Origin of the sequence: Novipirellula rosea (genome assembly GCF_039541335.1) — a bacterium.
Classification (GTDB): Bacteria; Planctomycetota; Planctomycetia; order Pirellulales; family Pirellulaceae; genus Novipirellula; species Novipirellula rosea.
In genome coordinates this window covers 1-115,343 of record NZ_BAABGA010000049.1, presented here as the reverse complement: position 1 = coordinate 115,343, position 115,343 = coordinate 1, and the positions used below count along the sequence as shown (strand labels likewise).

Annotated in this window: 78 protein-coding genes (1 of these 78 running past the window's edge); 50 read left to right on the top strand and 28 right to left on the bottom strand. The window is 54.7% G+C overall.

Annotated elements, in window-relative coordinates; translation table 11 throughout:
- Positions 1–1,158 carry the 5' portion of a galactokinase gene (gene galK / locus ABD971_RS20030; RefSeq protein WP_345324983.1) on the bottom strand. The gene continues 66 nt to the left of window position 1, outside the view, so the window shows 1,158 of its 1,224 coding nt (coding positions 1–1,158); the start codon lies at positions 1,156–1,158; the stop codon falls past the left edge of the window.
- A 563-nt stretch (positions 1,159–1,721) separates the two neighbouring features.
- Here galK and ABD971_RS20025 point away from each other — a divergent pair.
- Positions 1,722–2,117: a hypothetical protein gene (locus tag ABD971_RS20025; protein WP_339942071.1), complete on the top strand. Its 396-nt coding sequence runs from the start codon at positions 1,722–1,724 to the stop codon at positions 2,115–2,117.
- A gap of 139 nt (positions 2,118–2,256) precedes the next feature.
- On the opposite strand, the gene ABD971_RS20020 is transcribed toward ABD971_RS20025, so the two are convergent.
- The gene (locus tag ABD971_RS20020; protein ID WP_345324980.1) at positions 2,257–2,601 is read right to left on the bottom strand and encodes a hypothetical protein; all 345 of its coding nucleotides are present in this window, start codon (positions 2,599–2,601) and stop codon (positions 2,257–2,259) included.
- 397 nt (positions 2,602–2,998) lie between these two features.
- Between ABD971_RS20020 and ABD971_RS20015 the strand changes: the two genes are divergently transcribed.
- On the top strand, positions 2,999–3,838 hold the full coding sequence (locus ABD971_RS20015; RefSeq protein WP_345324978.1) for a sugar phosphate isomerase/epimerase family protein: 840 nt from the start codon (positions 2,999–3,001) through the stop codon (positions 3,836–3,838).
- 124 nt (positions 3,839–3,962) lie between these two features.
- On the opposite strand, the gene ABD971_RS20010 is transcribed toward ABD971_RS20015, so the two are convergent.
- Positions 3,963–4,670 carry an EF-hand domain-containing protein gene (locus ABD971_RS20010; RefSeq protein ID WP_345324976.1) on the bottom strand — a complete coding sequence of 236 codons (708 nt, stop codon included), beginning with the start codon at positions 4,668–4,670 and terminating at the stop codon, positions 3,963–3,965.
- Between the two features lie 300 nt (positions 4,671–4,970).
- Here ABD971_RS20010 and ABD971_RS20005 point away from each other — a divergent pair, with 300 nt between their 5' ends.
- Positions 4,971–6,059 (top strand): ThuA domain-containing protein, encoded by a 1,089-nt coding sequence (locus ABD971_RS20005; protein WP_345324974.1) that lies wholly within the window; start codon positions 4,971–4,973, stop codon positions 6,057–6,059.
- A gap of 229 nt (positions 6,060–6,288) precedes the next feature.
- On the opposite strand, the gene ABD971_RS20000 is transcribed toward ABD971_RS20005, so the two are convergent.
- Positions 6,289–7,638, bottom strand: a complete 1,350-nt coding sequence (locus ABD971_RS20000; protein WP_339942076.1) for a Gfo/Idh/MocA family protein — start codon at positions 7,636–7,638, stop codon at positions 6,289–6,291.
- Positions 7,639–7,994: 356 nt separating this feature from the next.
- Here ABD971_RS20000 and ABD971_RS19995 point away from each other — a divergent pair, with 356 nt between their 5' ends.
- From ABD971_RS19995 to ABD971_RS19975, 5 genes are all read left to right on the top strand, one after another.
- Positions 7,995–8,963, top strand: coding sequence for a phosphatidate cytidylyltransferase (locus tag ABD971_RS19995; RefSeq protein ID WP_345324971.1), 969 nt, complete (start codon positions 7,995–7,997; stop codon positions 8,961–8,963).
- 12 nt (positions 8,964–8,975) lie between these two features.
- Positions 8,976–9,623: a lysophospholipid acyltransferase family protein gene (locus ABD971_RS19990; protein WP_345324969.1), complete on the top strand. Its 648-nt coding sequence runs from the start codon at positions 8,976–8,978 to the stop codon at positions 9,621–9,623.
- A gap of 88 nt (positions 9,624–9,711) precedes the next feature.
- Positions 9,712–10,350 (top strand): hypothetical protein, encoded by a 639-nt coding sequence (locus tag ABD971_RS19985; RefSeq protein WP_345324967.1) that lies wholly within the window; start codon positions 9,712–9,714, stop codon positions 10,348–10,350.
- Positions 10,351–10,519: 169 nt separating this feature from the next.
- Positions 10,520–11,011: a DinB family protein gene (locus ABD971_RS19980; protein ID WP_339942080.1), complete on the top strand. Its 492-nt coding sequence runs from the start codon at positions 10,520–10,522 to the stop codon at positions 11,009–11,011.
- An 89-nt stretch (positions 11,012–11,100) separates the two neighbouring features.
- Positions 11,101–13,557: a hypothetical protein gene (locus ABD971_RS19975; RefSeq protein ID WP_345324965.1), complete on the top strand. Its 2,457-nt coding sequence runs from the start codon at positions 11,101–11,103 to the stop codon at positions 13,555–13,557.
- 1,103 nt (positions 13,558–14,660) lie between these two features.
- Here ABD971_RS19975 and ABD971_RS19970 read toward each other — a convergent pair.
- Both ABD971_RS19970 and hemE read right to left on the bottom strand, forming a co-directional pair.
- The gene (locus tag ABD971_RS19970; protein WP_345324963.1) at positions 14,661–15,707 is read right to left on the bottom strand and encodes a molybdopterin-binding domain-containing protein; all 1,047 of its coding nucleotides are present in this window, start codon (positions 15,705–15,707) and stop codon (positions 14,661–14,663) included.
- Positions 15,704–17,638 carry a uroporphyrinogen decarboxylase gene (hemE, locus tag ABD971_RS19965; RefSeq protein ID WP_345324961.1) on the bottom strand — a complete coding sequence of 645 codons (1,935 nt, stop codon included), beginning with the start codon at positions 17,636–17,638 and terminating at the stop codon, positions 15,704–15,706. The genes ABD971_RS19970 and hemE overlap by 4 nt, the downstream gene beginning before the upstream one ends.
- 219 nt (positions 17,639–17,857) lie before the next feature.
- Between hemE and trmB the strand changes: the two genes are divergently transcribed.
- From trmB to ABD971_RS19930, 7 genes are all read left to right on the top strand, one after another.
- Positions 17,858–18,505 carry a tRNA (guanosine(46)-N7)-methyltransferase TrmB gene (trmB, locus tag ABD971_RS19960; RefSeq protein ID WP_339942084.1) on the top strand — a complete coding sequence of 216 codons (648 nt, stop codon included), beginning with the start codon at positions 17,858–17,860 and terminating at the stop codon, positions 18,503–18,505.
- Positions 18,506–18,789: 284 nt separating this feature from the next.
- Positions 18,790–19,944, top strand: a complete 1,155-nt coding sequence (locus tag ABD971_RS19955; protein ID WP_345324959.1) for a hypothetical protein — start codon at positions 18,790–18,792, stop codon at positions 19,942–19,944.
- 368 nt (positions 19,945–20,312) lie between these two features.
- Complete coding sequence (locus tag ABD971_RS19950) at positions 20,313–20,465, top strand: hypothetical protein (RefSeq protein WP_345324957.1); 153 nt, start codon at positions 20,313–20,315, stop codon at positions 20,463–20,465.
- Between the two features lie 1,132 nt (positions 20,466–21,597).
- Positions 21,598–22,875 carry a valine--pyruvate transaminase gene (locus ABD971_RS19945; RefSeq protein WP_339942086.1) on the top strand — a complete coding sequence of 426 codons (1,278 nt, stop codon included), beginning with the start codon at positions 21,598–21,600 and terminating at the stop codon, positions 22,873–22,875.
- A gap of 106 nt (positions 22,876–22,981) precedes the next feature.
- A complete protein-coding gene (locus ABD971_RS19940; protein ID WP_345324954.1) occupies positions 22,982–23,464 on the top strand; it encodes a hypothetical protein in 483 nt (160 codons plus the stop codon).
- A 105-nt stretch (positions 23,465–23,569) separates the two neighbouring features.
- Complete coding sequence (locus ABD971_RS19935) at positions 23,570–26,596, top strand: PSD1 and planctomycete cytochrome C domain-containing protein (RefSeq protein WP_345324952.1); 3,027 nt, start codon at positions 23,570–23,572, stop codon at positions 26,594–26,596.
- 11 nt (positions 26,597–26,607) lie between these two features.
- Positions 26,608–28,086: a DUF1501 domain-containing protein gene (locus tag ABD971_RS19930; RefSeq protein ID WP_345324950.1), complete on the top strand. Its 1,479-nt coding sequence runs from the start codon at positions 26,608–26,610 to the stop codon at positions 28,084–28,086.
- Positions 28,087–28,242: 156 nt separating this feature from the next.
- Here the strand turns inward: ABD971_RS19930 and ABD971_RS19925 are convergent, their stop codons facing one another.
- The 5 genes from ABD971_RS19925 to ABD971_RS19905 all read right to left on the bottom strand — a co-directional run bounded on the left by ABD971_RS19925 (position 28,243) and on the right by ABD971_RS19905 (position 44,111).
- A complete protein-coding gene (locus ABD971_RS19925) occupies positions 28,243–28,869 on the bottom strand; it encodes a HupE/UreJ family protein (protein WP_345324948.1) in 627 nt (208 codons plus the stop codon).
- Between the two features lie 204 nt (positions 28,870–29,073).
- On the bottom strand, positions 29,074–29,706 hold the full coding sequence (locus tag ABD971_RS19920) for a phosphatase domain-containing putative toxin (RefSeq protein WP_345324946.1): 633 nt from the start codon (positions 29,704–29,706) through the stop codon (positions 29,074–29,076).
- 474 nt (positions 29,707–30,180) lie between these two features.
- Positions 30,181–38,547, bottom strand: coding sequence for a tetratricopeptide repeat protein (locus ABD971_RS19915; protein ID WP_345324944.1), 8,367 nt, complete (start codon positions 38,545–38,547; stop codon positions 30,181–30,183).
- Between the two features lie 234 nt (positions 38,548–38,781).
- On the bottom strand, positions 38,782–39,450 hold the full coding sequence (locus ABD971_RS19910) for a response regulator (RefSeq protein WP_339942093.1): 669 nt from the start codon (positions 39,448–39,450) through the stop codon (positions 38,782–38,784).
- On the bottom strand, positions 39,447–44,111 hold the full coding sequence (locus ABD971_RS19905) for a chemotaxis protein CheB (protein ID WP_345324941.1): 4,665 nt from the start codon (positions 44,109–44,111) through the stop codon (positions 39,447–39,449). Before ABD971_RS19905 ends, ABD971_RS19910 begins: the two co-directional genes overlap by 4 nt.
- Before the next feature lie 607 nt (positions 44,112–44,718).
- Here ABD971_RS19905 and ABD971_RS19900 point away from each other — a divergent pair.
- The gene (locus ABD971_RS19900; protein WP_345324939.1) at positions 44,719–44,937 is read left to right on the top strand and encodes a hypothetical protein; all 219 of its coding nucleotides are present in this window, start codon (positions 44,719–44,721) and stop codon (positions 44,935–44,937) included.
- 77 nt (positions 44,938–45,014) lie between these two features.
- On the top strand, positions 45,015–45,539 hold the full coding sequence (locus ABD971_RS19895; RefSeq protein ID WP_345324937.1) for a hypothetical protein: 525 nt from the start codon (positions 45,015–45,017) through the stop codon (positions 45,537–45,539).
- A gap of 212 nt (positions 45,540–45,751) precedes the next feature.
- Here ABD971_RS19895 and ABD971_RS19890 read toward each other — a convergent pair whose 3' ends face one another.
- Positions 45,752–46,828 (bottom strand): sugar phosphate isomerase/epimerase family protein, encoded by a 1,077-nt coding sequence (locus ABD971_RS19890; RefSeq protein ID WP_345324935.1) that lies wholly within the window; start codon positions 46,826–46,828, stop codon positions 45,752–45,754.
- Between the two features lie 173 nt (positions 46,829–47,001).
- Here ABD971_RS19890 and ABD971_RS19885 point away from each other — a divergent pair, with 173 nt between their 5' ends.
- Entirely contained in the window at positions 47,002–49,827 is a 2,826-nt protein-coding gene (locus ABD971_RS19885; RefSeq protein ID WP_345324933.1) for an Hsp70 family protein, read from the top strand.
- Between the two features lie 58 nt (positions 49,828–49,885).
- On the opposite strand, the gene ABD971_RS19880 is transcribed toward ABD971_RS19885, so the two are convergent.
- Entirely contained in the window at positions 49,886–50,077 is a 192-nt protein-coding gene (locus ABD971_RS19880; RefSeq protein ID WP_339942099.1) for a hypothetical protein, read from the bottom strand.
- Positions 50,078–50,395: 318 nt separating this feature from the next.
- Positions 50,396–53,050 (bottom strand): hypothetical protein, encoded by a 2,655-nt coding sequence (locus tag ABD971_RS19875; RefSeq protein ID WP_345324931.1) that lies wholly within the window; start codon positions 53,048–53,050, stop codon positions 50,396–50,398.
- A gap of 510 nt (positions 53,051–53,560) precedes the next feature.
- On the opposite strand from ABD971_RS19875, the gene ABD971_RS19870 reads away from it, so the two are divergent.
- From ABD971_RS19870 to ABD971_RS19860, 3 genes are all read left to right on the top strand, one after another.
- Positions 53,561–55,057: a sulfatase family protein gene (locus tag ABD971_RS19870; protein ID WP_345324929.1), complete on the top strand. Its 1,497-nt coding sequence runs from the start codon at positions 53,561–53,563 to the stop codon at positions 55,055–55,057.
- A 25-nt stretch (positions 55,058–55,082) separates the two neighbouring features.
- The gene (locus ABD971_RS19865) at positions 55,083–55,217 is read left to right on the top strand and encodes a hypothetical protein (protein ID WP_345324927.1); all 135 of its coding nucleotides are present in this window, start codon (positions 55,083–55,085) and stop codon (positions 55,215–55,217) included.
- A gap of 68 nt (positions 55,218–55,285) precedes the next feature.
- Complete coding sequence (locus ABD971_RS19860) at positions 55,286–56,560, top strand: sulfatase-like hydrolase/transferase (RefSeq protein WP_345324925.1); 1,275 nt, start codon at positions 55,286–55,288, stop codon at positions 56,558–56,560.
- A 35-nt stretch (positions 56,561–56,595) separates the two neighbouring features.
- Here ABD971_RS19860 and ABD971_RS19855 read toward each other — a convergent pair whose 3' ends face one another.
- Positions 56,596–56,886 (bottom strand): transcriptional regulator, encoded by a 291-nt coding sequence (locus tag ABD971_RS19855; RefSeq protein WP_339942104.1) that lies wholly within the window; start codon positions 56,884–56,886, stop codon positions 56,596–56,598.
- Between the two features lie 413 nt (positions 56,887–57,299).
- On the opposite strand from ABD971_RS19855, the gene ABD971_RS19850 reads away from it, so the two are divergent.
- The 4 genes from ABD971_RS19850 (at position 57,300) to ABD971_RS19835 (ending at position 63,426) form a co-directional block, all read left to right on the top strand.
- Complete coding sequence (locus ABD971_RS19850) at positions 57,300–60,089, top strand: hypothetical protein (protein WP_345324923.1); 2,790 nt, start codon at positions 57,300–57,302, stop codon at positions 60,087–60,089.
- A 168-nt stretch (positions 60,090–60,257) separates the two neighbouring features.
- Positions 60,258–60,476 (top strand): hypothetical protein, encoded by a 219-nt coding sequence (locus ABD971_RS19845; protein ID WP_339942106.1) that lies wholly within the window; start codon positions 60,258–60,260, stop codon positions 60,474–60,476.
- A 209-nt stretch (positions 60,477–60,685) separates the two neighbouring features.
- Entirely contained in the window at positions 60,686–61,120 is a 435-nt protein-coding gene (locus ABD971_RS19840) for an STAS domain-containing protein (protein WP_339942107.1), read from the top strand.
- 530 nt (positions 61,121–61,650) lie between these two features.
- On the top strand, positions 61,651–63,426 hold the full coding sequence (locus ABD971_RS19835; RefSeq protein WP_345324920.1) for a SulP family inorganic anion transporter: 1,776 nt from the start codon (positions 61,651–61,653) through the stop codon (positions 63,424–63,426).
- Positions 63,427–63,855: 429 nt separating this feature from the next.
- Here the strand turns inward: ABD971_RS19835 and ABD971_RS19830 are convergent, their stop codons facing one another.
- From ABD971_RS19830 to ABD971_RS19820, 3 genes are all read right to left on the bottom strand, one after another.
- Positions 63,856–64,851, bottom strand: a complete 996-nt coding sequence (locus ABD971_RS19830) for a Gfo/Idh/MocA family protein (protein WP_345324918.1) — start codon at positions 64,849–64,851, stop codon at positions 63,856–63,858.
- 357 nt (positions 64,852–65,208) lie between these two features.
- The gene (locus ABD971_RS19825) at positions 65,209–66,492 is read right to left on the bottom strand and encodes a Gfo/Idh/MocA family protein (RefSeq protein WP_339942110.1); all 1,284 of its coding nucleotides are present in this window, start codon (positions 66,490–66,492) and stop codon (positions 65,209–65,211) included.
- A gap of 137 nt (positions 66,493–66,629) precedes the next feature.
- Positions 66,630–67,220 (bottom strand): peroxiredoxin, encoded by a 591-nt coding sequence (locus tag ABD971_RS19820; protein ID WP_345324916.1) that lies wholly within the window; start codon positions 67,218–67,220, stop codon positions 66,630–66,632.
- A 74-nt stretch (positions 67,221–67,294) separates the two neighbouring features.
- Here ABD971_RS19820 and ABD971_RS19815 point away from each other — a divergent pair, with 74 nt between their 5' ends.
- From ABD971_RS19815 to ABD971_RS19805, 3 genes are all read left to right on the top strand, one after another.
- Entirely contained in the window at positions 67,295–68,146 is an 852-nt protein-coding gene (locus tag ABD971_RS19815) for a PDZ domain-containing protein (RefSeq protein WP_345324914.1), read from the top strand.
- A 274-nt stretch (positions 68,147–68,420) separates the two neighbouring features.
- Positions 68,421–68,672 carry a hypothetical protein gene (locus ABD971_RS19810; RefSeq protein WP_339942113.1) on the top strand — a complete coding sequence of 84 codons (252 nt, stop codon included), beginning with the start codon at positions 68,421–68,423 and terminating at the stop codon, positions 68,670–68,672.
- Between the two features lie 128 nt (positions 68,673–68,800).
- Complete coding sequence (locus ABD971_RS19805; RefSeq protein ID WP_345324911.1) at positions 68,801–69,343, top strand: hypothetical protein; 543 nt, start codon at positions 68,801–68,803, stop codon at positions 69,341–69,343.
- Positions 69,344–69,367: 24 nt separating this feature from the next.
- Here ABD971_RS19805 and ABD971_RS19800 read toward each other — a convergent pair whose 3' ends face one another.
- The 4 genes from ABD971_RS19800 to ABD971_RS19785 form a co-directional block, all read right to left on the bottom strand.
- Positions 69,368–70,732 (bottom strand): lipopolysaccharide biosynthesis protein, encoded by a 1,365-nt coding sequence (locus ABD971_RS19800; RefSeq protein WP_345324909.1) that lies wholly within the window; start codon positions 70,730–70,732, stop codon positions 69,368–69,370.
- Positions 70,733–70,909: 177 nt separating this feature from the next.
- Positions 70,910–72,229, bottom strand: coding sequence for an AI-2E family transporter (locus ABD971_RS19795; RefSeq protein ID WP_345324907.1), 1,320 nt, complete (start codon positions 72,227–72,229; stop codon positions 70,910–70,912).
- An 85-nt stretch (positions 72,230–72,314) separates the two neighbouring features.
- A complete protein-coding gene (locus ABD971_RS19790) occupies positions 72,315–72,554 on the bottom strand; it encodes a hypothetical protein (RefSeq protein WP_345324905.1) in 240 nt (79 codons plus the stop codon).
- Between the two features lie 43 nt (positions 72,555–72,597).
- Positions 72,598–74,034: a YeiH family protein gene (locus tag ABD971_RS19785; protein ID WP_345324903.1), complete on the bottom strand. Its 1,437-nt coding sequence runs from the start codon at positions 74,032–74,034 to the stop codon at positions 72,598–72,600.
- Positions 74,035–74,413: 379 nt separating this feature from the next.
- Between ABD971_RS19785 and ABD971_RS19780 the strand changes: the two genes are divergently transcribed.
- From ABD971_RS19780 to ABD971_RS19720, 13 genes are all read left to right on the top strand, one after another.
- Positions 74,414–76,264: a chloride channel protein gene (locus tag ABD971_RS19780; protein ID WP_339942119.1), complete on the top strand. Its 1,851-nt coding sequence runs from the start codon at positions 74,414–74,416 to the stop codon at positions 76,262–76,264.
- Positions 76,257–77,393: an SGNH/GDSL hydrolase family protein gene (locus ABD971_RS19775; protein ID WP_345324900.1), complete on the top strand. Its 1,137-nt coding sequence runs from the start codon at positions 76,257–76,259 to the stop codon at positions 77,391–77,393. The genes ABD971_RS19780 and ABD971_RS19775 overlap by 8 nt, the downstream gene beginning before the upstream one ends.
- 5 nt (positions 77,394–77,398) lie before the next feature.
- Positions 77,399–77,908 (top strand): molybdopterin adenylyltransferase, encoded by a 510-nt coding sequence (gene mog / locus ABD971_RS19770; RefSeq protein ID WP_345324898.1) that lies wholly within the window; start codon positions 77,399–77,401, stop codon positions 77,906–77,908.
- Positions 77,909–77,916: 8 nt separating this feature from the next.
- Positions 77,917–78,867: a tRNA pseudouridine(55) synthase TruB gene (gene truB / locus ABD971_RS19765; protein ID WP_345324896.1), complete on the top strand. Its 951-nt coding sequence runs from the start codon at positions 77,917–77,919 to the stop codon at positions 78,865–78,867.
- A 99-nt stretch (positions 78,868–78,966) separates the two neighbouring features.
- On the top strand, positions 78,967–79,794 hold the full coding sequence (locus ABD971_RS19760; RefSeq protein WP_345324894.1) for a hypothetical protein: 828 nt from the start codon (positions 78,967–78,969) through the stop codon (positions 79,792–79,794).
- 222 nt (positions 79,795–80,016) lie between these two features.
- The gene (locus ABD971_RS19755) at positions 80,017–81,117 is read left to right on the top strand and encodes an MraY family glycosyltransferase (RefSeq protein ID WP_345324892.1); all 1,101 of its coding nucleotides are present in this window, start codon (positions 80,017–80,019) and stop codon (positions 81,115–81,117) included.
- Positions 81,096–83,540 carry an O-antigen ligase family protein gene (locus ABD971_RS19750; protein WP_345324890.1) on the top strand — a complete coding sequence of 815 codons (2,445 nt, stop codon included), beginning with the start codon at positions 81,096–81,098 and terminating at the stop codon, positions 83,538–83,540. Before ABD971_RS19755 ends, ABD971_RS19750 begins: the two co-directional genes overlap by 22 nt.
- 60 nt (positions 83,541–83,600) lie before the next feature.
- Positions 83,601–84,845 (top strand): DUF1573 domain-containing protein, encoded by a 1,245-nt coding sequence (locus ABD971_RS19745; protein ID WP_339942126.1) that lies wholly within the window; start codon positions 83,601–83,603, stop codon positions 84,843–84,845.
- Positions 84,846–84,874: 29 nt separating this feature from the next.
- Positions 84,875–86,662 (top strand): multiheme c-type cytochrome, encoded by a 1,788-nt coding sequence (locus ABD971_RS19740; protein ID WP_345324887.1) that lies wholly within the window; start codon positions 84,875–84,877, stop codon positions 86,660–86,662.
- Positions 86,663–86,790: 128 nt separating this feature from the next.
- Positions 86,791–87,114: a co-chaperone GroES gene (locus ABD971_RS19735; RefSeq protein ID WP_339942128.1), complete on the top strand. Its 324-nt coding sequence runs from the start codon at positions 86,791–86,793 to the stop codon at positions 87,112–87,114.
- Positions 87,115–87,749: 635 nt separating this feature from the next.
- Positions 87,750–89,720, top strand: a complete 1,971-nt coding sequence (locus ABD971_RS19730) for a sulfatase (protein WP_345324883.1) — start codon at positions 87,750–87,752, stop codon at positions 89,718–89,720.
- Positions 89,721–90,192: 472 nt separating this feature from the next.
- Positions 90,193–91,986 carry a sulfatase family protein gene (locus ABD971_RS19725; protein ID WP_345324881.1) on the top strand — a complete coding sequence of 598 codons (1,794 nt, stop codon included), beginning with the start codon at positions 90,193–90,195 and terminating at the stop codon, positions 91,984–91,986.
- 222 nt (positions 91,987–92,208) lie between these two features.
- Positions 92,209–94,176 carry a fructose-bisphosphatase class III gene (locus ABD971_RS19720; RefSeq protein ID WP_345324879.1) on the top strand — a complete coding sequence of 656 codons (1,968 nt, stop codon included), beginning with the start codon at positions 92,209–92,211 and terminating at the stop codon, positions 94,174–94,176.
- Positions 94,177–94,409: 233 nt separating this feature from the next.
- On the opposite strand, the gene ABD971_RS19715 is transcribed toward ABD971_RS19720, so the two are convergent.
- The 4 genes from ABD971_RS19715 to ABD971_RS19700 form a co-directional block, all read right to left on the bottom strand.
- Entirely contained in the window at positions 94,410–95,303 is an 894-nt protein-coding gene (locus ABD971_RS19715; RefSeq protein WP_345324877.1) for a ParA family protein, read from the bottom strand.
- A gap of 742 nt (positions 95,304–96,045) precedes the next feature.
- Positions 96,046–96,921, bottom strand: coding sequence for a sugar phosphate isomerase/epimerase family protein (locus ABD971_RS19710; protein WP_345324875.1), 876 nt, complete (start codon positions 96,919–96,921; stop codon positions 96,046–96,048).
- Positions 96,891–98,060 carry a Gfo/Idh/MocA family protein gene (locus tag ABD971_RS19705; RefSeq protein ID WP_345324873.1) on the bottom strand — a complete coding sequence of 390 codons (1,170 nt, stop codon included), beginning with the start codon at positions 98,058–98,060 and terminating at the stop codon, positions 96,891–96,893. Before ABD971_RS19705 ends, ABD971_RS19710 begins: the two co-directional genes overlap by 31 nt.
- A 76-nt stretch (positions 98,061–98,136) precedes the next feature.
- Complete coding sequence (locus tag ABD971_RS19700) at positions 98,137–99,096, bottom strand: beta/alpha barrel domain-containing protein (protein WP_345324871.1); 960 nt, start codon at positions 99,094–99,096, stop codon at positions 98,137–98,139.
- Positions 99,097–99,299: 203 nt separating this feature from the next.
- On the opposite strand from ABD971_RS19700, the gene ABD971_RS19695 reads away from it, so the two are divergent.
- The 7 genes from ABD971_RS19695 (at position 99,300) to ABD971_RS19665 (ending at position 109,112) form a co-directional block, all read left to right on the top strand.
- Positions 99,300–100,193 (top strand): helix-turn-helix domain-containing protein, encoded by an 894-nt coding sequence (locus ABD971_RS19695; protein ID WP_345324869.1) that lies wholly within the window; start codon positions 99,300–99,302, stop codon positions 100,191–100,193.
- A gap of 611 nt (positions 100,194–100,804) precedes the next feature.
- Positions 100,805–102,154, top strand: a complete 1,350-nt coding sequence (locus tag ABD971_RS19690; RefSeq protein WP_345324867.1) for an ABC transporter substrate-binding protein — start codon at positions 100,805–100,807, stop codon at positions 102,152–102,154.
- The gene (locus ABD971_RS19685) at positions 102,151–104,352 is read left to right on the top strand and encodes a response regulator (protein ID WP_345324865.1); all 2,202 of its coding nucleotides are present in this window, start codon (positions 102,151–102,153) and stop codon (positions 104,350–104,352) included. The genes ABD971_RS19690 and ABD971_RS19685 overlap by 4 nt, the downstream gene beginning before the upstream one ends.
- Positions 104,353–104,519: 167 nt before the next feature.
- On the top strand, positions 104,520–105,956 hold the full coding sequence (locus ABD971_RS19680; RefSeq protein WP_345324863.1) for a sulfatase: 1,437 nt from the start codon (positions 104,520–104,522) through the stop codon (positions 105,954–105,956).
- Positions 105,957–106,695: 739 nt separating this feature from the next.
- On the top strand, positions 106,696–106,887 hold the full coding sequence (locus ABD971_RS19675) for a hypothetical protein (RefSeq protein ID WP_345324861.1): 192 nt from the start codon (positions 106,696–106,698) through the stop codon (positions 106,885–106,887).
- Positions 106,888–107,091: 204 nt separating this feature from the next.
- On the top strand, positions 107,092–107,463 hold the full coding sequence (locus ABD971_RS19670; RefSeq protein WP_345324859.1) for a hypothetical protein: 372 nt from the start codon (positions 107,092–107,094) through the stop codon (positions 107,461–107,463).
- A 95-nt stretch (positions 107,464–107,558) separates the two neighbouring features.
- Positions 107,559–109,112 carry a PDZ domain-containing protein gene (locus ABD971_RS19665; RefSeq protein WP_345324857.1) on the top strand — a complete coding sequence of 518 codons (1,554 nt, stop codon included), beginning with the start codon at positions 107,559–107,561 and terminating at the stop codon, positions 109,110–109,112.
- 98 nt (positions 109,113–109,210) lie between these two features.
- Here the strand turns inward: ABD971_RS19665 and ABD971_RS19660 are convergent, their stop codons facing one another.
- Positions 109,211–109,927 carry a hypothetical protein gene (locus tag ABD971_RS19660; RefSeq protein WP_345324855.1) on the bottom strand — a complete coding sequence of 239 codons (717 nt, stop codon included), beginning with the start codon at positions 109,925–109,927 and terminating at the stop codon, positions 109,211–109,213.
- A gap of 430 nt (positions 109,928–110,357) precedes the next feature.
- Here ABD971_RS19660 and ABD971_RS19655 point away from each other — a divergent pair, with 430 nt between their 5' ends.
- Positions 110,358–112,001, top strand: a complete 1,644-nt coding sequence (locus tag ABD971_RS19655; RefSeq protein WP_345324853.1) for an alkaline phosphatase — start codon at positions 110,358–110,360, stop codon at positions 111,999–112,001.
- 468 nt (positions 112,002–112,469) lie between these two features.
- Here the strand turns inward: ABD971_RS19655 and ABD971_RS19650 are convergent, their stop codons facing one another.
- Positions 112,470–113,846 (bottom strand): hypothetical protein, encoded by a 1,377-nt coding sequence (locus ABD971_RS19650; protein WP_345324851.1) that lies wholly within the window; start codon positions 113,844–113,846, stop codon positions 112,470–112,472.
- Positions 113,847–114,857: 1,011 nt separating this feature from the next.
- Between ABD971_RS19650 and ABD971_RS19645 the strand changes: the two genes are divergently transcribed.
- A complete protein-coding gene (locus ABD971_RS19645) occupies positions 114,858–115,046 on the top strand; it encodes a hypothetical protein (protein WP_345324849.1) in 189 nt (62 codons plus the stop codon).
- Positions 115,047–115,343: the final 297 nt, after the last annotated feature.

The window sequence follows — 115,343 nt, the reverse complement described above, 5'->3', positions numbered from 1 at the left end:
TTGCTTTTTGTATTGTTTTTGAATGTGCTCGCTCACCTCGACCACTTTGTCGGATTCGATCAACGTGACCGTGCAACCGCCAAAGCCGCCGCCCGTCATCCGTGAACCGTAAACACCTCCGGCACGGCCGACGCCACGTGCGATTTCGACCAACAAGTCCAACTCACAGCAACTGACTTCGTAGTCATGTTGCAGCGAATGATGGCTTGCGTACATCAATTCGCCGAGAGTCTCCCATTGCCCTGATTCAATTGCCACGGCCGCTTTCTGCGTCCGTTCGATTTCGGACACGACATGACGGGCACGCGAGTATTCGATCTCGCTCAGCGATGACTTGTTCGACTCGAGATCACCGGACGTGACGTCTCGCCATGACGCTGCACCGATTTTTTTAAGTGCGGAATCGCACTGAGCTCGTCGCTGTGCATACTCGCCACCGCTCAATTCATGCTTGACGTTGCTGTTGGTGATCAAGACCGAAACATGATCCGACGAGAATGGAACGTGACGGATTTGTTGCGAGCGACAATCAAGCAGCATGAATGCATTTTGTTGTCCAAAAACGCTGCTGAATTGATCCATGATTCCACAGGGAACGCCTGCAAAGTCATGCTCGGCTTGTTGGCACAATAACGCTTTTTCTTCGAGCCCCAGAGTGATGCCCGAGACGACTTCCAATAGCGTTGCGGTAGCCACTTCCAGAGCCGCACTGCTGCTAAGTCCACCCCCGATCGGAACGTTCGATTCGAACATCACGTCCATGGCAGGGAGTTGGCTAAATTTTTCTGCCCCCATGCGGCTTTGGAATCCGGCAAAAACGCCGCCCATGTAGCCCGTCCATTTCGGTGGCAGAGACGGTTTGGGAAGCTCGTCCAAATCAATCTGGTCACATTCATTCAGATTGACGCTGCGAATCGATGCAACGCGAGAACCCTTTTCTGCACGCGGCGCCGCGGCGATGGCGACATAGCGTTCGATCGCCATGGGCAACACATACCCATCGTTGTAATCGATGTGTTCGCCAATCAAGTTCACTCGCCCAGGGGCCGCAACGATCCATTGAGGTGGACGCGAATGTTCAGTGGTAAAGGATTGCGTCAAACGATGAACCAAGTCACCAAGGGGACCGTCATAGCTGCTGTTTTCGAGAGAATTCATTGCGAGTCGATTTGCAAGGGACGTCGTACCGCCCCAAATTATGAACTTTGCCGGTGTCGGATACAATCACTCACATGGCCACAGGCTTGAGAAATTTTGCCAAAAGGCCAATCTCGCTAGGATGATTCGCGCAAATGTCCCTACGGCGGATAATTGCCAAGGTCAACGAAATCGATAATTTTGAAGAGGCGTGCGATACAGCCGCATATCCTACCACAACGGGGAGTTGGCACGCCATCCCGCGAAAGTGGGCGTTGAAAAATTTTGCCACGTTTGCCGTCATGCGCCGCTCCGCTGGACCGCGAAACGCATGAATCTGACGTCGGATGTGTAGTCGTCGGATGTGTAGTCGTCGGATGTGTGAAGCGTCCTGAACGCCAATTCCGCTTGAGAAGGAAACGAGCGAACTTGCCGCTGACCAAATCACGAATTTCTTTTAGCCGCAGGACATCCGATTGTGGCGGCGGGGATCGCCGCGAGCTAATCTAATCGCGTTGCAAATGATTCATGTTTGGATCGTTTGTGTTTCATCTATTTGGTTTGCTAAACGAGACTGTCAGCTAATGTCACAAAAGAAGTTTTACCAGATCGCCTGTAGCGTGTTGCTCGGCGCCTCGGTCTGCTTGCCGATTGTCAGTAACAATGCTGCATTCGGTGAAGACGAAGCGGCGAAGAAGCCCTCGATCAAGGCGGTGATGAAAACGTGTTTCAAGGGACCTCTGCTCAAGAAGGTTGCCTCGGGAACCGCATCCGAGGAAGAGAAGAAAGAACTGCATGCGATGCTTGTTGCGATGAGCAAAGCAACGCCACCTCGCGGGAGCGAAGAAAGCTGGAAAAAGCTCAACAAGCCGTTGGTCGAAGCAAGCCAAAAGGCGATCGAGGGCGATGCACAAGCTGCCGCCATGCTGAAAAATGCTTCGAACTGCAAGGCTTGCCATAGCGAACATAAACCAAGCTAAGTCAATCGGGTCAGCGGATTGTCGACGAATCGATTGTTGACGACGAGGCTGCGAATTGACCGCGACAAAGAGGCCGCGAACAATAGACAGGGACAAGTGGTTTGCTTGACCCTGTCTTTATTTTTTTCGGACGATGAGGTTAGCGAAATGCTTGTTTGACCTCGGGACGCATCAGCACGATGATCGCCCATATTCCGAACGGGATGCCGATAAAATAGCAGGGACTGATGCAGGGAATGACAGCCATGATCGCGCCGGTCAACGCTAGCGGATAGGTCTTCAAGCTCTTCATTCGGATCGCGGCAAACAAGATCAAGCAATTGATCGCGATGATTACACAGGATCCGAACACTCGGATGAAGATCACTGTTTCTTTATCGATCCCCACATCATTTGCCGGTAACCGAGCTGCCGCGCCACTGAACAACAGGAATGCGTCAACGCCCATGGCAATCACCATGCATACGATGCAGATCAGTGACACAATGATCAATGATAATGCAGGTGCGCTAACGGCTGCGGCGGCGTTTGAAACATTTCCAGGACCGCCATTTTGCCTCGGATCATTAGCTGTAGGACTGTAGGGGTTGGGCGGGAAAGGGTTGTTCGACATTGATTACGATCCGGTTTTAGGGTAGCGGATTTTGAGGTAGCAGGGCTCTGGCGAGAGTTTTAAATCGTGCAGCAAATCTCACCGCAAGAATCGACGATATCCGCTCCGGCAATTCTGGTTTCTAAACTTCCAGTAAGCATTTGTGGATTGCATCGGAGAGTAATAATAAACGGTCATCGGAACCGATCGAAAGTGGCTTGTGCTATGATCTGAACTGAATTTCCCAACCTTTCCTCCCCACCACTTTGTTTTTGGAGCACGCTCACCGATGACTTCTCTTTCTCTCTCTCGACGCGGATTTCTTGCGGCAACGTCAACCGCGGTTGCTGCTGCGGCGCTGCCATCGACTGCAATGGCCGCCAAACCCAAACGAGCCCAATTAGGCATTCAGCTCTACTCGCTTCGCGGATACAAGGTGGACGAGGCACTGCGTCACGCGAAAGATCTTGGGTTTGATCAAGTGGAATTCTACGGTGGCATGCTGGCGACCAATGCTTCGGCCGAGGAAATCGCAAAGATGAAAGCAACGGTCGCCGAGTTGGGGCTTTCGATCTCGGCTCATGGCGTTAATCGATTTGGCGGCAACGAAGCGGCCAACCGAAAGATTTTTGAGTTTGCGAAGTCGCTTGGGATTCCCACGATTACCGCAGACCCAGGCCCAGAATCGTTTGACAATCTAGATGATTTGGTCAAAGAATTTGATATACGGATCGCGATTCATAATCATGGTCCTGGTCATCGATACAACAAAGTCGTCGATGTGCTCAACGCCATCGAAGGACGCGACGAACGAATCGGGGCATGTGCCGACCTTGGGCACTACATTCGTTCGGGTGAAAACGCGACCGATGTCATTCGTTCGCTCAAGGGACGGTTGTACGGAATCCACTTAAAAGATTTCGCCGAGATGAAACAGAAGACCGAGGGAGTCATCTTGGGCAAGGGACATCTTGACGTCGAAGGTGTCTTCTTTGCACTCGACGCGGTCGGTTTTCCCACCGACGGCGCCGTGTCACTTGAGTACGAAGAAAATCCCAGCGATCCGCTTGCGGAGATCCGAGAGTGCGTTGTTGTCGCCCGCGCGGCGATGGCCAAGGTCGCGGGTTAGAAATTGTCGCTTGGGTAGAGGTGGCGGCAGCCCGGAACGGCGCCGCGCGGGGGACGCTGCTGGCGGCAAAAAAAACGTCGACTTGGAGTACCAAGTCGACGTTTCGAGCATTGTGATCTTTGCGTTATTCGCTATCGGACGCTGCGGGCGGACGTTTAGGGGTTCTGCCCCCTGCTTCGGCATCAGGGCGTCCATTGCCTCGCATGTTTTCGCGACCGCCGCCTCGTCCCGCTTCACCGAAACGACGCATCGCCGTTGTCAGTTCTTCGCGTGAAATCGCGTCGTCGTTGTTGGTGTCGATCCCCTGCATTCGATCTCGCATTGGTTCTGGGATTTCATCTCCGGTCAATTTGTCGTCCGAATTTGCATCGCGGCGTTCAAACAACATGCGTGCAAATTGTTCCGGATTCTCCATCGCCTCGCGTGGCATGTCCCCGCCACCTTCACGACGCCCGGGGCCTCGATCGCGATTTTCCCCGTCGCGAGGTCGGCCTGCGAAATCACCTTGCGGGCGAAGTTCGTCAAACGTCAACGAACCATCGTTATTCTTGTCCAGTTTGCGGAGGGCTACCGCGGCATTATCAATCTCGTCTTTCGAAATTTTCCCGTCGTGATCGGCGTCCAACGCGGCGATGATCGGCATCCGTCGCATCATTTCTGCGGCCTCAGGCCCGCCCGGTCCACGGTCACGAGGGCCTCGGTCGTCAGGTCCGCGGTCACGGGGACCTCGTTGCTGGCCGTCGCGACGATCGCCATCACGTCGGCCTCGCTCTTGCTCAGCTTTTTCCTGATCCTGAACCGGTTCCGCAAAAGAGGTCTGGATTGTTGGCACTGTCAAAGCGCCAGCAAGAAGCACGAGTCCGGTTGCCCGTTTCCAGGAAAAAAGAGGATTCGGTCTGACTGGGATAGAGCTATCTGTAATTTGTTTTGATGGATTCATCGTTGTTACCTGCAAAAAGGGATGGGGGGCGGTCACACTTCAATCAAACCCCTGCAAGTTCGTCGAGTTCCGCCAGAATTAATTGTCAATGGCAAAACCATTTTTGGTCGCATGCTATGATGGGGCCGCCAATTGGCACTCAACGAATAACAACGACACTGAATAACAACGACACTTCAAGAGATAGATTGAATGCGACGATTCTTGGTGGCTTTAGTAGCTCTCACACTAGCAGCGACTCTGTTTTCAAACGGCAGCGGATTTGCCGCCGATTCCCCCTTGGTTTACCAAGGCAACGATGGCATCGGCAGCGGCAAGCACATCGTCTTTCTTGCCGGCGATCACGAGTATCGCAGCGAAGAGGCGTTGCCGGCCCTTGCACGTATCCTCGCCAAGCGGCATGGATTCAAATGCACGGTGCTGTTTAATATCGATCCAGAAACGGGTTACATCACACCGGGGAACAACAATATGCCCCACACGGATGCGGTCAATTCCGCCGACTTGTTGGTGTTCGGTTTACGCTTCCAAAACTTTCCTGCCGAACAGATGCAGCCGATCGCGGACTACATCAAACGAGGCGGCCCGGTCGTCGGCACTCGCACTAGCACGCACGCGTTTAAGATTCCCGCAAAATCGCCGTTCGCAAAGTTCGATTTTCAGTACAAAGGCGAAGAGATGAAGGGGGGCTTCGGCCGGCAAGTACTTGGCGAGACCTGGGCAGGCCACTACGGCCGGAACCACGTCATGAGCACACGGTTAGAGATTGTTCCCGAGAACGCGGAGCATCCTGTATTGCGAGGCGTCGAGAATCCGTGGGTTGAAGCCGGCGGCTATTGGACCGATCCTGAAGCGAACAGCGTCGTGCTTGCGAATGCCCAACCGCTGCAAGGAATGACACAAGATTCGCCGATTGCCGACGACAAGAAACCGTGCCCCGGTGCTTGGGTGCGAACGTACAAGGGCGAAAATGGAAGCGAGGGACGCGTTTTCACGACCACCTACTGTGCGTCCGAAGATATTCGCAACGATGGATTTCGGCGGATGATGATCAACGGATGTCTATGGGCATTGGGGATGGAAGACGCGATCACCGGCGAATTGAATACCGACTTCGTTGGCCCTTACGATCCATCGACCTTCAGCTTCGGCGGGTATCGCAAAGCGGTGAAGCCGCAGGAATTAGCGGGATGGGATTCGCCGATCATGCCCGCTCGCGACGAAGATGCTGCGAGCGAAGCAAAGCCAGTCGCAAAGAAAAAGAAGAACGCGGCTGAGTAGGGCGAGGCAAAGCAAACTCAGCTTAATAGAGATGTGCGGCCGACACGGCGACGCAATCATGCGTCGCCGTTTTTTCGTTCGCAGTTTCGGTCATCCCCGAAAACGAAAGTCTTGACGACTTCCGCTACAACCAAATGCGTCACTTAATGAATCGAAGTCGCCGGCGATCCATCGTTCAGATCCCAGCGTTGTGATCGCAGAGCGGTCAACGACAATCTGGCGGACGATGCTACGCGAAGCCGTCGCGTGATTTGCGGCTCATCAACGCGTTGGCTTGTTCATCGTCGATAAATTGCTCTGATTTCGGATCCCATTTCAGTTCACGTCCCAACATCAAGGCGATATTGCACAAGTGACACGACGTCATCGTGCGGTGATGTGACCAGACGTCCGAAATCGGTTTGCCCCGATCTTCGATGCATGCGAAGAAGTTGCCCATGTGACTGCCTGGCTTCTTGCCTTTGCACAGTTCGATAATTTTTTCGTCGAGCTGTTTCCGATCTTCGTCGCTCAGCTGATCCACAGGGCGTCCTTCTAGCTTGCCGCGGTTGACAAAGATGCGTCCCTTGTCGCCTTCGAACAGGATCCCGTTTTGGAAATCAACATTGTCGCCTTCGCGTTTGTAGTGGCTGTTGACGCTCATCAGTGAACCGTTCGCGAAGGTCAAATCGACATGGAATTCGGTTGCGGTGTTGTAACCGTTTGGTAGCGACGCTTCGCCGTCAAAGAAGGCATTCCAATTGAAATCCGAAGGCACATTCTTAGTGAATTTACCGGTCCCCGCGACCTTTACGGGGCCATCTTCGCCGGGCGCGAGCGCCCATTGTGCGATATCGATATGGTGGGCACCCCAGTCGGTCATTTTGCCGCCCGAGTATTCGAAAAACCAACGGAACATGCGGCGACGTTGTTCACAATAGCCTGCTTCGGGTGCGGGCCCGACCCACATGTTCCAATCAAGATCCTCCGGCGGATCCTCGGTTTCGAACGGCCCGTCGTTGGGCGCACCGCCGATGGCCAGATAGGCGTTGACGTTCTCGCCGAGCATTCCGGTGTGCACCATCGCTACTGCGGTCAGAAACAACGACTTGCTACTGCGTTGTTGCGTTCCAACTTGGAACACTCGTCCGGTCTCTTCGACTACTTTTCGGATCTGTTTGCCTTCGTCGATCGTCAAGGTCAAAGGTTTTTCGCAATAGACATCGGCGCCGCTGCGAAGCGCGGCGATCGCGATCGGGACGTGCCAATGATCGGGCGTACCGATGGTGACGACTTCGGGCTTTTCTTTTTCCAGCATCTCGCGATAGTCGCGATACGTGTTTAATTTGCCGCCAAACGCTTCGTTGAATTCCTTGGTGTGCAAATCGTCCACATCACAAACCGCTACCATTTCGGCATGCTTTGCCGCGTCTCGAGCGATGTTTCCGCCGCGGTTGTAGCGTCCACGACTGCCACCGACACCAATGGCGGCGAGACGAAGCTTTTTAGGTTGATCGGCGGCAATTGCGGGACTGGCCACGGCGGCGATGGATCCCGCCGCGGCGGTGGTTTTTAGAAAATGACGACGTGATGTTGACATAAAACATTCCGTGTTGGGGAAAGAGAGTGTGGGAGAGTTGCATTCGGTTGCGGCGTCCAAACTGGGGACGACCTGGCCGACGGCCGAAAATATGCAAAGCGTTTCTAAAATAACGGAAAACCACCTGTGTCGGGGCGAATCACGCACTGCAAATTCGAAATTTGTCAACGCATATCTAAACTGCGCGTCCGCTGAACCTTCGAGGGTTGGACTTGTTACGATCTAAGTTCGATTTCGCCTTTTTGAGAAAGATCGACCGTAATCTCATCCTCGTGACGGGATCTTAGTTACAGAGATATTGCGGCCGATGGATCTGCGTCAAAACCCTGCACTGGCCTCCTCTTTGACAAGACAACATGAATTTGGCTATTGAAGTTCGAGTGGCGATCGCATCGATTTTCGTCTCACTGGCGGTGGCCAGTGTGGTGTCATTGGCACTGAAATGGCGGCACCCGGAGCGTGATTTCACCGAACTTCGCGAGCGGATACGCACTTGGTGGGTGATCGTTGGCTTCTTCTCCGCCACGTTATTCTTCTCTCCGACCGCTGCGGTCTGTTTCTTTGCATTTGTGAGTTTCTTGGCACTCAAAGAGTTTTTGTCGATGACGCCAACACGGCGGTCCGATCGCCGTGTGCTGTTTTACGTGTACCTGTCGATCATTCCGCAATACTACTTTGCCGCGACATCGTGGTACGGCATGTTCATCGTATTCATTCCGGTGTTGATGTTTGTTGGGTTGCCGACGCGAATGCTGATGATGGGGCAAACCGATGGATTTCTGCGGGCCGCCGGATCGTTGCACTGGGCGTTGATGATTACGGTATTCTCATTGTCGCACGTCGCGTTCTTGCTGATGTTTCAAATTTCTGCCCACCCGCGAATCGCTCCCGTTTTTCCATCCGATGCGGCGATTGCTTTTCCCGGCGCAGGTCTGCTTTTGTTTTTGGTTTTGCTGAGTGAGTTCAATGACATCCTGCAATACATTTGGGGAAAATCGTGGGGCAAGCGAGAGGTCGCTCCGTCGGTCAGTCCTGGTAAAACCTATGCAGGATTGATCGGCGGAGTGGCAACGACGGTCGTGTTCGCGGTTGTCGTCGGTCCTCGCTTGACGATCATGGACGACGCTCGCTCTTTGATGGCCGGAGTCATTATTGGGATGGCCGGATTTGCAGGGGATCTCTGCATGTCCGCGATCAAGCGAGATCTGAGAATCAAAGATTTCGGTGCGACGCTTCCGGGGCACGGTGGTGTTCTCGACCGAGTCGACTCGCTGATCTTCACCGCGCCGCTGTTCTTCCACTTCGTTTACTACACGTACGGCTGAGCCCCCGAAATCGTGAATCATTTTTTGCGAACACTTTTCTTTGCCTTGGTTGTGCGGCCCATCATGATGGTGGTGTTGGGAACCAATGTTCGGCGTCGTGAATGGTTGCCGACCACGGGGCCCGCCTTGATTGTTGCGAACCACAACAGCCACTTGGATGTGTTTGCGTTGATGAACATCCTGGGGCTAAGCCGGTTACGGCACGTGCGACCGGTGGCGGCGGCTGATTATTTTTTGACTCGCCCGCTTCGCCGTTGGTTCTCAACGCGAATCGTGGGGATTTTGGCGATCGATCGAACAAACACCAAACGTGATAGCGACGGAAAACACCCGCTCGAACCGATCTCGGAAGTGCTTCGTGCGGGCGGAATCGTTTTGTTGTTTCCCGAAGGGACACGCGGCGAGCCTGAGAAACTAGAGGCGTTTCAATCCGGTGTGGCTCACCTAGCCAAGCGGCATCCCGAGGTGCCAATCACGCCGGTTTTTATGCACGGGTTAGGCAAAGCGCTCCCGAAAGGCGAGGCGCTGCTCGTTCCATTTTTTTGTGACGTGTTCGTCGGCGAAAAATTGAATTCCGAGTTGCCAAAGAAAGAATTTATGAACCAGTTGTGTGAGTCGTTTACGAAACTTTCGCAGGAACTGCCGGTGCAGACGTGGTAGCCCTTTTGTGAACGCTTATCTCGTCTACTGTACAATCAACGTCATTACAATCGAAATGATGGAATCACAGCATCACGAGGTACAAAGCATGGCAGACGAGATCGTTTCGGACTCTGGTCAACCGAGCTCACTGGCTGATTCGCCGCGTGACGAACTGCTGCAATTTCGTTTGTCGACAATCTTCGTGCTAACGTTGATCGCCAGCATCTTGGCTGTGTTCCTGCGTCCGCGTGGAAACGATTTGATGATCGCAGGGATGGTTTCGACGATCAGCAGTCTTGCCTTTGGCATGCTGGTTGGCAAGGTTCGCCCGCCGCTGATGCAGCGGGTGTTTTGGGGCGTCGTTGTCGCTGCGATGATGCAGGCGGTTGTGTCGAACACGATTTTGCTGGACCGCAAAGGGATCTATGGTTGGCCAATTGCTGCGGGATTTGCGGCCGTCGTCGCCGCGGGCAACTCGAATCTGTATCGCCGCATGATCCAAGGGGCCATCGCCGCCGCAACGGTGGTGGCGATCTACATGGTCTCACTACCTACGGACTCGATTACCGGCTTCGCGAACACGATTTGTGCCGCGATTGGCGGAGCGTTGTTGGCTGTGTTGGTGGACGTCGTGAATTTTCTGCAACGCAGAACCACGGTTCCTTTACCCATCACGGGGCTTGCGCTGGTGTTGGTGGCGATGGCGTTTGCCACGGTCGCCCCCACGCTGATTCCAGGCTGGTGAATCGTCGCTCGTGGCTCCGCAGACAGAGTGTTTGCTTGACATTCTTTTGCGAGTGAAAAGACGACGATATCGCTTCGTTTCTAACACAAGTCGCCGGGTGCACGAAATCAGTCTTATCAGGTTACAATCTTCGGTACCACTTTCCACTCCTATCTATTTAGAGAATCCAATGCAAGGAAAAGACGCGATTCGATCGGCCATGAAATTGAGCGACATGGTCTACCGAGGTTACATGGGCGACCTGGACGACTCGGAATTGTTGCGGCGTCCAAGTGAGGGCTGCAATCATATTGCTTGGCAAACGGGGCACCTGATTTCATCGGAAGTTTCGCTGGTCGAGAGTATTGCGCCAGGCAAAGCCTACGCATTGCCTGAGGGATTCGCGGAAGCACACGCCAAAGACAAGGCCGACAGCGATGATGCGTCTGCGTTTTTGGGCCGCGACGAATATTTCGCACTGTGGGACAAAGTGCGCGCGGCCACGCTCGAAGCAATCGACGGGATGAGCGACGAAGATCTTGATGCCGAATCGCCCGAGCATTTCCGAGGTTTCTGTCCGACGGTGGGTGACGTGGTCATGCTGATTAGCACGCATCCACTGATGCACGCTGGGCAACTTGTTCCTTTGCGTCGCAAGTTGGGCAAACCGGTATTATTCTAATTCGATTGCCTCGGATTCTTTAGCATTGCGATGCGTGACCATTGACACGCGTGCGAACCCGCATGGAGATAACGTGTCGTTTGTGGGTGATGAAACCTGCATACGAACCGATCCGAAAACCCGCTGCAGCGCAGCCTCGCGGCGTTTGCCTGATCCGCTTGCTGACCGGCCGCGTGGTGCAGTGGCGAGACGGCAGTCTTCATGCCGTCGTCAGCGCAATCGATCCCTATCAACTGCAGCACGCATTGTTGCGATGGAGTCAAGCGGGACGGCCGAGTAAGTTCACTCGTGAAACGCTGCCAATTCCAGCGGGGGCGTTGGCCCGGGTCAGCAGAGACGAACTGCATTTGGCATCGTCGGCACTCGCATCTCTTTCGAAACGTGAACTGCAAAAGCGGACGCGACTATCCCGCGAACAATGTCGTTGTCGACTGGATCAACTGCGTGCAGCGTTGGACCGGAACGATATGAGTCCTAGTGCGTCCTCTGCCGACGAGTGGCATCTATTTTCGTGGGGACAAAATTCGATTTCCGATTCGGCATGTTCCTGGCAATCGTTGGTCCATTGGCTCGGCGACGATCGCGGTTTAAAGTCATGGTGCGAAACGATGGCGTCACTTGAAGGTCACCGCCGACGCCCGGAATGGTGGAATCTAGCTCGCCGATGTGTTGCCATCCTGGCGCAGCTCGAATCCGAATTTTCAGAGCTTGATGTCCATGAACGAATGCGTCGCTCGCATCTCGCGTTTATGCTTGCGATTGAATTGGCAAAGAAGCCTTACGAGCTGGATATCCAAATCACCTACCCCGATCGAATGTTGTCTCGCAAACGGGGCCAAAAGTGGGTTGTGCAGCTCCGCAGATCTATCCAAACGCAAATGGAGACCGTCGAGGTTTGGAATGCTCATCGGGTCCCCGCAGTCTTAGCTAGCTGGGTTTCCATTTCTTCGAGTCGCTCGTTCGACCGAGCCCCGATCTTGCGTTGGTTGTCGAAACGTCGGGGGTACTCGATCAACACATTACTGCAGATGGCTGGGGAATTGAGCCATTCCGAGTTTCGTAAACTTCTTTCGTTTGAGAAATGGCTTGACGACGTTCCTGAAGATCGATGGTGTGGTCTCGCAAAAAGCAAACTGCCACACCACACCCTGCAGACGACCCTTGAAAAAGGATGTTTTTATCGGCTACATCGTCGGCACGATGATCGAGAGATGTGGAACGCGATTTACGAATTAACCGGACGGTATTTTTCAGCGGAAGGGCATCGCGTTGTCGGTGGGGTTTATCGAACTTGGTATCGCTGGGCAAAAACTTGGCCCTCGTCATGTTGGAAGTCGGATCGGGCCGACCGATGGATTGCACTGCTGTCGAATATGAATGATTTGGTCGTGCTTAACCCCGCACTATTGCGGCGGTTCAGTGGGTGGCTCGATTCGATGCAGCGTGAAAGCGAGAGATCGCAAATTGATATTGACCCGATCTCCAGAACCGACGCGTTGACCCAACTCGCTGCACGGCGGTTGCGAATTTATCGGGGAGCCGATGGTCACGAAACCAAATGGCCACGCTCGATCGCCAGCCGCCTCGAGTTACGAGCCAAATGGCAGCGAGAGTTTGAGTATCTCGAGCAGTCCGAACGGGCGGAAAGCTTGAACGCACGTTCTCAGCAGCGGCTCGATCACTTGCGAAACACTCCGTCCCCACGGTTGCCTAAGATCAAATCGCTACGACTACGGATTCGGCGGGCGGGGCTGAGTGCGTCCCATGATGCTGCTAAAACATGGCTGTTTCAGCGACAACGTGAATACTTTTTGTCTCTCGGGGTTTCGCCCGCAACGTTGGCGATTGATTTGGGGACGCCATCGGATCGCTTGGGCGATTTTTTGACATTATTGGCGACGCTGCCGTTGGCCAGTCGTAACTTGTTGCTGCAAGGACTGCGGCGAACGAGAGATCAGGAAGCGTGTTTCCGCCGAGTGGGTTACAAACATTCGGGGCGAGCTAATCAAGATTGGATGCAGAAAGCAGAAAAGGCTGGAATCAATCTCGCCGCATGGTTTACCGATCACGCAGTCGAAGTCTCGATGGCTGCGGCCCCCGAGGCAGCCTCGCAAGCAAAACCGCTGAAGATAAGGGTGACGGGAGCGGCCGAGTATCTACTGTGGATGGGCCGACCGTTCGGTAGTTGCCTCGATCTACGCGGTGGGGCGTATTGTGAATCGGTGGTGCCGAACTTCTTGGATGCGAACAAGCAATTGATCGTGTTGCTTGATCACGATGGACACATGGTGGGACGCAAATTGGTGGCGATCAGTCGTGACTCGAAATTGCTGGGATACTACCTGTATCTTGAAACTAGCGGTGAACATGAATGGGCTCGCAACCAGGTCACCGCTGCGGTAAACCAATTTTGTCGAACTTGGGCGACTGCGATCGGCATTGAGCTTGCGGTTATAGGAAATCCAACGACGCTGCATGGAAATTCTTGGTACGACGACGGACCCGAATCTTGGGAACAGCCCGAATCTGCAGCAGAGAACAGGTAACCATTGTATTCGTCCGGGTTGATCGTTCTCGTCCAGCATCGCACATGGTCAGTCGTACAGCCGTTGAGGTGTTCATTCGAGGTTAGGAAAAATGTTCGAGGCGGGTGATCCCCCCCAGATGTAGCCAAGGCGTTCTGCGATTTGCCTTGTGAGTTTTCGATTTGTTTTGTCGGAATGATTTAGCCTAAAACCCGTCTAAATACGCTTTTCTGAGTCATTCGCGAACCTTGGGTGGCTGCAACTGCGTCTGTTTGGGGACTTGCTTCAGCAACACTGGTCGCAAAAGATGTTGACGGAAGACGTGAGTTTTTGAACACTGCTTTACCAGTGCTTCGCCAATACTCGAAGTCAAATTTTATCGTCGCCAAATTGCCATTTGATCTTGTCGAAGGCTAAATGCCGTCTACCCTTTAGAGGGGCTTTTGGTGCCGATAAACGCAGAACAATCACTCAGTTTTGGTTTTTCCCAAAACCGTAAATATCTCCTTTGCGGTGTTTTTGCTTGCCTTAAGTGGTATTCAAGGATAAAATCTCGGCATCTAACACGGATTGGACAGGTTCAAAGGATCTTATCATGACCTCTAACAGCAGTCTTCGCTTCACACACCCGTGCCCCCGATGTGGCCGACGTGTCGAAGTTCGAGCATCGCTATTAGGATGCACTGTCGCATGCCAACATTGCCACGCTGAATTCGTCGCGAGTGCGCGGGACGAGAGCCCCCCGCAATCGTTCGATCGCAGCCTGGATCTACTACAACGCGTCGAGAGTGCACTTCGCCGTGCAGAGCAACAGCCATCGGGAAGCGTTCCCCAGCCGAACACCGTTTCTGAAACGGTCTAGTGCTCCGGGATCGGGCTCAAGATGCGGCCGACTTCGCCAGGTCATCCTGTTCGCTAGGCAATGAGGATCGTCCGCGGCGCAATCTAATGCGACCGCCCAAACGCGACCGACCCAATGCGACCGCCCTAGGCGATCGATGTCGGTACCGCAACCAAGTGTTTTTGTAGCGGAACGGTGCGAGCCGCTGGCTAATTTGATCGTTTTTCGTTTTCTACCGACTCGGTGCCATATTCGTTTGTCGAAACCGAGCGAGATGCTGCTCTTAGGCGAGGATCTGTTCTAAACGCTCGATCGGGGTGGCATCCGCGCTGGGGCGAGCGGCGGCTAACGGCAAAGTGACTGTGCCGTCGCCTCGGATAGTTACCCCCTCTCGGTCAATCCCGAGGGTCGCGGCAGGCAAATACAGTTCAGCGAATTGCGGCCCCCGATCGATCCCCCCAATTTGTAGAGTAGCGGCTTTCGCTCCCTCCGACGGACTGCCCAATCGAATGTGAATTTCTGCTTGGGAATCTTGCGTCACCGAATCGATTGGGGCGTTTGTTTGCCACGCCGTCACAGCACGATTGGTTGCGGCAGTATCCCATTGCAAAACAATTGCTCGGCTGGTTTTGTTGAGATACCACAGCATCTTGCTGAGCATTTCTGCGGTCGCCGTGGCTTCGCTTTCCACAAACGCATTGCGTCCCAGGATGATGGCCAAGTAGTTCGCCGATCCGATGGATGCGGCAATCGGTTCGTCGCTATCGTAGCCATTCGCATTGCTGCGGAGTGTTTGAAACAATTCTGCCAAGGGTTCCGCTGCAAGTGATTGGCTGTTGATCCATTGTTTGGTTTCGGCAGCGATTTGTTCTCGCCAGCGTGGTGTTTCGTTTTCGACATCGCCGATCGTCCAAACCACATCGGCATGCATTCGCACGTCCCCCAGAGTGGCGGACAGCGTTCCTTCGCGGCTAATTGCGGCTCGCCATGCTGCGGCAGAAACCGTATCGTCGATTGCGACTCGGATGCGATTTTTGTTTTGCAGTTGATTAAGTCGCCGAGCGGTATCCAGGTCCGTTCCCGCCGTCGCGACGTGGATGATGTCTTTGCCCGCGAACATTGCTTTCGCTTTTTCGCTTGCGAGGGACGTGGCAACCGCAGCGTCTGCAATGCGAGCGGACTGCGAGTCGCCAAGTGCATGAGCGTAAGCCGTGATCGCTTTGCCGCACTGGACCTTTGCCATCCAGTTGCCGCCGGATGGCTGCTCCAATGCAACGTCATCACAATGGAGTGGGCAGAACGGACAAACATACAAGGTGGGCGGCATCACCGTTGGCTCAATTCTTTGACCGTTTCGACGAGTGCAATCACGTTTTCAACGGGCGTTTCTTTTAACACGCCATGACCGAGGTTAAAGATGTGTCCGGGGCGACCGTCAACCGACTGCAGCAATTGGTCCACCGTTTCGCGAATGACATCAGGATCGGCAAGCAAAACCGAAGGGTCCATGTTGCCTTGGACTGCACAATCGTGCCCGATCCGTTGCCAAGCAACATCGAGTGAAATACGCCAATCGACACCGACGACGGTACGTCGATCACCGCGGAGCAAGGGTAGCAGCTCGGGATTTCCGGTCGCAAAATTGATCACGGGAACCGACGGATCGATCCCGGCAATGATTTGTTTCATCCAAGGCAACACAAACTTGCTGTAGTCCATGGGTGACAAGCAACCAGCCCAGCTGTCAAACAACTGCACGCACTGAGCTCCGGCGGCGATTTGATGATTCAAATAAACAGTGATCGATTCGGACAACTTGTTCATCAACTCGGCCCAAGCACCGGCGTCGCTGTGCATCAGTTTTTTGGTGTTCGTATATTGCCGGCTTCCGCCGCCTTCGATCGCGTAACTGGCCAAGGTAAACGGTGACCCGGCGAACCCGATCAAGGGAATCGACTCAGGCAAATCGGCTCGCGTTTGGCGAACTGTTTCGTAGACAAAGTCGAGTTTTTCGGGCTGATCCAGGGCTTTGACGCGGGACAGGTCCTCGCCGCTTCGCACGGGGTTGTGGATGACTGGGCCATCACCGGCGACAAATTCCAGGTCGAATCCCATGGGGACCAACAGCGGCAGCAAGTCCGAGAATATGATTGCGGCATCGACTCCGAGTCGGTCGACTGCGGTGCACATTACTTCGCTGCAGAGCTTTGGATTGGCGCAGAGTTCCAAGAAGGATTGTTTCGCTCGGACTTCGCGGTATTCAGCCATGTAACGTCCTGCTTGCCGCATCAACCAAACCGGGGTGCGCTCCGTTGCCTCCCCCCGACAAGCCTTCATAAACAAACTGTCATCGGACGGGTGAGGAGGCATATTGTCGCTCTGTGGCTTGGATTCTTCGGACCAACGGATAGGTTTCACGCGTCGTTTGGCTTTCGTCAGTTCACTCGATTGACGAGCGGCTTCGGTAACGAGGTGGCCCATTTTGGGATGGGAGGGTTCAAAGTCGACGTGCAAGTCGCACTCACGCAGCATTTCGCTCGTCGTCGGCCCAATCGATGCGATCACGGTAGAATGCAAACCGCGACGCAGATCGTCAACCACGTTTAATTCTTCGGCCATTCGCAGCATGTTGACGACTTGATGGGCACTGGTCACTAGCAGCATGTCACGCTCGCCACTGGCAAGCGCTCGCACGTTCTCTTCCAAGGGGCCGGTGGATTCGGGGAATTCCCAGCCATAGACACGCACGGTTTCAACCGTTGCCCCGCGAGCTTCCAGGCCGGCGACAAGCGAAGCGTTGCTGACACCGTACTCTTGAACCCCGACGACTTGGTTGGCGATGGAAACGTTTGCGTCGATGGTCTGCAATAATTCTCGCCATGTGTTGGGTTCAGGCACGCGGTAGGTCGTGGTCAAGCCGAGTTCTCGCATCGCGGCAGCCGGTTTGGGGCCACGGCAAATTGTCGTGATATCGGACAATGCATCGAGGAATCGTTGTTGATCGACGTGTCGCTCGATCGCTTTAAGCAGAAAACGAAACCCGACTCCGGTCATTAACACGACCACGTTGACTTCGCCGGTCATGACGCGGTAAGCAAAATCGATGGCCGCCCGATTGGGGTCGATCGGCACCTCACGCATCGACGGGCTGACGTGAGCGATGCCTCCATGGCGTGTGATCATTCGAGCCATATCGTCCGCTCGACGACTCTCCAAGGCAGCGATATTGAGTCCGTCAAAATGGGCAGGGGCCTTGTTCATGGAAGTCGATTTGTAACGTGTCGCGAGAAAGGGGGGGATAGAAGCAGTCGGGGCGGATCGAGCTGCTAAAACGAGCGGTCATTGTAGAGAATTTGTGCTCGGTTACGATGTGCGTAGATCCGTTCAAAACTAAGTTTCCTTAGTTTGGTCCAGTTTGGGCTGTTGGGACGTGGATCGGTCCTCCATTTCAACTCCTTTTTTATAGACAGAAGTCCCAGCGTGTCTCGAAGTCCCATTCGCCGTCCTCCAGCCAGTCTCGACCTATCGAAGGTGTTACGACTGGTGGATTCGCTACCCGAGGTCCTATCCAGCGATTCGATGTTTGGCAATACAAAGCCACTCGAGATCGAAGTTGGCTCGGGTAAAGGCCTGTTCATGTCCAACGCGTCGGCGGAGAATCCCCGGCACAACTTTCTAGGCGTCGAAATTAACGCCAAGTGTGCGGAGCATGCGGCGGGGCGTTTGGCGAGAGCCGAAGTCACCAACGCGATCATGATCAGCGGTGATGCCGAACCGCTGTTCAACGAACGGGTGCCTGCAGAGAGTTTGGAGGCGGTGCATGTCTATTTTCCCGATCCGTGGTGGAAAAAGAAGCAGCGGAAACGTCGAGTGCTGAACGAGCGGAGCATCTTAAATTTTTCCAAAGCGTTGCGGCCTGGCGGGCGACTGCATGTATGGACCGACGTGCTGGACTATTTCGAAGAAACGGTAGAGATCATTGCGGAAATCACGCCCGAATTGGGGGTGCCGATTCCAGAGGAAGAGATTGAAGCGCAGCATGACCTCGATTACCGCACTCACTTCGAGCGACGAAGCCGCCGTCATCGCATCCCCGTGTACCGCGTCCGCTACGAAAAACGCGGATAAGAAAGTCCCGCAAAACAAAGTGGCAGCCAATCCCCAATAGGTGTCAGCCACCTCTCCAAGTGCTGCCCGGCATCCAAATTCAACCTCAATAGGTGCCAGTCACCTTTTGGGATTTCTGACACCACTGTTTGCTAGCCTCGCAGTTGCGAAGCCCACTTCCGATCAACTGAAATTTGGTGCCAGCCACCTAACCAGCTGGTGCCAGGCACCCAAATTTGACTTGCAGTGGATTTCGGCTCTAATACCAGTAGTCGAAGCGTCCCTCGAACACGCGGAGGTGTCTGATGCCGCGACCACCACGAGCTGAGCAATTCAGCCCCGACGAAGTCTGTATCGTCAACGTGACACAGCGGTGCGTCCGCCGTGCCTTTCTGGCAGGAATCGATGGGGCCACGGGCAAGGACTATTCTTGCCGCCGCGAGTGGATTCGGCGACGCATGGAATTGCTAGCATCTGTCTTTGCGATTGATATGCTTGCATATGCGATCATGGGCAACCATATGCACTTGATCGTTCGCAATCGGCCGGATGTCTTAGCGGAATGGTCCGATCGCGACGTCGCAATCCGCTGGTTGAAAGTCTACCCAGGCCGTCGGCTCGAAGAGCATCTCGCCGAGCCGACTGAAAATGACATCCATACGCTCGTCCGTGACAAGCAGCGATTGAGCACGATTCGGCAGCGATTGTCGGACATTTCGTGGTTCATGCGGGCGCTTTCAGAGCCGATCGCCCGCCGAGCCAATAAGGTCGACGAGTGCACGGGGCATTTTTGGGAAGGCCGTTTCAAAGCACAGCGAATCGTCGATGAAACAGGGCTGTTGGCTTGCAGCATGTACGTCGACCTAAATCCGGTGCGAGCTGCGATGGCGGATTCCCCCGACCACTCGCCTCATACCTCCGCCTTTGACCGCATCGAAGCAGAGAAAGGCAAACAAATCGATTCAGCGGCATTCGACTTGAAGCCGATTCCGACCGACGAGGCGGCCGAGACGATACGCAACACGCCCGTCAAAAAGCTCCGTCAAGAGCGGCGTGCGAGGCGTAAGAATCCGACCGGACGCAAGGTGCGCCGCGACGGTTGGCTCGCTCCGCTGCCGCTCGACCCCTGTACTCTCTCCAGCGAACCTCAAACGCACAACGATGGTTTTCGCAGCAGCGACCGTGGTTTTCTGAGTTTGTCACTTAACGACTATCTTCGACTCCTCCGCTGGACCGCCAAACACGGTGATGACGCAGCGACAGTACCCGCGGGCATGGCCAAAACACTTGCGGCGCTCGGTATTGATGCATCGATGTGGCAGGACTTGGTGTGGCACTGGAAAGAGTATTTTGGTCATTCGACTTGTGTGGGACGCTCCGAATCGATGCAAGCCGATGCGGAGCGTACGGGGCATCATTGGCACCGCGGCCAATCCAGTGCATCCGCTTTCTTCGTGTAGGGCATCGCATTTCGTAGCGTCCGAGTGATGCGATGGTAGGGTGCATTGTCTGCAGAGAGCCAATGTCTCGGGGAGATGTCTGCTCCGAGCACGTCTGTTGTATCGATTGTTGGCAACTCTCGGCCGCAAATGAATTGGTGCAAGTTCGGATTCGTGCAAAATCTAGTACGCCAAGTTGAAATGGCAGTCGCCAACGGCCGTCCCAATATGGTGCCTGGCACCAAATGGACTGGTAGTCGGTGGCTGGCACCAAATATTGCTGGCACCAAATATTGGGCACCAAAGGTTGAAAGCGTGATGGAAAAAGCCCGCCAGCTCGGATGAGATGGCGGGCCGGTCGTTATCGAAACTTCTGCGACTCGTGTTAGATGACACAAAGTTCACATTCGCATTCGCTGCAATTGCAATCCTCGGCTTCACAGCAATCACATCCGCCTTGGCAAACACCGCAGTCACACGCTACGTCCATGGCAACGCTGTCGATGTTGGGCATCGTGGCGGATGCCGTATCGCTGGCTTGATCGAAGCCGCACGAGGCCTCCGAACAACATGACATCACGTCGGCTGAGCTAGCGGCCTTGCAGTCGCACGCCTCGCAGCTGCAAGCTTCGCATACACATTCGCCTCCGTCACAACACTCGCATCCAGCCTCGCATTGACCGCAGGGACAGCAAGCCGCCGGCTGTTGGTTCCCTGAGCTCTTCGCAGGGCTAAAGGCCGATGCGACGACTGCGGTAAGGGCTACCGATGCGACAATCACGCTTAACATTCGAAACATATTGATTCTCCAAAAACACAAAGCTTATCGTTGAATTAAAAAACACAGATCAGAAAAAACAGGGCTTCACTCGCCACTGTTATTTCCGCCAACGACAAAGCCGTGCGCACTGCTGTTGTGCAGAGAGAAACGCTATCGGGTCGGCAACGTGAGTTGATGACGTTGGGCTCGACCACGGTGTATCCAACGTCAACTCCGCCGCAAGCAATGCTTGGGCCGATTGATCGTCAGGTTGATTGCGAACAATAGAAGTGGGGATGACGTGCCGGGCTGATATGCTTCCGCAGCACGTTATGCACCGACACTGGCTCGGTACGTCACAGCATTGAGTCGTGCCCCCAGGCTGCGAAACTTTCGCCAGCGTCGCATCAAGATTCTCGCAACATCCCAAAGCATCTCCGCCCGCGGCGGTGTGACACCCCGAAACTTGCTTCGATTCTCCATGCACCGCCGCAGCGGATTCGGCCGAACAGCATGTCGCGTCAGCTGAAGAAATCCCCATGCCAGCACAGCAACAATTGGCTGCCGCGATCGCGGGCGACACCACCAACGCGCACACTCCTAGCACTGCAATCCAAGCAGTCGAGCGTCGGTAGTGGAGGCGTTTACGTTGCATCGGTTCAGAGAGAATTATTTTGAGGGGTTGTGGGCTGACGATCCTATTCTAAGTAGCCTCAGACAAATCGTCACCTTGGATTAATGAACGATGCAGGAAATCGTCCGCCAAGTGTTTTTATGATCGTGTACTGTGATGGCGACCGAAACTTTCCGCAAGTTTCGCTACATGAGTTCTTGTGTCAGCGTGGTTTCATGGTTGCCCAAGATTCACCATACTCGTAAACGTTCAACAGCAACGTCTCGCACTGAAAAATACAATGAAATTGCACTGGTCTGAGTTTGGTGAGCAGCTTTGTCGCGGCAGCGGTATCAGCGAATTGATGGATGATTTGGGGCATGCGATCGCCAAGGGCGGCGACAGCATCTGCATGCTCGGTGGCGGCCAACCGGCCCATATCCCCGAGATGGACGCGCTGTGGCGAAAACGATTCGAGGAGATGGGGCGAGAGCCCGGCAAACTTGAACACGCGGTAGGCAACTACGAACCACCCTCGGGGAATCCCGCCTTTCGAAAAGCTCTCGCGGATTTGTTCAAACGACAATTTGGCTGGGATGTCGGTCCGGAAAATATCGGCGTGACTGCGGGTGGACAAACGGCGTTCTTCATGTTGTTCAACTCGTTAGCGGGAAAATTTCGCGACGGTAGTCGCAAAAAGGTCCTGCTGCCGCTCGTCCCCGAATACATCGGCTACGCCAACCAATCGGTCGATGGTGAGATGTTTTGTGCCGTCAAGCCACGACTGGAAATGACCGGCGAACACGAATTCAAATATCGTGTTGATTTTGACGCGTTGGAAATCACTGACGATATTGCAGCAATCTGCGTGTCGCGGCCGACCAACCCTACCGGCAATGTGTTGACCGACGCCGAGATCGAGCGACTCGCCGAACTTGCGGCCACGCATGACATTCCGCTGATCATCGATAACGCCTACGGCGCACCGTTTCCAAACGCGATCTTTACCGAGGCGACTCCGGTCTGGAACAAGAACATCATCCTGACGCTCAGTCTTTCCAAGATCGGATTGCCAGGCACTCGCACCGGGATCGTGGTGGCCAGCCCCGATGTGATCCGTTCGTTGTCATCGATGATGTCCATCGTAGGACTCGCCAACACCAACATTGGCCAGGCGATCGCAACGCCGCTGGTTGAAAGTGGCGAAATCTTGCGATTGAGCAACGAAGTGGTCCAGCCGTTTTACCGTACAAAGTCCGAGCAAGCTCAGGCGTTTGTTCGCGAGTACTTTGATGACCGATTGCCTTATCGAATTCATCGCAGCGAAGGGGCGTTCTTTCTGTGGATGTGGTTCGAAGGGTTGCCGATCAGTTCGCAAGAACTGTACCAGCGTCTGAAGGCCCGTGACGTGTTAGTCGTCCCCGGCAACTACTTCTTTTTTGGATTGGACGATCACGATTGGCGACACCGTAACGAGTGCATTCGAGTGACGTTTACGATGCCGGAGCCAACGGTGAAAAAAGGGTTCCAAATTATCGCCGAAGAGGTGGCCAAGGCATACGCAGAGAAATTACCGTAGCTGAGGCAGCAGAGACTTTCGTTATGGCACGGTGACGGCCGAAACTCTCCGCAAATTTCGCTACCGGTAAATTCGAATCTGGTGCGTGAGGTTAAACAAATCCACGATGATACGATTCACCCTGCTGCTAATTGCATCCTGGGTCGTGATGACGACGACGCACGAAGTCGGGCATCTGATCGGAGGCTGGCTAGGGGGTGGGACGCTGCAACACGCCGAACTACGACCATGGCATTTGCCTCACAGTCACTTCGCCCCTGACCCGCATCCGCTACTCACCTTATGGTCAGGCCCCTTCGTCGGAGCTGTGGTACCGTTGCTGGTCGCGATTGCGATCGGCAAGCCATCCGTTTGGTTCATTGCGAACTTTTGCGTGCTTGCAAACGGAGTCTATTTGGCGGTCGCATGGTTTACAGGAGACCCATTTTTGGACACCCCCCGGTTGCTTGCCGCCGGAGCTTCACCGCTGTCGATTGCGATCTATTGTGCGTTGACTTTGGGGTGGGGATACCCCGCGTTTCGCGGTAATTGTCAGGCTCTATTTCGCAAAAAAACGGTTAAGTTGAGCCAGCGAGATATCTCTGATTGAGTCTGATTGCGTCTGGTGGGCTATGACGTATCCGGGCTAATTTTCGTAGCGTGATGAGCTACAATATCGTGCATGCAATTTCCATCACGAAAATCACGACATCGCATGACAACTGAGCACCAAGCCAACTTGGCGAAAAAGGGTCTGTTGGCCTTTGTATTGCTGCTGATGCAGTACAGTTTGGCGGTCGCCGTCGATTCGGAAACTCGATCGCCGATCCCCGCAACTCCAAGTTTTGCTCGCGACATTCAGCCGATCTTTGCCAAATCCTGTACTGGATGCCACGGCGGCGTCAAGCAAGCCGGCGACATCTCGTTCGTCTACGCCGACTCGATTTTACCGCCTGACGGCTGGGTGGTTGAACCGGGAGATCCAGACGAGTCGGTTTTGTTTCAACGCATCATCTCGGTTGATCCAGACGACCGAATGCCACCGCCGGACGAACACCCTGATGGTTTAAGTGATCGAGAAATCGAGCTGATTCGCCGTTGGATCGAACAGGGTGCCAAGTGGGAAGACCACTGGTCGCGGATGCCACTGGTGGCTCCCTCGATTCCCGAAAGTGATCAATCGATCGCATGGGCGAAAAGGCCACTGGATCATTTTATTTACCGTTCGTTACAACAGCACGACTTGTCGCCCACTCGTGAAGCCGAACCTGAGCAATGGTTGCGTCGCGTTTCGTTCGATTTGATCGGGTTGCCGCCAACGCTCGAAGAACTTCGTGCGTTCGCCAGTGAATTGTCGAAGACGCAAGGTGAAGCGGACCGTGAACTCGTTTACGAACAAGAAGTCGAGCGGTTGTTGGCGTCGCCTCATTTTGGCGAACGTTGGGCTTCGATGTGGATGGACTTGGCTCGCTATGCCGACTCGAAAGGATTTGAGAAAGACCCGCATCGTGAAATGTGGCCGTACCGCAATTGGTTGATTGAAGCGTTCAACCAAGACATGCCGTACGACGAATTCACGATCAAACAACTCGCCGGCGATCTGCTGCCCCAACCGTCCTTTGGCGATCTGGTTGCCACCGCGTTTCACCGCAATACACAAACCAATACCGAAGGGGGCACCGATGACGAAGAGTTCCGCATTGCCGCAGTGATCGATCGTCTCAGCACCACTTGGACCACATGGCAAGCAACCACCTTTGGATGCGTCCAGTGCCATGCTCACCCCTACGAACCTTACCAGCACGACGAGTTCTATGCCGGGTTGTCGCTATTCAACAATAGTGAAGATGCGGACTTGGATCACGAAAAGCCAGCGATCCCTTATCTCAGTGACAATCAATCGCGTATCGATTTCATTCGGTTTCAGCAGCAGCTGAACGATGCAGAGAAAACGCTCGATGCAATCGGGCACATGGCGGCCGGTCAATCCGAGTGGGAATTGCTGCCGATCAACGAACTCGAATCGACTACGGGCACGATCGGAAAGGTCGGCGATGAAGTTCGCGTGATCGGCGGGACAGTTGCGGTGGGCAGCACTTACAAATTATCGAGCGATGTTTCGGCGATCACGGCACTGCGTTTCACGATCCGCCCGGAATCCGATGATCCCGCCAAATGGCCCGAACAAGGCAGCGTGCTTTCCCATTTGGAAGTGACGGTCATAGGGAAAGACGGCAAATCCACGCCGGTGAAACTCGATGCGGTCATTCCTGACTATCGTGCGGGATCGAACCCAGTCGAGAAAATGTTGCAAAAAGGATCGGAAGGATTTGGAGGCTACCCGAAAATTTTCCAACCCCGCTGGGTTGTCGTGACTCTCGCCGATCCTTTGCAGCTTGGCGAATCGGAAACGCTCGAGTTAAAGTTGCATCAAAGTGCATCGGTCACGGGCGGACTCTCTAACCACTTGCGTCGATTCAAGGTCGAGTATTCGGCAGCCACATCGCTTAGCGAACTTGGCAAGGATGAGGCATACGCGAAGCAGCGTGAAACCGTGAATTCGCTTCGTCGTGAAATCGGTAAGTTCAAAGGGCCGTCGCTGCCGATCATGCAAGATCGCATTCCCGACGCGGCACGCGAAACTCGCTTGTTCTTGCGAGGCAACTGGCTTGACCGCGGCGACGTGGTCGAGCCCGGGATTCCCGAGGTTTTTCAAATCGCAGCCAATGAGAAACGGATTCATGTGACCAATCGACTCGAGTTCGCTCAGTGGTTGGTTTCTGGCGATAACCCGATGGCGTCGCGTGTTTGGGTGAATCGGATTTGGAACGAGTTGTTCGGGATCGGCATCGTGGAAACGCTCGAAGATTTTGGCGTCAGTGGCGAACCGCCGTCGAATCTCGATTTGTTAAATTTCCTCGCCTCACAAATGCAAAGCGAGCTGGGGTGGAGCTTGAAATCGTTACTGCGGGAATTGGTGCTTTCATCAACCTATCGGCAAGACAACCGAGTCGACGCAGAACGCAAACAGAAAGATCCACGCAACCGTTTACTTGCTCGAGGCCCACGTACTCGCTTGACCGCCGAAATGGTGCGGGACCAAGCACTCGTCGCATCCGGTAAATTGACCACGAAAGTCGGCGGCCCGAGCGTGATGCCACCGCAACCGGATGGGGTTTGGCAGCAAGTTTATTCAGGGGCTGCGTGGAAGGCTGCCGAGGGAGAAGATCGCTTCCGGCGTGGAGTCTACACGTATTGGAAACGGACAAGTCCCTATCCCGGGTTTGTCATGTTTGATACGCCGAACCGTGACATTTGTAGTCCACGGCGAATCGCGACCAATACACCGCTGCAGGCTTTGGTGACCCTAAATAGCGAAGTCTATACCGAGTTGGCCCAGTTTATCGCCGACCGTGCTAAAGCAGATACAAGTGCGAAACCGTCAGCGACACCACGCGATCTCATTCGCGAGATTTATGTGCGGGTGATTAGCCGCGAACCGAGCAAAGAAGATCTTGCGGATTTGATGATGTTGTACGATTCGTTGATGACGCAACGGGCAACAGTGGAAGAAGCATCCGTGGGTGAACCAGCAACCGTTAAAACGGTAACGAACGAAACATCAGCAAGTGAAACGAAGGCGGAAAATTCAACGGTGGCGAAAAGCATGCCAACCAAGTTGGACCCGCTAGGCGTCGTCGCATTGGCGATTTTGAATTCCGATTTGGCGATTACAAAATGAGTCATGGAACCATGAATTTACAGCAAGAACTTGAGTTGCAGCGATTGCACGCTAGCACGCGTCGTCACTTTTTGAGCGGCTGCGGACTTGGTTTGGCTTCGGCCTGGATGGGCGCCCAGTCCGCTGGAGCAGGTGACGCGTCGCATACAAATGGCAATGTGGGCAAGCCGAGTCAGCAGGGTGGATTGCATTTTCGTCCACGGGCAAAACGGGTTATCTATTTGCACATGGCCGGCTCGCCCAGCCAGCTGGATTTGTTTGACTACAAGCCGGAATTGGCAAAGTTTGACGGCATGGATACTCCGGCCACTTTCCTAGAAGGCAAGCGGTTTGCGTTTATCCAAGGCGTTCCCAAAATGCTCGGGCCTCAGTTCCCTTTTGAACAAGTCGGTGAGGCGGGCAACTGGGTGTCCGACCGATTCCCCGAATTCAAAACGGTCTCCGACCAAGTTTGCTTCATCAAGTCGATGCACACGACTCAGTTTAATCACGCGCCTGCACAGCTGTTGATGCTGACTGGCAATCAAACGCTCGGCGCGGGGTCCGTCGGTGCCTGGGCCACCTATGGTCTGGGCAGCGAAAATGAAAACTTGCCCGGTTTCATCGTGCTTGTTTCTGGCGGCCGGATGCCGTCGGCAGGCAAGAGTGTTTGGGGATCCGGCTATCTGCCCTCGGTTTACCAAGGGGTGCAGTGTCGTTCGCAAGGCGATCCGGTGCTGTTCTTGTCCAACAACGATGGGTCATCTCGTCAAGAGCGACGAACGACTCTCGACGCGATTGAGAAACTGAATCGACGTGCGTACGAAGAGTATGGCGATGCCGAAACGCTGACCCGCATCTCACAATACGAGATGGCTTTTCGGATGCAGACGTCTGCAACCGATGCATTTGACTTGAGCCAAGAAGACAAAAGCGTGCACGAAGCATATGGAGTCGAACCGGGCAAGGAAGCGTTTGCCAACAATTGTTTGCTGGCCCGCCGATTAGCCGAGCGCGGTGTTCGTTTCATCCAATTGTTTCACTGGGGTTGGGATTCGCACGGGGCGGCTGAGAGCGAAGCGATCAATAAAGGGTTTTCGGACCGTTGCCGCGAGACGGACAAACCGATCGCCGCGTTATTGAAAGATCTGCAGCAGCGTGGTTTGCTCGAAGATACGCTTGTCGTTTGGGGCGGCGAGTTTGGCCGCACGCCGATGCGGGAAAATCGCAACGGCAAAGAAATGAAACTTGTCGGTCGCGATCACAACCCCGGCGCGTTTACGATCTGGATGGCGGGCGGAGGGGTAAAGAGCGGTTTTACGCTCGGCGAGACTGACGAGATCGGATACGAAGCGGTCGTCGACAAAGTGTCGCCGCACGATCTGCACGCGACGCTGCTGCATTTGATGGGCGTCGACCATCTGCGTTTGACGTACCCGACGCAGGGGGCCAATCAGCGACTGTCGAATCTGACCAAGCCATCACGCGTGGTCGAAGAGATCATCGCGTAAACGAATGTGGGATTGGCTTCCAGCCTGTCATCGGTGGGTTTTAAGGTAGAGAAAGTCGTCAAGACTTTCGTCGTATATGCCGACCGATCCGAAACTCTTGGCGAGTTTCGCTACGCGAGAATTCGATAGGACTGGGCTGCTTTACAGGCTTGAAGCCTATCCTACGTGGACCAGCATCATTGCGATCGCTGCGACGGTTAGCGATCCGCCGACAATGCGGCAAGCCTTGGTGAACGTCTCGGTTGAACCGAGTCGTTGTGCTGATCGCGCTGCCACCATCGCGATCACGATCATGCCAAGCGACGTTGCCATCAACCCAATCGAGTAAGACGCGACAGTGTCCGTGCCCGCCATTTCGATGACGTGAGCGTAGCCGTGAAACAAGCCAAATCCACAGATCACGCTCAGTAAAAACGTCGGTGCGGTACGTCGTGACGCCAAAGTCAGTCCGCCGACCAATACCGATCCAATAATCATCGCTTCGGCCATCGGCACGTTCCAGCCGAGCGAGGCTGCGGACGCCCCGATTGCTCCCATCGCCAAAAATGCGGCCGGAACGGCCCACATCGCGCGTCCCCCGATGCGAACTGCGATCAGAGCGACAGCGATCAGCGTCAACAAATGGTCGACTCCGGTCAACGGATGCGTCAAGCCATGTGTAAATCCACCCATCGTGTGTTCAGAAATGCCATGATCGGCGGGACCGTGACCGGGATGAGCCAACGCGATGCTGGGGAAACTGATCACAAAAACAGCGGCGGCGAGCGTCATCCATCGATTCATATGTCTAATTCCTTGAGTGGGGTGAATATCTGTTGGGCGTTCCAGTGGACAGGTCTGCCAGCGAACAGGTCTGCCAGCGAACGGATTGCCTGCGCAAGGGCTCGGTCAACGCTCAGTGTACGCCAAACGATGGGGCCGCGTACATTGGGTTTCCAGCGTTCCCATTTGAAATATTTACGCTGCCCGTCTACGAAGATCGCACCCCTACTGAGACGCTTTTTTCAGCGAATCGCTCGACTGGGCGTTTTGTTTTGTCTGGATGTATTCAAGCACTTTGGCTTCTAAGACGGGGGCTCGCATTCCCACTTGTCGAGCTTCTTTGCGTGCTTCATCCACGCTTAGTTTGCCATCGATAATCCGGTGCGCCATCCATACCGCTCCCACTCGGCTGGCCGCTGCACAATGCACCAACACTTTCTCGTCGTCCTTCGCCGAGCGAATGATTTCCAAACTTTTGTCGAACATCTCTGGGCTGAGATCGTCGGGGCCTTGAACGGGCAGCTGGAAAAAACGCAGCCCCGCCGACTCGGCAACTTGTTTTTCGTCCCATTCCAATTCGACCGGTTCGCGGAGCGTCAGTACGGTGGTGATTCCTCGCTGCTTGAATTCCGAGAACAGTTCTTGATCGGGTTGCCCCGCAAGAATCACGTTACCGAACCGCAACACGTTGCGGGTATCGCCCAGTTCGTGCGTTTCGAGTTTATGAGTCGTCGTTGCCGAGTCACGGTCAGAAGTCAAAATAGCGTCTTCGGCAATCAATTGTGAATATTGAAATGAATCGGAAACGGGAATCGTTGCGGTAAAGATCGCAAACAAAATGAGCAAACGAGTTGGCATCGCAGAATTCATGTCAGAAAGGAGGTGAGGGGCAAAGCACGTAATCGTCATTCTAGCGTAACGATTCTAACGTAACGCAGAGAAATAGCACGAGCGACATTTGACGAGCCGTTGTCTCCAAGCGGTGCATCCGGCTTGGGGAAATTCTAACCCAAATCGTAAGTTTTGAAGTTGCGTTATTTTGAAGTGCCGGAGGGCGTGCGATTTATAGGTTGCGTGATTTGCAGTCTTAAGCCGGAGGCCGACACATCCCATGCCGGTGGCGTAAGCCTGGACCGCTAAAACTTTGGGCTTGTTGTGATTTTTGGTTGCGATGGTTTTCTGCTACCTCTCCCCTGACTTCGTCGGTGGAGAGGTAACTGCAGTATCGGCCGGAAGAAAAACTCACCCCCATTATCCGACGTAAATACCAACGTTTTAGTGGACCAGGCTCGCGCCGCTCCGCTACCAAAATGGCCATTAAACGTTCAGCTTTTACTTATAAGCTTCTTTAGTCGTAATGCCGCGCCGCTCGTTATTGAGCAGCCCCTCGAAATTCAACTGTTGTTCTTCCTGGTAAATCGAATTCTGCCGAAACAGGTTGTCTCGCAGCCCCGCTTTGCCTTTGCTCTGCGGCTTCTGTCCAGCCATGGCGTTTGGGGCGGCCTCGGCCGACGCATTACCCGAGCTTGGAGATGTGTTCGCTGCGGCGACCGATGATTGCAGATCGACCTTGCCTCGATAAAACGCGTATTGATTGTTTTGATGAGCCGCAATCACGGTGCTGGTTCCCTTGATGTCGTCGGCGATCATCAAGCCACGCAGGTCGGTATCATCCGATACAAATTGATCGTTTACCGATCCGATGACCTTTACATGAACCTTGTTAAGGAATTGGTCACTCGTTGTGTCTTTGACACTGACTCGGACGCGTCCCGATGTGGCGTCTTCTTGCACGACAAGTTCCAGCGGGCTCACCAACACCAATCCTGACGCATACAGGTTTTCGCCTCGACATACAATTAAATAGGCTCCTTCATCACTGAGCGGCAACTCGAGCGTCTTTTCACGATCACGAAAATCACGTCCATCCCCCAATTCGACCGTGGCCTCGTGATACGGTTTGATTCCGGCCAAGTTGATTGCAGTAATGCGGTCCAAGTTTCGTTGTAGCAATCCAAACTTCATCAGATCGATTCGGTAAACCTTCACGACCGCTTCGGAGATATTTCGAAAGCGCAGCTCGACGGTTTTAGGATCGTCGGGCTTGATCGTGGTGACTTCATCGAGCTCGACCGCCTTGCGATTAAAAAAGCGGATCGCTTCGGCAGCGTCAGTGAACCGCTCTTTGACTTTGGTGTATTCCGCAATCGCATCGGCAGCATCGCCCAAACTGTGATAGACCTGGCCCATGATATAGGTCGCTTCCCAGCGATTGTCGGCAACTCGAGTGCCGCCGGTATCGGGATTGGGGAACGTCGCCTCAGCTACTTTGCGACACATCTGAAGCGCTGCTTCGGGATGTTCGAGTTCAAAATGACAGTACCCGATCATGTACCAAAACGAATCGAGCAACCGACTCTGCGAATAACGCTGAGCGTATTTATCACAGCGATCGATCGCGAACTCGAACTGTTCTAGATCGATCAGGGCCGTTGCCAATGCGAAACTGGCTTGATCGTCTGCGGGATCCTTGGGCCAGGTCGTGACAAAGTTATCAAGCATCTTGATTGCCGCATGAATCAAGTGCACTCGCGTTATCTCAGCCGATTTCAGCTTGGCATCTTCGCTCGCTTTGGCGGCGCGTCGATACGTTTCCTGAGCCAACGCATACGTCGCCGTGGCAACATAGGCTTCGGCCGGATAGTCATGCAGTAACCGCTCCATCACTTGCACGCTACGCACGAATTCGCCTCGTTCGTTTAAGAACCCGGCGACTTGCGATTCACGTTCAAAGCTGGCTTGAACCGTCGCTCGATACACCAAGTAGCTGCGTTCATATTCGCCGAGCTCGCGATACGACTTGGCCACTTTCAAAATATCCTCGAACGAAATTTCAACGTCCGGGAATTTCTCTTTTAGCACTTCAAAGTATTTGACGGTGTCACTGTGACTTTTTCGTTTCAGTGACGAAGCAAACAACCACTGCGTCGCGTTCTTGAATTTTTCCGCATCGAGTTGCCAATTTTCGACCAGCTCGGTCAAATAGCGATGCGCCGCGTCGAAGTCGGCGTTCTCAAACGCGTGTTTGCCGAAATAATACTGCTCGTCGGGGGTCAATCGGTACTCATCTACGGACGCCTCGCCGACATCGAGCACTTCGAGAGCTTTGACTTCCGAGATGGAAAACAGCGAAGGTTCGTAAAAGCTACGCAGAATCGACTGGGCAGCACGAAAGTTCCCTGGGATACTGCCCACCAACGTGTATTTGATATCCGAAGGATAATTTCGATCTCCGATGTAGAACGTGATGTGGCCCGGTTCAATTTCAAACCGTTCAAATTGTCCTGACACAGAACCGTCCAGTACCGAACATCCCGCTGGAATCGGTTCGGTCAGCACGAGATAGTCGTACTTTTCGCCGGTACGGTTGGTAACGTGGTGTCGACGTGGATTGAGTGTGACGACACCTCGCTGGCCCACCGGCAATTGAGTCAACGCGTTAGTGAACGAGCGGTAGCTGCCGTTGACAACGCCAAACCCGCGTGGCACGTCGCGGCCGTCGAGTTGTTTCGGAGCGGGTTCGTAGATTCGACTGACGGTCCACTGTTTTGTCGAACTCTTGATTTTGTCTGCGGAAACGAAGCCCGTCAAAACGGCAGAGTAGCTGAAGGTGGCACGTCCTACCAAATTGAATTCGATCCGATTGGGCTTTTCGCGGCTCAGCAAACTTTCATCGATCACGATGCGACGCGTGGCGTCTTTACGAGGATCAATCGCCAGCATTTCGAGTTCGTGATCGTTGACAGTAAGCGTCAGTTCAAACGGCTCGGAAGCATTGTCCGCCGCAGCGTTCCATTTCGCCAAAGCGGTAATCGCAGGTCCGTTTACTTTTTCGATTGGCCAACGCGATCCAACGCGTGCTGACAATAACGACTCCGTCATTTTCGCCGCATCCGGATTTTGAGGATCCATTTCTTGCAGTGCCAACAAATAGATCGCCTGCAACTCCGTCACATTCCGCATCCATGGCAACACCGTGTCGCGATCCTCAGCGCTGAGCTGCGAATCGCCGCCGGGAATTTTGATGAGCGGCAAAATCTCGAGCCCCATCTCTTTGTGATTCATTTCGGCGAGCGTCAGTGCTAAATGGATCAACCCTGAGAGACTCAATCGATTGCGTTCGCGATACAGTCGATTGGCGAGCGAGAAATCGCCGCATTTCGAGACTGCCATCGCATGCAATAGAACGGTTTGTCGCTCGAGGTCACTCGAATCCGTCTCGGTAAACGCCGTCTGTAAATAGGCTTTTCCCTTTTCAATCGTCGCTTGTGGAACAGGGAAACCAATGCTGCGAGCGACATGAAGGGCCCACATCACACGTGATGACAAATAGGGATCCGCAGCTTTGGCCTCAGGATTCCCCGACCATGACCATCCGCCTTGGTCGCGTGCCGCCGAGACGAGTTGCGTCACCGCCGAGGCAACTCGCCCCGACAACGCTTGACCTTCGGGCGTGTTCGAATCTCTTGATTGGCCAATCATCTTCAGTAAGGCCGTGCCACCCATTGCATCGGATATGGCACGCTCGATTGGACTCGCCGAGGGCAAGCCGCAGTTGAACAGCGGATTCGGACTGCTTCCGAGGACACTTTCTAACAACGATCGATTGACACTCGGACCGATCAGGATTTCCAACGAGGAACTTTCGGTGGGCTGATCCTTGTCCAGTCCAATGAGCGCCACAGTGTTTTGCGACGAAGTACCGCTAGCGGTTTGGAAAACCGGGAATCCGAATGGCCGAACCGCGACGACTTCGCTTGTGACATCATCGGGTTCACCGTCCGAGGTGACTGTTAACTCAAACGTCACACTTGACGCGGATTCAATTTCGATCGGGATTGCCAATTTCTGAATCCCCTCGCCATCGATTTCGATCGTCTTCGTTTGGGAGACCGATTTGGAATCGGTAGTGGACGGGTCGCCGAAGGTCGTTTTCAGCGAAACGGATACCGATCGTTTGTCGCCGGGGCCATGATGGATTTCGATGGGCAGTTTCGTCTTGTCGCCCGCGGTAAAGGCAAGCGGCGTTTTAAGGATACCGAACAGGTCGCGTTTGGTGATTACATCCTCGCTAGCTTCGCCGGCGAGTGTTTCTGTGTTGATGCCTTTAGCGGTAAGACGCCATGCCGTGGATTTTGCAGGCATCGTGATGGTGATGGTCGCGTGCCCTTGGTCATCGGTGTCCACTGTTGGATCCCAGAACGCCGTTTCAGCGTGTGCCATCGTGGGCAACCACTGGAACCCGAGTTCACGAATTTTCCGTTCTATATCGGCTCGTCCTTTCAGCACGATCAATGCCCCATCAGCGGTCACTCCATTGACCATCGAGTTTGAGTTGAGGTTTTGGGTCACGGAGCTGTCAAAGTATTCTGTTTGCGGAACAACACGCCATACCGGCGATTGATCAAAGAACAATTGTGCATTTTGCTCCATCGGTACGTTGGCAGCCTGGGGAATGTTCGCTTGAACGGCATACCCCGCTGTTGATTCACTGGAACCTCTGACGGACAAACGACGACGAGAAAGAGAATCCCAGACTTGCGAAGACGGCATTTGTCCGAGCTCGGATTGTTGCACATCCTCACCGAACGGATCATCCGTCCCTCCGAACGGTTCAATAAATTGACTCAGTCCATCCATCTCATTGTCAACATCGAAGTCGACGCCCACGTCACTATTTAGCTCGCCCCCATTCATCATCCAATCCGTGGCAACGGCGAAGTCGCCAACAATGGGAACCGCTGCATTAAGCCTCCGATCGTGCATTGCAGTCGGCGGCAGCATCCGTCCGCTTAAATCGGCGAGTGCGCGAGTCTCACGCTCTAATATTTCCACACGTTCCGCTTCCGCCAACGATGATTCGCTGACATTTTGTGTGGCCGGGCGATAAGTGAACGTACAACTTGTGCTCTTCCGGATCGCGGTGCGGCGGATTCCCTCGGAAAAGAATGCTTCGATCGCATCCTGGACGTTGCTAAATGTGTTGAGTAGGTTCGTTTGCACCAAGCCCAGAGACAACTCGGACTTGACCGGATTGCCTTGCGGATCGGTCACCGTGATTTCGACGGTCAAGTCGTCACCCGGTTTTAATTGTTGTGAATGCGGTTTCAGCGAGATCTGCAGCGTTTGCGATACACGAAACTCACTTTGCGCCGAGTGAAACTGATTCTTGGTCATCACCGCTACCGACAAAAAGACGTTGGGCGCGAACGATGATTTCATCGGCAGCTCGATTTTGTTATCGCCCGAGGCAAGCGTGACAAGTTGATAATCGAGAATCGACGCACCTTCGAATGTCAGCAGAGCCAGCGCCGGTGCCTCACGCCAATGCAGATTCACGGCCGCTTTATCACCTACCTGGTAGCGATGACGATCCGCTAGGATTCTAAGTCGCGTGGTGTCCTTGTCGCCGGAGATGCGGATTCGATTCTCGCCACTGATCCTATTTTGAAATTGGTCAGTCCCCGTGGCACGAATCACGTAGATGCCTGGTTCATCAAGGTTCAGCGTTAACCGGGCCTCGCCATCGTCATCGTCGCTGGAAAGATCATGGCGCTCGACGAGCTTCTCGCCCGGGCGGCCATCGGTGACGGTTTGCATGAAAACTTCGACACTTAGAGGTGTCTCAATCGGTTTCCCGGCAGGGTCAGAGACTTTGAAAAGCGTTTCAAATGATTCGCCATTCAGGAACACATCTCTTGTTGTTGAGGCTGCGATTTCAAATCCACGCGTCGACAGAAACACCGTGTGTGTCGTGGTCAGATTCCGCTGGGGATTTTCAACCGTCAAACGAAGGGGTTGCGATTCGTCAAACGAGGCCGTGTCGAATTCGATCGATAGTTTGCCCTCTTTATCGGTTTCGCCTTCGGAAACTGCTGCGTCGTTGCCGAGTCGATAGCGAATCGATTCGTTTGCCAGCGGTGTGCCGTAGTAATACTTCAACTGCACCGTGGCTCGAATGGTTTCGCCACGATGATAGACTTGTTTTTCCGGTTCGACCGAAAGCTGGACTGGCTCGAGTTTGTACTCGCTGACTTTAAACGTTGCCTCGAACGACAAGGTTCCGACGCGATCCGATTCACCCGAAGTGATGCGGTGCAAATGAACGCGATAGTCGCCGGGTGTCGCGGTGCTCGGGAGCAGAATATTGCCGCTAACCGTGCCAAAGTCGCCAAGTGAAACATCACTTGATTGCAATTGACGTCCTCGCGAGTCGTAGACGTCGAGCTTAAACTTCTCGCCCGCTTTAAAGGTGTGGCGATCTTGATCGACCCAGCGGACGACACCCTTGATATTGACAAGCTGTCCGCTGCGATACGCAGGGCGGTCGGTATACAAGTATCCTCGCGGCGTCAGCCCCACGGCGAAATCGAGCCCGTTCAAATTGGTGACCGTCGAAGCCATGTGGCCTTCCTGGACCGCGAACACGCGCAAGTCCTTAATCGACCGAAGTTCGCTCAACTGCGTTTGCAAAATGCCGTCGTCGCCGGTGATTTCTTCGGCGAACACCTTGTCCCCGTCGCTCATCAGCACACTGACCCCGGCGGCCGGTTTGCCTAATCGCATGTTTTCGGCGAACAGGAACAATTCATTGCGAGATGATTTTACGAGGATGTCGATGTCGCTAACGACCACCATCGTGGTTGCTTCGAGTTTGTCGCTCGATACCGTAACGGCGGTAACCGAAGGGCCATCTACGGGGATTTCGATATCCCCTTCGACCTGTTTGTACTGTTCGTTGTTCTCGATCTTGTGAACAAATTGCGAGTCGGGATCGATCAACGCGATATCGAGTGTTTCGATCCCGCTGGCCAAATGCATCTTGCGGAAATAGTCGATCATGTCGACGCGATAGGTTTTAACCGTCACGTTTTCCAAGTTGCGTGTGGTTAGCTTGATTCGAGGTTGTTCATCGCTGCGGAATTTTCGTTCTGTGACAATTTGCAGCGTGGGCGAAGTCAAGCGGCGGATGCGTTGTGCCGCGCGAACGTTATTGCTGACTTGTTTGTAGGCTTCGAGTGCTTCCTTCGGTTTCCCGAGGCGTTCCTCCAAAGTGATGCCGATTAACAACGAAGCAATAGACGCTTCGCGGGCATCGGGGTATTTGTTGACCACGCGTCGCCAATCGGAGATCGCGTCTTGGAAAAGCTGCTTGGTCTGTTTGTCTAAATCAACGGACTGAGCCGACTTGCCATCTTCGATCACCTTGGCAACACGTTGGTTGTGCAATTCCGATGCCTCGGATGACTTCATTTTACCAAGCGTCAACAAGATCTTCGCAGCGCGTGCATCGAGCGGATGATTGTTCAGAAAAGTGGTCCACAAATCACGAGCCTCTCCGAACTTCTTTTGCCTCTTCGCGTATGCAGCCTTGGCGAATTCGGTATCGACGATCCGTTTTTGAACTTCAGGCCAATGAGGGTCTGCTGGGTGGTTCTCCAGGAAAGCTCGCCAGGCGGCAATTGCTTCATTAAACTTCTCTTGCGCCAAGAACTGTTGCCCGAGCATTTGACGCGCAACAGCGACTTCGGGGGTTTCGGCGTAGGCAGTCGTGTCAATCAAGGATTCCAGACGCTCCGCCGCTTGAGTGTGGCGACGATGGTGCGCAAAGCCTTGTGCGATCTGAAGCTCGGCTTTCGAGGCAAGCTCGTGTTCGGGATGGTGACTTAGAAACCGCTCCGCCGCAGTGGTCGCCAGTTCTAAATCGCGAATCGATGCGGGGGTGGGAAGACCGTAAGTGTGTGCGATCTCGTACTCCGCGCGAGCCAAGTATTCATCAATCGCCACGGTATCTTCACCCGCGTCGACTGCTTTCCAAGAACTCAAGAAATCTTGCCACGTTTTGCGCGCCTCTGCGTTTTTGCCGAGTTTCAGCTCGACATCTCCTAGCCGAAACGTCGCTTCGGCAAGGGTGGCGGGCGGCGCCGCCGCGTCCGATTCGGGATCGGCACGCTTGTACTTTTTCAAAAAATCTTGGTAGGCTAAACGCGCCGCTCCATAAGACTGCAATTCTTCTTGGCAACGGGCGATACGGAATTCAATCGTTTGTCGCAGCGAGGCCGACGGGCCAAGTTTCACCGCTTCGATGTAATAGGTGAGTGCTTGTTTGTAATCTGGCTTTTTCAGCTGCGATGGATCCTCCGAAGCAATACCCTCGAAGTAACGATCGGCATATTCAAGGTACAGTTTTGCGAGTTCGTCTTTGCGATCACGCGAGAGCAAACGCTCCGCTTCGGCGGCGTAGATCGCACCGGCGTCTTTGTACTGGTGACGCAGCACCATCACATGAGCGCGGCCAAAGCGAGCCCGTGGTACCCAAGCGCTGTCGGGATATTGCTTTTCGAGCGTTTCGTACGCAGCGAGGGCGTCATCGTGGACGCCCGATTCCGCCAAAGCGTTTGCCTTTAAATAGAGCAGATAATCACGTGAAGCGACTGCTTTATCATCGAGCGATTTTTCAATCAATTTGACTGCGGTGTCGAATTTACGAGACTGCATCGCATCGTGAATTGCACGATCCAGATCCGGCAACGTTGTGATTTGCGAGGCGTCAGCCGGCGGTTCCGCCGCCAACGTGGCAACGTGTCCCAGCAGGGCAACGGACGTCGCGATTAGAAAGCAGCAACGAAGAGAACCCATCAGATGATCTCGCCAGCGAGAGTATTTTCGAACCAAAAACGAAGCTGAACGCCTAAGTCTTAGTGGGCGTTCCCGTACCGATTTTACACCGCGGCGTCTGTCGAGATGAGGAAGCGAATGTCAGAAATATGTAAAACAAAATTCAGGTGTTCTATGACATTGGCGTAAACCCAAAGGCTGCTCATGTTGCCCGCAGTTCACGGTTATTTCGATTAGGCTCGTGCGTGCCCGCTATCAGTAGCCCCGCTTCATCACCCACTGAGTGGCATGGCGGACCAATTGGGTCGCATGATCGATGTGAAGTTTGCTTTTGATGTTTTCCTTATGCCGTTCGATGGTTTTCACGCTCAAAAAGAGGGTGTCGGCAATTTCACGTGTGCTATGTCCATTGCCAATCTGTTCGAACACTTGAAGTTCGCGGTTCGTCAATGACTCGAGGCCTTGCACGACGGCCGGTTTCACACTCCCCAAGCGTCCACGAATGAGGGTTTTAGTGACCGATTCGCTAAAGAAAAAGTCGCCTTGAAGCAAGGCATGGATTCCTTCGATCAATTTCTCGGGCGCCTCTTCCTTATTGATGTACCCGCGTGCTCCGGCCGCCAATACACGATGCGCATACAAGCTTTCGTCATGCGCCGAGATCACCAGGATTTTCAATTGAGGAAGCGTTTTGGTGATCGATTGAATCAAATCCAGTCCATTGCCTTCTTTCAGCGACAAGTCAATGATAGCAAGCTCAGGGGATTCCTTCGTCAGCAGTGTGTGTCCTTCTTGTTCACTGCTTGCCATCCCGCAAACCTTCATATCGGGTTCTTGGTTGATGAGCTGAGAATAGCCGAAACGGACAATACCGTGGTCGTCCACCACCGCAATCCGTGCGACGGTGGACAGTGTCTTAGTCATGATTGACAACTCCGATGAGGAATGGTGAGCGTAATGGATGTACCTTGGTTAGCGACCGAATCGATATGGAGCTCGCCTCCGGCTGATTCGGCGCGATATCGCATGATGTGCAGCCCATTGGTATTCGTTTTGGGGTGTGATTCTGAAATGCCGACTCCATCATCATACACCGTCATCGAAAATTGATTTGTGGTCGATAATTCGATGCGGATTCGCTTCGATTGAGCGTGCTTCACTGCGTTGTGCACCGCTTCGCAAGCGATTTGATAGATCACAAAGGCGGCTGCATCGTTAGTGATGTACGACTCGTCGAACTGTGTTGCCTGCACTTCACACGGAATGTGAAAACGTCGTGTCGTTTCAGCGGCAAGGCCTTGTAATCCCGCTAACAGTTCAACCGAATCGATGGAATTCGGCAACAGCCCGTCGGACAGTCGGCGGACATCTTGATGAGTTTGCTTGAGGATATCGCTGAGGTGTTTCACGTTCTCGAGTTGCGATTCCATCTCGGCGGGCAAGTTGCGACGAAGTGATTCAGCGATCAACGCGCCCCCGGTTAATTGTTGCGCGATGCCATCATGCAATTCGCGGCCAATCCGTTGTTGTTCGATCACTGAAATTTGAGAGACGATTTCTTCGAGACGCTTTCGGGCAATCACGTGCCCCAGTTGAATCCCGACATCGGGAAGGATTTCGAGAAAGCGGTCGTGACGCGGAAGGACCTGATCCGAAAGAAACTCCATGATCGCAACGACTTCGTCATCCACCGTGATGGGAAAGGCGATGGCGGCGTGAAAGCCGAGGTCCGAAATGCGATGCAGGGCCGGATCGAGTAACGCATCTTCGACCCATTGTGGCTCGCCCGTCTGCAGCACGGTGCCGATCAACCCTTCGCCACACGTGAATCGCTTCTGGCCACGTCGTTCACGAAAGTCATGCAAGTGAGACAGTCGCTCTTGGGCATCGTCTCGGACATGCCAAAGTCCAGAGCTTTCCATTTGTCCACTTCCGTCACTGCACAGTCGCCATAAATGACCGATCAGCCAGCCGTTGTGTGTTGCAATCCGCTGCAGAGCGGCGCGCATCGCAGTTTCGACGGTCCTGGCCTCATTGGCGACACGCGTGGTGCTCTGCAGAATGTCGAGAAATTCGGTTCGCTGTAGAACTTGCTCTTCGAGTGTTCGGTTTAACTCGCGAATGCTTTCTTCGGCGTTCTTTCGCTCGGTAATATCCATCCACATGCCGACGGCGAAACGAGGCGACCGTTTGCCCTGGTTTTCCGCGTAAATGACTTTGCCACGATCTTCGATCCAGCGAATTTCCGCTGAATCGTTGACCACCCGGAACTCGGATCGATACCCGTTGTCATCGCACTCTGCGAGGGTGTCCGATAGATGCGCGAGGTATCGCTCACGATCTTTTTCGTAGATTAACTGAGTGACTCGATCGCACGTGACCGGCTCATCGGGTCGAATTTGAGCAACGTTGCGCAATTCGTTGGACCAGGCCAAGGTATGGTTGATGGCATCGTAGGAATACCAGCCCAAATTAGCGGCGTTGGAAGCAAGTCGAAGTTTTTGCTCGGTCGCGTGCAACTCCGCTTCGACTCGCTTTCGTTCGCCGATATCGATGCAATGAGCGACGATGGTGCCGTCGTCTCGCGAATATCCAGATAACATCATCCACAACAGCGAGCCGCTCTTGCATTGGAATTGTTTTTCGTAAGGGCCCAAGTGTCCCGTTTTATCAAGTTCATCAAACTGCTCCGATGCCACTTGGGACCATTCCGGCGGCGGATTAATGTTCAGCTGCGTCAACGCGTGCGTCTGAACCTCTTTTCGCGTGTATCCCGTCCGGTTCAAGAACCAATCATTGCAATCAATCAAAGTTCCCTCGGCATCGAAAAATAAGATACCGATACCGTCCACACGCAGCGCGTGCCGCAGTTGCGCTTCACTTGCTCGCAGTTCTTCTTCGCGTTTTTTCCGTTCCGAGATATCGAGCATCGTCACCACGACACCCTCAACGTGGTCACCACCCGATCGATACGGCAGTACACGTCGTATGAACACCCGGCCATCACGACAACTGACTTCGCTTTCGAGTGGCTTTAATTGCTTCAGCACCTCCGCACATTCATCGGCCAAATTGCCATCTTGGAAATCGTTTGCTAGATCACACAGCGGACGCCCATGATCCGACCGCCGCATGCGGATCAAAGATTGAGCCGAGGGGGTGAACCAGCGAATGGTTAGCTCGTTGTCCAAACAAATGGTGGGGATTTCCGTCGCCGAAATCAAATTCTCTAAGTCGGCGTGTTTGGTTTCGAGTTCATCAATCTTCGCTGCCAATTGTTGATTGACGGTGGCCAGTTCTTCGTTGAGTGATTGCAGTTCCTCTTTGCTGGTTTCCAGCTCTTCATTCGTACTCTGCAATTCTTCATTAACACTCATCACCTCTTCGTTGGACGCTTTATACTCTTCATGAGCAATTTCAAACTGCTCGAGCGAAGACTGTAGTTCGTCTTTGAGCGAATTTAATTCACTTTCGAGGTGGCGGATCGTCGATTCCGTCTCGTCGTGTGTCGAGGCGTTTGGCGGGTCGCCATTGAGATGAACGACGTCGTGATCGGTTTGCGAAGCAACAGTTTTGTCGGACGAGGGTGCATTGGCCGTCCGCCCAAAAATAATTAGCGCAAACGCATCGTCGTGCTCCGAATCGTCCAGCAAACGAACCTCGATTGGCACTTGGGTGCTGTGCCCATCATGATCCAATCGACTGCTGAATTGGACGGTCCGTTTTTCGGAAAATGACTTGCGGACCGCGTCGCGGAGCCTCGATTTTAGTTCGCTACGAAGTTTGCTCAGCAAATCGTCCGTGGGGACTCCCGAGGCGTGTTGCAGAAATGGGTTGACGTCGCCGTTGATATACAGGATTTGCCATTGACGATCGATCAGAATAGCGCGAGGCGCAACGATATCGAGTAAACGTTTTTGGATCAGTTGGGTAATTCGTTTGTCACGACGTTGCAGAGGAGGCGGGGTGGTAAAGTCGCGTCGTGTATGCCCCAACATGATTGGGAAATCAACACGATCATGCCGCGTGGGACCAATTCGTTGGAAGATACGCCAACGTTTGCTGATCGTCGAAAACAAATCGTCTTGACGACCAACGGTTTCGGCCGTCCCCAGCATCAGATGTCCGCCCGGTTGCAAGGCAAAGTGAAACAGTGCCATTACCTTTTTTTGCGTTTCCGGCTTGAGGTAGATCAAGACGTTGCGGCAACAAATCAAATCAAGCTGAGAAAAAGGGGGATCCGCAATCAAATTTTGTTCGGCAAATACGACCGCATCGCGAAGCGTTTTGTTGACTCGAAAGTGATCGTCATCCTCGTCGGCAACAAAGTATCGTTTAATTTTTGTGAGCGACACATCCGCTTGGATACTGGAGGGGTAACGTCCCTCGCGTGCATAGCTAAGTGCCTGTTTGTCCACGTCGGACGCAAAAACCTGAAGCGTGCATCCTTTCTGTTGTTTACTGAGCTCATCGAGAAACAGCATCGACACCGTATAGGCTTCTTCGCCCGTGGCGCAACCCGGAATCCAAACGCGAATAAGATGGTCGTTCGCGTTGCAGTCACTTGTTTCACTATCACTTGATTTGGCGGCCACGATTTTGGGAATGATTTGCGTCGCTAGTTCCTGCCACGCATCCGCATCTCGAAAAAAGTCGGTCACGCTGATCAGCAAGTCTTTTGACAACGCCGCAATTTCATCAGGATGCCCTTCGAGGTATTGCAGATAGTGCGAAACGTCCTCGATCTGCTTTAAACACATCCGTCGACGGGTTCGTCGTAGCAACGTGCTCTCTTTGTAGTTGCGAAAATCTCGATGGGCATGTTTCAGCAACAGCGACACGATCGCGTCGAACGATTCAAACGACAGATCGACATTGGCGGTGTTGTCGTCGGTTTCCGCTGAGTCAGCTGCATCAGCCAATCGGCTTTGTAGCAGGTAGGGGTGTCTTGCAAAGCGGGTGATCGCAGCGACGATTTCGGCAGGTGACAACACCTGATCGACCATTCCCGTTTCAATGGCGCTTACCGGCATGCCATCGTATTCGGCAGTATTCGGATCTTGGGCAATCACGAACCCACCGGCTTCTTTGATTGCTTTGATCCCCAACGTGCCATCGCTGCCGGTGCCTGACAGGATGACCCCGACGGCGCAGCGGTTTTGATCCTTGGCTAATGTACGGAAGAATTGATCGACGACCACCGGCGCGGTGCGTGGCTCGTGCATCGCTAGCAATTTCAGCCGGCCTTCTTCGATTTCTAAAAATTGGCCCGGTGGGATGATATAGACACAATTGGGCTCGACGATCATTTGATCGCGAACTTGCCGGACCTGCATCGACGTGAACTTGGCGAGCAGCTCGGGTGCGAGGCTCGGTTTATCGCGGGCTAGATGCTGGATAATCACAACCGCAACGTTGGGCCGATCCGGCATCGCTTCGAGCAAACGTCGCAACGCGTCCAGACCGCCCGCGGACGCACCCACGCCCACGATCGGAAAATGAGCCACCGTCTGGCTGGAATCTCCGTCTTCGGAGTCGCCCTGTTCTTTGGCCGCCGATGACGGGTTCTCTTGATTTATCCCCACAATTATTCCACGTTTTCGCTAATTTTATATGAATTCAATGCCATCACTCGCTGCTGGCTTGGTCGAATGTCAACCTGACGTAGCCGAAAAACGTTCTGGCTTCGATATGCCAAATCATGAAACGGGCTAGCAAGGTGCCATTCGTCGATCGCCTTGGCTAACGTGATTGGTCGTCGGTTGGGGCGAAACACAGCTTCACCAAAGCTATCTTCTCCTCATTGTAGCGTTTTAGACACGCTTCGTAGAATCCACCGCACTTATGTTCAGTAGGGGAATCCCCCAGAGAGAAGAGCGGGAATCTCTCCTGTTTTAACGCTGCTCGGATGATCAAAATCAGCCACACGACGAACGCAACGCTCGGCAGAATCGAGCTTTTTGCAAATGCTTGAGCGAAGTCGAAACGATGGGGCAGCAGAGTTAGCGAGTTCGTACCAGATGATTCCCTGGCGGTTTCCGCCTTGATCTATTCATTATCTCATTCCGATGGTGCGAGCGGTGGTAACGTGACGTTCTGGGCGTTGGTGTTGTCGATAGGAATAAAAACTCATGTAAATTCATTTTGGGGCAAACCGAGTGAGTGCGTCCCGCATTTTTGTTGGAGCCAGTCATGTATTCTCACAGCAGCAACGTGTCACTTTCGAGCGACGCGATCAAGGATTTAAATCGCGTTACCGAGGCAATTGAGTCATTGGAAATTCGCCTGAGCGTGTTAAGCGTGCAAATGCATTACGAAAAGTCGCCTTTCTCGCCGCGGACGATGGAACTGACTCGTGAACTGGGCGAAATCCACCGCCTGCTTGAAAACACGTTAACGTTTGGAAGTTGATGCCATAACGGAAGCAACTTCTAATTTAATTTGAAACGGTTTGTAGCCATAAGATAAGAAGAAGCGAGGCGGCGGTAATGAGATTGCACAATCAACAATTTGTCGAACGAATGAGAGCGATTGCTCACGACGGTGACACGAACCCAAGCGTGGACGGAGAAGGCGATTTGGACGATGGACTCTCGGTCGCATTAAATTTCATGGCAGACCGGCTTGCGGGGCGAAATGTTTCTGGTTCGCTGGATCATGAATTGGCGGCGTTGGTGCAATTGGTCGTTCCTGATTTTTCCGACGCGTGCAAGATTGATCTGTTTGAACAAGGTGGCAGCATTCGCCGCTTCGCCAAATATGCCTGTGACGACTTGCTGTTGGAACCCGCTCCCCATGCGGCACACGGACGGGCAAGTCGGCCATTCTGTATCAAGATCGCTTTATCCGATGGTATCGCGTTCCTGGGGGCAATTGAATTCCAGCGGTTACCCAACCAACGCCCATTCACGATGGACGAACACCTCGACGCAAAAGTGCTGGCAACTCGGATCTCCAAACGTATTGTCGGAATGACTCCGACACGTTATTCCGGGACGATCTATCGCAATTAGAATTTGTGATGTTATGTCACGGCACAGCGGCCAGCACCATCTAAATTGGTAGCAGTGCGGCGCGGCGTCTGTCCCCACCCGGTTTGTTAGCGCTCGCGGCGCAAGCGGTCCGGTAGCAGCGATTTAGACGTTCAAAATTTAGCGGGCGGCTCGCGCCGCGCCGCTAACCACCTCGATCGCAGTGAATGAACGCTGCGGAATTCCGCTGGCCGCTACGCGTTGGCAAAGGCGTTGCGGAGCATCTGCAGGCTCTTGGGGATCGCGGTTTCGTGAGCCTCTTTGCCCTCGAATTCGAGCGAGATATAGCCGCGATAGTTTGCGGCTTTCAAGATCGCGGCGACCTCGTTGTAGTCGATCTCCAGCGTGTACCATGTGCCGCCTCCGTAGTAGGTCTTGGCTTGCACAAAGACTGCCTCGGGGGCAAGTTGTCGATATTGGGCGTATTGGTCTTCGAGGAAGTTTCCGGTATCGAGTGTCACTCGCAGCCAGGGGGAATCGACTTCACCAACGACTCGCAAAACGCCATCCGCTGTCCGTCCAAGTCCCCAGTGGTTTTCGAGTCCCAACACCACTCCGCACTTTTCCGCCGTCGGCAAACATTGCTCCAGCGAATCACGGACCCATTTGAAACCGTCGTCATCGGTGTATCCTTCCAACCGCGGTTCGATGCCTTTGTTCTTCATCAGCTCGTCAAAGCTGCCTGAGGTTCCCCAGCGTCCTGTGTTCACGCGGATCGTGGGAATCCCCATCGCATAAGCAAGCTCGATGCAATGATTGGTGTGGTCAATCGCCTCTTGACGTTTTGCAGCGTCCGGGGAAACGAACGACTGGTGAGTGGAAAAACCACACAAGGACATGCCGCGGCGAAACGCGAGTTGCTTGATCCGTTGCAGTGTCGCATTGGATTCGTCTTGCATTTGCACATGCAGAATCTCAACCGCGTCGAACCCAGTGTCCGCCGCCAAATCAATGCATTCTTCGATCGATAACTTACTGTCGTCGCGGTACCGCCAATACGAATAGGTTGACACCGCAATCGGGTTGGTCTTGTTTGCGGTCGCTCGGTCAGCTTGATCGGTGCCTGGATCAGCGTCGCGGTTTTGCCCCTCATCCTGAGGGGCTGCGGCGCTCGACACGGCACCCACCAATGCGGCTGCGGTCGCAATGGACCCCGCCACTGCCTGACGCCGATTCCAGTGTCGCGGATTCGTGTGTCTCGCAGCCGGAGGAACGTGAGTCGAGCTTGTCGCAGGGGGATCGTTTGGAGTTTGAGAGGAGAAATCCGTCATAATCAACGTCACTAGGGAAGGAGGGATTGATAGGTCAGCGGATGGCAGAAATTGCTTTCGCAGTATAACCTGAAATGCCTTGGCGGGCGGAGATCCCTCAAGTGTTTGATTGGCCAATTGTCCGCCACTGCAAGAATCATCCCTCATTAACTTCCCTCATTAATACGCTCGTTGTGTCAAACTCTGATCCCATTGCTGATGACCTTGAAACTCGACCTTCACGCTACGTGGTTGGGATCGATCTAGGAACGACGAACTGCGCTCTCTGTTTTATTGATACGGAAAAGGATCGCTGGACCACCGAGACGTTTCCGATCACTCAGTGGATTGACTTTGGGCAATGCGAAAATCGAGAAACGTTGCCTTCGTTTCACTATGAATTGACCGCGGACGAAAGTGCGGGTGGTCATCGGTTGCCTTGGCAAGACGCGGTCACGCCCTTTTGCGTCGGAGTGCTGGCCCGCGATGCGGGGCACCGTCATCCGGGCCGACGAGCCGCATCGGCGAAAAGTTGGCTGTCGCACGAGGGCGTCGATCGCACCGCCGATCTTTTGCCCTGGCACGGCGATGCCGACGTGACACGGTTGTCGCCGGTCGATGCGTCAGCTCGCTACTTGGAACATCTGCGGTCCGCGTGGGATCACTCGCACCCCGATGATCCGCTGGCTCAGCAGGACGTCGTGATCACGCTGCCCGCCTCGTTTGACGAGGTGGCGAGAGAATTAACGGTGGCGGCCGCGAAAAAAGCGGGGCTATCACGAGTCTATTTAATCGAAGAACCGCAAGCCGCATTCTATGCCTGGATCGACCGTCAACAAGACCAGTGGCAGAGCCGTGTTCAGCCGGGACAATTGATATTGGTTTGCGATATCGGAGGTGGCACCACCGACTTGACGCTGATCCGCGTTCGCGCCGCGGGTGAATCGGGAGACCAAATTCAGTTCCACCGCGTCGCCGTCGGCGATCACTTGATTCTCGGGGGCGACAATTTGGATTTAGCGGTGGCGAAACTCGCCGAATCAAAAATTATCGCCTCGGGGACGAGCAACGCATTGTCGCCGAGCCAATGGGATCGCTTGGTCCAGGTTTCGCGGACGGTCAAGGAAACGATGCTGCAACATGATCGCCCCGAGTCCTACACGATTCATTTGCCCTCGGAGGGTTCACGATTGGTCGGTGGTAGCATGCAGGTCGAAGTCACTGCCGCGGAGATCGATGCGGCACTGATGGATGGCTTTTTCCCGATGGTTGAATTGGACGCAACCGCCGTTGCGGGCGACAGTGGATTTCAAGAGTTTGGGTTGCCCTACGCGGCGGATGCGGCGATCACGCGACATCTGGCCGAATTTCTGCACACCCACCGCCGCACGGGACTGGATGAACAAGACGATGACTCGGCGGAACGACCAGCGTTGGTCTTGTTCAATGGCGGCGTGATGTCAGCGCCCGCGGTTCGCCAGCGAATTGTAGATTCGTTGTCGCGATGGTTCGCCGGGGACGATGCCGATTGGAAGCCGGGGGTATTGGATTCGCCTCGGCTCGATTTGGCGGTCGCGCAAGGAGCGGCCTATTACGCGGGTGTGCGTCGCGGGCACGGAGTTCGAATCGCCGCAAATCTTGGACGCTCCTATTACATGCAAGTCGCGGACAACCCGCCGCGAGGGTTATGCTTGATTCCCGGCACCGCCGAAGCTGGCCAACGATTCCGTGCCGATGGACATCCACTGGAACTGCAGATCGGGGCGCCGGTGCAGTTTCCGTTGTGGGTCAGCAGTACGCGGTTGGCCGACCCGGTAGGAGCTTTGATTGAAATCGATCGCAAAGAATTTTCGCCTTTGCCGCCGATCTGTACCGCATTGGTGCAGGGAAAACGACGCAAGGACGAAACGATCAATGTCGTTATCGAAGCGGAGTTGAGTGAGATTGGGACGGTCGGTTTGTACTGCGTTGATAGTGAATCGAGCAAACGTTGGCGTCTGGAGTTCGATATTCGCAGCACGCTGGAAACGGACCGGGATGCCCACACCGGAACCGGCGAAGCGCGTGGGATCGTGGATTCGGACACCGTGGCCGAATGTGCTGAGGCGATTCGAAGCGTGTTTGGTGACTCGGTGACAAAGCTGAAACCCAACCAGCTGGTAAAGCGGTTGCAAGAGATTACCGAAACGCATCGCAACGATTGGCCCCCGTCGCTGCTTCGTGACCAATGGCAATTTCTGCTGGACAACCAACAAGGCCGTCGTCAATCGCCGCAGCACGAATCACGCTGGCTCAATCTCGTCGGATTCTGCTTGCGGCCGGGATACGGCGTCGCCGTCGATGATTGGCGAGTCTCGCAAGTGTGGCGGTGTGTGCACAACAAATTGGTGTTCCCCGCCGCCGCATCGCGTACCGAATCGATGATCTTGTGGCGACGGATTTCGGGAGGATTAACCGCGGGGCAACAGGCTCAGCTCGCCGCCCCATGGATCAGTGCTCTAAAAAATCGAACGCGAAAAGTCGAGCCCCACGAGGCTGCCGAAGCGTGGCGATTGATCGGATCTTTGGAACGTTTGGCGGTCAGCGACAAAGTCACATTAGGACGAGTTGCGATCGAAGCGGTCTTGCACAAGAAAAACGAAAAGATCCGTCATGCTCTATTGTGGGCGATCGGTCGTTTGGGCAGTCGCCAACCGCTGTATGGTCCGCTGAATGGATGTGTCGGGGCACACGAAGTTGCAAATTGGATCGAGTCATTGATTCGCTTGGACCGCAGCACGGATGCGGCCGCGCACGAATCGGTTTGGATGCTGGCGTTGGTACAGATCGCACGAAAAACTGGTGACCGCTATCGCGACTTGGCACCGCAAGTGCGAGAGGAAGTGATCGAATATCTTGCCAGCCGATCGGCGCCTCCTCATTACCTTGAACTATTAAGGAACGGTGGGCGACTCGAAAGCGAAGAGGAAGCGGCGATTTTCGGAGACTCGTTGCCACTGGGGATCCGGCTGGTGCGATAGCTTCGCTGATCAACGAAGCGCCGCGTCCAAAACGCCCCGACAAATTAACGGTGCACGATCAACGGTCACGGATTTCCATCGGTTCGGCTGCTCTTCGGCGTTCGCCGCCACTGTTGATCATCGCCACCGCGATTGCACCGAGCACGATCAGCAGCACCGCGGAAATAATGTGCGGCCGATACGTTTGCCACAGCGTGGGGGATGTGGACGAGGATTGCGGAGATTGAGGCGGGGCGTTCGGGTCGATCATATTTCGATTCAAATGGGCTTCCAGAAAGGGGACGTGAGCAAAATCGTACCCGATCCCGCCCCCATTTTCGACCAATAGGGTTAGGCATTTCGAATAAATCGAGAGGGTGTGGCTGACGACCCACCATTCACAAGCACGGTGTGTTCCGCGTTTGTGCTTGTCGTTGGACTCGAAGCCCTGATCCAAACGCCCGCCGAGTCTTGCCGCAGTCGATCATGCTAAAGATCTCCTTTCCGTAAAGGATCTTTAGGCAGATCCACTACGCTCGTTTTTGCTTGAGCGTTTCATAGCTGATTCTCGATCGATGCGAGTCTGTGCTTAGTCCGCCGCCAGCAGCTTTGCCGTTGCCAGGCGAAGACTCTCCAGTCCGGCTGCCGACAGTTTGCCGTAAGCGGACGTTCCGGCGTCCGCTTCATTGGTTTTGTGAACCTGAACGTTCAGATCGACGTATTGGCTGACAAATCGTCGCATCTGCTGACGAGTCCAACCCCGTTGATGCTGCAGCAGGTTCAGGTATTCGATCAATTGCTGTGCATCTCGATAGGCTTTTAATCGCAGCGAGTGCCGAACGACCGTTTGGCCATCAGGAGCTTTGTCGAAGATAAACAGTCCCAGTTGATCTGCTTTTGTCAATGCACTGCCGGTTTTGTTGACCGTTTGCCAGGGAACGATACCGGTCGCTCCGTATTGCCATGCGTCCAGTGCCCAGGCTTGGACGTTGCGATTGGTCTCGTGGACGTGATTCGTTGTTCCATAAACCCACGCCTTCAATCCATCACGTTGCATGCGGTCGGTGACCAGACGCCGGTAGTTTTGGAACGCGGCGGAGGAGACAACCCATAGATCGTCGCGGCCGTGCAACTGGCCTCGGCAATATTCGGGACGCGAAATGTCGATGCGATAATCGATCTGCACATCGGCTGTGACTTCGCGGCCGCGATCGGTCAATTCTCCATAAAACTGTAACGCCCGGTAATCCCAATAGCTGGTCGGTTCATCCAAAATCCACGGCGCTTTCGTCGTTTGCTCGAGCGATCCTTTGTTATTGAAGTAGACCTGGAATCCGGTTTGATTCCATCCTTTGGAATCGGCAAGTCTCGCAAAGTCTTGCAAGATATTGACGTACGTTCGAGCATACTCAGGGTGTGCATTAAACGCCTGGTAGGCGTCCGGATCGCCATTGAAATAGGCTCGGCAATTCAGTGGCCAGCTTTCGTGAAACGTCAAGTAGAAGCCGGGTGCCGGGATCGGACCACGATGCCCATTTTGGAACAGCGAACCATCGATGTACGGCCCGAAGGCTTCTGCAAAATCGTTCCAGTAGCCCGTTATGGAATTTGGTTGAATGTCATCGTATCGCTGATTGTTCATCCGTCGCCCGGAACGAAGACGCATATCAAGGTTGCTTTTCCTTGCGCCGGGGGCTGCAGTGTCGTGCGAGTAGTGCAAGATGTTGGCGTGCACGCGGTGGTCATACGCAATCTGCTGCAAAGCATAGTAGTCGTTAACGTGATCGGGAAGTCCATAGCCATTCATCTCGCACAAGAATGTCGCCTGGCGAGGCAACGTGAAGGGATGGACTTTGATTGACAGCGGAACCACACGTCCGTCAGAGATCGTGATTTTCCCAGTGCGAACACCCGGCGATGCATCAAACGGAATGTAGATGTCGGCAACAATGCATTGATCTGTATCAGGTTTGAGCGAAACGGATTCAGACAGCGGTAACAGTGGATCGGGGATCATGCGGCCGTTTGCCGGCACATAAACCGCCTGGTGTAGATCAACACGTGCCTGAGGTACATTTACATGGACATTTACGGATGCTTGTTCGCTGTCGTCGCGTCGCAGTAACAGCTGAAATCCGACGACTTCGCCCGCCGCGGCAGCGAGCTGCACTCGTTTACCGTCAAAAATTGGATTGTGAGTCCGATAGTTTTCGGGAAGTTCGCCCACAGCCTTTCCCGACGCATCAAACTTGTCCGTGACCGGAATCACGCTCAGCCCAGGGATTGGCGAAGGGTGTGGTGGTGCAAACGCTAGCGACGGTCGATCGACTGGTCCCGACTTCAGGATCACGCCTCGCAGTACGGCGGGCGGTGAACGTTGGCCTGTGCGATTCAGGGTGACAACGCGGATTTCATACGGTTGGTCAGGGGTGATCGACGAAGGCAGGTCGCGAAGCGGAATCGTTTGCGGGTGCCCGGGGGCTACCAGCGGAATATTGTGTCGGCCGAGCGGACTGCCATCCACGGTAACCTCATAGGCAAATCCGTGCATTGGCGACGTCAGCGTCAGCTCAGCGGAATGGATATCAGGGGATTCCAATTGCAGGTCCGTGGCCGCCTCGGGATCCGCTTCATCCGAATCGTCGAGTTCGACGAGTAGATACGGTTTCTTGCTCGACTGCTGATGCGAGAAAATGGTCGGGTTTCGCCGATAGTCCGCGTCGTGTTCGTGAATGGCCAAACCATCCGCGACACCCAACGCCATCGCATGGACCATGTCCGATAGCACGTCCCAATGATAATTGCCATCACGGACCAATGAACCGGACTGATGAACCAGTGTAAAGGCATTACCGCCAGAGACGGCTGGAAACCGAGCACCCGAGTATCCCCAGTCGTCGACGCCTTCGATCCCTGCGGTCAGACCGGCGGAACGAGCTTCATCCCAGGGGCACGCGATCGTGGACAGCGTGACACCGGAAATGTGTTGTTCTCCTTGAACGCACACCAGCGTGGCTCGCTTGACGCGTTTGCCCGCGACGGCGGACATATCAAACGCCATGGTGACGATATGTTGGTTGCCTTTGACACGGATCTGGCCTTGTTGCCCTGCGTTCTGGTCCCACTCGCCATCGACCATCACAATCGAGTTGTCCTTTATCACCGGCAATCGAATGGAATCGCCCGCGTTTGCCTCGGTGGCAAACGCCACGGTTAGCGATAGCAGAGTGAGCAGAATCCGCATGATAGAACACGCCTTCGAAACAATAGAAAAAGGGACCTTGGCAAATACCGCCGTCCACGACGAACTGCGGACGAACATTGTTCGCTCCGCCGGACCGCAACCCCGATCGCGGCTCACCCGATCGCGGCTCAACCGATCGCGGTCGATTCGGGCCGCCCAGGACATGCTAACAGGACGTGCTAAATCGTCCTGCAATAGCGTGATGGATGTACTCTTCCGGCATCGCAATCCCTTATGATACTCGGTCGGTGATCTGCGCGGTTTGTTTGACCCAGCGGAGCGATCCGACACGCATCGGAAGTCACCACGAACAAAATGCACGGCGTTTTCAAAGGCACCCATCCTTGGCGCCGTTTTCACATCATTGACCTGGACATGTAGCACTTCGTCCTCGGCTTGGGGCAATCCGCCGGCGGATTGACGATTCCATTTGCTCTTTCCTGCCTGCACGTCGATGCGGTTCATGTTACGCTGTGGCGATACGATTAACGTCCCGCCTGAGAACTCAGCATGCCATCTCAAAACCACATCCCCGTTCGTTCCCAAATTCGTTTTTTCGTTGTCCTTTGCGTTTCTGTATCGTTGGCGGCTTTCCGGTGGGGCGGTCACTGTCACGCCGACGACCGAACGCAGGCCGCTGCGAAATCGCCGCCGCATCCTAACATTGTGTTGGTGATGACGGACGACCAGGGATGGGGGCAAACCGGCTATTACGATCACCCCGTTTTGAAAACGCCACACCTCGATGCAATGGCAGAGAGTGGTTTGCGGCTGGATCGTTTTTACGCAGGTGCCCCCGTTTGTTCGCCAACGCGGGCGAGTGTTATGACGGGGCGATCGAATGACCGCACCGGGGTTCAGTCGCATGGCTACGCGCTTCGACGCCAAGAAACCACAATCGCCAGTGTGCTGAAGGATGCCGGATATGTGACCGGGCATTTTGGCAAATGGCATCTCAATGGTCTGCGTGGAGCTGGGGTTCCTGTCCTGCACACCGACGCACATCATCCGGGACATTTTGGTTTTGACCAATGGGTTTCGGTCACCAATTTTTTTGACCGTGACCCGCTGATGAGTCGGCGTGGCAAGTTCGAGCAATTCACGGGCGATTCGTCCGACGTGGCGATGACCGAAGCGATCGATTTCATTTCACGACAATCCAAAGCGAACCAGCCGTTCTTTACCGTGGTTTGGTTCGGGTCACCCCATTCGCCGTGGCTAGCGGGGGACGATGATTTGAAACCGTTTGAATCGCTCGACAAAGACTCGCGGCACCACTATGGGGAATTGGTGGCGATGGACCGCAGCATCGGGACGCTGCGAGATTCGCTGCGCCGGCTCGGGGTCGCCGAGAACACTTTGGTTTGGTACTGCAGCGACAATGGTGGGCTGCCGAAGATCACACCCGATACCGTCGGTGGGCTTCGCGGCCACAAGGGAAGTTTGTATGAAGGTGGGCTGCGTGTCCCCGCAATCGTCGAGTGGCCCGCGATGATCAAACCACGCGTCACGAACTATCCCGCCTGTACGATGGATATCTTTCCGACGCTCGTCGATCTGTTGTCGCTCGACCCATCGGTCGCGCCGAATCCGCTTGATGGCGTCAGTTTGAAGCCGCTGTTTCAGCAAGAAATCGGATCACGGGAACAACCAATTCCTTTTCGTTTTTCGAATAAGGCGGCGTTGATCGACAATCACTTCAAATTGCTCGCAGAAAACCTGGATCGATCCAAGTTCGTGCTTTACGACTTGAACAACGATCCTACCGAAACCACCGACGTCACTCGCAAGCATCCGCAGGTGGCAAAGCGAATGCAGAAGTCACTCGTCGATTGGAACGAATCGGTCAAAGCCAGCGTGGCCGGGAAAGACTACCCCGAAGGCCGGGTGGACCCCGATCATCCCGAGCCTCGATGGTGGACCGAAGTCGAGGACTACAAACCTTTCTTTGACCAATGGCAGGATCGCTGGGAGTACGCGCGATACTTCAAGACGAAACGCAAATGATTTGCCACGGACTTGATTGCAACGAATGACTCCTTTCCGCGATGTTCGACTTGATTTCATCCTCTCGCTACGAGGACAAAATCTTCGCAAGAACGCTGCGAACGATACTTACGCCATGATTGAAAAGGTTGCTGAATGTACCGGATTGCACTTTGGATAATTGCTTTGTTTTGCGGCCACGGAGCGTTTGCGCTCCAACTGGCAGCTGGTGAGAAGCCAAATGTTTTGATGATCTATGCCGACGATATCGGCTATGAAGCATTGAACTGTTATGGCGGACTGGATTTCAAGACGCCTCGTCTCGATCAGATGGCGGCGGCTGGGATGCGATTCAGTCGCGCCTACGCCAGCCCAGTGTGTACGCCGTCGCGAGTCAGCTTGCACACCGGACTCTATACGACCCGGCACGGACATCTTGGCGTATTACCGGTCCATCATGGAACGCGGCAAAAAGTGGATTTTCAAAAGATGCCAACGTTTGCCCAGCTGCTGCGATCCCGCGGCTATACGACAAGCGTTACCGGAAAGTGGCAATTGGCGACGCTGCAGGTATGGCCCGACCATATCCGGGATGCCGGCTTTGATTCATGGTGCATTTGGCAGATTTGGCGTGACGGAAACAAGACCCTGCGTCATTGGAACCCCACGCTGAACGAAGACGGCCGTGTTCGCGAAGATATCGCCGATCGTTTTGGTCCTGATGTGTTAGCCGACTATGTGATCGAGCAGATGACCGAGGCCAAAGCCGCGGGCAAACCGTTCTTCATTCTGCACAACGAACTGCTGCCGCATGATCCGATCATCGAAACGCCGGACGATCGAGCACTTGGACGGCAGGCCCAGCTTGGCAACATGATCCATTACATGGACAAATTGGTGGGGCGGTTGCTCGATGCCGTGGAAACGCTTGGGATTCGAGACAACACCTATGTGGTTTTCATGGGTGACAATGGCACGCACGACGTGGATTTCAAAAATCCAAAATCAGGACAACCCCATGAACTCAAGCACACTCGGCATACGATCGCGGGGAATGTCAACGGCGGCAAGTTTCAGCTGAACGATGCTGGCACGCATGTACCGCTGATCGTATGGGGGCCCAAATCGGTGCCTCGCGGAGCCGTCAGTGACGACTTGGTGGATGTCGTCGACCTGTTTCCGACCTTTTGCGAATTAACCGAGACCGCGATCCCCGCTTCACTGTCGATTGATGGACGCAGTATCGTGCCGCAGATCCATGGTCGCGTTGGTACCCCGAGGGCATGGGTGCATCATGGGATCGCGGGTAAGGGCGAGAATCTGTTCGACGGTTCGTGGCGTCTGTTCCGCAAAGACAGCAAACTGTTGGACGCTCGTAACTTGCCCGCAGAGCCGCCCGCTGGCAAAGCGAGTGAGCAGATTGACGCCGTGAAAAACAGATTGGGTTCGATCTTCGAGAAAATCACCCCAACTGGGCCGCGGCCGCCTGAGCCCTTCCCGGCCAGGGTGCTAGTAAGGGAATGAACAAGCGGTTGGCGGACACGTCTGCTGTTGTCGAATTAGCCCTGGCCGCGTTCTTCGAGTTGCTCGCGGTACGAGTCGCGTTCCCGGCGGGTGGCTTCGAGGTCAAAGATCAAGTACTTCATGTCCAAGCGAAGCTGTGACAACGCTTCTTGAACCAAGTTCAGGATGCGTCGACGACGGGTGCTGCACTCCACCACGCGGTCCAATGCCGGAGCCACTGCGTCGCGGTAGCGGGCGGGAAGCGAATTGATCGCGTTGATCATCTCTTGCAGCTCTACAGGAGTGTCTTCGTTCAGCTTGTTGGTCGATCCAATGGTCTTAGGCATTCGGTTGTGCTCCGTAGAGTGAAATCAGCAAGTTGTGTCTTGTAATGCTTTGCTATCCATCGCATTCGAAGTGCCGATTCCCTGGCCGAGAGTTCTGATTCGATTGTAAGGCGTTTCTAGTCAATGACTTAGGATGATTCGGTCGGCGCTGATGTCAAAATGCAACGTTGCATTTTTTCAACCGACTTCCTCTTGGCTTAGTGCCCTAAATCTTGGTATGGAAACGTTTTACGTTTTTAGAGACGGCTTTCGACGGGATGTGTTTTTTTTTCAACACGTTGTCGCATTTGCCGTACATCTCGGCTGTGAGTTGCTGGTAGCGGGTTGTCGCACGGGTGAAGTTCACCGTGGCAAGAGTCGAACGAGCAACTGCGGCTGATTGTTCCGAGTCCGAGCCCTGTGGTCAACGATCAATGTCCTTGCCAAGGCAATCCGAATCCAAATCGTCGTCGGTCAAACCGTCTTGGCAAACCCTGCGCATTGTGCTTCGCGGGTTGGTTTTTGCGGTTGCGGGATTGGCGTTAAGCGTACCGCGCGGCCATGCCCAATTGTATGATTCGCTCGATGCGTACCCGCCGCGTTGGCAGCTGGACACCTCGGATTGCGATGCACGGATTCTGACGCACAAACATTTGGCGGACGGGGGAATCGACGGCCGCGCATGTGAAGTGGTGACGATCAACGCGACGCATGGCACCGAAGCGGTGTTGGCCTACCCCATCGAACCGATTGTTCCGATCGATGGATTGACGGCAAACGTTGCCGTGATGAGCGCCCGACCGGGCGCTCGAATTGGTTTTCGCGTTCGCTTTCCCTACTTGCGTCCCGAACCTTCACGGCGACCTGCGTCAGTGATCGTTTATGGGGCAAGCTATAACGATTCGGGCCAGTTTGCCAGGATTGGGATTGGCATGATCGAGCGTCCGTTACGGCTGAAAACCATGGCGCTGCGTGGCGAGCACGGCGCGGATGCGAATTTAAAAGATCCTTACGTCGATGCCGTGGTCGTGAACGCTTATAGCGGAGTAGGCGTCACTGCACTGCGACTCGATGAATTGCGAGTCGACGGGATTGTTAGCGTTACCGATGTTTCCCGCGCGACGGTGCCGCATCCCGCGTCGTCGGGGCATGATGACGATCGCACCGCAGCGAGCCGCGTCGATCCGCAGGCCGCGTCGATTCCGGCCGACGCGAGTCGCATGAATGTATTTCCCAATGGCAAGGTCACACGTATCCTGCAGCACAACGGTGAACCGCTGGCGTGGGTGCGCTCGCTCGGGTTCGATGCCGTCCAGCTCTCGTCGCCTCCCGATGCATTGCTGTTGAATGAAGCGATCCAAACGCGAGTGGCAATCTATGCGCCCGCTCCGTCGGCGCCCGATCCCGCACTGCAATCTTTGCTTCAACCGGTTGCCGCTTGGTACATCGGGCATAACGAAGCGCTCGACTCGACACGCGTCGACGCGGCGGATTTGACAGCACGTCGGCTTCGTGCATTCCCCGGACCGTGGCAGCGTCCGATCCTCGGTGCTCCTTCGGAAAGTTATCGGCGTTACATGACGATCATGGACGCGATGGTCCAAGACATGCCGATCCGGGCACGGGGGTTAACCGCCGAAGAGGAAGTCGCTGAAATCACCCGTTTTGCCCGCCGTGTCGGCGACCGGGCACAAATGGCAGCGGGAGTGATGAGCATGCCGCCTGAGCGGACGCTTCAGCAAACGCAAGCGATTGCCGATTCCATCGGTGCTCCGCAACCGACCGGGTTTCGATGGCACTCGATGTGGCTGCAAGCGATGCGAAGTCTCGAGATTGCACCTCATGCGATCCTATTTCGTTCGACACATTCATTGGCCTCCGGCACCGAGCTGGACACTCAGCGTTCGATGGCGCTGAGCTATGTGAATCGCATGATCGCAATGTTGGAGCCGTGGATTGCCGGTGCGACGCCGGTGACGCCGCTCCGTGTCACGGGAGCTCCCTATTACTGCACCCGGCTGGCGAAAGACGATGTCGACGTCGTGCTGCTAACGTCAAAGGCATCACGTGGATCGGAAGTTTTGGCGGGTGATGGCCAGACACTCGAATTAATCCTTTCGCCAACCGATTCGAAAAAGACGATATGGCGATTGACGAATTTCACCGCGCAGCGATTGGCCGCCGACGTGACAGCGACCGGAGCACGGTTGTCGATTGTGTCACCGGATGCCGCGGAGATTATTGTGATCAGCAGCGACCCCAGCGTGGGAGGTGCGCTGAGCCAATCCGCAGCACGGTTTGCCCGCCAAGCCGCACTGGATCGTTGGCAGCTTGCCGGTGACTTGGTTCGCCAAACACGCAATCAGTGGCAAACCGTCTCGGCATCGCGAGTCGGCAATCGTACTGCGCCGATGGATTTGATTGGCGTCGCCGGGCGAACGCTTGCCGAAGCCGAACCGCTGTATCGCGCCGGCGATTCTGATGCAACCTTGCGTATGGCGCGTCGCGCCGATGCATGGGCACTGCGTAGCGAATGGCAGCTCGCGGAAACATTGATGCCCGATTGGCCACGGCCCACCAGTTGTCCGCCAATCGATTGCGGCGCGGCCGAAGTCCAGACGATGTGGTATCCGTTAACTCAAGATCGCGGTTGGAGCCGCAACTTTATGACCGCGGGCGCACTCGATACCGCCGAATCGTTAAACGAAGAACGCTGGAAATTTGGCAAACGACTTGAGGGCCGAGCGAAGAGCGAAGTGGTGTTTGCCAGTCGCGGATCCTATGCGGGCCCCGGCGCGCTGCTGGCGCGTGCGACTGCGATTGCGGACGATCCGCTGCCGGGCGGTTACGAGGGAACCGTGATCCAAATTCGCAGCCCCGCCGTCCGAGTCCCCGCTCATACCGCGGTTCGAATTGATGCGCTTGTGCGAACGATCGGTTTCGGGCGACCTCATCAAGGAGTGCTGGTGTACGATTCGATCGGCGGCCAAGAAATGGGCGTGTTGGTGCGAGGCCGATCGGCGTGGACGCCCGTCCGCTTGTATCGTCAAACGCTCGAAGAAACCGAAGTCAGCGTGATGTTCGAATTGATGGGCGACGGCGAAGTGATGATCGATGAAGTGACGCTACGAATCTGGGAGCCTGAAAAAGAACCGCCTCCTAAAGCGTTCCGGCCGCTGAGCACCGCGGTAGTCGACGACGACGAGTCGCTTGAATCAAGGTAACATGATGCGGTCTTTGCAGATGCTTGTGCTGCGACCTCTCGCGACACATTAGCGACATCAGCGGAAATTTGTCCGCATCGATTGTCCCCACTTCTTTCACCGTCATTCGTTTCGAACGACAATATTCCGACACAACCCGATCCAACTCAATAACAACGAGGACGTCCTATGCATCAAGTCAAAATGTTCAAAAGCGTGGATACCGAAATGGCGGACATGGAGTATCAAATCAATCGCTGGATGCGAAAGAGTGGGGCACGTGTGATTTCGATCACGGGAAACATGTCCGGTTCGCCCAACTCGTCCGGAGGACCTTTAAGCAGTTTTGCGGCGAATGATGTGCTCGTGATCGTGCTGTATGAGGTCGATGCGCCACAGAAAGCGTAACCCGCAAAATGCATAAAGCCGGAAAGCCTCTCGCAGTAGACGCTGGATGCATCTGAGCCCGGACTGCCATCGATTCGCAGTGTTCGATGAGGCGTCATTGTTTTAGGGGCGCCGCAGTTTTGGTTGATGGTGGCCTCGTTTTCGGGTATGCTTACTCAAACTTACCGGGAATCGGTAATCCACTCTGCGAACAAAAAACACAGAGAAGTATGAGCAATCTAGGAAGCGTCCCCATCAATCACACTGCGAATCCTGCAGCTAAACCCCATCGAGATCTCTTTAAAAACAAAGGACCGGAACAGACCGTCTCTTGCTCGACCCAACAACTTAACTCCCTGAAAACCGCGCGAAAACTCTCGCAAGACTTGGTTCGCTGGATGCGCTGGCAAACCGAATCCGATCAACCCGAAAGCGACTCGGTCCAGACATTGAAGCTGGACCTGGGGGGTGTCGACCGGCTAAGTAGCGTAGGTGTCAACGAGTTGATTGAGATCAACCGCAAAGCACGTAAGTTGGGGGTCAAGTTGATCCTTACCGAGGTTGGCGAAGCGGTGCAAGAAGTCTTTGCGGTGACGCGGTTGGAACGTATGTTTCATGTCGTTGAGTCTGATTCTGGCGAAAACAGATCGCTCGATCCCGCCTGATTGGGATTCCCGCCTGAATCTGCCGCCTCCGTTGATGCGGTTGCAGACGCATTCATGTGGTTGCAATCGTGTTCATGCGGTTGCAATCATGGGGCCAAATCCACCACGGGATCTTGATCGCTGTTGGGGGGGATAGACCGACCACTGCAATCCACGCGATCGTTACTTTGCGTGAACTCTTGGCTTGGTCTGAACTTTTCTTAGCGCGGTCTGCCAGGTTGCGGCAACCCGGCAAGGGCAACCTGTTTGGACCCGATGTCGCCCCCGCGGATAACGTAACGGGGACGATCTTCACACTGGCGCATCATTGCGACCCTATGTTCATTGCCATGCATGATGAATGGTCGACAAAGCGATGTTGACGGAAAATGGGTGAGGATTATAGTCCGCGGCTATAAAGCCACTGGCTTCACGCCGCTGGTTTCTCCGTCGATGGATCGGGTTTTGCCTAAATCAAGGATCTTAGCTGCGACGGTTCTCTACGTCCTTTCCCATTCTCCGAATCGTTTTCGATCGATTTCTGACCTGCCATGCTAAATTTTTTCCGCTCACGAACCGCAACGGCCAAGGATGACTTGCTGTCGGGTTTGACCGTTGCTCTTGCCCTTGTTCCCGAAGCCATTGCGTTTGCGTTTGTCGCGGGGGTTTCCCCGATTATCGGCCTCTATTCGGCATTCTTCATCGGCTTGATCACCGCTGCGTTTGGCGGACGTCCTGGAATGATCTCAGGGGCGACTGGTGCGATGGCCGTGGTCGTTGTCGCGTTGGTGGCAACCCAGGGAATTGAGTATTTGTTTCCAACCGTGGTGTTATGCGGGATTATCCAGATCGTGATCGGAGCGGCGCGGCTCGGTAAATTGATCCGATTAGTGCCCCACTCGGTGATGTTAGGGTTTGTTAACGGATTGGCGATCGTGATTTTCATGGCGCAATTCGGCAGTTTTCAAACGTTGGATCGAGCCAGCGGGAATTTGACCTTTCTGAGTGGTACGCCATTGATGGTGATGCTGGTGTTGGTGGCGATCACGATGGGAATCATCTGGTTGTTGCCTAAGATGACCAAAGCGATCCCCTCGTCGCTGGCCGCGATTTTGACCGTCACCTTGATGTCGGTGGGAATCAACCACTTGATGAAGAGCGAATCCGGTTCGGGCGAAAATGTCGTGGCAACCGTCGGCGACATGCTGAACACGCAAGCTCGGGCCAAAGCGATCGCGGCCAGTCGGGCCGACGTGGATGAAGTCGCTGCAGACGAGACCAGCTCGCTTGACGTTTCGACCGTGGCTATGACGCCCGAGGCGAAGAACCGTGTGGATGCGGTGAACGCCGTCGCAGCGGCTGCCAATGCCGAAGCGGCGGATGGAACCGAGAGCGAATCCACAGCATCGATCAGTGGTGGACTGCCTCGCTTGTTCTTTCTTGACTACAAAATGCCGCCGATGAATTTCGATACGCTTTGGATCATCTTTCCATTCGCAATCACGCTCGCCGGTGTGGGCTTGATCGAATCGTTGATGACATTGACGCTGATCGACGAAATTACTGAGACGCGTGGACGTGGCAACCGAGAATGTATCGGCCAAGGGGCTGCGAACATTGTTTGTGGATTGTTCGGCGGGATGGGCGGATGTGCGATGATTGGCCAATCGCTAATCAACGTCAACTCGGGTGGTCGAGGCCGGTTGTCGGGAATCACTGCGGCGGTTTGTTTGTTGATGTTTATCCTGTTTCTGTCACCTTGGATTGAACAGATTCCGATGGCTGCTTTGGTTGGCGTGATGTTCATGGTGGTGATTGGAACCTTTGAATGGGCATCGCTGAAGATGTTTCACCGGATGCCACTGAGCGACGTCGCCGTGATGGTGCTCGTTGCCGGTTACACCGTCGTGATGCATGACTTGGCAACCGCGGTCATCTTAGGTGTGATCGTTTCCGCAGTCGTATTCGCTTGGAAGCATGCGGCGAACTTAGGTGCTGACATTACGATCAACGAAGTCGGTGGCAAGATCTACCAGCTGCATGGCCCGTTATTCTTTGCTTCGGTTTCATCGTTCAAAGACTTGTTCGATCCGGCGAACGATCCCGACGATGTGGTTATCGATTTTTACTACACTCGCGTTTATGACCAATCGGGACTTGAGGCGATCAACACGCTAGCAGAAAAGTACCAGTCATTAGGTAAGCGATTGCACCTGACGCATCTGAGCGCCGAGTGCCGTGATTTGCTCGATCGAGCAGGCGACTTTGTCGAAGTCAACGTTTCCGAAGACCCACAATATCACGTGGCCACGGACCGCTTAGGTTAGACCGGATCAAGGCATGGCGTAGTCCTGATCAATTCACGCTACGGAACCGTTCGGAAATAACTTCGTCACTTCAAAATGTTTCCCGAACGACACGAACCCTCCGGTGGCGTTTGGGCCGTTCCGCTAGAGCTTTACCGGAATGGGCGTAGGTCGGCCAGCTTTGGACGTAGTGGACGAGGCTACGAGTCCCAGCGACTTAGTGGCACGGCGGGACTCGTAGCCTCGTCCACTACAGAGAAAACACTCAACCCGCGTGATTTGTAACAAAATTCGAATGACGAAGTTATTTCCGAACAGCACCTAACGCGAGGCCGATCCGGCGTGCCGACGGTGAGTTCACCGGTGCAACCGCGGTTATGCCGGATCATCGCTCCGCTGTGATCCGGCTTACATGTGCAACGCCATGTTGGCTTCCAATCGTTTCGAGCGTCATTCCGCCAGTAGCGCGTCGGCTTCCTTTTCGGCCTTGGCCATCACGTCGGCGATTTTCACGTATTGGCCGCCTTGGTTCTTGCTCTCCATCGCCGCTTGCATGAACGCATAGAGTTCGATGGTTTCGGCGGCATCAATCGGAGTTTCGTGAGTTCGAAAGAACTTTGCGATTTGTACAAGCAGCGGCTTGTAGCCAGCGTAGTCTCCTAAGGGCAGGACCTGTTTTTCGCCAAACGCGATCCCGCCATAGCCGCTTTTGCCGGACTTGATCCCGCGAAATGTTGCGAGTCGCTGGTCATCCCATTGCCCCGTGGCAAGTTCCGCCGCGGGGGTGGATTCGTGTCGCACTTTTTCGCAGCCCGGCCCCATGCAGGCGTACAAGGCCTCGACACCGTGAATGCCATACCAATACAGATCGGTGTGCGACGGTTCGAGGGAACAGGGGCTGTAGGTTTGGCAGCCGAGGACTTTTCCAAATCCAGGCGATTTGATCGCGTCAATACCGCTGATGTATCGCAGCGACGAACTGGAAAACATCGGCACGTCGTACTGTTTCGCAGCGCGGTAGATCGCAACGACTTCGCTCAGGTTCGAACCGACCGGTTTGTCGATAAACACAGGTTTGCCCGCCTTGAACACTGCGAGGGCTTGTTCCAGGTGCGGCTTGCCATCGTTGGTTTCCAACAGCACGCAATCTACTTTCTCGAGCAAGGCGTCGATCGAATCGACGATCTCGACTCCCATTTCTTTCACGCTTTCGGTGTATTTGGGAATACGACTCGAGCTCGATTCGATGTCGCGGCTGCCATAGGGATACGCAGCGACAACACGGCAATTCGCAAGTTCAGGCTGAGCCGGTTCTCGGTTGAATTCTTTGGTAAACGCAATGGCATGCGAGGTGTCCAAGCCGATGATGCCGATCGATAACGGTTCTTCGGCGGTAGCAGAGAGGGTGGAAAAGAGCATCGCGATAATACAAAAAGAGGTTCTCATTCGATTGGCTCGGGGGTGAAGCAAGGTGGGGTGTAGTGGTGAGCAGGACTTGTTTTCCGGCAACGCGATTCTTCGCGACGCGGAGGGTTGGTGTTTTGGAGGTCGTTAAAGAGCGTTGCTGATAAAGATCAGCCGCGTGGGAGAGAGATTAGCGGCACGGCGAATGTCTGATACCACCGAACTCAGTAGCGCTCGCGGCACGAGTCGCCCGGTTACTATGCATAAAAAAATATGCTTGTTGAATCCGGGGGAGCCGTGTGCCGCATGGCAATAAAAAATTCCCGCGTCGTGCCACTGCCGATGGATTTCGCCATCGGCAGTGTGCTTACAAAATGGACCGCGAGGTGCTAAATCGACTTAAGCTTTTCGAGGTTCCCAGCCCTTGGCATATTCACGACTCCAAAGCTTGTTAGCTTCGTCGTTGTGTTCAATATGCCCGTTGGCGGGATTGGTTTGCAGGACGGTTCCGGTGCGGAAGGCAATGTTGCCCAAGTGGCACAACAGCGTGCTGCGGTGAGCTTCCTCGATATCCGCATTGGTTCGCCGTGGCGAACGGACGGCGGTTAGAAAATCGGTAAAGTGGTCGGGGTCACCGGCAGGTCCCGAATTCGTCGAGACCTCTTTGCCCTTCATGTCATAGATCGTGTAACCGGCACCACGCATCACCAGTGACCCGTTGGTGCCATGGATGCTGATGCCAAACCCGGTGTCGTGCGGGCCAAGCGGAGACCAGCTGAGCCCTTCCCACGTGATCGTTTTGCCTTCGGGGAAATCGAAGGTAGCCATCATCGTGTCGGGCGTTTCCTGGTCATCATCGTGCCGATACTTGCCGCCGCCTGCGGTGACTCGCGTCGGGAAGGTGACATCAAGCGCCCAGCGGGCGACATCAAGTCCATGCACGCCGTTATTGCCCATTTCGCCATTGCCCCAGTGCCAATGCCAGTGCCAGTTGTAATGGACAAGATTGTCTTTGAATTCGCGGCGAGGTGCGGGACCTTGCCAAAGATCCCAGTCCAACCAATCGGGCGTGGGGGCTGGTTTTCCTTTGCCAATCGAAGCACGCCGATTGTTGTACCACGAGCGAGCGTAAAGGGTCTCGCCGATTTCTCCCTCATGGATCTTTTTGACCGCTTCGACCAACGCGGGCCAGCTACGACGCTGGGTGCCCATTTGCACGACGCGATTGTTTCGTCGGGCGGCGGCAAGTGCCCATTCGCCTTCGGCAGCCGTGCCGCTACAGGGTTTTTCTACATAAACGTGTTTCCCCGCGTCGCACCCGATGATGGTCGCCGGAGCGTGCCAGTGGTTCGGAGCCGCGACCACAAGCGCGTCGACGTTTTTGTCGTCCAAGATATGACGAAAATCGGTAACAATTTTAGGACGCTGTTGCTGTTTGGACGCTACCAATTCAGCGGTTCGATCTGCGGCTCGCGAATCGACATCACAAATGTAGTCGATACGGGTGTTGGGAAGCGCAAGCATGCCCGACGTGATCGCCCGGCCGCGTCCGTTGACCCCCATGATGCCAAGCGAGACCGTCTCACTGGGCGTGGCATCCTGCGCCGTCAGTGTCTTGGTCGCGGTCGCCGTAAACGCTGCTGCGGCCGCAGTGGACTTTAGGAATAAACGTCGATCATTCATACAGACTTCTCAGGTGGGAGTAAAAACAGGTGGGAGGTTGTTTACACGACCGCGCAAACTCGGCTCATATTGCTCCGTCGCCCGCGGTGCGAAGGCGAACCGCGGGCGCCGGAACTTAGATCACGCGTTCGGGTGCGTTACTGCAGGTCTTTGACGACATCAAGGATTTTGGCGGGGTCTTGTTTTGCTTGGACCTTGTCGTCCTTGTAGGCGATCTTTCCATCGCGATCGATGACGAATGTCCATCGCTTGGCGGTCACATCACGTTTCAAAATCTGTTCGCTGCCATCGATCATCGCCTTGACTGACTTTGATCCGCGAGTGATCGGTACTCCGAACTTTTCAGCAACCTTGCCGTCAACGTCAGCCAGTAGTGGAAAGTTCAGCTGATGAGCTTTCTTGAACCATTGGTGGTTTTGGACCGAATCGCCGCTGACGCCAACGACCTCGACCTCTTGGGAAGCCAGGTCGGCCAGCGTGTCGCGATAACCACAGGCCTGTGCGGTGCAGCCGCCGGTCATGTCGGCCGGGTAGAAATATAGCACCACGATCTTTTTGCCGAAATGATCGGCGGATTTCCATTGATCGCCCTTGTCATCTTGAACCGAAAACTGAGGTGCCTCATCGCCAACGCTAAGCGAATCGCCCTGCTCTTTGGCGACCACCATCGGCAACGCAAACAAACTCAGAAGTACCAGACTGCCACACGCGGAAAACGTTCGGGACATAGAAAGTTCTCTATAGAGTTTTGGGGTTCGGTGTACGAATTGTAGTCGAAATTATAGACGATGTGGGTGGTGGGGTGGTAACACAAGAAAATGGTTTGACGGCATGCCGCGATCCGTCGCGGATCGGCGGGGCACAGGAAGCCTTGCTTTGCTATTTCTCGCAGTTTTCACTGATATTTTTGTTCGATCGTGGGCGGGGCGGACGCTTGGATCCGGTAGACTGTCAGAGGGGATCACTGGATATCGCACGCCCGACATCGTTTTGCGGTTACCGCTGCGAAGTTGGCTCTAGGGGAGTTTTTGCTGGGATGATGGGAAATAAGTATGTTTTGAAAATGATGGTCACCGCCAGTGTGGCTGTTGGTGTCTTCGCTAGTTCTGGGGCACCGTCGCTGAGGGGGGACGATCCCGTGGCTCCCGTGGCCCCCGTTGCCATTGTGCCAAATGAGGCAGTGAAGGGCGGTACGGTGATGGAGGGGACTTTGCCGCCGCCCCGAAAGACTTCCCTAAATCCGGCCACGCCCACAACAAAAACGGCCCTGCCTACAGCAAAGCCAGCTGGTCAAGCAGGAAATGAGGATGGCGCCGCGAGCGCGGACCGGCCACGACTGGGGCTGAATGTGAATGCGGAACGCGCTGTGATCAACAAGGTTTATCCGGACAGTGGTGCGGCGGCGGCCGGCGTTCAGCCGGGCGGTCAGATCATTGCGATCGATGGTCAGCCGGTGAAAAACACGGAGGAGTTAAAGCGGGTGATTCGCGAGCGGACATCGCGTGACACGGTCACGCTGCAGGTGGTGTACGGAATGTCGGCGAACTCTCGTGGCAGTGTTACCCGCACGCCGTGGACAAAAACGTTTCGTGTGCCCCTAGCCAAACCAAAGATGATTTTTCTTGAGCTGCCCGCACCCGTGAAAGAAAAGTAATTGCGGAGCGTCATGCCCATCATCCGCTCGGCGTGGACGCCTGTGCGGACGGGGCCCATCGCAAACGCGATTATTTTTGTTTTTTGGCAGCCAGCGGTGAAACTGCAAGCTAGAGTTTGAATACGGGTTAAGGAATCACGGCCTTTGGACCTCGGTTCAATCGAAGCGTGAACGGCATGGGGGGAAGCAATGCTGACGTTGTTTGTAGCAACTTTTTGTACATCCTCGGTCCACGAGTGACCGGTGGTGATTCTCACTCATTTCGTACGCTGCTATGGTCGATTCATTCGGGCTATCTCACCGTCCTCACGCCATTCTGGAAGCGGCTCCGCCGCATGTTTCGGAGGTGCAAGATCCCTCCAAGAGCCGCTTGACGCAGCGGAGCGACGATCGCGTCGCTGATACGCTCCCCTCGGGACGTCCGCCCGCGCCGAACACTCCAGGAAACACCGCCGTGGAGCTTGTCAACAAGGCGGTCGAATTGCAGCAGCAGCTGGCCGCCGGCTATATCGACATCATGATGTAATTCACGAAACTGTTTGCTAGCAAGTTGGCGGTTTGCTTGGTGTTTCTGGAAAACTGATCTCGCTCTGGGGCCAAGAAGTTGAGACAACGGCAGAACTGACTGAATCTCTCATTCGAACGGAATCGAACATGCGAAACCTGATCATCCTCGCCATGTTAATCGCAGGTGCATCCGCCGCAGGTTGGTTTCAAATCCAACGCGACGGCGAATATACGCGGATCGATATCAATCGCGCTGAAATCCGTGAGGACGCGAGGCGGGCAATCGACAAGGGACGTGAAATCCTTGATCGTCGTGATGCACAGAATTCGAGCTATCCGGCCGACGAAGCTACACCGGGGCAAGCCTATCCGCCCGATTACGATCCAGGACCATATCCGAACCAAGCCGATTCATACCAATCGCAATACAACGATTACGGCACCGGCACCCGTTACAACCAAGCGGACTCGCAACGCGATTTTCCACCGTACGATAGCCGGCAACAGAACACGAGCGGCTATCCTAGCACCGGCCCCTATCCCAATACTGGCCCCTATTCCAACACCGGCCCGTATCCTAACGCGGGGGCTGCCCCTCCATACGGAACATCGTCAACCGCCAGCCCCTACCAAGGGCAGCCAGCAGACTATCCAACCTACAATCAAACGCCCTACTCGCCACGTCGATAGCGGCCAGAGCGTGTCCGGTTTTCCTCACGAGACATTCGGGTCGCTTAGACTTTGCAATGGTTTCCGCGTTTGCTGCTTTCTATTGGCACTCTGAGCACGCAATTTGCGAAAATGGCGGTTCGCGAACAGCAAGTTGGAAATTGCAAACGAGGAAATAGAAATCGCATACGCCGCCGCGGCTCCGGCAGCTCCAAACGCCTCGAAAAATAGCACCAGCAACACCACTAAGCCAACAGCGTGGATGCACAGCAGTGACAGCAGAGTTCGCCGCTCGCCCGCAAAAAGTAAAAAGGTTGGCGACAGCGAGAACAGGGTCCACACACTCGAGCCAAACGCGACAATGCAAAGTGGAACGTAACTCTCGGCGAACCGTTCTCCGTAGAGCATCAAAATCTCGTCACCCGCAAAAAACACCGTCGCCAGGAACAACGCGATGCCGGTGCTGATGACCCAGAACCGCGTCCGCCGCATTTCGGTCAGCCGGTGCCACTGTGATGTTTCGATGCCCAGCGCGATCGTGGGCTGAAAATACTTGTCCGTCGCCTTGGCAAGAATCAAGATCAAGCAACCGGTTTCAAATGCAGGCGCCAAAATCGCGACCTGGTTGCCTTGGTGGGGCACGTGATAGGCCACCACCAACGTGGCGCGGAACAGCCACGCGATCAGCGAGTAGAACACGAGGTACGAAAAACTGTCGCTTGCCCAAGTCGAAAGCACGGACGTGTCGGTGGCCGTGTCGGCATAGTGGCGTGAGCGGCCAAACAGTAGCGACATCGCGACGATCAACCCGACCATGCTGCCGGCGCAGAAACAAAGCACGGCGCGAAACGGGGTAATCCCAAAATCGATCGAGGTGAGTCCAACCAACCACAATGTGGTTAAGGGAACCAAGACTCGCGAGATCAACGTCGCTCGCGTGGCCATTTGAAGTGCCATCAACAAATCGATCGACACCCCGGCTGCGGCGACTACGGGCAACGACACGATTGCCAAAAACATCACGTTGCGGTGGCCTTCCTCGAGCATGGGGGTCTCGATCATCGCGACCACAACCCCGACCAGCAAGCTCATTAACAGCGTGCCCCCAAACGCAAACCGTAGGTAGCCTCGCAACGGACTCGGCTGCGATCCAGCGACATAGACCGGCACGATTCGCAAGCCGTATTTGCCGAAACCGGCCTCGCCAAGCGATGCCAGCAGTCCCAGGGTTGCAATCGCGCCGACGTACTGCTCGAACTCGTCATGTGCCAATTGCCGCGCCAGTACGACCGTGATCATGTACCCCACCAAAACGCCAACGACGTTCAGTGTGGTCAACAGTACCGTGGTCACCCCCTCTCGCCGTGGCACTGAATCGCGGACGGTTGGTTCAACATGTAGCGGGGCCATCTGCGATCACATTCTCTGGGGTTACAGTCCACGAGCTTGATGGCTGCGAGCTTAATGACGACGAGCATAATAAGCACGCGTTTACTGACCACGCGTTTAATGAGCACGAACTTAATAACCATGGGGGAAGGTCGTGATTAAAAACGCTCGCCTCCCATGCAACCGACGGTCGCGGAATCATCTCGCATTCCTCGCGGGTTCGAATCGTCCGGCCATCAGTTCGGCGATCGGTTTGCCTGAATGACTCTGCTGCAGCACAATCTTTAAGATGGAAACAATCGGTGTCGCCAAAAACATTCCGACGATTCCCCAGATTAATCCGAAAAAGATCAGCCCCAACAACAAAACGATCGGGCTGACGTCAAACGACTTGCCCATCATCCGCTGCTCGATCACATTGCCGCTGATGAACTGAATCAAGGCAATTAGAATAAAGCAAACAATCGCCGCGGTGGGCGACAGCTCGGCACTGAGTGCCAAAAAGGGAACGGGCAGCATGCAACTGAGCAGTGGCCCGATATTGGGAATGTAATTGAGCAAAAAGGCCATAAAGCCAAAAACGATCGCAAGCGGCACGCTGAATAACCACAGTACAAACCCAAAGGCAAACCCGGTCAACAAGGACAGGACCGTTTTCATCACCAAATACTTGCGGACTTGTTCTTCAATCTCCGCTAACAGTCCCATCGACAGCGTCTCATTCGCTTTGCTTGGGATAGGACGTGCCGAACGGTTCTCTAGCAGCAAAAAGAACACAAAGATGAGCACCAAGGCGGCGTACGACAACAGGTTCGGTAGCGTGCTGGCGACATCAATGATGCTGCGTTTCACGAACCGCGACGACTCCGAGAACAACCGCTGTAGCGCTGCTGACGGATCGCGGGCCACCACCACGGTGTTCGAAAATGCTTCGGCGGAATCTTCGCGGGAATCATCGTTCGCGGTACCCGAGGGCTCGCCTGGCAGTTCGCTCGCATTCGCTACAAGCGGCGGATCGACGTCACTGGATGGCGATGGATCGATCAAATCGCGGGGGTCTGCGGCAGGGATCACGACGTCAGGATTTGAGACGTCAGGATTCGAGAGGTCAACGCCACCCCGCAACCAATCTTGGTCTCGGTTCACCGCTGCGGGGGCAACGTCACGCGGGTTCGCATCCACATTGAAGGCGTCCGGTACATGGTCGACGATCCAGATCGCGATCTTGTTCAAACGCTGTTCATAGGCCGCCGAATTGGCCGCCAAGTCAGCGATCGAAACCCAGCTCAGCAGGGCAAACGCCGCAAACAAGCATCCACCGATCGAAAAGGTAACCAGGAAGGCAAGGAAGCGATGGAGACGCAATTTGCGTTCGACAAATTCCAGCACGGGCCGACAGCCAATCACGATAAATGCCGCGATGATGAAGGGCAGTAGAACTGTTTTTAAATACGCCAAACTGAATCCGGTGGCGATCGTCGCCAGGATGATCAAGCAAGTCGTTTGTGTTCGTTGCATCGTTGTTATCGCAAACGCCTGTGCATGAGATTTGATCCGCTTCGGCCCCGCGACGTACCCGCTAACCGTTGTGCTGTTTCGCTCGTTACTGTTCCGCTCGTCGCAACATATGGTCTCGATACGTCATCGGCTCGACATCCGAATAGAACATCGCGGTGGGATTGATTCCCCATCGTTCGTTGTGTTCGATCATCGGTTTAACGTAGCGAGTCGTCCCTACCCAGGGCAAGACAATGCACCACAGCACGACCAGCACGGTGGCGGCAGCCAACAAACGAAGTCGGCCGGGCGTTGGATTTGGTGGTGGTGTGGAGGGAGGGGCCATGTTGTTTTCGTCTCGGAGGCATCGATGCCTTTTTCACAGGACACTACTTTGCCAAAATCGCTTCAATCGTATCACGGAACAGCACTCCGAACATCAAATAGGCCATCGCCAGCGTCAAAACGAGGTTGAGTGATTGTCCGCACAAGTAAAGGATCATCGGTTTGCCACCTTTAATCTGAGGCAACAGGTCGGCGAATCGAGTATCCAGCCCGATGCTGACAAACGCGAGACAGAAGAACCAGTTGCGAAGGCCCTTGGTCGCTTGTTTGGTGGTCGCCTTGATGATTTCCTCGCCATTTGCGAGGTAGGCGTTCAGCAGGGTAAACGCGATCGATGCAACTAAAAAACCGATCACGAATCGTGGGAATCGTCGCCATACCTCGGCAATTCCCGCCGGTTTGCCTTCGCTCTGCGGTTCCACGCGGGCGACCCAGTAGATCGAGATCCCAAGCGATGCGACGCCGATCAAAATGTTTTGAATCATTTTGACGGTCACGGCAATTTTTTCAGCGTCTTCGCCCAAAGCCTTGCCGGCCGCGGTCACCGCCCCAGTCGAATCGACCGTTCCTCCGATCCACGCTCCGCCGACGATCGGGTCGAGTCCAATCCACTGGATTGCAAACGGCATCACAATCATCATCACCACGGTGAATAGCAATGACATGCTGATGGCGAGTGACAGTTCTTCTTTTTTGGCTTTGCAGCTTGCCGATGCTGCGATCGCTGCGGAAACACCACAGACCGACATGTCGGCGCTGATCACCATGTTCAGCGTCTTGGATTCCATTTTTAAAACACGTTGGCCGAACCAAAACGTCGTACACAATACAATCGGCGTGACGATCCATGCGACGAAAATGCCGGGGACTCCGAGCGCCAACAATCGATCAAACAAGATTTCGCCGCCGAGCACGACCAAGCCGGTTTTAATAAACAGCTCCGTTGCAACCGCAGGACGTAGCCAACCGGGAACGCCGACCGTGTTGCTAACGACCAAGCCGATGACGATCGCCCACAACGCCGATGACAGGTTCAAATGTTTAACGGTCGTTTGCCCCTCCATGACATAGGCAATCAACGCAAGCGCGAATACAAAGGGGAACGCGATCGCAAAGCGAGCGATTTGCCGCCCCGTCATCGCCGCAGCGATGGTGAACGCGATCCAGCAAACGACCAGCGATCCGACCAGCGGCAACACCATTCCGGTCAACGCGTCGAGCGGATTGGATTGCCACGAACCGGGAGTCCCAATCCAATTGGCCCAGGGATGAGTGAGCCCCTCGCCGGTTTGCTCTGAGTCTGGCAGTCCGAAGGTGATACAGATGACCGCCATCCCGAGCAGGCTCAAGCCGATAATCACCGCCACCCAGTCCTCGCGGCGGTACCAGGGGGGATCGACGTAAACGATACTGGAGGCGGGGCAGTTCAGAGCGTCCGATTTTGGAGCGGACGAATTCTCGGCGCGAGAGGGATCATTCATCGGCGGGCAGGTTGCAAATGGGAGAGGAAGGATAATGTGCGGTGGGGGCTGGGCAGAGGGAACTCGCCAGCTATTTCCCGGGAATCGCTTTTTATCTGTTTTGGCTTTAAGCTCGGATTACCAACCGATGTTGGCCACGGAAAGGGCGACTAGACGATAGCCGATTTTGGCTTTTCCGTGCAGCCAATATCGCGAGAATGCGGGGTTGAGGAAAAGAGGGCTGGCAGGCGAAGCAGAAAAAGCCAACTTGTGTGACAAAGGCTCCTTCCGTCAGATCGCCTTCTCGATTTATAGTGACGGATCTTCTAGGTGTCGCGGTGCTGTCGAAAACGGACGCGTCGCGAAGCATTTATCTCCTCTCATTGTCTGCTCCGTTTCGGTGAAATTTCCTGTTCGGCCTTTACGTGCCTTGAAACTCAATGCATCAGGCCGCTGGTCACTGCTCGCACTGTTGGTGGGGCTCGCCGTCGGGGTGGCGTCGATCGCATTTGAATGGACGACGCAAGCGGTCCGTCGATACACGCTCGGTGAGTTCGCGGGCTATCCGTCCGAAGGCTCGATTGGCGAACACCAGTTCTTTGACAGTGCGGTGATCCCTTTTTCGCCCTGGATGGTCGTCGCTGTCATCACCCTAGGTGGCCTGGTGTCCGGGCTGCTTGTCCACTGGCTGGCCCCCGAAGCGAGTGGGGCGGGGACTGACGCAGCCGTGGACGCGTTTCACAATCGCAAAGGGGTGGTCAACGCTCGCGTCCCTTGGGTCAAAACGATCGCATCGGCGGTCACGCTGGGGACCGGAGGATCGGGAGGCCGCGAAGGCCCGATTGCCCAAATTGGGGCGGGCATCGGCGCCACGATCGCCGATCGATTTCATCTTTCTTCGACCGATCGACGCATTATGTTGGCAGCCGGTGTCGGTGCCGGAGTCGGAGCGATGTTCCGCGCCCCGCTTGCCGGAGCCATCTTTGCTGCCGAAATTTTGTACAGTGACGCTGATATGGAAGCAGATGTGATCGTGCCCAGCGCAATTGCCTCGATTGTCGCCTACAGTGTTTATACGCAATCGATCTCTGCCGAAGTGCGTTTCCAACCAATCTTTGGAAACGATCTCGCCCACACCCTCACCTCGCCCATCGAGTTGTTGCCGTACACGCTGCTGGCCATCATCCTGATGTTTTTGGCGGCGTTTTATGTCCGCTTCTTTCATGCCACCCAAAAACTATTTGATGCCGCGCCCATTTGGCCGCATCTTCGTCCGGCACTGGGGGCGCTATTGGCTGGGTTGGTGGGAATTGGTCTGTTCATCTACAGCGGACACAACGCGGAAGTGTTGGGCATTTTGGGTACCGGCTATGGCACGCTGCAACACGCACTCAGCGGCGACAGCGGGTTGACGATTGGCATCTTGGCAACGGTGGCGGTGGCAAAGATGCTGACCACGTCGTTGTCGATTGGATCTGGCGGTTCTGGCGGTGTGTTTGGTCCGTTGATGGTGATCGGCGGATGTGCCGGCGCGGCGTTTGGTCAAGCGGCGCATGCAATGTTTCCTGAGTGGGTTCCCTATCCCGAGGCCTATGCGGTGGTGGGGATGGCCGGCTTTTTCTCGGGCGTAGCGCGAGCCCCGATTTCAACCATCATTTTGATCCGCGAATTGACTGGCGACTTTGGGTTGTTGGTGCCCACGATGTTGGTTTGCGCGTTGACGTTTGTATTCTCGTCGAAATGGATTTTGTACACTCACCAAGTCGCTTCGCGATTGGAATCACCGGCACACCGAGGCGATTTCCTTGTCGATGTCTTGGAGGGACTTGCGGTCAAAGACGTCTATCTCAAGGGCCGCCGTTTGTTGATGATCCACGAGGGCGAGACGCTCGACGAGATCGTGCACCGTTTAGCGGAAACCAACCAGCACTACTTTCCGGTCGTCGACGCAAATGACGCGATGGTCGGATTGTTTTCCGCCGATGACGTCCGCGCTTACCTGTACGATGAAACCTTGTGGCGATTGGCGAATGCACGCGACGTGATGATCAGCGAATTTTATCGCGTCTCACCCGAGGACGACTTGAACACCGCGATGCAGCAATTTACCACGCTGAACGTCGATGAATTGCCGGTCGTCGACCCTGAAAATCCCACCAAGTTGCTCGGGTTTTTAGGACGTAAAGAAACGATCGCAGCCTACAATCGAAGGATCCTCGAACATCGCCGCGAGACAGAGCAAGATGTCTAAGCCAAAAAAACAAAAACGAATTCGGTTGTTCGTGTTATTAACGGTCGCCGTTTTAACCATCGGTGGCGTCTTGGGTTATATCGAATTTTATTTAGCTAGGCCGATTGGCGAAGGCCCCGCGGGCCCTCAAGTTGACGCCCGGGCGTTTCGCAATATCTGGTCCGATGACCCCATCCATGTCATCGGGATCGGCGACAGTATCACTGCGGGGTTAGGCGCGAAATCGCCCAGTCACAGCTTTTTTAACCGCGTGATTCAAAATCCCGACGACGAATTTGCGGAGCTCCGCGGCGTTTGTCTGTCTGCGGTGCTGCCGAATCTGGAAGCCGAAAACTTTGCGATCTCGGGCTCCGAATCTCAAACGCATCTTGACGTGATTCAAAACACGATCCCGGTTTACAGCGAAGCACGCGGGATCGTTTTAATGACCTCTGGTGGTAATGACCTGATCCACAGCTATGGTCGAAGCGCACCGCGGGAATGTGCCATGTACTCAGCGACGCTCGAGCAGGCTCAGCCCTGGATCGCAAATTTTCGCACCCGTTTGGCAACCATGTTTGACGAGATCGAAAAACGATTCCCGCTGGGATGCGAGATTTTTATCGCTGACATTTACGATCCCACCGACGGAGTGGGAGACGCGCCGAGCATCTTCTTGCCCGATTGGCCGGATGGTTTGGCCATCCACGCGCAATACAACCAAGTGATCCGCGAATTGGCGCAGCAGCGAGACCATGTTCATGTCGTTGATCTGTACCAGACGTTCCTCGGGCACGGTTCGCATTGTCGCCAATTTTGGAGGTCAAATTACGATGCAAACGATCCGCATTATTGGTTCTTTACCAATATCGAAGATCCCAACGACCGTGGATACGACGCAATCCGGCGAGCGTTTTTGAATGCGATCGTGGAACACAGCAGTCTGGTTCCCAAATTCGCCCGCAGTTCGAACCGCCCGGGTTCGATTCCCGATCGTTTGAATCGAGTGGATGCTGCACTGCGAACCCCGGTGCTGGCGAGTTTTTCCCCCGTTTTAATTGCTGATTCGAACTGGCTGGCCAGTCGAACAAGCATGTCGGCTCCCTTCATCGACAGCAAGGATTCTGTGTTTTGCAACCGATACGAATAGGAATATTGACCGTTTCAGATCGCGCCAGTCGCGGCGAATACGAAGATCGTGGCGGTCCTGCTATCGAGGATTATCTCAATGAGGTCCTCGATTGCGATTGGACACCGGTGGCGCGGATTGTCTCGGACGATGTGCAAGGAATCGAGTCCGCGCTGATCGAACTTTGCGATCAAGAGCACTGTTCGCTCGTTGTGACTACCGGCGGAACCGGCCCGGCAAAACGAGACGTTACCCCCGAAGCGACCGAAGCGATCTGTGAAAAGATGATGCCTGGTTTTGGCGAGCTGATGCGCAAAGTCTCGCTCGATCATGTCCCGACGGCGATCTTGTCGCGACAAACTGCGGGGATTCGCGGACGAAGTTTGATTGTCAACTTGCCCGGCAAACCGTCGGCGATCGCTGAGTGTTTGGACGCCGTGTTCCCGGCTATTCCCTATTGCGTTGACTTGATCGAAGGTCCTCGTATCGAAACCAAATCGGATCGCTTGGTCGCGTTTCGCCCCAAAGGAAAGTAAACGCAGACGTGTTCGGATTTATTAACTGCATGAAGCCGTCGGGAATGACGTCGCGCGACTTAGTCAATATTGCCGCGCGGCGTGTCCGCCCTCACAAAGCGGGGCACTCCGGAACGCTCGACCCGCTGGCCGAAGGGGTCCTGGTACTCGGTGTCGGCCGGGCGTCGCGGTTGACCTCGTTTGTACAAAATTACCCCAAGCAGTACTTGGCGTCGTTTCGGCTGGGGGCCGAGAGCGAATCGGGAGACCTCGAGCAACCGCTGAGCGAATATCCAGATGACCCCGTTCCGGCACTCGAGTCACTTGTCGCGGCGGCAAAATCATTGACCGGCGAAGTCGTGCAAGTCCCGTCGGCGTATTCGGCGATTTGGATCGATGGCAAACGAGCGTGCGACCGAATTCGCAATGGCGAGCAAGTCGATGTGCCTTCGCGCAAAGTCCAAGTGTATGACTTTAAAATTGTCAAATACGACTACCCCAATGTCGAATTGGATATCACCTGTGGATCGGGGACCTATGTCCGCTCGCTCGGCGTTGACTTGGCAGCGAGTGTCGGGGCGCACGCCGTGATGACGCACTTGGTTCGCACGCGGGTCGGGCCGTTTCACGCGTCCGACGCGATTTCGATTGACCAAGTCCGCCACGACGATTTGGAACCGTTCGTGCAACCCGCACGTTTGGGCGTCGAACATCTGCCTCATCTTGCTGTCAACGACGAAGACGCTTTGCGATTGATCAATGGCTTGAACGTGTTTGGTACCGCTCACTACACACCGATTGATCCGTTGACGGGTGATGCTGGACCGATCAAATCCTCGGTGCCAACCGACGAAGGGATCGCCGCAGCGATTCGTACCGACGGGCGGTTGATTGCAATCGTTCGAGGCAAAACCAAAGAATACGATCCCTCATGGTACCCCGAGCGGGTCTTTCCGTTGGAGCCGCGATCGCTGTCGTAAACTTGTATCTGGGCGCTGTTGAACAAGACAAGATGGCGTCGACTGCTAAAATCGGGTTAAATTGAGAGTGCAGCGATCTCATTTCCACAGGAAACTCTGATGCCACCGAAACTGACCACCTGGTTTGCGACTTGGGGGCTGACGTTCTTTAGCGTGATGGCGGCATCCGCAGCCGACCGCGATCGCATCAACCCCCGCGGCGAGGATCTGGTTGAATCGTTGATTCAGCGACTTGATTCGGACAAGTTTGGGCAGCGGCAACTCGCCATGCGACAGCTTCATTCGCTCGGCAAACAAGCGATCGATAAGCTTGCCACGGCAACGCATAGCGAAAGTCGCGAGGTGTCGGATCGTGCGTTTGACATTCTGCAGCAGCATCTATTCGGCAATGACACACACCTCGAACTTGCTACTCGCGAAACGCTACAGACGCTTTCGCAAAGTGATTCTGCGTCCGTCGCGCAAAGAGCGAAACAGATGTTGGAACCGTCGATCGATGATTTTGAAGGGCTGAACCCGTTTGGCATCGCTCCGGCCATCCTGCGTCGGCAGGCGGCGGTAGGAATTCCGCTGCAAGGCGGCATCCGTATTCAGGTTGGCGGGATCCAGCCCCAACCGCAAATGCGGCGAACCGTCCGAATCCAGTTCAACAACGGGATCAAGTCGGTCGAGGTTACCGAGAATAACAAGACCATCAAGGTGGCGGGCAAGCCCGATGGCAGTATCGACGTGACGGAAACGAACGCAGGCAAACCCGGGCCGACGAAGAACTATAAAAATTCGGATGAACTGAAAAAGCAAAATCCGCATGCCCATCAAATTTTTCAACAGGGCGGAAATCCGAAGCTGAATTTGGTTCCGCCGATCCCGATCAATCCCGCGGTTCCCAACGCGCCGAAGCCAAGCAATCGTGAAGAGAACCAATAGTCTCGACATGGTTTGCCGTCGGCGGAAATGAACTTTCGCCCGCCGTCGGGCGTAGGGTCTTGGGCGAACGAAACGCCGCCAGTGGCATTCTCGGGCAGCGCGACATTGGCGCCACGTACCTGGATGCTCAATTTGTTGATAGATTGAGCCGTTTTGAATCGGCCATTTTCTCATAGGGTTTTCGCGTTGGATCTTTCACAGTGGCTTGGATGGTTGATCGCTGTGACGGTCCTCCCCCCCTTGGTTGTTTCTCTGCTAACGATTTACCCAGTTCGCCGCTTTGCCGTACAACTTGGTTTGGTGGCGCGGCCTGGTGGTCACAGCACGCATACCAACGTGACTCCGTTGGGTGGCGGTCTTGGGATTTGGGCTGGCATCATGGTGACATTCGCCTTGGGCACGCTCGCTGTCGCGATCCTTCGCAGCAATGTCCATCTGCAAACTTATTTGCCCGATCAAGTCGTGCTGCATCTCGAAGGCGTTTGGTCTCGAGTCGCCCAGTTGTGGTGGCTCCTCGGCGCTGGCACCGTGTTGACGATTTTAGGGGTGATCGATGATCGCGGGGGAGTGAATCCGTGGTTGCGGTTGGCGGTCGAGTTTGCCGTGGCCGCGTTTGTGGTCTATGGATTGGATTTTGGTTTGACGGCGTTTATCAGTATCGCTTGGTTGACCAAGGTGTTGTCCGTGATCTGGATCGTGGGTTTGATCAATTCATTCAACATGCTTGACAACATGGACGGGCTCAGCGGCGGCGTTGCCGCCATCATCGCCGCGTCGATGGCGATCGTCATGTTGACGACGGCGGACCCTGGGACCTCGCAGCCTCAGTTGTTCGTTGCCGCAATGTTGTTGGTCGTGTGCGGTTCGCTGCTTGGTTTTTTATGGCACAATCGACCGCCCGCAAAGATTTTTATGGGCGATGGCGGCAGCTATCTGGTTGGATTCCTGATCGCGGTTTCGATGTTAATGGCGACGTTTGCAACCAGTGATGGATCGCGACCCCATGCGATGTTGGCACCGCTGTGCGTGATGGCCGTTCCACTGTATGACATGACCACGGTGCTGTGGATTCGTATTCGTCAGGGACGAAGTCCGTTTGTGGGTGACCGCAGCCACTTTTCACACCGTTTGGTCGAACTCGGTTTGAGCCGGACTCAAGCGGTGTTGACGATTTACCTCGTTACCGGCACCTGTGGTTTGGCTTCGATTTTGTTGACGCATGTGGAACTAGCGCAAGCGATCATGGTGATCGGGATTGTGGGGTGCATGTTGTTGCTTGTGATTATCTTGGAATCGGCTCAGTGGCAAAGCGACGAAAAATAGAAAGCTGCAGCGGACGCAGCGAAGCAAAACTCGCGAACGAATCGGACGTTGCGAAGCAGCGGCCTGCTGGTCGTCCCGCTGTTCTCGACGCGGTGATCGATCCGCCTGGGCACCGATTTGCTCATTTGCCAAGCGGAATTGCGGTATTCGTGTTGGCTGCGGCCTTGGTTTATTCGCAATATCACCCCAGCGACAGTGTGGCGGTGGAAAGCGGCGACGGACTTTGGTTTGTCGCGTTGTCGATCGTGGTGTTGATCGCGAATTCGTTTGGTAAACGATTCAAAAAAGAAGCCGTCTCGCATCGCGTCTCACTGGCCTTGGATTGGGGGCCCTGGCTGCTTGCCGGCTGGATCATGATTGCGGCCTTTGGCAGCAGCCCGCCGGGGAATCTGCGTTTTGCCACCAACGAGGCGTGGGTTTGGGTCAGCGCGGCTTCGATCTTCTTTGCCTCGCGCCGCTTATTCGCACAGCCGATGGTGGTGCGTGGGATCGTCACGCTGTTATTGGGATGTGCGGTAGCGCAAGCGGTTCACGGGCTGCACCAACAATTCATCAGTTTGCCACAGATGCGCGCCGCTTACGAATTGAATCCTGATCAGATGTTGATGCAGGCGGGAATCGTGGCGCCACCGGGATCGTCCGAGCGAATCGTGTTTGAGAATCGATTACGTGACGGCGGCCCTACCGGCACGTTTGCCTTGGCAAACTCACTGGCCGGTGTGTTGGTTGTCGGAATCATGATCACAATATCGGGCTTGTGGTTTCACTGGTCGCGAATGTCGGCGGCACAACGTGGGTGTTGGATCGGATTGGCTGTGCTGTTGGCGGTATCGCTGCTTGGCACGCGAAGCCGATCTGCCGTGCTGGCCGTTTTTATCGGCGCCGCGTTTTTGCTGTTCGCGTCAATGAATTTTGGGCGACATCGACGAGCCGTCGTGCTCGCATTTGCAGCAATCGGTTCGCTCGGCATCGTGGTTTTTGGCGGAATCTTGACTTGGGGCAACCGCGAATGGATTGAACAAGCCCCTGCGTCGCTGGCGTTTCGAATCCAATATTGGCGATCAACGATCGCGATGGTCACGCAGATGCCGCTATTTGGCGCGGGGCCTGGTAATTATCAAATGATCTACGAGCGATTTCGCGAACCCAGTGCGAACGAGCAGATTGCCGAACCCCATAATTTCTTTTTCGAAACATTGGCCAGTGGAGGATGGATCGCAGCGGGATTGTTGGTTTGTTTAGCCGTGGCGGTTCTTGCCTGCTGGAAAACCCGTCGCGATCAACTCCGTGAATCAAAAGACGCTCCCGATCCGGCAGCCGAGCGATGGTGGAACGCGGCACTGTTCGTGTGGCTCGGAGCCGCCGTTAGCTTTGTAATGGTGTGGATCGTTGGTTTTATGATGTTAAGCATTCCCGACATCGAAGCCGATCTGTTCGGGGTGCCGCTCTGTATCGCCACGATCGCTTTGGCGTGGAAACATCTTCGCCGGTTGAGTGATCGGCATTTGCACTCGCTCGCTGCGGCTGCAGTGCTAGCCATGCTGGTCCACTTGTCGATCGCAGGCGGATGGACGGTCCCTGGAGTGGCGATTTGTGTGTGGCTGATGACCGCCGTGGTCTGCCGGACGATGGCCAGGCCCTCCGCGGTCAAAGGCGGCACGATGGGAAGTGAAAAGAGCGACGTTGGAAACGTCATTGTCGAATCCAATCAAGCATTGAGTAATTGGAGCCAACGAAAATGGAGCAAACTCGGTTCCGCCGCCAGCGTGCTGTTGCTCGGCGGTTTGGTATGGATGTCGATTCTGCCGGTCTCGCAGCAACAGCGACTTTTGAACGAGCTGTCGCGACCAAGTACGAGAGCCAGTTTCGAGAAAATGGATCGGTTGTTGAGCGAGGCGATGGTGGCGGATCCTTGGTCCGCCGAAGCGGTCCGTTGGCGTGCGGACGCCTATCGCCGCCAAATCGTCCGCGCCGCTGTGGATGATGATGCCGACGGAATTTCACACCGCAGCACTTGGCAATCGTTGGTCCATCAAGCCAAACAGCGAGCCGGCGAGGATCCGAGCGTCTACCGCGAGCTCGGAACTGCACAATTGCACGTCTTTCAACGATTCGGCCGCGACGAAGATTTGCAGGACGCGCTGGAAACATTTCGCCAAGCGGCAGACTGGAGCCCCTCGAATCAGTGGATGGCTGCCCAATTGGCCGAGGTTTTGCGGGCATCGGGAGACGCTTCCCAGGCCGCCGAGACGGCGAAGCGGGCCGAGTGGCTCTCGGGGCTTGGTTTTACCATGGACCGGATGTTAGAAAATCAAATGATTCTGGAAGCCCGGCGAATCGGCATCTCCGTCGCTGACGAAGCTAAAAGACGCCCTGCCAGCGAGTTATTGATGAACCAATTGGGGCAAACCGACGTACCGTAACCCATTCATTTTCAATCCTCGAACCCTCCTTCCCCTTTCTTTTCAGACAACGGTTGAATCATGAACAGATTTTTGGTGCTGTTAGCCATCGTGGCGGTTGCCGGTTCCGCAGCCGGTTGGGGGATTAACTATGCAGCATACGGCCATCGATCCGCTCAAATGGGCGAAATGGTCTACGGCGGGGAAATCACCGGCGAAAACATCGATGACTTCTACATGAAAGTCACCCAAGCCAAGAATCCGCAAGTCGAGCTGCCCGACGGCAGCACCTACGACTTCGGCACAATGGCCCCCGGAACCAAGGGCGAGCACACCTTTGTGATCAAAAACTCTGGCGAGGGTGATCTGAAACTCCGCTTGGGGGCGACGACTTGTAAATGCACCTTGGGAACACTCGATAACGACGTGCTGAAACCGGGCGAACAAACCGAAGTTCGCCTGGAGTGGGATGTGAAAACCGACGCTAAGTCGTTCGGTCAATCCGCTCAACTGCTAACCAATGATCCAAACCACTACGCCATCGATTTGAAAATCCAGGGTCGCGTCGTTGGCGATCTGGAAATGATTCCCGATGCATTGACTTTCGGTGATGCGTCCGCCGATGAAACGGTGACGCTGACCGCTAAAGTCTACAGCTATATGGATCCCCCGATCAAAGATCCGACCTTCAAATTCAGCAGCGATGCACTGAATGAGTTGTCCGAGATCAAAATTGAACCGTTCGAACCATCCGAAGCCGACGGGGCCAGTTCATCGGCGGTCCAGGGATTTGATATCTCGATCACCATCAAGCCGGGAATGAAACAGGGACCAGTCTCGCAAAACGCGATGTTCGGGTTCATTCAAGAAAAATCGGACGCCGGTGCAAGCGACGAGGAAGAAAGAAAATTTTTGGTCACGCCGATCACAGGAAAGATCGTCGGTTCGCTCAGCATGATCCCAAATCCGAAGCTGACCGGCTCGGAAGGTGGCAACTATATCTATGATTTCGGAGAAGTTCCTGCAGAAGGTCCCTTTACAGCGAAAACCTTTGTTGTGCTAAAGGGCCAAGATCGCGACAATACAACACTAAGTATTGAAAGTGTTGAACCGGAGGGAATCGTCGAGGCGTCGTTTGGCGAAAAACTCGTTCGTTCATCGATGACGCTGTATCCGCTGGAAATCAAATTGATTCCAGGTCCGAATGCGATTCAGCGACTCGGACGCAACCAGGACGACTACGGCAAAATTCGCATTGTCTCGGATAATGGCAAAACAGCCGGCAAGTTGGTGGTGGGTGTCAAATTTTCAATGGAACCAAAATAGTTACCCCGTTGCTTTAGAATTTGGGTCGTATGAAGAAACAAGTTACCAAACCTGCTTTACGCGATCCGTCCGGTTTTTTAACCGATGATGCCGCGGCGATTCACTGTCGCCAAAACGATGCCGACGTCGCGGGCCGCAATCCGCACGCACACGCGTCGGCGAACACACGTTCGCTGGGGATAGGGACCCGTCTGCTTGCCGGTGGATTAGGAATCGCGGCGTTGATGGCGATCATGGCTGGCTCGATCGATGCTCAGGCTCCCGCCGGTGCGCCGCCGATCAAAATCGAAGTGATTCCAACGCCAGCCGGAGTGCCAGATAAAAAGCCAATGTCGGGCGGGGATCAAAGCGGCAATCAGAGCGAGGTTCCGGCGTCGCCAGCAAAAACGAATAACGCTGCCGAAGTGCCCGAAAACTCGCTTGGTCCCGAAGACTATCGCAAATGGCCGACTCCGGATTTGACATTGGTTTTGTCAGGAAACCAGCATGGTTATATCGAACCGTGTGGTTGCACCGGATTGGCGAACCAGAAAGGTGGCGTGGCGCGACGCTATTCGTTCCTTGAGCAATTGAAACAAAACGGCTGGACATTGGCACCAGTCGATGCGGGGAACCAAGTACGGCGTTTTGGGATTCAAGCGGAAATCAAATTGCAGCGGACCGCCGAGGCTCTTCGATCGATGAACTACCAATCGGTCGGCTTTGGTCCCGAAGATGTTCGTCTCGGTGTAGGCGAGCTGCTTTCGGTCGCCAACCCTCCAAGTGATGCGGTGGACGACATCTTGTATGTCTCGGCGAATGTCGTGTTGCTGGATGAACCTTCGTTTATGGCTCAGCACAAGGTGTTCGAACGAGGCGGTATGAAGGTCGGCGTCACCACGATCTTGGATCCTGCGTCGCTCGAGAGTGAGCTCTCCTCGGACATTACCGTCAACCCGCCGGTCCCGGCATTAAAAGCGGCTTTGGCTTCGATCAATGAAAAATCACCCGACTTTCGCGTGCTGACTTTTTTTGGCGAAGAGGCTGCTGCCGAACAATTGGTGCGTGACGTGCAAGGATTTGATATCGTTGTCGTCTCCGGCGGCTATGGTGAACCCACCTACCAAGCGCAAACGATCGAAGGGACCCAAACACGAATGTTGGTCACCGGAAACAAAGGCATGTACGTCGGGCTGGTCGGTTTGTACCGCAACGCGCCGATGAAGTATTGCCGAGTCCCGCTGACGGACGAGTTCGACGATGCCAAGGAAATGCGGAAATTGATGGCTGAATATCAGAACCAACTTCGCGACCTCGGTCTCGAAGGATTGGGGCTGAAACCGATTCCCCACTCGACCCGTCGTACGTTCGTAGGCAGCAAGAAATGTGGCGAGTGCCATACCACCGCCTACGAGATTTGGGAAAACACTCCGCATGCCGAAGCGACCGAGTCGCTTGTCCATCCTGGCGAACGCAGTGATGTGCCACGTCATTTCGACCCCGAATGCCTCAGCTGTCACGTCACCGGCTGGAACCCACAGAACTACTATCCCTATGTATCGGGCTACCTATCGCTCGAAGGAACGTCGCATTTGACCGGCAATGGTTGTGAAAATTGCCATGGCCCAGGCGCCGAGCATGCGGCTGCCGAAGCCGAAGGAGCCTCGGTTAATGCACAAGAGCGTGATTTACTTCGCGACGCGATGAAATTGCCGCTCGCCAAGGCCAAAGAAAAGTGCATGGAATGCCACGATTTGGACAACAGTCCTGATTTCCACATCGACGACGCGTTCGAAGATGAGTACTGGCCGCAAATCGAGCACGAAGGCAAAGATTAGGGCCGTCAGAGGGCCGCGTCGCGGTTCGGATCGAGCTTTTCTCTGCCGTCTCGACGAATCGGGCTTGAGAGGTGAAAATAGCCTTTTGATTGCATATTTTTCCTCTCAAGTCTTAGTTTAGGATCGTAATGGCGAAGAAGGCCGCGAGTACCACTTTCGAGTACGTAGAACCCATCGGCGATCGTGTTTTAGTCCGCAAGGACGAGCCTAAGCGAGAAACGCGTGGCGGGATTGCATTGCCCGATGCAGCCGAAATCCCCACGATCACGGGCCGCATCGTGACGATCAGCGCCGTGGTTGAGAACGACGAAGAGTTGCCGCTCCGCCAATACGACAAAATCTTGTTCCATCCCAAGAACATGATCCCAGTCGACCTCGAGCATGACAATCAATTGTTCGTGATTCCGGTCGAAGACGTCGTTGCCGTGTTCCGTAAAAACAAGCCGGAATAGTTTGTAACGGTAGGAGCGATTGTCGCACGGCCTTCCTAGCCGTTGGCGGTCACTGGCCCGAACACAAGATCGTTTGCTCGGCAATCGCCCATTGCGCCCCCTCGTGAATCGGTGACCAACAGCCCGGCGCTCGCAATGCCGCCGCGTCGGGTGTCACCGTTGGTGCGCCCCGCCGAAAACGAAAACCTGCTCTACCATCGACGTTCTGTTTCTTCCAGGCTTGGCCTGCCACTGATTCATAATTCGCCGCCGGTCCCATTGCGTGAGCCGAACGCGCGAGCGTCGGGCCGACGCTCGGTAAATCGCGGATAAAAAGAGGCCCGTGGCTAGCGCCCAATGCCATCTACTTTGGCACTAAACGGGTGGCGTTTGTAGCGGTGCGGCGCAAGCCGCCCGGTCTAAACCGAACGTTTTACTCGCCTTGACCGGACGGCTCGCGCCGCGGGCGCTACCAATGTAGATGGCATTGAGCTAGCGCCGTCGGCTCACAAATGCAAGGAAAACGAAAAAATCAGACAGTCGAATTAAGAGCCGGATTAAGATTTAGAATTGCTTGTCCATGGACCAGAATGCGGTCGTCGCCGCAAGCATCTAGGCTGCAGTTGCGTTTCCCCTCGCTTCATCGAAAGGTTATCGTGAAGAAATTTATATTGGATTTATCGTGCGTGTCCGAGCTTCTGCAGCGGAGCTTGTTGCTGGGATTGTTGTGGTGCTTGTGTGGAACCGCTGCGATTGCAAGTGAAACAAAGCCCAATGTGGTGTTCATCTTGGCGGACGATCTTGGTTGGAGCGACACGTCGCTGTTTCAAACCACCAAGTTTTACAAGACCCCCAATATCCAGCGACTTGCCGAGCGTGGAATGACGTTTACGCATGCGTATGCATCGAGCCCACTTTGCTCGCCAACCCGTTCCGCGATCCTGACAGGACTTAGCCCGGCACGGACCGGGATCACCACGCCCAATTGTCATTTGCCACAAGTGATACTGAAAGCAACGGCAACGCGGACGGGCCCCGCAAACCAGAGGGCGACTTTTCCAAGTTCGGTCTCGCGGTTGTCGACCGAGTACTACACGCTCGCCGAAATGTTCAGAGACAATGGGTATGCGACCGGTCATTTTGGAAAATGGCATCTCGGAGCCACGCCCTACTCGCCGCTTGAGCATGGATTTGATGTCGACGTTCCGCATTGGTCCGGACCCGGTCCCGCAGGCAGTTATGTTGCCCCTTGGAAGTATCCTGACTTTGATCCGAACACTCCCAACGAACACATCGAAGATCGGATGGCCGAGGAAGCCGTGGCGTTCATGGAATTGAATAAGGGCAAACCGTTCTTTTTAAACTACTGGATGTTCAGCGTTCACGCTCCCTTTGATGCCAAGCAATCGTTGATCGATGAATACCGCAAGAGAATTGACCCGAACGATCCACAGCGCAGTCCGACTTATGCTGCAATGATCGAGAGTATGGATGATGCCGTTGGAACGTTGCTCGACACATTGGACCGACTGCAGCTCGCAGAGAATACCATCATTGTGTTCGCATCGGACAACGGCGGTAACATGTACAACCAAGTCGATGGGACCACAGCGACGAGCAATGCACCGCTTCGAGGCGGTAAGGCGACGATGTACGAAGGAGGCGTTCGCGGGCCGGCGGTTGTCGTGCACCCAGGTGTCGTTGAGGCAAACTCGCGTAGCGACGAAGTGATTCAAAGCAGCGATTTCTACCCCACGCTCTTGGAACTGCTGTCGATTAATCCTCAGCCGAATCAGGAATTTGATGGCATCAGCATCGTGCCAGCTCTGCAAGGCAAGTCGCTCGGACGTGACGCAATATTCACCTACTTTCCGCATAGTCCGCCTGTGCCGGAGTGGCTTCCACCCGCAGTCAGCGTGCACCAGAATGATTGGAAGTTAATCCGCATTTTTCACGGCGGCGAAAACGGAGATCATCGCTACAAGCTATTCAATTTGAGTGAAGATCTTGGTGAGCAACACGATGTGTCGTCCAAATACCCTGAACGCGTCGACGCCATGGACGCGTTAATCGAGACGTTTCTTGAAAACACCCAGGCTGTGCGACCGCTGCCGAACCAAAATTTCGATCCGGCCAAGTATCAGCCTGCACAGGAAGGAATCGGCAGGATCAAAAACACCGCAAACCCATCCAATCAAAAGCCCAAGCCAAAACGCGTGAAGCCGGTTGCGGGTTGGCAAGCCGATGGCACTTGCACGCTTGCGGTTGATGGCGATGTGCTCGTGGTGACCAGCCGCGGTGGTGATCCCTATTTCAGTTGCCCATTGCCCAAACCGATCCGGCAACAAACCATGACGCTTCGATTTTCGATGCGATCACAATCGGCGGGTCACGCACAAGTCTTCTGGCACGAACAAGGCGTTGCCCCCGCGTTTTATCGGGACCGTAGTGTTCGGTTTGATCCCGAGCATGACGGCCGGACGCATGACTATGTGATTGAGTTTTCGCCGGCAAAACCAGTGCAGGCGATTCGCATCGATCCGTCGCGCGCCGCGGGCGAGATGCAATTGTCAAACATTCGGTTGACAACGCCCGCTGGCGAAGTGCTGCACCGCTTCAAACCCTAGATAAAGATTGCGGAGGTCGCATGCCTCGTGGCGTGGTGTCAATGTGCTGTCACCTCTCCCAAACGCAGTTTGGGAGAGGTGACAGCAGAGCCTTCAGCGATGCTCGGGTGAGGACCGACCGAGCAAGTCGAGGCCCACTGCCCGCGATGTTGGGCGGTCAGTCCCTTAACCGAACCAGGCCCGAGGCCCGATGGACCTCTCTCAGCTTCGCCACATGAGGTGATTCAAGTTTGTGACGCAAGACGCACGCATGCAGCTGCGGCTGGACTTCGTCGCTGGCAATGCGAGCACGGCCCCAGCGGTTTGGGGTCAACTTATTCAGCCGTCTCAAAAAGTTGGCTCAGAGACGTAATAAAAGAGTGCCACTGGAAAAAAACATTGCAAACTCAACGTCTTAATGCTCCATTGTTGCGTCTAAACAGTAATCAACGTGATTCCCCAAAACTCGCGTTTCTCCACGCAAGTGATTTCAATGAAACCATCCTTTCTCATTTTCAGTCTCGTGATCACGGTTGCCACGTTCGTCCGTGGCGACGAAGTCCGTCCCAATATCGTCGTGTTTTACACGGACGATCATGGCTACGCAGACTTGTCGTGCCAAGGTGTGTTCGATGACGTCAAAACTCCCAATGTCGATGCACTTGCACGCAGCGGCGTGCTTGCCAGAAACGGGTACAGCACCGCGCCGCAGTGTGTCCCCTCGCGAGCCGGATTGTTGATTGGGAAGTTTCAATCGCGATTCGGCGTCGAAGCAAACGGTCAATCGCTTGACGGATTTGATCGCGAGTTAACGATCGCCGAACGACTGCAAAGTGTTGGTTATATCACCGCTCAATTCGGCAAGTGGCATCTCGGGGTGGGAAGTAAGATCACGGAGCACGGGTTTAAGCACGTGTTCAATCAGAACGCTCAACGTCCCTTTGCTGCGAACATCACGCTCGACGGGGCAGATCGCGAGATGTCCAATTTGCCGCCTACGATGTATCACGTGGACGGCTGTAGCAAAGCGGCCGCGGCGGTGATCGAGCGGTACAAGGACGAACCCTTCTTTTTGTATGTCGCCTATCGCGCTCCGCATGTTCCATTGGATGCGCCGCTAAAGTATCTCGACCGTTTCCCCGGAAAAATGCCCGAACGACGTCGTCAGGCTTTGGCGATGCTGTCTGCGGTGGATGACGGCGTGGGACTGATCACCAACACACTGGCAAAGCACAATCTGACGGAAAAAACACTGATCTTTTACATCGGCGATAATGGAGCTCCACTAAAGATTCACAAGCGGGACACGCCAGGAGGCGGTCCAGGCTGGGACGGTTCGCTAAACGATCCGCTGAATGGTGAAAAGGGGATGCTGTCCGAAGGCGGTATGCATGTGCCGTTTGTGATCGCGTGGCCTGGCATCATTCCCGGCGGACAAATCTACGATCATCCAGTCAGTTCGCTTGATGTGGCGGCAACGGCAGCTGGAATTGCGAATCTGGAAACACGCCCCGGCGATCTGGACGGTGTCAATCTGCTGCCGTATTTGAGTGGCCAGCTTAGGACACCGCCGCACGATGCGCTAATGTGGCGGTGGACGGCTCAGTCGGCGATCCGCGAAAGCGATTGGAAACTACTTCGAGGCGGCGATCGCGAGTACCTTTATGACTTGAGTAACGATATCGAAGAACAGCATAATGTCCTCCGCACGCATCCCGAGATCGCCACCCGATTGCGAGGGAAATTGTCGGCATGGGCCCGCGAATTGACGCCTCCGGGGCTTGCGACGCAGGAGATGTCCAAAGCCGCATCCGACTATTTCGACTTCTACTTGGACGGAAAACCGGCAACGCAGATACAGCGAAAGTCCGAGTCAACACTCTCGAACCAATCGGACGTTCCTTGGCTGGTACGAGGCGGCGAGATGAAATCGGTTGCGACTGGGGTGCAAATCACTGCGGGAAAATCCGGTAAAAAACAAAAGCCATTTATCACTCGGAGTGGACTCAATTTACTGGGGCCGGTTAAGGCAAATGTCGTCCTCAAAACCGACACGCCGGGTGAACTCAGCATCACGTGGCGAAATTTGGGCGACAAGGATTTCACGCCGGACAAACGAGTGAGCGTCGCGTTAAGCAATTCGGAAGATTGGCAGAACGTCGCATTACAATTGCCAGGCGGAACCAAGATCATTCACGTGCGACTACAAGTCCCCGGCGGTATCACGACAATCAAGAGCATTGAGCTCCATTCGGCTAACGCAAAGCCCGTGACGTTGACCGAATAGCGGCATCTGGCAGACGCTTATCGCGTTAGCGGTAACGATTGTATGACGCCAGGTCGCTAGCCCGGAGTGGTTTCTTGCCGTACAACTTAGGTAGGCTGGAACCCGAGGTTTGCAGTGACGTTTCGTGCTTTGGCGGATTGGCTTGAAGCGACACCGCGCGGCTGCTTGGATTCCAGTTTTCCTTTTCTGCAGACTCCATCTCATCTTCTAACGTGATACGCCATGCTCAACACGTCACTATCCTTTAAGCGTCCCGAAGCCGATCTTTCGGTATTGGAACTGTTGGCGGTGAAGTATCCAAATGTCGACGCTGCGATCGCAGAGGTGGCGCGGCTTGCGGCGGTGCAAACGCTGCCCAAGAGTGCCGTGCATGTGATCAGCGACATTCACGGGGAAGACAAGAAACTTCAGCATGTAATCAACAACGCCTCCGGCACGCTTCGTCCGCTGGTCGAAGAGATGTTTTCAGGAAGGATAGACGCCGATGAGATGGCAGAGTTTTTGAAGCTGACCTTCTATCCGGCGGAAGTCACCGAACGTCTGCGGCACACGTTGAAGAGCCCCGAGGACGTGAAAGCGTACGCGGCGCGAATGTTAAAGTCGCAACTGGAACTGCTGCGTCATTTGGTATCCAATTTCAGTCTGCGGTTAGCGTCGAATCTGTTTCCGCGCGAGTACAGCGAATTGCTGTTAGAAATGCTGCACGCGCCTTCGACCGAACGTGGCCCGGAATTCGTCGCTGCCATGCTCGATGAACTGGTCCGGCGAGGACGTGCGCTACATCTGATCCATCTTCTTGGGCGTTTGATTCGTAACTTGGCTGTCGACGAGTTAATTATTGGGGGTGATTGTTGGGACCGCGGTCCACGAGGTGACCGTGTCGTGGATTATCTGCGTCGTCAACCCAATGTTGAATTCATTTGGGGGAACCACGATGCGTTGTGGCTCGGTGCATCGCTGGGAAACGAGGCACTGATTTGCACGGTGCTTCGAGTTTCGCTGCGATATCGCCGAATTGGCCAATTGGACGAAGGTTATAGCGTTCCGCTGACACCGCTTGAACACCTGGCACGCACCGTTTACGCCGACGATCCCGCCACGTTTTTTATGCCCAAACGAGAGGGGATGCGTCCCAACGAAGTCGTGGCGCGGATGCAAAAAGCGGCCGCAGTGATGCAGTTCAAACTCGAAGGCCAATTGATCCAACGCAATCCGCAGTGGGGTTTGGACCATCGACGCTTGTTGCACCGGATCGATTATCGTCGTGGGACGATCGAAATTGACGGAAACACCTATGAACTACGCGACAACCTGTTCCCGACGGTGGATCCAGAAAACCCGTATGAATTGACCGCAGAGGAATCGGCCTGTCTTGCTTGTTTAAAGCACTCGTTCTTGGACAGCCAGAAACTACAAGAACAAATGCGGTTCATGGTCGGACACGGGTCGATGTATCTGAGACGCGACGAATGTCTGATTTTTCATGGATGCGTGCCAGTGGATGCCGACGGTGCGTTTCTGCCGTTGATGGTCGATGGTCAACCGCTGGCGGGACGTCAATTGTTTGAAGGCATCGAAAAAGTGGTCCGTCGTACGGTCGAAAAATCGGCCCAGGAGGATCTTGATTTCCTCTGGTACCTTTGGAGCGGGCCGCGGTCACCGCTGTTTGGGAAGGACCGAATCGCGACGCTCGAGCGTGATTTCATCGCCGACAAGAAACCGCATCGCGAGACCAAAGATCCCTACTTCTCGCTGATTCATGAAACCGAGTTTTGCGACAAGGTGTTGGCGGAATTTGGGATGGAAACCGAAGGCGGATTGATCGTCAACGGACACGTGCCGGTCAAGGTCGAAGAAGGAGAGTCTCCGCTGAAACGTAGTGGCAAAGCGATCACGATTGACGGAGCTTTTTCAGAGGCGTACGGCGACTACGGATACACGTTAGTGCTCGAGCCGAACCGAATCGTGTTGGCCGAACATCATCATTTCGAATCAGTCGATGCGGCGATCCGCGACGGAATCGACATTGTGCCCTCGGTCCAGGAAATTCGTGTTTTCGATCAACCACGGTGTACCCGTGATACCGAACGAGGCCAACGGATTCGATATCGGATCGAGATGCTCGAACGACTGATCGAAGCCTATCAAACCAATCGGCTGCATGAGCAAGCGACCAGCAGCAGTCTGTAATCGCTTAAGGCAGATCACTTTGCTACCCGTCGTTTTCTCGGTAGTGGATGAGGCAACGAATCCCCGCGGTCTTCACTTTGCGTAGCACCCAGTTCGTGGTCGTCCACCACGCTCGAACGGGGATCGGGTGAGGGCATTTTGATGCAATGACGTAGGTTCAAAAACGTAGCCAAGTTTTGCCAGGACGTGGCCCGCCCTCTAGCGACGGTAGCAACATCGAAGAAAAAAATGTACTAGACGTAATGAACGACTCTTGTCTCGATCCCGTTGCGTTCACATCGACCAAACAGCTCATCGACCAACTCGCGATAGCGCGTGGCGAAAGGTTTGCTATATTTTGCATCGCAATTGGCAGATGGGTTGTGGATGCTACGGGGATCCACAGCCGAAGCTAAACGCGTCGCGTTGGGAATGATCGTCTGAAACGGTTGGGGGATCCCCGAGAACGGATCTCGGACCATTTCACGGTGCAGTGCGACCTGTTCGCGGTACAGTGTCCAAAGCGTTCCCAATCCGGCGAGTTTGAAGCCGTAGCTTGAGATCCGTTTGACCAGGTTCTCCGAGCCCCGCACCGACAACTGATCCGGAACGCTCGGGATGATGTATCCGTCCGCAATTCGCATGAACATTTTGACTTGCATCGCAACGCTTGGGGGACAATCGACAAGCACGATATCATAGCTGGCGTCAAGCCAGCGTTTTACCTTCTTCATTTGGCGAGTCAGGTATACCTGCAGTTCACGCTCGGTGGCATAGGATCGGCACAGTCGCCGGGACTTTGCAACGTTACTTGAAAAATCATCGATGCGAAAGGAGCAGGGAACAACCGAAAGATTCTCGCTGGCCGTTAGCACGGACGACGCATTGGCCATTGCATATTTCGGTAAGTCAGCGATGTCGAAATTGACGTCGGCCATTGCCAGAAACATATCGTGCAGTGTCGTCTTTGCCCGCTCCGATTGAAGCATCCGAGTCTGTCCCACCAACAGTTCACCTGCCATGCTCTGGTGATCCGCGTCAATGACAAGCGTTCGTTGTCCCAGTTCGGCAAAGGTTTCGGCAATGGCGACCGTCGACGCGGTTTTGCCAACACCGCCTTTCAGGTTGATCATTAAGAGGATAGGCACGGTTTGGCTCGCAATGGGTCGGGGCGATCTGGAAGGGCTGAGTTCAGGGGGCGGGGTGGGCACCCTGTTGTTGGCATATCGGTTGACGCTCCACGAAGATGCAACGATTTGCGCCGAGCGAGAAGAATGCAGACAAGCGGAAACACCCGGGCTATCGGCACGACAAGAACTGTGTGTCGATTCGCGTTACTACAAGCGTGTCGTCAAAGTGAACAACACGTTGCGCCGCAAAATTGCGAGATGACGCCTAAGCCTGGACCGCTAATTAGCGGAGTAGCCTGTCGATTACTGGAGGAGTCTCAGGCGTAGCATGTGATCACCTCTCCACCGACGAAGGAAGACTGCTGATTTGGTGGCATTGATTACAGGCCGGAGGCCGACACATCCTCTGCCGGTGGCGGATAGCGGAGGTGGGAAAACATAGCCCAGCGGGCGACACACTCTCGGTCAGTGTGTCGGCGTCCGGCCTTTCGACGGCAGGTCGCCCTCAAACCGTTGGCTCACGCCAACGGCAGGTCATGTTTCGGCCTCCGGCCTATGCGTTTGCTGCTAAAACAGCGGTCTTCGAAGTTGGTGGAGGGTAGCAGGCAACTTGTGCAATTTTGGGTAGCGGTACGGCACAAGTCGGCCGGTTGCAGCGAGTAAACCGTTCGAAATTGACCGCGCGGCTTGCGCCGTTCCGCTACAAAACCACATGGTTAGCGCCATAGTCGATGGTACTTCACAGCGACTCCGACTCCGGTTACGAATGAGTATCGTACCGCTGAATGATTTTGTCCAAGTAGTCGCCTTGGTCGGCTGCCCAATGCTCTTCGGAAAAGATTTCGACTTCGATCCAGCCATCAAAACCAGCGGCCTCGATTTCCCGGCGAATGGCTGGAATGTCGATGCACCCGTCGCCCATCAAGCCACGGTCCGTCAACAGGTCGCGTGTGGGGACTCGCCAATCACAAATATGAAATCCGAACAGACGTCCCGCTTCGCCAAGCAGTCTGATTTGGTGACTCAGATCGGGGTCCCACCAAACGTGATAAACGTCGACCGCAACTCCGACCAAACAATGGTCAAGCTGATCGCAGATCACTCTCGCTTCAGCGATCCGGTTGATACAACTCTTGTCTGCGGCGTACATCGGATGCAGCGGCTCAATCGCGAGTTTGACGTTCGCTGCCTCCGCCTCGGGCAGGATGCTCTCGATACCGTCGCGTACCCACCCACGCTGTTGATTCAGTGGGACGCCTGGTTCGGCGCCGACGACCAACACCAACATCTCGGCATTCAAATCAGCTGCCGTCTGAATCAGTTGACGGTTGTGCTCGATACGTTTTCCCCGTTCCAGACTGTCAGATGCACAGAAAAATCCCCCACGGACGAGCGCAGGCACTTTCAGCCCCGCATCATCGACGATTTGCTTTGCCGACGCGGTCGTCATTCTTTCCAAGGCCTCAACCCACACGCTGATACCGGGAATGCCGCGTCGCGAGTAAGCCTCCGCCGCCTTGGCCAGCGACAACGGTTTGGTCGTCATCGTGTGAACGGCCAACCGATTGCGATCGGGTGGAGCCACTTGCGATTCCGGCGTCGTCATCACACTTCCGTCTCCTCGACCGTGACCCATCGTTGTTGGCTCGACGAGGTCTCGCCGGCATCCGCCAACAACACTCCTGCGGCACCACTTCGTAGTGACCATGGGAATTCAGCGTCCGCCGCGACGTGCTTGAGAAACAGTTCCCATTGAATTTTAAAGGCGTTGTGGTACTGCGTCGCGTCGGGCAACTTTTGCCAACCCTCGTAAAAATTGATCGGCTGAGGAATATCGGGATTCCAGATCGGCCGCGGAGTCGAGGCAAGACTTTGCGTCCAACATTCGCGAAGTCCAGCGACTGCAGAACCTTTGGTTCCATCGACTTGGACGGTCAACAAGTCGTCGCGCCGGACGCGAGTAGTCCAGGAACTGTTGAATTGGCAAGTCAATCCGTTTTCCAGCAGAAACAACGCGTAAGCCGAATCGTCGGCGGTGCACTTGTACGGTTTGCCCGATTCGTCAATTCGCTCGGGAAGATCGGTAACGGCGTGGGCGAGCACCTTTTTCACCGGACCAAAAAGATCGTTGATCAAATATTGCCAGTGGCAGAACATGTCAATCATCATCCCGCCGCCATCTTCGCGGCGATAATTCCAAGACGGACGCTGGACGGTTTGATTCGGTTCATCGCCAGCAAACACCCAGTAGCCGAATTCACCACGGACGCTGAGGATGTCGCCAAAGAAACCTTGGTCGCGAAGCATTCTCAATTTGCGGATCCCCGGCAACCATAGCTTGTCCTGGACCACGCCATTTTTCACGCCTGCGGATTCGCACTCTGCGGCCAACTTGAATGCTTCGTGGGGATCGATCGCGATGGGTTTCTCGCAATAGACCGCTTTACCATGCTGAATCGCCTGGCGAACGATCGTCGCTCGCATCTGAGTGCTTGACGAGTCGAAAACGATGTCCGTTGCCGCATCCGCAATCACCGCGTCGACGTCGGTCGACCAATCAACCGAGTGTCCTATTTCCTGCGTGGCGACCGTTTCGGCCAATTGCCGCAGTTTGGATTCGTTCCGTCCCAACAGGATCGGTTTGATCTGAATCGTTTGTCCGTCGTCGGTGACAACACCTCCTTGACGCATGATGGCCAGAATCGAGCGAATGTAGTGTTGGTTGGTTCCCATGCGACCGGTGACACCGTGCATGGCGATGGTGAGCGTTTTCATGGAACTGTCTCGCGGTAAATTGGAGAAGCAGGATTGGGTGCGAAGAGGACAGGAAGCGACAACGGCAACGAAAGCTTTACTCGGAGATGCGATCCAGGATGTTTTGCAGGATCGCAACATCCGACTCGGGACGTTCGGGGCTGCCGGGATACGTCAGCGGCGTTTTGATCCATCCGCGGGCGTGCAGAAATTGAGCGGCGTTGTGCTTGTATGCAGGCACCGGATCGCGAAACGCCAGGAAGCCGAGGTATTGGAGGATGTCGTTTAGTTCGTAAAAACCTGCGTCCCCTGCCGCCCACATCGCATCACGGCGAGCAAACGCTTCGGGGGCAAACGTGCTAAGCCCGAGCAGGTAGTCGCTTCCGTACATCACCATGTCGATCGCCAGATCGTTGCCCGTCAACACCTTGAAATCAGGGCGAGTTTCATCGCGAAGCTGAAGTCGTTGCCACTCGAGTTCACGCCTCAGCGAAGAGTGTTTCGCTCCTCGACATGCCTCGATTCCCATCAACCCCTTGTAGACATCCAGACTATAGATCTTTCCGAAGGGAGCGAACATCTTGCCCAATTCGAAACCGAGGAAGTCTCCGGCGTGCGAACCGATCTTTGTGTAGGCTTCGACGATGTCGTCATCCGCTTGTTCGGTCAAACCATAAGACTGAAAAATGATCGGTGTCCCACCATATTTCAAAATTTGATCCAATCCGGTGCGGTACGCATCAAAATCAAACGCCGCATCGGGATCGTCCTTGACGAATACACCTGCGACGTACGGTTGTCCGTCCATCAAGCTCTGCGTCTCTGCGAGCACCTTTTCGCGTTGCGCTTCGCTGATCAGGTTGGCGTAACCGGTGTCCATGTTGACCGCCGGTACCAACCCGGCGTCCGCGGTACGGGTGACGTGTCCGCGAAATCCCTCCCAATCGATTTCGGTTCCCGACAGCAGCGGCAACAAGATGGCGGACATACCACTGATGGTGCGGCGTGGTCGGACCGCGGGGATTTCGTCGATGTTTAGACGGGTGAGCTGTGGCATTGAGGGGACCTTTGACAGAAATGGAGGGCGAGCAAGTACGCATTGAATTTCAATGTTGGGATTATGGCAGCAGGGCGATTTAGCGGCTTCGCCATTTGCGCATAATCGACTTGCAATTTGGGCAAACTATGTAATCATCAGATCCTGGTCCCGTTGGGTTTGGGCCGTTTGTGCTGCCATGACCGCCGCCGAGAATGCTTTCGATGACTTCAGAACCAACCCAACGCCGCAGCGTTCCAGTCCCGGAAACGATGTCAAAGTCGGGACTTTGGGTGTTTGAAAGCCTGCATGACGAGGCATTCTCGATGACCGAGACCGAACATCGTTTTCCCAAGCTGCTGTACATTCGCCAGGGCAGCGGCGAAGTGGCTGCAGATTGGGCAGCCGCAGTCGCGGGGGCAGCCGGCGGGGCGGAGGCATCAAATTGTGTCGCCGGCGATTGCATTCTGATCCCGGCCAGGATGAGACACCGGATTATCGATGCACCGCGGCATCCGATTTCGTTGTATGGATTGGCGATCGACCCTCAAAAGATCACGCCTTGTGCCGAAATTGAAACGATGATCCCGATCGGTAAACTTCCTCGTCATCGAATGTCGCTGCTGAACATCGAACGACGATTCCGTCGCTTGCTGTATCTCGTCTCACAACCCAGTTCGGCTTCGACGTTGTCGGCGATCGCAGCGGCGATCGAGATTTTTGCCCAGCTTGCATTGGCGTCTGGCGGGCAGATTGCGGCCAACAGTGCGCAAAGCGGCGATCTTGTCGACACGCGCCCCTTGGATGCGATTGACGAATATTTGCTGTGGTTGGATCTGAACTTCTTTGAACAGTTGACCGTCGATGCGGCCGCCCGAGCTTGTAATATGTCTCGCCGCAAATTCACGAATGATTTTCGTGACAGGACGGGAAAGACATGGCTGGCCTATTTGAACGAACGACGGATCGATCATGCCAAGACCTTGCTTCGCAACACGCAAAGCAAGGTGACATCGATTGCATTTCAAAGTGGGTTTGATGAACTGTCGACGTTCTATCGAACCTTCCATCGATTGACGGGGATGCGACCACTTGATTATCGCGAAAACTCGGATTGACCTGACCGCGAAACAGCATGTTGAACGGCGGTCCAAATTGGCAACGGGAAGAGTTGGCTAGCGGGATCGAATCGCACGTTTCTTTCGGTCTTGGGAAATCGCAAATCCGTGCTTTTTACAAGCCAATGCGAATGTTTTGAAGTTGCGCGTTTTTCACAACCCGAAGCGTAAGTTTTGAAGTTGCGCTTTTGTATTTAGGGGCAAAGCCCCGGACGTTTACCTAGCCCAGCCCAACGGGCTGGGACCAAGAAAACCAATGAATTGTAGGGCCAACGGTCCGGCCGTTTACTCGGATTTATATAGAGCGGCTGGCAAATGGCCGGGCCTTTGGCCCTTAGGTTTCTTTGCATCTAAAACCTGGCCCGTTGGGCCAGGCTAGGCAAATTGCTGGGCCTTTGGCCCGAAGAATGTCTAAACGCGCAACTTCAAAACTAACGCGTCGGGTTAGGATTTGCCAGGAAAAATGACAATAGCGCAACTTCAAAATGCGAATGCTGGGTTGTTGGACTGTTACAATGACCCATGCGACAAGTCGTTAGATTCCGGCATCCGATGGGGTTGTGACATCGATTCGGCGATTGCGCTGCCCTCATCGACGAGCGAGTTTTGCTATGCGATCTCTGCACAAAACTGTCGACATACGTTCACTCATTCCGACGCCGATTTGCCGAGCGTCTCGTTTCGGCTGCGGATGGGTGACACTGATCGTTTTCGCTGGCGTTCTTCAAATCACGACCGGAAAATTGCACAGTGAGGACACCGAGGCCGGCGAACGGAAATTTCACGTCGCGATGTTTACGCCGCGAGATCAGGACGATGCGTTTTGGGGACCTTTCGTCGAGTTCATGGGCGAGGTTTCCGATGATCTCGGGATCCAGTTGGAGGTCTTCTTCGCTGGCAACAGTCGCAATCGTATGGTGTCCCAAATTCGTGATGTTTGTGACCGCGAGAACAAACCAGATGCGATTGTGTTCCAGAGTTTCAAAAGGGGCGGTCCCCGGTTTTTGCGAATCGCCGATCGGCGACAGGTACCGGCGGTCCTTGTCAACGCGGGGCTGCAGCCCGAACAGAGCGAGGAACTTGGGCAACCGCGAACGAAGCTAACGTACTGGTTGGCGGAAGTGTTGCCCGATGACTACGATGCTGGTTTTCAGCTTGCCAATGCATTGATCGATGAAGCGCTGCGCTCACCACAACGGCTCGCCGCCGATGGCAAACTGCATATCATTGGTTTAAGCGGGGTGATATCGGATGGAGCTTCGATCCAACGCATGGCCGGACTTCACGACGCGATCGCCAGACGCAGTGACGAAGTCGTCTTGGATCAAGTCGTTGCGGCTGATTGGAGCCAAGAACTGGCGCGATTTCGCTGCCGCATTCTGGATCGACGCTATCCCGAGTCATCGGTGATCTGGTCCGCCAGCGACGCGATGGCGATCGGAGCCATCGCGGCGATGCAAGATCGAGGAAAAACACCGGGGACTGATGTGATCATTGGAGGAGTTGATGCGACGCCAGAAGCGTTGGATCTGATCGCCCAGCGGGTGCTGTTTGCGACGGTCGGTGGCCATGTGATGGAAGGTGGTTGGTGCATTGTGTTGCTGTATGACTTCTTTCACGGCATCGACCTTACAAGGATCCCCACCCATTACGATTCGCCGATGCGATTGATTACACGCGAAAACTTGGCAGGGTATCGCGAGGTGCTCAGTCGCGAGACCTGGCGCGAAACGGATTTTCGCCAATTTTCGTTGTTGGACCGCCCCAATCAATCGACGTATCGTTTCGATCTCGGTGCCGCTGCGACGGATAGGGGGCTAAAGAAGAACCCGCCTCTTGAGAATGACAATGGCTCCGAGAAAGACGATGGCGCTGGGGAGGGCAACAGTTCAGAGAAAAATGCGTCGACTCCGGCGAAGACGGAATCAGCGGAACGACAGCGCGACGGGGAAACGCGATGAACGCAGTCTCCCATGTGAACTCTCGAACCAACCAGCGTGTGAATGAGCGTGTGGACGAACACGGAATCACGTTGCGGTATGTGATCGCGTTGGTGACCACAATTCTGATCACCCTCGGGTTATTTGTCGTGGTCGCGGCGGTCTTGACGATCACTCAATTTGATGATCGGATTCGCGAACAAGCGGATCGCACGGCGGGGGCAGTCGCAACCAGTATCGCGACGCCGCTTTGGAACATTGACGAACGCGCGATCGGCGATCTATTAGGTGCGAGTCTCACGAACCAGGAAATCGAGTTCGTCCAAGTCGCCGATGAAGCCGAAATTGTGGCGTCGCGGCGTCAACCCGGGGTGCCCGAGACCGATCTGGCGGGTTACTTGAGTTCGTCGCAGCATGTGGTAGCCAGGACGGCGGTTCGATTTGATGGTCAAACCATTGGCCACGTCAATCTGGTGATGTCCCGCCGGGCAGTGATCGATGAGATTCGGCATGACATGATTTTTGCGGTTGCGCTTGGCCTGGTGATGTCGCTCGCCGTCTCCGGGACATCGATTGTCATTACGCGATGGTTCGTCTACCGGCCGATGCGACGACTTAATGAAATCGCGATCCGTGAAGAGCAGCGTGCCGAGGCGGCCAATCAGGCTAAGAGCGAATTTCTTGCTTCGATGAGCCACGAAATTCGTACTCCGATGAACGGGATCATCGGCATGACCGAGTTGCTGCTTCGCACCGACATGAGCTACGAACAGCGTGACTATCAAAACATTGTCCGGCAATCCGCCGACGCCTTGATGCAATTGCTGAACGACATCTTGGATTTTTCGAAGATCGAAGCGGACAAGCTTGAACTGGAATGCATCCCGTTTGGTTTGCGAGACACGATCGGCGATACTCTGCTGACGATCAGTAACCGTGCGGCCGAGAAACAACTCGAGTTGGCATATCGTATCTCACCCGACGTCCCTGACACGCTTGTCGGCGATCCGACGCGGCTACGCCAAATTGTCATGAATCTGACCGGCAACGCGATCAAATTCACCGAACAGGGCGAGGTTGTGGTGGACGTTGGAATTGAATCGCAGACCGGCGATTCGCTGATGTTACACGTTTCCGTTCGTGACAGCGGGATCGGCATCGCACCCGACCAACTGTCGCGCGTGTTTGACATGTTCAGCCAGGCCGAATGTACGACGACGCGTCGCTTCGGTGGAACCGGATTGGGGTTGTCCATTTCAAAACGGCTGGCGGAGTTGATGAACGGCCGAATTTGGGTCGAAAGCGAGCTTGGTAAAGGAAGCAATTTCCAATTTGTGGTGCGGCTACGTGTTGCACCCAAGCAAGCACCGTGCGAAATCTCCAATGCACTGGTCGGACAATCTGTGCTGGTGGTTGACGCCCACCGCACCACTCGCGAAATCCTGGTTGAGCTGCTGACGCAGTGGGGGCTGTCGGCCGCGGCGGTTCCCGATGGCGACGCCGCGATGGCAGAACTAGAACCGGCCTGCGATCGTGGTCATCCCTACTCACTCCTGCTTGCCGATGGGACAATCGCGAATGACGACGCTTCGCAACTTGTCGGACGGATCCGCCAGCATGAAGACCCGACGCTCTCAGCGATGCACATCATGTGGATGACGTCGGGCTCTGCGGCACTGGATAGCAACTTTGCTCGGAAGTGGAACGTCGAGCGGTGTTTGCCCAAGCCGATCAAACACTCGACGTTGCTTCAGGCCGTCACGACGACACTGGGAAGCGACGAGTCGACTGAGCCGCATCGGTGTGCGGAGGCCGCCGGCGATTGTAGCCACGTGCACGCTCGTATCTTGCTTGTCGAAGATGGCTTGGTGAATCAAAAGGTCGCTGTTTCGCTGCTCGAGAAACGCGGTCATACCGTCGTCGTCGCCAACAACGGACGCGAAGCCGTCGATACGCTGCTGGCGTCGGATCCCGCGAAATTTGATGTTGTCCTGATGGACGTTCAAATGCCAATCATGGATGGCTATGAAGCGACACGTGAAATTCGCGCTTGCGAAAAAACAAGTGGCAAACACATCCCGATTGTGGCGATGACCGCGAATGCCATGAAGGGGGATCGCGAACAGTGCCTCGACTGCGGAATGGACGACTACGTTTCAAAGCCGTTTCAGTCGCAGGAACTATTCGCCAAGGTCGAACGCTACGGGGCCCCTGTTTGACCCGATTTCCTCTCAACTGACTTGAGACGGTTTCGCCGCAAACAAGGCCACGAGCAACAGATTTCTAGTTTCAGCTCGCAGTTCGGTGGCAGACGAAGGATAAATTAGGCTAAGATTAGTCCTTCCCCAAAATCATTCCCCGCCCTGAATTTGCTAGACGAACTTTCATGTTGTATAGACTTTTCCCTCTGATCTGTCTTTGCTTTGCCTCCTTTCCCAGCATGGGGATCGGCACCACGCACGCGGCCGAGAAACCGAACGTGTTGCTGATTTCGATTGATGATCTGAATGATTGGGTCGGTTGTCTGGGCGGACATCCTCAGGCCAAGACGCCCAACATCGACCGATTGGCGGGAATGGGAACGCTGTTTGACAACGCGCATTGTCAGTCACCCGTCTGCAACCCGTCGCGTGCCAGCATGATGACAGGGCGTTATCCGCACACCACCGGCATCTACTTTTTGTCGCCGGACCTGAAGCAAGCACCTGCACTCGAAGGCGTCAAGACGCTGCCCGAGGTGTTTGCCGCCAACGGCTACAAGACGATGGCGTCGGGCAAGATCTTTCACACCGGTGACAAACGCTTTTTTCAAGAGTATCAGCCGTCGGGCGGATTTGGACCAAGACCCGAGAAGAAGATTTCTCAGCCGCATGGTCACCCGCTCTGGGATTGGGGCGTCTATCCCGAAGACGATGACCAAATGCCAGACATGAAAGCGGCTAAGTGGGCGGTCAAGCAGCTCGAAACAAATCACGACAAGCCGTTTTTTATGGGAGTCGGGTTCTATCGACCTCACGTGCCAATGTATGCACCGCAAAAGTGGTTCGATATGCATCCGCTGAAAGACATTCAATTGCCGCTGGTTCGTGAGGACGACCGCGACGACCTCAGCCAATATGCGATTGACTTGACCAATTTGATGCACGTTTCGCCGACTCATGATTGGGTCACCGAAGCAGGGCAATGGGAGCATGCGGTCCAATCGTACTTGGCTTCGGTCACGTTTGCTGACCACTGCGTCGGAATGGTTTTGGATGCGTTGCAATCAAGCGAATATGCGGACAACACCATTGTCGTCCTGTTTTCGGACCACGGTTTTCACCTGGGCGAGAAACAGCGTTGGGCGAAGCGGTCGTTGTGGGAAGACGGCACTCGCGTGCCGCTGATCGTTTCAGCGCCGGGGTTCGCCGCCGGTCAAACAACCAAACCTCCTGCCGAGTTGGTGGATGTCTTTCCGACTCTGCTGCATCTCGCCGGTTTGCCTGAGGATGCGGCATTGGAAGGCAACAGCCTGGTTCCGCTGATGAAGGATCCACAGCAAACTTGGACGCACCCGGCCGTGACCAGTTTTGGTCTGGGCAATTTTTCCATTCGCTCGACTCGCTATCGCTTCATTCAATATCACGATGGATCACGTGAACTGTACGACTTGCGTAAAGATCCGCATGAGTGGACGAATTTGGCGGCCAACCCCGAGTACGAAGCGATCGTGTCCGAACATGCAGCGTTTCTGCCCGCGAATCAGCATCCCGTCTTGCCAGGCGAGTCGACGGGGCACAATGCCTACGCCGCCGCCAACGCAAATGCCAAGATTGAAGAATAGACGTTCGCTTCGTCCTTGGGAAATGAACGCGATTCTCGCGACGTTGTCTAACCGAAATTCACGAGCCAGATCTCGGCGATGCACCCTCAGTAGCGGAACTCGTCAAGAGTTTCGTGGGGGCATGCGTCGTGGAACGAAAGCCGTTGACGGCCTGTTGAATTAGTTAGCCGCTGAGGCGCCAGTCTGGGCCGCTAAAACAGTGGGCTTGTTATGATTTTTGGTTGCGCTGGCTTTCTGCCACCTCTCCACCAAATTCGAAGACTGCTGGTTTGATAGCATTGATTGCAGGCCGGAGGCCGACACACCCTCTGCCGGTGGCGTGAGCCACCGGCTAGTGGAGGTGGGAAAACATAGCCCAACGGGCGACACACTCTGCCGTCAGTGTGTCGGCCTCCGGCCTTACGGCGACAGGTCGCCGCTAAACCGTTAGCTCACGCCAACGGCAGGTCATGTTTCGGCCTCCGGCCTATGCGATTGCTACTAAATCAGCAGTCTCGTTCGTCGGTGGAGAGGTGACTGCGTTAGATGCTGGAAGAAAAACTCACCTCAATAACCGACGTCGCTACCAGAGTTTTAGCAGTCCATCGCCAGCCCCGGTTTCGTCATCACTGAACCGGGGCTAACGGCCAAAACGGCTAACATCAATTTTCGAAGATCGATTGAATCAACATGCCGTTGACGACTTCCGCTACGGCAAATTGAGTTGGCTCCGCTGTCGGATCTACACACGGGCGTAGCGGTGAATGCAGACGCCCTCGATGCTGATCGGTCGTTTGTCTCTGCGCGAACCAGCTGGTTCGGCAAACCGAAATGCGATTTGCAAGCGTTGGCGACAGCACTGGTGTTGATCGCTGTCTTCTACGTCGGACGCGAATGTTTTCCGCCCACACCACCACGCGTTCAACGAGATCGTGATCCGGAGGTGATCTGAAGGTTTTTTATGTGAGCCTTGCTATCTGGGCGCGCTCGTTGCGGGAGTCGTGGTAGGTAACGCAGTTTTATGTCGTTTGTCCAACCATACCTAACACGAGGCGTGTCATGCCAAAACATGGTCGATCACCACCCACCAATTTGTTGTTTCAGCGAACACTTATGTCTACGAAACCTTCAATCAACATTCACATGGAGCTAACCAATGCGAATCAACACACGATCTTGGCTAGCGAGTCTGGCTAGTGCCATCGCCCTTGCCGTCGTTTCATTCCAACCGGCAACCGCAGACGATTACGAGTGGGACCCTGACAAGGGGTATCACGAAGAGGAATGGTATGACCCAAGCGACTGGTTCAACTCGGACCCGTCCGTCAATTATGAAAATGACTACTTCGGTGGCTATTACGACAACAACGAGTACGACAATGGCGAAGCGTGGTACGGCGACAACTACTACAGCAACGACTGGTATGACGACGAACCCGACTTCGATAATTGGTACGACGACAACGAATACGGACTAGACGACGAGGGTCCAGTCGGTGTCGATCGGTACGACGAATTTTACGAATAGATCCATGCAGCGACTCGCGTCACCACGAGTCAATTCATGGCGACTCAGTTCATCTGAGTTCATCCGCCTTTCCCCAATCTTTAGGAACAAACGCAATGAGATTTCATAAACTCTTCACGACCGTTTGTCTTGCATCACTATGCACAAGCGGCCTAGCACTGGCCGGCGATAACGACGCCCGCTCAGCCTCGGACTCGCAGAGCGAAAAGAACCACCAGCAAGAGAGCCAGCGCGGGAGTGATTCGCAGAGTCAATCTTCACAGCGTCAATCACAGACCAGCAGCGATCCCAACTATCGAGTCTCGCCGAGTGGGTGGATTCGCATGGCCATCGACTATGACAACGATGGCAGCTTTGATGCGGTCGAAACGATTTTCACCTACGACCTCGAGAAGGCTCGAGAAAGCAGCCGTCAGCGTGCAAATCGTGATGCTCAAAACCGCGATGCCCACAGCCGAAATGCTCAGAAACGTAACACGCAAAAACATGATGATCAGCGTGATCGTTCGCAGCAGCACAATGCTCGGCATCAAAATGCTTCGGCGCAGCGAGGCGAGCACGCTGTCGCATCCAATCAAGCGGCCGAAAATCGCGATCGCAACCAATCGCAAAGTCGTCAAGCGGCGAATCGATCCCAGGAAACTGTCTCTGGAAAGATTTTGCAATTGAGATCGGAAACGATCGTGGGCATGGACGAACCTTGTGTCATCGCTCGCATTCGCAGCGAAGACAATTGGCCAGCCAAAGCGGTCCTCGGTCCTAAATCGCAGATCAAGCAATTGAATCTTGGCGAAGGTGATGAGATTACCATCACCGGCCGAAAAGGACGAGTCAATGACAAGTCGATGTTGCTAGCCAGCACGGTGTCCAGCGGCGGCGACAAGGTTACGGTTAATTTGCCGTCCAGTCGTAATGCAAAACGGGTTCGCGCCGAGCTGCTTAGCTTGCGAACCGCCCAATTTCGAAATTACGATAGCCAATTCGTGATCGCCGAAGTCCAATGCCAAAACGGCAAAAAAGCAACCGTCAACCTTGGAGCAAAATCGAAGGTGGACCAGCTGAATCTGAGCGAGGGGGACGAACTGCGGTTGATCGTGCGACCCGCAAAGATGAACGGCGAACCCGCGATGGTGGCCGACGAGGTCATGGCCAATGGAAAATCGGTGAATGTGTCGCCGCCAAAGCAAGTGGCTCGTCGCGATCGAGCACGTGGCCGCAGCGATGCTCGCGATGACGCTCGTCGATCCACACAGGATTCAAGCCGTCATACGCGCGAATCGTCGAATCAATCCGATCGCGCATCGGCACACGCGTCAGACAATCAGCGATCCGGCGATAATCAACGATCCGGCGATGACGCCAACGCGTCACAGGCGGCACTTGGTATCGCAGTGGGCGAAACGGACGAAGGCGTCGTGATTCTCGGCATCCATCCGCAAAGCCCAGCGGCGGAGACTAACTTGCAGGCCGGCGATGCAATCGTCTCGATCAACGGCGACTCGGTCGATTCCCCCGCAGGCTTGGTCAAGATGATCAAGGATAAGAAGCCAGCGGAGAATGTTCGCGTCAAAATCCGACGTGAAGATGAAGAACAAACGGTCAGGGTGCAATTGACCAGCCGCGAAAAGTTGATGTCTAGCTTTCGATAAGCGGTAACGGTTGGATTGTCAAACTGAGAACGTCTCGCGAAATTCGCCAGCATTGGGCTACCTGCCTTAATCGCTGGCGAAATTCGCTTTTTGGGTTCTCACACAACGAGCAACAAACCTGCGTAGCTAAACGCACCTAACGCAAACGCCCAAAATCGGCTCTCTCGTTCTTCAGGCAACTCTTCCTTGAACGTGTTCAGCAGAATCCCGCCCGACAAAAACGCGATCGTCGCTGCGGTCAATGCTTCATGAAGCTCGGTGGTCACGCCGACTGCCCATCCCGCTAACACCGCCGCGGACAGCACCCAGCGGCCAGCGTGGTGGTAACGCTGACGATGGTGTTGCCGCAATCCATGGTCGTTGACCAAAAAATGCAATCCGATGCCAACCAAATACAACGCCAGCGATTGCAGCCCCCGATCTTCGCGCACCAACAAGTAGCCCAGTAGCGCGTTGTAGATCGCATAAGAAATGATGTGCAACCAGAACGCGGGGCTCGTTGGTTCACCCGACTTTGTTTTTGAACGGATCGCCATCTTCTCGAGACCGTAGAAAACCACCAATCCGGCCAAGACCAGCAGCCACAACAGGTGATCGCCGAGCCACTGGAAACCATGTTCGGACGTCGCTGTACGAAGTACCTCGTGATGCTGTTGCAGTTCAGGCAACAAATGCACCAGGGCATAGGCAACGGCCACGCCGCCGGCGATCGAGAGCCAGCGACTACGAGGGATCACGTCAAGGAAACGAAGACGCCCCGCAAATAGGTGGACCAGCGCCAGGATGCATGCTCCGATAAAAGACTCGACGACCATGGTTGCAGCTCCGATTTCGGGGACAAATCAAACAAGGGCTTCGCAAATACAGAGCCAAACAATGACCGGCCTCCGCCAGCACGCGGAAGCAAGCCCGCATCCAACGCTGTGAAGTGTTTTTTAATCGAGTTCGTGCTGATTTAGCGTAGTGGAAGTCGTCAAGACTTTCGTTCGATTAACCAATGCCCCTCGAAAATCTTGACGAGTTCCGTTACGCAGAAACGGCGTCACCGCGTATGCCGAAACGGCTAACGTTTGATTCCGCTCCTGCCACGTCCCGTTTCCTTTTTTGCCCTCGTGCTTCGGACTTTTGCAAAACAGGCGTCGTCATGTGCTGTGTTCGGATTCGCGATCGACTATCATAACCGTCCAAGGCTTCCCTCCTAAAGCTCTCCCTCCATCCTCCCGCCTACGAATCGAAGTGTAAATAATGCATTCAATCCCCGGGTCCAGGTTTTGTTTGTCAGTGTTCGTCTTCCTGATGATTTTGGATGTTTTCCGGCCGGCCGTGGCGGAAAACGTCGATCCCATCGCGAAAATGCAGACAGATGCGGTTACCAGCCGACGCGCCGATTGGGGGCACTGGGGGCCCTCACCCGAGAAGTATTCGAGCTGGAAAACGCACAGCAATCGCTTGATTCCCGTTTACACCTTCGGGATCGATTTGGATTCGGTCAGCGGAAAGAACAGCTTGTATCGCGATGCGTCGGCAATCGAAAAACTTTACGGCTACGTTCCTGAGAACACGGTCAATCCCAAGGCGGAATACTTTGACCAGACCGATGTGTATCGGCTGCAAACGTCGGCAATCGAATCCGGCAAGAAGCGTGTGATCTTGTTTGTATTCGACGGAATGGATTGGGATACCACGCGAGTTGCCGCGATCGCAAGGTCCGGCAAAATCTACCACGAAGGTCGTGGCGAAGGACTGCACTTTCTGGACTACCACGGTGCGAAAACGGACTTCGGCTATTGTGTCACCAGCCCTCACAACGAAGGCACGTCGGTGGACGTGAATAACCAAACTGTTGTGAATCCGGACGGCAAACTTCGTGGCGGCTATGACGCCTCGCTCGGCGGCGACGCACCCTGGCGTCCGGTGGTCGACGCCGACTATCCGATCGGTAAGAGCAAAAAGACCAAACATGCCTACGCAGAATCCTCAGCAACCGCGACGTCATTGACGAGCGGAATCAAGACTTACAACGATGCGATGAACGTTGATTTCATGGGCCGCGAAGTGCTGCCGATCGCTCGCAAGTTACAAGACGATGGCTTTGCGATCGGGGTGGTGACGAGTGTGCCGATCAGCCACGCAACACCAGGTTGTGCTTATGGAAACAACGTGCATCGCAATGATTACCAAGATTTGACACGCGACCTGATCGGCCGACCCTCGGTTTTCCATCCTGGCGGTTTGCCCGGAGTGGATGTGTTGATCGGAGGCGGCTGGGGGATCGACAAAGACAAAGACGGCGCACAGGGCGATAACTACGTTCCAGGCAACAAGTACGTCGCGGCGGACGACTTGTCTGCGATCGACGTCAACAACGGCGGCAACTATGTCGTGGCTCAGCGAACCCCAGGCGTTGCGGGGCCTAAAGTCCTTAGCGAGGCGGTCCGCAAAGCCAAAGAGAGCGACAACCGTTTGTTTGGTTACTTTGGCGCTCAAGGCGGTCACTTGCCGTATCAAACCGCGGATGGCAACTACGATCCCGTGGTCAGCTACGGCAGTTCAAAACCCGAAAAGGCTGAAGTCTATAGCGAAGCGGATCTGCACGAAAACGTCAAATTGGATCAGATGGCGATCGCGGCACTCGACGTTCTCGATTCACGTTCCGACCGTTGGTGGTTGATGATTGAAAGCGGTGATGTCGACTGGGCAAATCACTCGAACAACATCGACAATTCGATTGGTGCGGTCCACAGCGGCGACGACGCATTTGCCGCCGTCGTGTCGTGGATCGAGCAGCATGGGGGCTGGGACGAAACGGCATTGATTCTGACCGCCGATCACGGCCACTATTTCAATCTTGATCGCCCCGATGCGTTCGCTCCAAAACCGATCAAGTAACAAAAATAATTGAGTAACAAAAATGATCGTCCGGGACGGACACGAATGATTGGTTCTAAGGAACCGTTCGGAAATAACTTCGTCATTTTAGAATATTGTCCAAATGACATGAACCTTCCGGTGGCGTTTGGGCCGTTCCGCTAGAGATTTACTGGAATAGGCGTAGGTCGACCAGCTTTGGAGGTAGTGGACGAGGCTACGAGTCCCAGCGACTTAGGGCACGACGGGACTCGTAGCCTCGTCCACTACATAGAAAACACTTCACCCACGTGATTTGTAACAAAACTCGAATGACGAAGTTATTTTCGAACAGCTGCTAGGACGCCTCGTTTCGTCAGTCGTGAACGCGGGCACGAGTCCCTCTCCACTTCGAACCTAACCTACCTGATCGTGTTGACATCGATGCCGATGGATTCGTCTTTCCGTGGGATCCGATCAAGCACGACAAGGTCGTCTTCCAACCTTCCGTCAAGCCCCGCGACGGATTTGCACGAGTGGTTCGGGAGCCTTCTGCAGTGTCTCCATCGCAATCGGCAGATGCTCAGGACTGTCCTGTAGCAGACCTTCAAAGTGCGATTGAGGATCATCGAGCCAACGCCGATAGGCCGCCACAATCAAATCGATGAACTCGTAGTCACACGCTCGCAACACACGCACAAAACACCGATCGATGGACGGGACGACTCGCTCGGGGACGGAGTCGAGTGTGGATAGCGCGTACACGCCGGCGAAAACGAGGTGCTTTTGATGGTCTTCCAACATTATCGCAGCGGTCTCGACCGTTGCTTCATCCAACTTACCCAGTCCCGCGAGGACACACATGGCTTTCGCGCGGATTTCGTCGTCACGATGGTCGGTCAGTGTGCGAAGTTCACGAACAACCGCTTCGCTGGCAACCGCTTCGTGCTTGGAAACCATCCGTTCGGTTGCCGCGATCGCATTGAGAATAATCGCACGGCTGGTTGCAGACAACTTTTCCAAAAGCAGTGATTCTTGCGGGTCATCCAGCTTGCCGTCGGACTCCAAATGCCGAATCGCGATCACTTGATTCGATGCGGACGCACTTGCTGCCAATTTCCACCATTCGCTTTGCGACTGCGTCAACAAAGATCGCTTCGCTCGCGGTTGAAAAAAGGAGTCATTCGTTTTCAACAAGAACTTTAGCGATTTCCGCATTGGGCTTTTGACGTCACTGGGCAGATCGCTTGACCACTCGGGCGTCGCATCGTCGCGAGCCCAGGCCGCGATCGCATTGGCGTACGCGAGTGATTGGCAATCAAGGAACGGTCGCGGGATAAGCTCCCACTGCGTCGAATCCCAGCAAGTCGACTGCTTTGCGACGAGGCCAATGCGGTTGCGGATCATGCCAAGTCCCGTCCCGACAACGGCAAGGTCGACCCGTTCGGGCAGGCGTTCCGAATCGAGGTTGTTTTGAGAAAGCAGGTCGCAGACAACCCCGTTGATCAGGGTGGCGAGCCCCATGGGTGGATCGCTGTCAATCTGTATATCAAGAGTGATCGTTCGCTCGGCCGCATCGTATCGGCCCGGCAGCCCGCTGGGGCCATCGCAAGAACCTCCACCGCATCCACCGCCGCAAGTACTCTGGGCAATCTGTGGGAAAACGCGAACCTGAATCCCGCTGACATCATGGTCAAGGTGTTTGCCTAGGAACTGAATCACCTGTTGCGGGTCTCGCTCGGATTCGTACACCGCGAGCAACGTCTTTCGGTTCAGCACAGGAAGCGTGAAACGCTCGAAGCCAACGCATTCGGCAATCTGTTGCAAGCAAAGTTCAATCCGCGACTTTTCGGCGTCGGACAGGTTAGCTTTCGGCTTAAAAAACACGATGAACGACCTCAAAGTGGTGCAGGTTTCACGGAATAGAGTCAGCAGGATGACCGCGTGGCAGGATAACAGGAACTCAAATCGCAAAGCAGCGCCAATTTTCATTCGCATCCGCGTCTGGCAAACAGATGCCTCTAGTCATTGATTTCCCAATCCACCCAAACCACAGCCATCCGGATGATACGAACGGCGGAGTGTCTAACCTGAGTCTAAGCGGGGCGCGAGCCGAGGCGACGTGTCCCCGTCATCTCGATTAAAGAATGCATCCTGAGGCCTCGACCGGTGGGCGGAAAACCAAATCACCGGAGCGCAAAACTACCTTTTTCAGCACGCGAAAGAGTCCGCGAACCTTTTCTGCGCCCGTACCTTTTCTTCGCCCCCGTAGGCCCCCACCGTCGATTCTCCTGCGTTTGGATCGATTGGACGACAATCTCTACGCCTCGAAAGCCCCGAGGGCGTCTACGGGGCGAAAATTTGCTCGTAATTCCTCCGCACATATCACTTGTGTTGCGCCAACCTAGCGACTCGGACTGTGTGTGTCCCCGTTTTGCAAGTGAATGCATTGTTTTGTAGTGAAATAGAGTACCCAAACCGTAAATCTAACGGTAGATTTATGCAAATCCATGTTTGATGGCATTTGGGAAATCACTCGAAGGTATTCCCAAAAGTGCCAATGACCAAGCATCTACAGACTTGACAAGTAGTCGGCCTAGGCGAAACGGATCATGCCGTTCGTTCACATAGCAAGACTTAAACCAGCTCCATACCCTCGAATAGAAAGGAATATATCGACACGAAACACCTGAGGTTTCAAAGGTGCTTGGTGAGGTTGGCTCCAGCGAATGCGGTTGACCGCATCTCGCGGACCCGAATTGGAGCCTCAAAAAAGGCCCATTATGATGCCTCAAAATTCGATTTGACAGCAATTTAGTTTATCGCTGTACTACCTATCGATCGCGTAAAGGAACGCGATTTTCCATTTGTCTCTTGCATACCCTTTACGGAGAAAACATGCAAAACCTCTTTACGGCCATTCAGACACTACCCTGGGATACGGTGGTGCTCTTGGCTCTGCTCGCGACCGCGATCGTAATTATTGCCATTTGCTTGGGAAGGACGGTCAACATCGGATGTGGTGCAATCCATATCGCGGGGACGCAGGTCCCCCCTGTGGAAACGAAAAAGGACGAGCAGCGTTAGCTACTCGTCCTAATTCGTAGATGATCGAGGTCATAAGGTTGTGACGGCCAGATTGACCCCGCCAAGACGGCACTAGTCATGCAAGTCGTGACTAGTGCTTTTATTTTATACGGGCGCCTAGAGCGAATTGAAAGGCCAAAGTTCCTCTAATTGGCGACAAATTGAGCCAGCCTCTTTCTACGCGGTAAATAAGGGATCTGTGTGAATACCCCTACGGCTTTTCGCCTCCGGGAGGGATCAAAGCACTGTCATGGCCGAACTTAGTTTTACTCGCCTTGGCGAGATGCACGCGTACGT

Excerpts from the sequence above, each read along its gene's own strand:
- ABD971_RS20025 (WP_339942071.1), top strand. The coding sequence starts at position 1,722 with ATGTCACAAAAGAAGTTTTACCAGATCGCCTGTAGCGTGTTGCTCGGC.
- ABD971_RS20015 (WP_345324978.1), top strand. The coding sequence starts at position 2,999 with ATGACTTCTCTTTCTCTCTCTCGACGCGGATTTCTTGCGGCAACGTCA.
- ABD971_RS20005 (WP_345324974.1), top strand. The coding sequence starts at position 4,971 with ATGCGACGATTCTTGGTGGCTTTAGTAGCTCTCACACTAGCAGCGACT.
- ABD971_RS20000 (WP_339942076.1), bottom strand. The coding sequence starts at position 7,638 with ATGTCAACATCACGTCGTCATTTTCTAAAAACCACCGCCGCGGCGGGA.
- ABD971_RS19995 (WP_345324971.1), top strand. The coding sequence starts at position 7,995 with ATGAATTTGGCTATTGAAGTTCGAGTGGCGATCGCATCGATTTTCGTC.
- ABD971_RS19985 (WP_345324967.1), top strand. The coding sequence starts at position 9,712 with ATGGCAGACGAGATCGTTTCGGACTCTGGTCAACCGAGCTCACTGGCT.
- ABD971_RS19980 (WP_339942080.1), top strand. The coding sequence starts at position 10,520 with ATGCAAGGAAAAGACGCGATTCGATCGGCCATGAAATTGAGCGACATG.
- ABD971_RS19975 (WP_345324965.1), top strand. The coding sequence starts at position 11,101 with ATGAAACCTGCATACGAACCGATCCGAAAACCCGCTGCAGCGCAGCCT.
- hemE (WP_345324961.1), bottom strand. The coding sequence starts at position 17,638 with ATGAACAAGGCCCCTGCCCATTTTGACGGACTCAATATCGCTGCCTTG.
- ABD971_RS19955 (WP_345324959.1), top strand. The coding sequence starts at position 18,790 with ATGCCGCGACCACCACGAGCTGAGCAATTCAGCCCCGACGAAGTCTGT.
- ABD971_RS19950 (WP_345324957.1), top strand. The coding sequence starts at position 20,313 with ATGACACAAAGTTCACATTCGCATTCGCTGCAATTGCAATCCTCGGCT.
- ABD971_RS19945 (WP_339942086.1), top strand. The coding sequence starts at position 21,598 with ATGAAATTGCACTGGTCTGAGTTTGGTGAGCAGCTTTGTCGCGGCAGC.
- ABD971_RS19940 (WP_345324954.1), top strand. The coding sequence starts at position 22,982 with ATGATACGATTCACCCTGCTGCTAATTGCATCCTGGGTCGTGATGACG.
- ABD971_RS19935 (WP_345324952.1), top strand. The coding sequence starts at position 23,570 with ATGACAACTGAGCACCAAGCCAACTTGGCGAAAAAGGGTCTGTTGGCC.
- ABD971_RS19930 (WP_345324950.1), top strand. The coding sequence starts at position 26,608 with ATGAATTTACAGCAAGAACTTGAGTTGCAGCGATTGCACGCTAGCACG.
- ABD971_RS19925 (WP_345324948.1), bottom strand. The coding sequence starts at position 28,869 with ATGAATCGATGGATGACGCTCGCCGCCGCTGTTTTTGTGATCAGTTTC.
- ABD971_RS19920 (WP_345324946.1), bottom strand. The coding sequence starts at position 29,706 with ATGCCAACTCGTTTGCTCATTTTGTTTGCGATCTTTACCGCAACGATT.
- ABD971_RS19915 (WP_345324944.1), bottom strand. The coding sequence starts at position 38,547 with ATGGGTTCTCTTCGTTGCTGCTTTCTAATCGCGACGTCCGTTGCCCTG.
- ABD971_RS19910 (WP_339942093.1), bottom strand. The coding sequence starts at position 39,450 with ATGACTAAGACACTGTCCACCGTCGCACGGATTGCGGTGGTGGACGAC.
- ABD971_RS19900 (WP_345324939.1), top strand. The coding sequence starts at position 44,719 with ATGTATTCTCACAGCAGCAACGTGTCACTTTCGAGCGACGCGATCAAG.
- ABD971_RS19895 (WP_345324937.1), top strand. The coding sequence starts at position 45,015 with ATGAGATTGCACAATCAACAATTTGTCGAACGAATGAGAGCGATTGCT.
- ABD971_RS19890 (WP_345324935.1), bottom strand. The coding sequence starts at position 46,828 with ATGACGGATTTCTCCTCTCAAACTCCAAACGATCCCCCTGCGACAAGC.
- ABD971_RS19880 (WP_339942099.1), bottom strand. The coding sequence starts at position 50,077 with ATGATCGACCCGAACGCCCCGCCTCAATCTCCGCAATCCTCGTCCACA.
- ABD971_RS19875 (WP_345324931.1), bottom strand. The coding sequence starts at position 53,050 with ATGCGGATTCTGCTCACTCTGCTATCGCTAACCGTGGCGTTTGCCACC.
- ABD971_RS19870 (WP_345324929.1), top strand. The coding sequence starts at position 53,561 with ATGCCATCTCAAAACCACATCCCCGTTCGTTCCCAAATTCGTTTTTTC.
- ABD971_RS19865 (WP_345324927.1), top strand. The coding sequence starts at position 55,083 with ATGACTCCTTTCCGCGATGTTCGACTTGATTTCATCCTCTCGCTACGA.
- ABD971_RS19860 (WP_345324925.1), top strand. The coding sequence starts at position 55,286 with ATGATCTATGCCGACGATATCGGCTATGAAGCATTGAACTGTTATGGC.
- ABD971_RS19855 (WP_339942104.1), bottom strand. The coding sequence starts at position 56,886 with ATGCCTAAGACCATTGGATCGACCAACAAGCTGAACGAAGACACTCCT.
- ABD971_RS19850 (WP_345324923.1), top strand. The coding sequence starts at position 57,300 with ATGTCCTTGCCAAGGCAATCCGAATCCAAATCGTCGTCGGTCAAACCG.
- ABD971_RS19845 (WP_339942106.1), top strand. The coding sequence starts at position 60,258 with ATGCATCAAGTCAAAATGTTCAAAAGCGTGGATACCGAAATGGCGGAC.
- ABD971_RS19840 (WP_339942107.1), top strand. The coding sequence starts at position 60,686 with ATGAGCAATCTAGGAAGCGTCCCCATCAATCACACTGCGAATCCTGCA.
- ABD971_RS19835 (WP_345324920.1), top strand. The coding sequence starts at position 61,651 with ATGCTAAATTTTTTCCGCTCACGAACCGCAACGGCCAAGGATGACTTG.
- ABD971_RS19830 (WP_345324918.1), bottom strand. The coding sequence starts at position 64,851 with ATGAGAACCTCTTTTTGTATTATCGCGATGCTCTTTTCCACCCTCTCT.
- ABD971_RS19825 (WP_339942110.1), bottom strand. The coding sequence starts at position 66,492 with ATGAATGATCGACGTTTATTCCTAAAGTCCACTGCGGCCGCAGCAGCG.
- ABD971_RS19820 (WP_345324916.1), bottom strand. The coding sequence starts at position 67,220 with ATGTCCCGAACGTTTTCCGCGTGTGGCAGTCTGGTACTTCTGAGTTTG.
- ABD971_RS19810 (WP_339942113.1), top strand. The coding sequence starts at position 68,421 with ATGGTCGATTCATTCGGGCTATCTCACCGTCCTCACGCCATTCTGGAA.
- ABD971_RS19805 (WP_345324911.1), top strand. The coding sequence starts at position 68,801 with ATGCGAAACCTGATCATCCTCGCCATGTTAATCGCAGGTGCATCCGCC.
- ABD971_RS19800 (WP_345324909.1), bottom strand. The coding sequence starts at position 70,732 with ATGGCCCCGCTACATGTTGAACCAACCGTCCGCGATTCAGTGCCACGG.
- ABD971_RS19795 (WP_345324907.1), bottom strand. The coding sequence starts at position 72,229 with ATGCAACGAACACAAACGACTTGCTTGATCATCCTGGCGACGATCGCC.
- ABD971_RS19790 (WP_345324905.1), bottom strand. The coding sequence starts at position 72,554 with ATGGCCCCTCCCTCCACACCACCACCAAATCCAACGCCCGGCCGACTT.
- ABD971_RS19785 (WP_345324903.1), bottom strand. The coding sequence starts at position 74,034 with ATGAATGATCCCTCTCGCGCCGAGAATTCGTCCGCTCCAAAATCGGAC.
- ABD971_RS19775 (WP_345324900.1), top strand. The coding sequence starts at position 76,257 with ATGTCTAAGCCAAAAAAACAAAAACGAATTCGGTTGTTCGTGTTATTA.
- ABD971_RS19760 (WP_345324894.1), top strand. The coding sequence starts at position 78,967 with ATGCCACCGAAACTGACCACCTGGTTTGCGACTTGGGGGCTGACGTTC.
- ABD971_RS19745 (WP_339942126.1), top strand. The coding sequence starts at position 83,601 with ATGAACAGATTTTTGGTGCTGTTAGCCATCGTGGCGGTTGCCGGTTCC.
- ABD971_RS19740 (WP_345324887.1), top strand. The coding sequence starts at position 84,875 with ATGAAGAAACAAGTTACCAAACCTGCTTTACGCGATCCGTCCGGTTTT.
- ABD971_RS19735 (WP_339942128.1), top strand. The coding sequence starts at position 86,791 with ATGGCGAAGAAGGCCGCGAGTACCACTTTCGAGTACGTAGAACCCATC.
- ABD971_RS19725 (WP_345324881.1), top strand. The coding sequence starts at position 90,193 with ATGAAACCATCCTTTCTCATTTTCAGTCTCGTGATCACGGTTGCCACG.
- ABD971_RS19720 (WP_345324879.1), top strand. The coding sequence starts at position 92,209 with ATGCTCAACACGTCACTATCCTTTAAGCGTCCCGAAGCCGATCTTTCG.
- ABD971_RS19710 (WP_345324875.1), bottom strand. The coding sequence starts at position 96,921 with ATGGGTCACGGTCGAGGAGACGGAAGTGTGATGACGACGCCGGAATCG.
- ABD971_RS19705 (WP_345324873.1), bottom strand. The coding sequence starts at position 98,060 with ATGAAAACGCTCACCATCGCCATGCACGGTGTCACCGGTCGCATGGGA.
- ABD971_RS19700 (WP_345324871.1), bottom strand. The coding sequence starts at position 99,096 with ATGCCACAGCTCACCCGTCTAAACATCGACGAAATCCCCGCGGTCCGA.
- ABD971_RS19695 (WP_345324869.1), top strand. The coding sequence starts at position 99,300 with ATGACTTCAGAACCAACCCAACGCCGCAGCGTTCCAGTCCCGGAAACG.
- ABD971_RS19690 (WP_345324867.1), top strand. The coding sequence starts at position 100,805 with ATGCGATCTCTGCACAAAACTGTCGACATACGTTCACTCATTCCGACG.
- ABD971_RS19685 (WP_345324865.1), top strand. The coding sequence starts at position 102,151 with ATGAACGCAGTCTCCCATGTGAACTCTCGAACCAACCAGCGTGTGAAT.
- ABD971_RS19680 (WP_345324863.1), top strand. The coding sequence starts at position 104,520 with ATGTTGTATAGACTTTTCCCTCTGATCTGTCTTTGCTTTGCCTCCTTT.
- ABD971_RS19670 (WP_345324859.1), top strand. The coding sequence starts at position 107,092 with ATGCGAATCAACACACGATCTTGGCTAGCGAGTCTGGCTAGTGCCATC.
- ABD971_RS19665 (WP_345324857.1), top strand. The coding sequence starts at position 107,559 with ATGAGATTTCATAAACTCTTCACGACCGTTTGTCTTGCATCACTATGC.
- ABD971_RS19660 (WP_345324855.1), bottom strand. The coding sequence starts at position 109,927 with ATGGTCGTCGAGTCTTTTATCGGAGCATGCATCCTGGCGCTGGTCCAC.
- ABD971_RS19655 (WP_345324853.1), top strand. The coding sequence starts at position 110,358 with ATGCATTCAATCCCCGGGTCCAGGTTTTGTTTGTCAGTGTTCGTCTTC.
- ABD971_RS19645 (WP_345324849.1), top strand. The coding sequence starts at position 114,858 with ATGCAAAACCTCTTTACGGCCATTCAGACACTACCCTGGGATACGGTG.